This window comes from Aquamicrobium sp. NLF2-7 (genome assembly GCF_022359935.1).
Classification (GTDB): domain Bacteria; phylum Pseudomonadota; class Alphaproteobacteria; order Rhizobiales; family Rhizobiaceae; genus Mesorhizobium; species Mesorhizobium lusatiense.
The window spans coordinates 1-113655 of record NZ_JAKSED010000006.1 but is presented as its reverse complement, the minus strand read 5'-3'; the positions used below and the strand labels follow the sequence as shown (position 1 = coordinate 113655).

General features: G+C 61.8%; 115 protein-coding genes and 2 pseudogenes (1 of these 117 only partly in view). 63 read left to right on the top strand and 54 right to left on the bottom strand.

The features are described 5' to 3' along the window. Window positions 1–274 carry the beginning of a ChrR family anti-sigma-E factor gene (locus MIC97_RS22615; protein WP_239802155.1) on the bottom strand. Its footprint begins 359 nt before the window's first position, so only the first 274 of its 633 coding nucleotides appear in the window; the start codon lies at window positions 272–274; its stop codon lies beyond the left edge, outside the window. Further along, on the bottom strand, window positions 271–819 hold the full coding sequence (locus tag MIC97_RS22610; RefSeq protein WP_239802154.1) for a sigma-70 family RNA polymerase sigma factor: 549 nt from the start codon (window positions 817–819) through the stop codon (window positions 271–273). The genes MIC97_RS22615 and MIC97_RS22610 overlap by 4 nt, the downstream gene beginning before the upstream one ends. A gap of 206 nt (window positions 820–1025) precedes the next feature. On the opposite strand from MIC97_RS22610, the gene MIC97_RS22605 reads away from it, so the two are divergent. The 5 genes from MIC97_RS22605 to MIC97_RS22585 are packed head-to-tail and all read left to right on the top strand — an operon-like array spanning window position 1026 to window position 6392. Continuing rightward, entirely contained in the window at window positions 1026–2309 is a 1284-nt protein-coding gene (locus MIC97_RS22605) for an FAD-dependent oxidoreductase (RefSeq protein WP_239802153.1), read from the top strand. Window positions 2310–2347: 38 nt separating this feature from the next. Next, entirely contained in the window at window positions 2348–3082 is a 735-nt protein-coding gene (locus MIC97_RS22600) for a DUF1365 domain-containing protein (protein ID WP_239802152.1), read from the top strand. Continuing rightward, window positions 3082–4248 (top strand): cyclopropane-fatty-acyl-phospholipid synthase family protein, encoded by a 1167-nt coding sequence (locus tag MIC97_RS22595; RefSeq protein ID WP_239802151.1) that lies wholly within the window; start codon window positions 3082–3084, stop codon window positions 4246–4248. The genes MIC97_RS22600 and MIC97_RS22595 overlap by 1 nt, the downstream gene beginning before the upstream one ends. Next, entirely contained in the window at window positions 4249–5682 is a 1434-nt protein-coding gene (locus MIC97_RS22590; protein WP_239802150.1) for a deoxyribodipyrimidine photo-lyase, read from the top strand. A gap of 2 nt (window positions 5683–5684) precedes the next feature. Then, window positions 5685–6392, top strand: coding sequence for a tryptophan-rich sensory protein (locus MIC97_RS22585; RefSeq protein WP_239802149.1), 708 nt, complete (start codon window positions 5685–5687; stop codon window positions 6390–6392). 75 nt (window positions 6393–6467) lie between these two features. Here the strand turns inward: MIC97_RS22585 and MIC97_RS22580 are convergent, their stop codons facing one another. After that, complete coding sequence (locus MIC97_RS22580; protein WP_239802181.1) at window positions 6468–6896, bottom strand: fasciclin domain-containing protein; 429 nt, start codon at window positions 6894–6896, stop codon at window positions 6468–6470. Window positions 6897–7409: 513 nt separating this feature from the next. Further along, window positions 7410–7811: a hypothetical protein gene (locus MIC97_RS22575; protein ID WP_239802148.1), complete on the bottom strand. Its 402-nt coding sequence runs from the start codon at window positions 7809–7811 to the stop codon at window positions 7410–7412. Window positions 7812–8200: 389 nt separating this feature from the next. On the opposite strand from MIC97_RS22575, the gene MIC97_RS22570 reads away from it, so the two are divergent. Genes MIC97_RS22570 through MIC97_RS22560 form a run of 3 tightly spaced genes read left to right on the top strand, consistent with a single transcriptional unit; the run spans window position 8201 to window position 13657 of the window. Then, window positions 8201–8962, top strand: coding sequence for a damage-inducible protein (locus MIC97_RS22570; protein WP_239802147.1), 762 nt, complete (start codon window positions 8201–8203; stop codon window positions 8960–8962). Continuing rightward, window positions 8877–10400 carry a DNA polymerase Y family protein gene (locus MIC97_RS22565; protein ID WP_239802146.1) on the top strand — a complete coding sequence of 508 codons (1524 nt, stop codon included), beginning with the start codon at window positions 8877–8879 and terminating at the stop codon, window positions 10398–10400. Before MIC97_RS22570 ends, MIC97_RS22565 begins: the two co-directional genes overlap by 86 nt. After that, window positions 10397–13657: an error-prone DNA polymerase gene (locus tag MIC97_RS22560; protein WP_239802145.1), complete on the top strand. Its 3261-nt coding sequence runs from the start codon at window positions 10397–10399 to the stop codon at window positions 13655–13657. Before MIC97_RS22565 ends, MIC97_RS22560 begins: the two co-directional genes overlap by 4 nt. A 371-nt stretch (window positions 13658–14028) precedes the next feature. Here MIC97_RS22560 and MIC97_RS22555 read toward each other — a convergent pair whose 3' ends face one another. The 5 genes from MIC97_RS22555 to MIC97_RS22535 are packed head-to-tail and all read right to left on the bottom strand — an operon-like array spanning window position 14029 to window position 17991. Then, window positions 14029–14403 carry a hypothetical protein gene (locus MIC97_RS22555; protein ID WP_239802144.1) on the bottom strand — a complete coding sequence of 125 codons (375 nt, stop codon included), beginning with the start codon at window positions 14401–14403 and terminating at the stop codon, window positions 14029–14031. 15 nt (window positions 14404–14418) lie between these two features. Beyond that, window positions 14419–15111 (bottom strand): ABC transporter ATP-binding protein, encoded by a 693-nt coding sequence (locus tag MIC97_RS22550; RefSeq protein ID WP_239802143.1) that lies wholly within the window; start codon window positions 15109–15111, stop codon window positions 14419–14421. A gap of 1 nt (window position 15112) precedes the next feature. Beyond that, a complete protein-coding gene (locus tag MIC97_RS22545) occupies window positions 15113–16246 on the bottom strand; it encodes an ABC transporter permease (RefSeq protein ID WP_239802142.1) in 1134 nt (377 codons plus the stop codon). Beyond that, window positions 16243–17391: an efflux RND transporter periplasmic adaptor subunit gene (locus MIC97_RS22540; RefSeq protein ID WP_239802141.1), complete on the bottom strand. Its 1149-nt coding sequence runs from the start codon at window positions 17389–17391 to the stop codon at window positions 16243–16245. Before MIC97_RS22540 ends, MIC97_RS22545 begins: the two co-directional genes overlap by 4 nt. Before the next feature lie 3 nt (window positions 17392–17394). Continuing rightward, entirely contained in the window at window positions 17395–17991 is a 597-nt protein-coding gene (locus tag MIC97_RS22535; RefSeq protein ID WP_239802140.1) for a TetR/AcrR family transcriptional regulator, read from the bottom strand. Between the two features lie 149 nt (window positions 17992–18140). Here MIC97_RS22535 and MIC97_RS22530 point away from each other — a divergent pair, with 149 nt between their 5' ends. The 3 genes from MIC97_RS22530 (at window position 18141) to MIC97_RS22520 (ending at window position 22536) form a co-directional block, all read left to right on the top strand. Next, window positions 18141–19064, top strand: coding sequence for a LysR family transcriptional regulator (locus MIC97_RS22530; protein WP_239802139.1), 924 nt, complete (start codon window positions 18141–18143; stop codon window positions 19062–19064). Window positions 19065–19197: 133 nt separating this feature from the next. Then, on the top strand, window positions 19198–20433 hold the full coding sequence (chrA, locus tag MIC97_RS22525; protein WP_239802138.1) for a chromate efflux transporter: 1236 nt from the start codon (window positions 19198–19200) through the stop codon (window positions 20431–20433). Window positions 20434–20547: 114 nt separating this feature from the next. Further along, on the top strand, window positions 20548–22536 hold the full coding sequence (locus tag MIC97_RS22520) for a cation-translocating P-type ATPase (protein WP_239802137.1): 1989 nt from the start codon (window positions 20548–20550) through the stop codon (window positions 22534–22536). 219 nt (window positions 22537–22755) lie between these two features. Here MIC97_RS22520 and MIC97_RS22515 read toward each other — a convergent pair whose 3' ends face one another. Continuing rightward, window positions 22756–23535: an acetoin reductase gene (locus MIC97_RS22515; RefSeq protein WP_239802136.1), complete on the bottom strand. Its 780-nt coding sequence runs from the start codon at window positions 23533–23535 to the stop codon at window positions 22756–22758. Window positions 23536–23927: 392 nt separating this feature from the next. Between MIC97_RS22515 and MIC97_RS22510 the strand changes: the two genes are divergently transcribed. Together MIC97_RS22510 and MIC97_RS22505 are read left to right on the top strand one after the other, a co-directional pair. Then, window positions 23928–24275 carry a hypothetical protein gene (locus MIC97_RS22510; RefSeq protein WP_345773575.1) on the top strand — a complete coding sequence of 116 codons (348 nt, stop codon included), beginning with the start codon at window positions 23928–23930 and terminating at the stop codon, window positions 24273–24275. A 35-nt stretch (window positions 24276–24310) separates the two neighbouring features. After that, complete coding sequence (locus MIC97_RS22505) at window positions 24311–26659, top strand: heavy metal translocating P-type ATPase (RefSeq protein ID WP_239802135.1); 2349 nt, start codon at window positions 24311–24313, stop codon at window positions 26657–26659. Between the two features lie 22 nt (window positions 26660–26681). Here the strand turns inward: MIC97_RS22505 and MIC97_RS22500 are convergent, their stop codons facing one another. The 4 genes from MIC97_RS22500 to MIC97_RS22485 all read right to left on the bottom strand — a co-directional run bounded on the left by MIC97_RS22500 (window position 26682) and on the right by MIC97_RS22485 (window position 29987). Beyond that, a complete protein-coding gene (locus MIC97_RS22500) occupies window positions 26682–26912 on the bottom strand; it encodes a hexameric tyrosine-coordinated heme protein (RefSeq protein ID WP_239802134.1) in 231 nt (76 codons plus the stop codon). Between the two features lie 92 nt (window positions 26913–27004). Continuing rightward, a complete protein-coding gene (locus MIC97_RS22495) occupies window positions 27005–27649 on the bottom strand; it encodes a DUF924 family protein (protein ID WP_239802133.1) in 645 nt (214 codons plus the stop codon). A 92-nt stretch (window positions 27650–27741) separates the two neighbouring features. Continuing rightward, window positions 27742–29688, bottom strand: a complete 1947-nt coding sequence (locus MIC97_RS22490) for a cation-translocating P-type ATPase (RefSeq protein ID WP_239802132.1) — start codon at window positions 29686–29688, stop codon at window positions 27742–27744. Between the two features lie 77 nt (window positions 29689–29765). Then, a complete protein-coding gene (locus tag MIC97_RS22485) occupies window positions 29766–29987 on the bottom strand; it encodes a heavy-metal-associated domain-containing protein (protein ID WP_239802131.1) in 222 nt (73 codons plus the stop codon). A gap of 394 nt (window positions 29988–30381) precedes the next feature. Here MIC97_RS22485 and MIC97_RS22480 point away from each other — a divergent pair, with 394 nt between their 5' ends. Continuing rightward, the gene (locus MIC97_RS22480; protein WP_239802130.1) at window positions 30382–30777 is read left to right on the top strand and encodes a cupin domain-containing protein; all 396 of its coding nucleotides are present in this window, start codon (window positions 30382–30384) and stop codon (window positions 30775–30777) included. Window positions 30778–31135: 358 nt separating this feature from the next. Here the strand turns inward: MIC97_RS22480 and MIC97_RS22475 are convergent, their stop codons facing one another. After that, window positions 31136–31609, bottom strand: a complete 474-nt coding sequence (locus tag MIC97_RS22475; RefSeq protein WP_239802129.1) for a MucR family transcriptional regulator — start codon at window positions 31607–31609, stop codon at window positions 31136–31138. Window positions 31610–31786: 177 nt separating this feature from the next. On the opposite strand from MIC97_RS22475, the gene MIC97_RS22470 reads away from it, so the two are divergent. The 5 genes from MIC97_RS22470 to MIC97_RS22450 all read left to right on the top strand — a co-directional run bounded on the left by MIC97_RS22470 (window position 31787) and on the right by MIC97_RS22450 (window position 39566). After that, window positions 31787–32059, top strand: coding sequence for a hypothetical protein (locus tag MIC97_RS22470; RefSeq protein ID WP_239802128.1), 273 nt, complete (start codon window positions 31787–31789; stop codon window positions 32057–32059). Window positions 32060–32262: 203 nt separating this feature from the next. Next, entirely contained in the window at window positions 32263–33189 is a 927-nt protein-coding gene (locus tag MIC97_RS22465) for a DUF3991 and toprim domain-containing protein (protein ID WP_239802127.1), read from the top strand. Between the two features lie 176 nt (window positions 33190–33365). Next, entirely contained in the window at window positions 33366–33971 is a 606-nt protein-coding gene (locus tag MIC97_RS22460; RefSeq protein WP_239802126.1) for a DUF1419 domain-containing protein, read from the top strand. Between the two features lie 14 nt (window positions 33972–33985). Further along, window positions 33986–34384, top strand: coding sequence for a DUF3085 domain-containing protein (locus MIC97_RS22455; RefSeq protein ID WP_239802125.1), 399 nt, complete (start codon window positions 33986–33988; stop codon window positions 34382–34384). A gap of 85 nt (window positions 34385–34469) precedes the next feature. Further along, window positions 34470–39566 carry an N-6 DNA methylase gene (locus MIC97_RS22450; RefSeq protein WP_239802124.1) on the top strand — a complete coding sequence of 1699 codons (5097 nt, stop codon included), beginning with the start codon at window positions 34470–34472 and terminating at the stop codon, window positions 39564–39566. Window positions 39567–39636: 70 nt separating this feature from the next. On the opposite strand, the gene MIC97_RS22445 is transcribed toward MIC97_RS22450, so the two are convergent. Together MIC97_RS22445 and MIC97_RS22440 are read right to left on the bottom strand one after the other, a co-directional pair. After that, the gene (locus tag MIC97_RS22445) at window positions 39637–39984 is read right to left on the bottom strand and encodes an antibiotic biosynthesis monooxygenase (protein ID WP_239802123.1); all 348 of its coding nucleotides are present in this window, start codon (window positions 39982–39984) and stop codon (window positions 39637–39639) included. Next, the gene (locus MIC97_RS22440) at window positions 39981–40304 is read right to left on the bottom strand and encodes an NIPSNAP family protein (RefSeq protein ID WP_239802122.1); all 324 of its coding nucleotides are present in this window, start codon (window positions 40302–40304) and stop codon (window positions 39981–39983) included. Before MIC97_RS22440 ends, MIC97_RS22445 begins: the two co-directional genes overlap by 4 nt. A gap of 74 nt (window positions 40305–40378) precedes the next feature. On the opposite strand from MIC97_RS22440, the gene MIC97_RS22435 reads away from it, so the two are divergent. The 11 genes from MIC97_RS22435 to MIC97_RS22380 all read left to right on the top strand — a co-directional run bounded on the left by MIC97_RS22435 (window position 40379) and on the right by MIC97_RS22380 (window position 50537). After that, window positions 40379–41071 carry a helix-turn-helix domain-containing protein gene (locus MIC97_RS22435; RefSeq protein WP_239802121.1) on the top strand — a complete coding sequence of 231 codons (693 nt, stop codon included), beginning with the start codon at window positions 40379–40381 and terminating at the stop codon, window positions 41069–41071. A gap of 54 nt (window positions 41072–41125) precedes the next feature. Continuing rightward, a complete protein-coding gene (locus tag MIC97_RS22430; RefSeq protein ID WP_239802120.1) occupies window positions 41126–41761 on the top strand; it encodes a hypothetical protein in 636 nt (211 codons plus the stop codon). A gap of 341 nt (window positions 41762–42102) precedes the next feature. Continuing rightward, window positions 42103–42984 (top strand): phage exclusion protein Lit family protein, encoded by an 882-nt coding sequence (locus tag MIC97_RS22425; RefSeq protein WP_239802119.1) that lies wholly within the window; start codon window positions 42103–42105, stop codon window positions 42982–42984. A gap of 693 nt (window positions 42985–43677) precedes the next feature. Further along, entirely contained in the window at window positions 43678–45390 is a 1713-nt protein-coding gene (locus MIC97_RS22420) for a ParB N-terminal domain-containing protein (RefSeq protein ID WP_239802118.1), read from the top strand. Between the two features lie 86 nt (window positions 45391–45476). Continuing rightward, window positions 45477–45950: a hypothetical protein gene (locus MIC97_RS22415; RefSeq protein ID WP_239802117.1), complete on the top strand. Its 474-nt coding sequence runs from the start codon at window positions 45477–45479 to the stop codon at window positions 45948–45950. Then, entirely contained in the window at window positions 45947–46846 is a 900-nt protein-coding gene (locus MIC97_RS22410) for a hypothetical protein (RefSeq protein WP_239802116.1), read from the top strand. Before MIC97_RS22415 ends, MIC97_RS22410 begins: the two co-directional genes overlap by 4 nt. Continuing rightward, window positions 46830–47147 (top strand): hypothetical protein, encoded by a 318-nt coding sequence (locus tag MIC97_RS22405; protein WP_239802115.1) that lies wholly within the window; start codon window positions 46830–46832, stop codon window positions 47145–47147. The genes MIC97_RS22410 and MIC97_RS22405 overlap by 17 nt, the downstream gene beginning before the upstream one ends. A 1054-nt stretch (window positions 47148–48201) precedes the next feature. Then, window positions 48202–48789 carry a hypothetical protein gene (locus MIC97_RS22395; RefSeq protein WP_239802114.1) on the top strand — a complete coding sequence of 196 codons (588 nt, stop codon included), beginning with the start codon at window positions 48202–48204 and terminating at the stop codon, window positions 48787–48789. Between the two features lie 135 nt (window positions 48790–48924). Beyond that, window positions 48925–49413, top strand: a complete 489-nt coding sequence (locus MIC97_RS22390; RefSeq protein ID WP_239802113.1) for a TlpA disulfide reductase family protein — start codon at window positions 48925–48927, stop codon at window positions 49411–49413. Further along, complete coding sequence (locus tag MIC97_RS22385) at window positions 49410–50108, top strand: MOSC domain-containing protein (protein ID WP_239802112.1); 699 nt, start codon at window positions 49410–49412, stop codon at window positions 50106–50108. Before MIC97_RS22390 ends, MIC97_RS22385 begins: the two co-directional genes overlap by 4 nt. A gap of 288 nt (window positions 50109–50396) precedes the next feature. Next, entirely contained in the window at window positions 50397–50537 is a 141-nt protein-coding gene (locus MIC97_RS22380) for a hypothetical protein (protein ID WP_239802186.1), read from the top strand. Here the strand turns inward: MIC97_RS22380 and MIC97_RS22375 are convergent. Then, complete coding sequence (locus MIC97_RS22375; protein ID WP_012092599.1) at window positions 50520–50960, bottom strand: helix-turn-helix domain-containing protein; 441 nt, start codon at window positions 50958–50960, stop codon at window positions 50520–50522. The genes MIC97_RS22380 and MIC97_RS22375 overlap by 18 nt on opposite strands. 85 nt (window positions 50961–51045) lie before the next feature. Between MIC97_RS22375 and MIC97_RS22370 the strand changes: the two genes are divergently transcribed. From MIC97_RS22370 to merBA, 4 genes are read left to right on the top strand one after another with little or no spacing between them, the layout of a single operon-like run. Further along, a complete protein-coding gene (locus MIC97_RS22370) occupies window positions 51046–51471 on the top strand; it encodes a mercuric transporter MerT family protein (RefSeq protein WP_012092600.1) in 426 nt (141 codons plus the stop codon). A gap of 20 nt (window positions 51472–51491) precedes the next feature. Further along, window positions 51492–51785, top strand: a complete 294-nt coding sequence (locus MIC97_RS22365) for a cation transporter (protein WP_012092601.1) — start codon at window positions 51492–51494, stop codon at window positions 51783–51785. Continuing rightward, entirely contained in the window at window positions 51786–52034 is a 249-nt protein-coding gene (locus MIC97_RS22360) for a hypothetical protein (protein WP_012092602.1), read from the top strand. Continuing rightward, window positions 52031–54268, top strand: coding sequence for a bifunctional organomercurial lyase/mercury(II) reductase MerBA (gene merBA, locus MIC97_RS22355; protein ID WP_239801969.1), 2238 nt, complete (start codon window positions 52031–52033; stop codon window positions 54266–54268). The genes MIC97_RS22360 and merBA overlap by 4 nt, the downstream gene beginning before the upstream one ends. Window positions 54269–54280: 12 nt before the next feature. On the opposite strand, the gene MIC97_RS22350 is transcribed toward merBA, so the two are convergent. Genes MIC97_RS22350 through MIC97_RS22335 form a run of 4 tightly spaced genes read right to left on the bottom strand, consistent with a single transcriptional unit; the run spans window position 54281 to window position 60040 of the window. After that, window positions 54281–54655: a hypothetical protein gene (locus MIC97_RS22350; RefSeq protein ID WP_012092604.1), complete on the bottom strand. Its 375-nt coding sequence runs from the start codon at window positions 54653–54655 to the stop codon at window positions 54281–54283. After that, complete coding sequence (locus tag MIC97_RS22345; protein ID WP_015647726.1) at window positions 54652–56796, bottom strand: hypothetical protein; 2145 nt, start codon at window positions 56794–56796, stop codon at window positions 54652–54654. The genes MIC97_RS22350 and MIC97_RS22345 overlap by 4 nt, the downstream gene beginning before the upstream one ends. Beyond that, on the bottom strand, window positions 56793–58601 hold the full coding sequence (locus MIC97_RS22340; protein ID WP_012092606.1) for a hypothetical protein: 1809 nt from the start codon (window positions 58599–58601) through the stop codon (window positions 56793–56795). The genes MIC97_RS22345 and MIC97_RS22340 overlap by 4 nt, the downstream gene beginning before the upstream one ends. Beyond that, window positions 58601–60040 (bottom strand): tyrosine-type recombinase/integrase, encoded by a 1440-nt coding sequence (locus MIC97_RS22335; protein WP_012092607.1) that lies wholly within the window; start codon window positions 60038–60040, stop codon window positions 58601–58603. The genes MIC97_RS22340 and MIC97_RS22335 overlap by 1 nt, the downstream gene beginning before the upstream one ends. A 491-nt stretch (window positions 60041–60531) precedes the next feature. Here MIC97_RS22335 and MIC97_RS22330 point away from each other — a divergent pair, with 491 nt between their 5' ends. The 7 genes from MIC97_RS22330 (at window position 60532) to MIC97_RS22300 (ending at window position 65348) form a co-directional block, all read left to right on the top strand. Next, complete coding sequence (locus MIC97_RS22330; RefSeq protein WP_239802111.1) at window positions 60532–61461, top strand: zincin-like metallopeptidase domain-containing protein; 930 nt, start codon at window positions 60532–60534, stop codon at window positions 61459–61461. Between the two features lie 715 nt (window positions 61462–62176). Next, window positions 62177–62488 carry a DUF736 domain-containing protein gene (locus MIC97_RS22325; RefSeq protein ID WP_239802109.1) on the top strand — a complete coding sequence of 104 codons (312 nt, stop codon included), beginning with the start codon at window positions 62177–62179 and terminating at the stop codon, window positions 62486–62488. A gap of 117 nt (window positions 62489–62605) precedes the next feature. After that, entirely contained in the window at window positions 62606–62875 is a 270-nt protein-coding gene (locus tag MIC97_RS22320; protein ID WP_133676051.1) for a type II toxin-antitoxin system prevent-host-death family antitoxin, read from the top strand. Then, on the top strand, window positions 62872–63285 hold the full coding sequence (locus MIC97_RS22315; protein WP_239802110.1) for a hypothetical protein: 414 nt from the start codon (window positions 62872–62874) through the stop codon (window positions 63283–63285). Before MIC97_RS22320 ends, MIC97_RS22315 begins: the two co-directional genes overlap by 4 nt. A gap of 690 nt (window positions 63286–63975) precedes the next feature. Then, window positions 63976–64287 (top strand): DUF736 domain-containing protein, encoded by a 312-nt coding sequence (locus MIC97_RS22310; protein ID WP_239802109.1) that lies wholly within the window; start codon window positions 63976–63978, stop codon window positions 64285–64287. A 364-nt stretch (window positions 64288–64651) separates the two neighbouring features. Next, window positions 64652–64816, top strand: coding sequence for a hypothetical protein (locus MIC97_RS22305; protein ID WP_239802108.1), 165 nt, complete (start codon window positions 64652–64654; stop codon window positions 64814–64816). A 346-nt stretch (window positions 64817–65162) separates the two neighbouring features. After that, on the top strand, window positions 65163–65348 hold the full coding sequence (locus MIC97_RS22300; protein WP_239802107.1) for a hypothetical protein: 186 nt from the start codon (window positions 65163–65165) through the stop codon (window positions 65346–65348). 185 nt (window positions 65349–65533) lie between these two features. Here MIC97_RS22300 and MIC97_RS22295 read toward each other — a convergent pair whose 3' ends face one another. Beyond that, window positions 65534–65797, bottom strand: coding sequence for a WGR domain-containing protein (locus MIC97_RS22295; RefSeq protein ID WP_239802106.1), 264 nt, complete (start codon window positions 65795–65797; stop codon window positions 65534–65536). An 84-nt stretch (window positions 65798–65881) separates the two neighbouring features. Next, a complete protein-coding gene (locus tag MIC97_RS22290) occupies window positions 65882–66304 on the bottom strand; it encodes a thermonuclease family protein (RefSeq protein WP_239802180.1) in 423 nt (140 codons plus the stop codon). A gap of 666 nt (window positions 66305–66970) precedes the next feature. Here MIC97_RS22290 and MIC97_RS22285 point away from each other — a divergent pair. Further along, complete coding sequence (locus tag MIC97_RS22285; protein ID WP_239802105.1) at window positions 66971–67420, top strand: DUF3846 domain-containing protein; 450 nt, start codon at window positions 66971–66973, stop codon at window positions 67418–67420. Window positions 67421–67546: 126 nt separating this feature from the next. Here the strand turns inward: MIC97_RS22285 and traG are convergent, their stop codons facing one another. Genes traG through MIC97_RS22270 form a run of 3 tightly spaced genes read right to left on the bottom strand, consistent with a single transcriptional unit; the run spans window position 67547 to window position 69969 of the window. Beyond that, entirely contained in the window at window positions 67547–69499 is a 1953-nt protein-coding gene (traG, locus tag MIC97_RS22280) for a Ti-type conjugative transfer system protein TraG (protein WP_239802104.1), read from the bottom strand. Further along, entirely contained in the window at window positions 69486–69701 is a 216-nt protein-coding gene (gene traD / locus MIC97_RS22275) for a conjugal transfer protein TraD (RefSeq protein WP_239802103.1), read from the bottom strand. Before traD ends, traG begins: the two co-directional genes overlap by 14 nt. 4 nt (window positions 69702–69705) lie before the next feature. Further along, window positions 69706–69969: a TraC family protein gene (locus MIC97_RS22270; protein WP_239802102.1), complete on the bottom strand. Its 264-nt coding sequence runs from the start codon at window positions 69967–69969 to the stop codon at window positions 69706–69708. Window positions 69970–70226: 257 nt separating this feature from the next. On the opposite strand from MIC97_RS22270, the gene traA reads away from it, so the two are divergent. The 5 genes from traA (at window position 70227) to MIC97_RS22245 (ending at window position 77084) form a co-directional block, all read left to right on the top strand. Continuing rightward, complete coding sequence (gene traA / locus MIC97_RS22265) at window positions 70227–73805, top strand: Ti-type conjugative transfer relaxase TraA (RefSeq protein ID WP_239802101.1); 3579 nt, start codon at window positions 70227–70229, stop codon at window positions 73803–73805. 8 nt (window positions 73806–73813) lie between these two features. Continuing rightward, complete coding sequence (gene traF, locus MIC97_RS22260; protein WP_345773574.1) at window positions 73814–74335, top strand: conjugative transfer signal peptidase TraF; 522 nt, start codon at window positions 73814–73816, stop codon at window positions 74333–74335. Further along, window positions 74256–75491: a conjugal transfer protein TraB gene (locus tag MIC97_RS22255; protein ID WP_275592566.1), complete on the top strand. Its 1236-nt coding sequence runs from the start codon at window positions 74256–74258 to the stop codon at window positions 75489–75491. Before traF ends, MIC97_RS22255 begins: the two co-directional genes overlap by 80 nt. Window positions 75492–75505: 14 nt before the next feature. Beyond that, the gene (locus tag MIC97_RS22250) at window positions 75506–76114 is read left to right on the top strand and encodes a conjugal transfer protein TraH (RefSeq protein WP_239802099.1); all 609 of its coding nucleotides are present in this window, start codon (window positions 75506–75508) and stop codon (window positions 76112–76114) included. 232 nt (window positions 76115–76346) lie between these two features. After that, complete coding sequence (locus tag MIC97_RS22245) at window positions 76347–77084, top strand: autoinducer binding domain-containing protein (RefSeq protein WP_239802098.1); 738 nt, start codon at window positions 76347–76349, stop codon at window positions 77082–77084. Here the strand turns inward: MIC97_RS22245 and MIC97_RS22240 are convergent. Both MIC97_RS22240 and MIC97_RS22235 read right to left on the bottom strand, forming a co-directional pair. Then, window positions 77068–77409 (bottom strand): transcriptional repressor TraM, encoded by a 342-nt coding sequence (locus MIC97_RS22240; RefSeq protein ID WP_239802097.1) that lies wholly within the window; start codon window positions 77407–77409, stop codon window positions 77068–77070. The genes MIC97_RS22245 and MIC97_RS22240 overlap by 17 nt on opposite strands. Before the next feature lie 498 nt (window positions 77410–77907). After that, on the bottom strand, window positions 77908–78369 hold the full coding sequence (locus MIC97_RS22235; RefSeq protein ID WP_239802096.1) for an SgcJ/EcaC family oxidoreductase: 462 nt from the start codon (window positions 78367–78369) through the stop codon (window positions 77908–77910). Window positions 78370–78520: 151 nt separating this feature from the next. Here MIC97_RS22235 and MIC97_RS22230 point away from each other — a divergent pair, with 151 nt between their 5' ends. The 4 genes from MIC97_RS22230 (at window position 78521) to MIC97_RS22215 (ending at window position 80934) form a co-directional block, all read left to right on the top strand. Beyond that, the gene (locus MIC97_RS22230) at window positions 78521–79510 is read left to right on the top strand and encodes a 3'-5' exonuclease (protein WP_239802095.1); all 990 of its coding nucleotides are present in this window, start codon (window positions 78521–78523) and stop codon (window positions 79508–79510) included. Window positions 79511–79826: 316 nt separating this feature from the next. Next, entirely contained in the window at window positions 79827–80096 is a 270-nt protein-coding gene (locus MIC97_RS22225) for an antitoxin of toxin-antitoxin stability system (RefSeq protein WP_239802094.1), read from the top strand. Further along, window positions 80093–80383 (top strand): type II toxin-antitoxin system RelE/ParE family toxin, encoded by a 291-nt coding sequence (locus MIC97_RS22220; protein WP_239802093.1) that lies wholly within the window; start codon window positions 80093–80095, stop codon window positions 80381–80383. Before MIC97_RS22225 ends, MIC97_RS22220 begins: the two co-directional genes overlap by 4 nt. Window positions 80384–80487: 104 nt before the next feature. Continuing rightward, window positions 80488–80934, top strand: coding sequence for a hypothetical protein (locus MIC97_RS22215; RefSeq protein ID WP_239802185.1), 447 nt, complete (start codon window positions 80488–80490; stop codon window positions 80932–80934). Here the strand turns inward: MIC97_RS22215 and MIC97_RS22210 are convergent. The 23 genes and pseudogenes from MIC97_RS22210 to trbB all read right to left on the bottom strand — a co-directional run bounded on the left by MIC97_RS22210 (window position 80839) and on the right by trbB (window position 100773). Further along, window positions 80839–81159 carry a JAB domain-containing protein gene (locus MIC97_RS22210; RefSeq protein ID WP_239802092.1) on the bottom strand — a complete coding sequence of 107 codons (321 nt, stop codon included), beginning with the start codon at window positions 81157–81159 and terminating at the stop codon, window positions 80839–80841. The two genes, MIC97_RS22215 and MIC97_RS22210, sit on opposite strands and share 96 nt — an antisense overlap. 151 nt (window positions 81160–81310) lie before the next feature. Further along, the gene (locus tag MIC97_RS22205; protein WP_239802091.1) at window positions 81311–82615 is read right to left on the bottom strand and encodes a sigma-54 dependent transcriptional regulator; all 1305 of its coding nucleotides are present in this window, start codon (window positions 82613–82615) and stop codon (window positions 81311–81313) included. Further along, a complete protein-coding gene (locus tag MIC97_RS22200; RefSeq protein ID WP_239802090.1) occupies window positions 82612–84033 on the bottom strand; it encodes a HAMP domain-containing sensor histidine kinase in 1422 nt (473 codons plus the stop codon). The genes MIC97_RS22205 and MIC97_RS22200 overlap by 4 nt, the downstream gene beginning before the upstream one ends. Window positions 84034–84090: 57 nt before the next feature. Next, complete coding sequence (mnhG, locus tag MIC97_RS22195; protein ID WP_239802089.1) at window positions 84091–84951, bottom strand: monovalent cation/H(+) antiporter subunit G; 861 nt, start codon at window positions 84949–84951, stop codon at window positions 84091–84093. Beyond that, entirely contained in the window at window positions 84948–85244 is a 297-nt protein-coding gene (locus MIC97_RS22190; RefSeq protein ID WP_239802088.1) for a monovalent cation/H+ antiporter complex subunit F, read from the bottom strand. Before MIC97_RS22190 ends, mnhG begins: the two co-directional genes overlap by 4 nt. Continuing rightward, complete coding sequence (locus tag MIC97_RS22185; RefSeq protein ID WP_239802087.1) at window positions 85241–85561, bottom strand: Na+/H+ antiporter subunit E; 321 nt, start codon at window positions 85559–85561, stop codon at window positions 85241–85243. Before MIC97_RS22185 ends, MIC97_RS22190 begins: the two co-directional genes overlap by 4 nt. Continuing rightward, the gene (locus tag MIC97_RS22180; protein ID WP_239802086.1) at window positions 85558–87096 is read right to left on the bottom strand and encodes a proton-conducting transporter membrane subunit; all 1539 of its coding nucleotides are present in this window, start codon (window positions 87094–87096) and stop codon (window positions 85558–85560) included. The genes MIC97_RS22185 and MIC97_RS22180 overlap by 4 nt, the downstream gene beginning before the upstream one ends. Continuing rightward, window positions 87093–87491, bottom strand: coding sequence for an NADH-quinone oxidoreductase subunit K (locus MIC97_RS22175; RefSeq protein ID WP_239802085.1), 399 nt, complete (start codon window positions 87489–87491; stop codon window positions 87093–87095). The genes MIC97_RS22180 and MIC97_RS22175 overlap by 4 nt, the downstream gene beginning before the upstream one ends. Window position 87492: 1 nt before the next feature. Then, window positions 87493–87891: an MnhB domain-containing protein gene (locus tag MIC97_RS22170; RefSeq protein ID WP_239802084.1), complete on the bottom strand. Its 399-nt coding sequence runs from the start codon at window positions 87889–87891 to the stop codon at window positions 87493–87495. Then, a complete protein-coding gene (gene mbhE / locus MIC97_RS22165; protein ID WP_239802083.1) occupies window positions 87888–90191 on the bottom strand; it encodes a hydrogen gas-evolving membrane-bound hydrogenase subunit E in 2304 nt (767 codons plus the stop codon). The genes MIC97_RS22170 and mbhE overlap by 4 nt, the downstream gene beginning before the upstream one ends. A 205-nt stretch (window positions 90192–90396) precedes the next feature. After that, window positions 90397–90546 (bottom strand): annotated as a pseudogene (locus tag MIC97_RS22160) (LysE family translocator); the annotation flags it as partial. Between the two features lie 88 nt (window positions 90547–90634). Next, complete coding sequence (locus MIC97_RS22155; RefSeq protein WP_239802082.1) at window positions 90635–90829, bottom strand: hypothetical protein; 195 nt, start codon at window positions 90827–90829, stop codon at window positions 90635–90637. A gap of 428 nt (window positions 90830–91257) precedes the next feature. Then, complete coding sequence (trbI, locus tag MIC97_RS22150) at window positions 91258–92571, bottom strand: IncP-type conjugal transfer protein TrbI (protein ID WP_239802081.1); 1314 nt, start codon at window positions 92569–92571, stop codon at window positions 91258–91260. Next, window positions 92568–93035, bottom strand: a complete 468-nt coding sequence (gene trbH, locus MIC97_RS22145) for a conjugal transfer protein TrbH (protein ID WP_239802080.1) — start codon at window positions 93033–93035, stop codon at window positions 92568–92570. Before trbH ends, trbI begins: the two co-directional genes overlap by 4 nt. Before the next feature lie 3 nt (window positions 93036–93038). Further along, window positions 93039–93863 carry a P-type conjugative transfer protein TrbG gene (gene trbG / locus MIC97_RS22140; protein ID WP_275592563.1) on the bottom strand — a complete coding sequence of 275 codons (825 nt, stop codon included), beginning with the start codon at window positions 93861–93863 and terminating at the stop codon, window positions 93039–93041. A gap of 20 nt (window positions 93864–93883) precedes the next feature. Next, window positions 93884–94546 carry a conjugal transfer protein TrbF gene (locus MIC97_RS22135; protein WP_239802079.1) on the bottom strand — a complete coding sequence of 221 codons (663 nt, stop codon included), beginning with the start codon at window positions 94544–94546 and terminating at the stop codon, window positions 93884–93886. 10 nt (window positions 94547–94556) lie between these two features. Continuing rightward, the gene (gene trbL / locus MIC97_RS22130; RefSeq protein WP_239802078.1) at window positions 94557–95723 is read right to left on the bottom strand and encodes a P-type conjugative transfer protein TrbL; all 1167 of its coding nucleotides are present in this window, start codon (window positions 95721–95723) and stop codon (window positions 94557–94559) included. Beyond that, entirely contained in the window at window positions 95704–95913 is a 210-nt protein-coding gene (locus tag MIC97_RS22125) for a hypothetical protein (protein ID WP_239802077.1), read from the bottom strand. The genes trbL and MIC97_RS22125 overlap by 20 nt, the downstream gene beginning before the upstream one ends. Next, on the bottom strand, window positions 95910–96710 hold the full coding sequence (gene trbJ / locus MIC97_RS22120; RefSeq protein WP_239802177.1) for a P-type conjugative transfer protein TrbJ: 801 nt from the start codon (window positions 96708–96710) through the stop codon (window positions 95910–95912). The genes MIC97_RS22125 and trbJ overlap by 4 nt, the downstream gene beginning before the upstream one ends. Then, on the bottom strand, window positions 96682–99132 hold the full coding sequence (locus MIC97_RS22115; RefSeq protein WP_239802076.1) for a conjugal transfer protein TrbE: 2451 nt from the start codon (window positions 99130–99132) through the stop codon (window positions 96682–96684). The genes trbJ and MIC97_RS22115 overlap by 29 nt, the downstream gene beginning before the upstream one ends. Window positions 99133–99139: 7 nt before the next feature. Then, the gene (locus MIC97_RS22110; RefSeq protein ID WP_239802075.1) at window positions 99140–99439 is read right to left on the bottom strand and encodes a conjugal transfer protein TrbD; all 300 of its coding nucleotides are present in this window, start codon (window positions 99437–99439) and stop codon (window positions 99140–99142) included. Then, on the bottom strand, window positions 99432–99755 hold the full coding sequence (locus MIC97_RS22105) for a TrbC/VirB2 family protein (RefSeq protein WP_239802176.1): 324 nt from the start codon (window positions 99753–99755) through the stop codon (window positions 99432–99434). Before MIC97_RS22105 ends, MIC97_RS22110 begins: the two co-directional genes overlap by 8 nt. A 49-nt stretch (window positions 99756–99804) precedes the next feature. Next, a complete protein-coding gene (gene trbB, locus MIC97_RS22100; protein ID WP_239802074.1) occupies window positions 99805–100773 on the bottom strand; it encodes a P-type conjugative transfer ATPase TrbB in 969 nt (322 codons plus the stop codon). 464 nt (window positions 100774–101237) lie between these two features. On the opposite strand from trbB, the gene repA reads away from it, so the two are divergent. The 5 genes from repA to MIC97_RS22075 all read left to right on the top strand — a co-directional run bounded on the left by repA (window position 101238) and on the right by MIC97_RS22075 (window position 106027). Next, a complete protein-coding gene (gene repA / locus MIC97_RS22095; protein WP_035031759.1) occupies window positions 101238–102458 on the top strand; it encodes a plasmid partitioning protein RepA in 1221 nt (406 codons plus the stop codon). A gap of 163 nt (window positions 102459–102621) precedes the next feature. Beyond that, window positions 102622–103638 carry a plasmid partitioning protein RepB gene (repB, locus tag MIC97_RS22090; RefSeq protein WP_239802073.1) on the top strand — a complete coding sequence of 339 codons (1017 nt, stop codon included), beginning with the start codon at window positions 102622–102624 and terminating at the stop codon, window positions 103636–103638. Between the two features lie 194 nt (window positions 103639–103832). Beyond that, window positions 103833–105137 carry a plasmid replication protein RepC gene (gene repC / locus MIC97_RS22085; RefSeq protein ID WP_239802072.1) on the top strand — a complete coding sequence of 435 codons (1305 nt, stop codon included), beginning with the start codon at window positions 103833–103835 and terminating at the stop codon, window positions 105135–105137. Window positions 105138–105347: 210 nt separating this feature from the next. After that, a complete protein-coding gene (locus MIC97_RS22080) occupies window positions 105348–105590 on the top strand; it encodes a type II toxin-antitoxin system Phd/YefM family antitoxin (protein ID WP_035031610.1) in 243 nt (80 codons plus the stop codon). After that, the gene (locus MIC97_RS22075; protein ID WP_239802071.1) at window positions 105590–106027 is read left to right on the top strand and encodes a type II toxin-antitoxin system VapC family toxin; all 438 of its coding nucleotides are present in this window, start codon (window positions 105590–105592) and stop codon (window positions 106025–106027) included. The genes MIC97_RS22080 and MIC97_RS22075 overlap by 1 nt, the downstream gene beginning before the upstream one ends. Before the next feature lie 27 nt (window positions 106028–106054). Here the strand turns inward: MIC97_RS22075 and MIC97_RS22070 are convergent, their stop codons facing one another. After that, the gene (locus MIC97_RS22070) at window positions 106055–106981 is read right to left on the bottom strand and encodes a recombinase family protein (protein ID WP_239802070.1); all 927 of its coding nucleotides are present in this window, start codon (window positions 106979–106981) and stop codon (window positions 106055–106057) included. Between the two features lie 281 nt (window positions 106982–107262). Here MIC97_RS22070 and MIC97_RS22065 point away from each other — a divergent pair, with 281 nt between their 5' ends. Then, on the top strand, window positions 107263–108378 hold the full coding sequence (locus tag MIC97_RS22065; RefSeq protein ID WP_239802069.1) for an RHE_PE00001 family protein: 1116 nt from the start codon (window positions 107263–107265) through the stop codon (window positions 108376–108378). Between the two features lie 379 nt (window positions 108379–108757). Then, complete coding sequence (locus MIC97_RS22060) at window positions 108758–109474, top strand: hypothetical protein (protein ID WP_239802068.1); 717 nt, start codon at window positions 108758–108760, stop codon at window positions 109472–109474. Window positions 109475–109481: 7 nt separating this feature from the next. On the opposite strand, the gene MIC97_RS22055 is transcribed toward MIC97_RS22060, so the two are convergent. After that, on the bottom strand, window positions 109482–110771 hold the full coding sequence (locus MIC97_RS22055; protein ID WP_239802067.1) for a hypothetical protein: 1290 nt from the start codon (window positions 110769–110771) through the stop codon (window positions 109482–109484). Between the two features lie 127 nt (window positions 110772–110898). On the opposite strand from MIC97_RS22055, the gene MIC97_RS22050 reads away from it, so the two are divergent. The 5 genes and pseudogenes from MIC97_RS22050 to MIC97_RS22030 form a co-directional block, all read left to right on the top strand. After that, complete coding sequence (locus MIC97_RS22050; protein WP_239802066.1) at window positions 110899–111195, top strand: hypothetical protein; 297 nt, start codon at window positions 110899–110901, stop codon at window positions 111193–111195. Then, window positions 111185–111775, top strand: coding sequence for a hypothetical protein (locus MIC97_RS22045; RefSeq protein ID WP_239802065.1), 591 nt, complete (start codon window positions 111185–111187; stop codon window positions 111773–111775). The genes MIC97_RS22050 and MIC97_RS22045 overlap by 11 nt, the downstream gene beginning before the upstream one ends. Then, window positions 111772–113055, top strand: coding sequence for a hypothetical protein (locus tag MIC97_RS22040; protein WP_239802064.1), 1284 nt, complete (start codon window positions 111772–111774; stop codon window positions 113053–113055). The genes MIC97_RS22045 and MIC97_RS22040 overlap by 4 nt, the downstream gene beginning before the upstream one ends. A gap of 84 nt (window positions 113056–113139) precedes the next feature. Then, entirely contained in the window at window positions 113140–113286 is a 147-nt protein-coding gene (locus MIC97_RS22035; RefSeq protein ID WP_239802063.1) for a hypothetical protein, read from the top strand. Beyond that, window positions 113283–113655 (top strand): annotated as a pseudogene (locus MIC97_RS22030) (hypothetical protein); the annotation flags it as partial. The gene MIC97_RS22035 and the pseudogene MIC97_RS22030, both read left to right, overlap by 4 nt.

Genomic DNA, 113655 nt, shown 5'->3' with positions numbered 1-113655 from the left:
GAGCCGGGAATACTCCCGACGCGCGCCGGAGGGGCGGGGGAGGGGGACTGTCCAGCGCAACCATCATCCGGTCGCGCGCGCCGGGGCGCAGGGCAGCGCCTTCTTCCTGATGCAAGAGCGCACCGCCGACCATATCGCCTGCTTCATGGCTGGCCCGGCATTGGTCGCAAAGCGACAGGTGCGTGGCGACCACAACGGCAAAGACGTGCGGCAAAGAGCCGGCGCGATATGCGTCAAGAATATGGTTGGGGATATGATGTCTGATGTCGGTCATGGTGCGATATTCCTCAGTTCATGTCTGAGGCGTTCAAGGCCAAGGCGGATCCGGGATTTAATCGTGCCAAGAGGCAAGCCCGTCATCTCACTGATGCGGCTGTGGGGAATGTCGTCGAAATAGGCCGCGCGCAACGCCTCGGCCTGTTCGGGAGCGAGACGAGAAAGCGCTTCGGTCAGGTGACGCGCTTCCTGTTGCAATGCGAGGATATGGGTGGCGTCAGGTTCAAGACTCTCGATCTCAGGCATCTCGTCAGGTTGAGCCAGAGGGCGACGGCGGGCCATGTCAATGCGCCGATTCCTGGCGATGGCATATATCCATCCGGCCGCGTCTGCCCGGTGCGGATCGAATTGGCTGGCCTTGTGCCAGACAGCCAACATGACGTCCTGGACGACATCGTCTGCCGTTCCGTCGCGCAACCCGCCGCGCAGCATCATTGACTTAAGACGCGGGGCGAAGTGGTCAAAAAGCCGCCCAAAAGCCTCGCGGTCGCGTTGGTCGCGGACGGCAATCAGGTCTCGACTCAGTTCGGAAAGATCCTCCATTGGTTGTTGATCCACCCTTGTGAAGCGCAAAGCCTCTCCATCGACTAATGGTTCGGCCATTGGTCGAAAAATTTCGCGGACCTGTGGTTTGGCAGACGCAAATGCAACGTTCATGTTGTGCATTACGGACGACGAAGTGATTCAGATCATTTTGATCCGAAGGCAGGTTCCGAGCGTAGCTTATCAGATCAAAAACCGAGGACCAAATGCCTTTTGACCTTGCCAAAGGCTGCCCGCAGCGCATTGCCATCGTAGGTGGAGGAATTTCGGGCCTCGCCTGCGCATGGCTGTTGTCGCTTCATCATCAGGTGACGCTATTTGAGGGCGAGCCCCGATTGGGCGGCCATGCCCGCACTGTTCTTGCAGGCAAGCGGGGGGACCGGCCGGTCGATACGGGATTTATCGTCTTCAATCACGTCAATTATCCTCATCTTACGGCGATGTTTCGCGATCTCGATGTGCCGCTGGCCAGAAGCGACATGAGTTTCGGCGTATCGCTGGATGGGGGGCGGGTGGAATATGCGTTGCGGTCCGGCAATGCGCTTTACGGGCAGCGACGCAATATGCTCGATCCGCGCTTTCATCTGATGATCCGGGACATTCTGCGTTTCAACGCCGGCGCCGAAGCCGAGGTCGCCAGAACGCCCGACATGACCCTTGCTATGCTGATCGAGAATATGGGGTTGGGCGCGCGGTTCCGCGACCATTACCTTTATCCGTTTTGCGGGGCGATCTGGTCCACGCCCGATCACGATATCGGGGCATTCCCAGCCAGCGCGCTCGTGCGGTTCATGCGCAACCACGGTCTTTTATCGCGTGGCGAGCATCATCAGTGGTGGACAGTGGACGGCGGCTCGGTCCGCTATGTCGACAGATTAGCCGGGGTGCTCGACCGGGCCGGCGTCGTTCTGCGCCCGGGAACGCCGGTGCGATCGGTGGCGCGATCAGACCGTTCCGTGACCGTGCGCGGAAAGGGGATGGAAGTGGAGGAATTTGATCACGTCATTCTGGCCACCCACCCCGATCAGGCATTGGCAATGTTGACCGACGCCGACGCATCGGAACGGTCGGCCCTTTCGGCGATCCGCTTCCAGCCCAACCATGCCATACTGCATGCCGACCAGTCGGTGATGCCGCGGCGCCGCCGCTGCTGGAGCTCGTGGATCAGTCGCAGCGGTCCGGGATCTGCTGGTGTCGGGGTCAGCTACTGGATGAACCGGCTGCAGAACATTCCCGAAGATGATCTGCTGTTTGTCACGCTCAACCAGCAGGACGGCATCGATCCGCGGCTGATCTACGATCAGGTGACGTTCCGCCATCCGGTTTTCGATCTGTCGGCGGTCGAGGCGCAGGCGCGGATTGCCGCGATGCAGGGCAGGCGCAACACATGGTTTGCCGGAGCTTGGCTGCGCAACGGTTTCCACGAAGACGGTTTCGCCAGCGCCATGCGCATCGCGCGCCTTCTGCTGCCCACGACAGTGCTGCAATGACACTCGCCGCGCGCCTTGAGGCAGGCGAAGTGCTGGCTATGGCTGCACTGGTCACCCATGCCCGACGCGGTGAATTGCGTCACACATTCCGCACCCATGCAGATCATGTGCTGCTGGCGCCCGAACATTTTCGTCCTCCAAGGCTTATGGGACACAACGAGTTCAACATGATTGCCTTTCATGATGCCGACCATGGCGGACCGCGCGGCGCGGGCGCCGGGGCGGTGTGGGCGTGGCGACGCTTTGTCGAGGCGGGAATTATGCGCCGTTCGGGGCTGGTGCTGGCGCTGCTGACGCAGCCGCGCTTTCTGGGCTACTGGTTCAACCCGGTCAGTTTCTGGATGCTGATCGAGGGTGATGCGCTGATCGCGGTGATCGCCGAGGTCAATAACACCTTTGGTCAACGTCACAGCTACCTGCTGGCCCGGCCCGACCTTACCCCGATCACGGCCCAAACGGCGCTGACCGCACGCAAGGTCTTTCACGTCTCCCCGTTCCAGGAGGTTGCGGGCCAGTATCATTTCAGGTTCGCGCTCCACTCCGATCGTATCGCCATCCGCATCGCCCAAGAGGAGGACAGTGCCGGCATCGACACCTCAATGTCGGGCCGGCTGTCCCCGCTTACCCCGGCCAGGATTCTTGCAACCACCTTTCGCCGGCCCGGCGGCGCGCTGCGCGTGATCGCACAAATCTATTGGCACGCGCTGCGGCTGAAGCTGAAAGGCGCAGCCTATCGCCGCCTCCCCAGTCCCCCCGATCAGGAAATCAGTTGATGAGCCTTGCAACCCACTCCCTCAGATCCCGCTTCTTGTCAGCCCTCGAAGGGATCGACGACGGCATACTGATCCTGACGACGCCCGAAGGCACGCGCCATCGCTTTGGCACCACCGGTCCCGAGGTTGATTTCCAGATACGCGACTGGCGGCTGCTGCCACGCTTGGCGCTTCGTGGCGATGTGGGATTGGGTGAAGGCTGGATCGCCGGCGACTGGCACAGCGAAACGCTGGAGGATACGCTGGCGCTCGCGCTGCGCAACCTGAGCCTTCGCGCCGGGTGGGGCGAGCCGCGGCGGTTTCATGCGATGCGGATGCGGCTGGTTGACCGGTTAGTGCGGCTGAATAGCTTGCGCGGATCGCAGCGCAACATTCGAGCACATTACGATGTCGGTAATGAGTTCTACCAGCTTTGGCTCGACCCCGGCATGACCTATTCCTCGGCGCTGTTTGCGGAGGGCGATGACCTGCCCCGTGCCCAGGCCCGAAAGAACGGGCGCATCCTGTCCCGCCTCGCATCCGGCCAAAGCCTGTTGGAAATTGGCTGCGGCTGGGGTGGGTTTGCCGAAGCCGCCGCCGAGCGGGGCCACGACGTAACCGCAATCACGATTTCACCGTCGCAAAAAGGCTATGCTGACGCTCGGCTTGATGGACGCGCCGAGGTTCGGCTTCAGGATTACCGGCAGGTGAGGGGCCGGTTTGACAACATCGTGTCGATCGAGATGATTGAAGCGGTAGGCGAACGCTATTGGCCAACCTATTTTGCCACCCTCAAGGCGTGCCTGGCGCCGGGTGGGCGCGCCGTCTTGCAGGCGATCACCGTGCCGGACGCCGAGTTTTCGGTCTATCGAGGCCGGTCAGATTTCATCCGCCAGTATGTCTTTCCGGGCGGTATGCTTCCCTGTTCCGCCATTATCGCCCATGAGGCGGCAAAGGCCGGGTTGCGTGTGCGGGACAGTCACTCCTTTGGGCACGATTATGCCCGCACCTGCCGGATCTGGTGCGAGACGATGATGCAACGAAGCGCGCGCATCCAGCAACTGGGCTATGACAAGACTTTCCTGCGCGGCTGGCAGTTCTATCTGGAAGGCTGCGCGGCCGCGTTCGCTACATCGCGCTGCGACGTGGTCCAGGTAACGCTCGGCCACGCGGACGAGACTGTTTGAATGACTGTGCCCGGCATCATTTGGCTGACACGCGACTTCCGCCTGCACGACAACCCTGCGCTTCTCGCGGCGATTGCCGATGGACCGCTGGTGCCAGTTTTTTTCATTGATCAGCTGACCATGGCCCAAGGTGCGGCCAGCCGCTGGCGGCTGGTGCGGGCGCTGAAAGCTTTTGACAGGTCGCTGCGCGCTCGCACCGGCGGCAAGGGCATCACCGTTCTGCGCGGCGAGGCGGATGAAATCCTGCCGGGGCTGATGGAATTGCTCGGGGCACGCAGGCTGCACCAGACGGACTGGCCCACACCGGAAATGCGAACGCTGCAGGATCGGGTTCGCGAGCGCTTGCGTCCTTTGGACGCTAGGCTGATCCAGCATCGAGGCCATCTTCTGGTCGACCCCGGTAAAATCCGCACCGGCAATGGCGACCCTTACCGGGTCTATTCACCCTTCGCACGCGCTGTGCGGCGGCTTGGGCCCGATCGGCCTGCACCTGATGCTCCCGCGCGCATCTCAGCGTTCCCCCAGCCGCCAGAAGGGCTTGACCTGAACACGCTGAATCTGGCCCCAGATCTCCATCGCGGTCGTGCCGCACTGGAGAAATTCGCTACGCCCGCGGGCGAGGACGCCGCACTTGCCCGGCTCGACGAGTTCCTCGATCGTGCTCGTGATTATCCGGGTGGGCGTGACCGTCCAGATCTCGAAGCTACCTCGGGCCTCTCCGAACATCTGGCGCTGGGCGAAATTAGCCCTCGCACGCTGTGGGCGCGGGCCATGTTACGGGCTGAAATGTCACCCGAACAGGACGCCGGTATCTGCAAGTTCCTGTCGGAAGTGATCTGGCGCGAATTTTCTTGGTATCTGCTGGTCGAATTTCCAAACTTGCCTTCCGCATGCTGGCGGCGCGAATGGGAAGAGTTTCCATGGCGCAAGGATGGCGCTGATCTCATCCGCTGGCAGCGAGCGCAAACCGGGGTCGCTCTTGTCGATGCCGGACTGCGACAGATGTGGTTGACAGGACGGATGCACAATCGCGTTCGCATGGTGGTGGCAAGCTGGCTGACCAAGCACCTTCTGATCGACTGGCGCGCAGGGCTCGCCCATTTTGCCGATTGCCTGACCGACTGGGATCCGGCCGCCAATGCGATGAACTGGCAATGGGTGGCGGGATGCGGCCCCGACGCTGCGCCTTATTTCCGCATCTTCAACCCCGACAAGCAGGCTGAGCAATACGATCCGCAAGGCGAGTATCGTCGACGCTGGCTGGCCGGGTTCGATGTTTCCGCCAACCCAGATGCGGCCGCATGGATGGAAAGTACCCCCCGTGCATGGCACGCAGGACGATGGCGCGCTGGGCCACCCTCCATGCTGACAGAGGGGCGTGAGGCTGCGTTAGCTGCACTGGCACATTTCCGCGCCGCAACATCGGAGAACTGAAAATGAGTGACCGAATGGCCAGACTTATCGTTCTGCTCCTCGCTGTGGCGTTTGCGGTATCGCCTTTCCTTTCGAGCGGATTTGGCGGTTTTTACCCTGAGAGCTTCCCTGTACAAGTGGATCGCTGGCCTGCACAGCCGGTCGGATGGGCATTTTCCATCTGGGGCGTGATCTATCTGGGGCTGATCATCGCCGCGGCATGGGCCCTGTGGCGTCCGGCAACCATGCCCCAATGGGGTCGCGTGGGCTGGCCGCTCGGCGTCAGCCTGTCCATCGGTGTCTTGTGGATCGAGATGGCCATGCGCTCCCCGCCAATAGCCACAGCGATGATTCTGGCGATGTTGGCGGCCGCGACCATGGCCATGTTGCGGGCGGGTCGCGGCTGGCGCGAATGGGCGTCAATCGGTCTTTATGCTGGCTGGCTGACCGCTGCATCAGGGGTGGCGGTGTCCGTCATGGCAACAGGTTATGGGACTCTGTCGCCGCGAACAGCCGCCATCGCGCTGATTGTTTGTGTTCTAATCGCGGCGATTGCGGTAGCTGCGGCGCGGCCGCGAATTTGGACCTATCGCGCCGGTGTGATCTGGGCCCTGATCGGCGTCATCGTGGCGAACGCCGCCGCCGGCGACTGGCTGATTGTCACCATCTGCGGCGTGGGTATTTTGGTGCTCGCGCTGTTCGACAGCGTGGTCATATTGCGTCATCGTTGATCTTCAAAAAATAACGACCCTGGGCATTCGGCCAGGGTCGTTCATTATTGGCACCTGTCGAAGCGGTACTTCGTATCAATTGGCAGGCGGCATAATCACCGTGTCGATGACATGGATCACGCCGTTGGATGTCGCGATATCAGCCGTGGTGATGTTGGCGCCATTGACCTTGGCGCCGCCATCGAGCGTGAAAGTCACGTTGGCGCCCTGAACGGTGGCTGCCGTCATGCCTTTGGTCAGGTCCGAGGACATGACCGCGCCGGGAACCACATGGTAGGTCAGGATCGACACCAGCTGATCCTTATTCTCGGGCTTCAAAAGAGTATCCACTGTCCCTTCGGGCAGGGCAGCAAATGCCGCATCGGTGGGAGCGAAAACCGTGAACGGACCCTCACCCTTGAGCGTATCTACCAACCCCGCAGCTTGAACCGCCGCGACCAGCGTCGTGAAATCGCCCGCAGCAACGGCAGTATCGACAATATCCGAGGTCGCGTCTTGCGCCATTGCAGCGCCTGCCAGCACAGCCGTAGCGGCCGTCGTGATTAGAAACTTGCGCAGCATTCGAGTTCTCCCGTGTTTGATCAATCTGTTTGGCGAAGAGGCGTTTTTTCGTCTCTCCAACAGGGTTACGAAAGCTGCAAACCTCCGGATCAAATTTGCTTTCAGCGGAATTTTTGACCACGAATTGGGTCCGTTGGCTGGTGTTATCACCGTTTGGCCATGCGGTTTGTTGAGGTCTCACGCCATCGCGGATCAGGAGGTGATGTGCAAGGCCAGAGCGTGGCGGCCTGAATGCTAAGGTTTCCATTATCGGCGTGTGTCACGCATGGCCGTGGTCCGCGCACGGATCATCCAGAGGACGTGGCTTGCCGCCAACAGCGCCAAGGCGACTACCGGAATCAGCGGATGCGGCCCAATGGACAGCCCGCCGATCGCAGCTGAAGCCAAGGTATGTACGAGCAGCAGGCTATTGGCCGCGACGAACAGCCAGGTGATGCTCCTCTCCGGCGCCTGCCGTTAGGTAAGCGCCATAGCGGCGACGAAGGCGCCGCCCACCAGCATGCCGGCAGCAATGACGTCGAGGACGAGGCTCGCCGTAAGGGGCGCCCCGGCGTTGAACGCGGACAGCCGCTCGTGGAAACCGGTCAGGGAGTTTGCCCAGAGGAGCACGATCGCGGCCAGCGCGATGGAGACGATGAGATAGGGCCCATGCGTCAGCCGGCGCACCACGTCGCGAAACCAGGGCGTGCGCGAAAGAACGAACAGCACGGCATAGGCCGCAATGAGCGGTGGCACGAGAAAGAGCATGCCGGGAAGACCGGCAATGAAGCTCGGCACGAGCACCGCGACGAAGGTGATGCCGGCCAGGGCATAGGCCGCGACAAATCGACGTGTGGTGGTCTGTCCGGTGGCGCGCACCCTTCGCTCTCCACTATCCGTTTACGCTCAATTGCCCTCCGGTCTTGGAAGAGGGCAATCAATCGCATTCGAACAGCAGCGTAGCCTATTTCAAAGCTGTCGGTCGGATCAACACCGGCGTTCATTCGCGCGACGTGCTATGACGCCTCGCGGCACGTTGCCCCTCGTTCAATTTTTCCAGATACGCCGCACTCAGCTTCGTTCGCCTCGTATCCATATGCGAATCAATGACAATCGTCAGTTGCTGCGTCGTTGATTGCCGCCAAGTCCCCATCCGCACCAGAAGGACTCCCATGGAAGCTCGATTGACTCATTCTTGGAAACGGAACAAATAATGAACATAACGGCGCCCCGGCGCATTGAAAAGCCATTTGGAGACCCTTTTCGCCATGCAAAGCCGCGTGGACAGGCCTGCTATTGCCGAACTTCGGGAGCGCATCGCGCATCTCGAGCGCGGTTCCGGCCGTGTACGCGAAATTCTGCCTTTCGGCGTCCCCGAGATCGACCGAAGACTGCCGGGAGGAGGGTTGGGGCTAGGGGCGCTGCATGAGGTGGCCGGCGGCGGCAATGGCGCCATTGATGGTGCGGCGGCGGCGCTCTTTGCTGCCGGGATCGCCGCCCGGACAAAAGGGAAAGTGCTCTGGATCGTGACGCGGGCGGACCTTTTTGCGCCGGCGCTCGCGCAGGCGGGTCTTGCGCCTGATCGCGTCCTACATGCCGAAGTCAGCGACGAGAAATCGGTATTGGCCTGTTTCGAGGAAGGCCTGCGTTATCGCGGTCTCGGCGCCGTAGTCGCCGAAACGGCGCATCTGTCGATGACGGCCTCGCGGCGCTTGCAGCTCGCCGCCGAAGGCGCCGGAACCATCGGTCTCGCCATACGCCGCTGGCGGCGGCAGAGCGAAGCGGGCGATTTCGGGCAGCCGACGGCAAGTTCCACGCGCTGGCGCGTATCGGTATTGCCCTCCGATCCCCTGCCGGTTCCCGGTCTTGGCCGCGCACGCTGGCTGCTTGAGCTGATCCGGGCCAGGGCTGGAGAAAGTGCGGATTTTGAAGTGGAGGCTTGCGATGCCAAGGGTCATATCGCTCTTCCTTCCGAGGTGGCCTACCGACCGCCTCAGAAGGAAGTCGGGCGACGCATCGCCTCCGCCTGAGGCGCCGCTCGTCCTTGCCGGCCGGCTGGGCCGGCGTAGATCGGTCACTGCGCTCGACGCTAATGCTCAGACGCTTGGTGTCAGCATCGGCATGGCCGTCGCCAAGGCCCAGGCGCTCGTGCCGGGGCTCGTGGTGCTCGACGCCGATCCCGCAGCCGACAGGGAAGGGCTCGACAGGCTGGCGCTCTGGGCGCTGCAGCGGATCTCGCCGGTTGTCGCCGCTGATCCGCCGGACGGGCTCGTAATCGACACCACCGGCGCCGATCATCTTCATGGCGGTGAAGCGGCGATGCTCGAAACGATGGTGAAAAAATTTGCGCAGTCGGGTGTCGAGGCCCGCGCCGCCATGGCCGATACATGGGGCGCGGCGCATGCCGTGGCGCGCTTCCTGCGTCGGGGCACGGCGATTGTTCCCGCCGGCGGAAGCGAAGTTGCCCTGCGCCCCCTTCCGCTCGCCGCCTTGCAGCTTGAAACAGAAACCGTCGGCGGCCTGCACACGCTTGGTTTCGAGACTGTCGGCGACCTGATCGACCAGCCGCGGGCGCCGCTTGCCCTGCGCTTTGGCCCAGAGATCGGGCGACGCCTCGACCAGGCGCTCGGTGTCGTCGCCGAACCCGTCGACCCGATCCGCTCACCGGAACTGGTCGAGGTGCGCCGTGTCTTCGGCGAGCCGATCGGGGCGGCCGAAACCATCGCCCGCTATACGGGCAAGCTGGCCGATGCCTTGTGCCGCGAGCTCGAGCAGCGCGGGCTCGGCGCGCGCCGGCTCGATCTTCTGTTTCATCGCGTCGACAACACCATGCAGTTCATCCGGGTCGGGATGGGCCAGCCGGTGCGCGACCCCAAACGGCTGACACGCCTGCTCTGCGACAAGATCGAAACCGTCGATCCGGGCTACGGCATCGAGATCATGGTGCTGGTCGCGATCGAAGCCGAGCCGTTGCGCGAGAAACAGGCCATCTCTTCGCTGGTCGAGGCTCCCGAGGCGGATGTCTCGGACCTGATCGACGTGCTCGCCAACCGGATCGGCGAGAACCGGATCTGTCGCTTCGTTCCCGTTCAGAGCGACGTGCCCGAGCGCTCTGTTGCGCGCGTGCCGGCGCTCGCGCCCGAGACCGGCGCTACATGGGAGGGCGACTGGCCGCGCCCGCCGCGGTTGCTGCCCCGGCCCGAACCGATCGAGACCATGGCGCTGTTACCCGACCATCCCCCGGCCTGGTTCACCTGGCGCGGCGTGCGCCGGCGCGTGCGTCGCGCCGACGGTCCCGAACGTATTCGGGGAGAATGGTGGAAGCGCGATGCCGAACTGAAGACGGTGAGGGATTATTTCCGGGTTGAGGATGAGGCCGGCGAGCGCTATTGGCTGTTCCGGTCCGGCGACGGTGAACATGCGGAATCCGGCAGCCAGCGCTGGTTCCTGCACGGGATCTTCGGATGAGCGGGGCCCGCTACGCCGAACTGCAGGTGACCTCGCACTTTTCGTTCCTGCGCGGGGCGAGCTGCTGTGAGGAACTGTTCGCGCAAGCCACCACGATGGGCATCGAGGCGCTCGGCATCGTCGATCGCAATTCTCTGGCCGGTATCGTCCGGGCCCATGAAGCGGCCAGGACCGCCGGTATCCGCCTTGTGGTGGGTTGCCGGCTCGACCTGGCCGACGGCATGTCGATCCTCGTCTATCCGACCGATCGTCCCGCCTATGCCAGGCTTTGCCGTCTGCTCTCGCTCGGCAAGAAGCGGGCGGGCAAGGGTAAATGCCAACTCGAATGGCCCGATATCGTCGCCTATGGCGAAGGACTTCTCGCTATTCTCATCCCCGATCGGGCCGACGAGACCTGCGCCTTGCAGTTGCGCCGCCTGCGGGAGACGTTCGGCGACCGCGCCTATATGGCGCTCACCTTGCGCCGGCGGCCCAATGACCAGCTTCGGCTTTGGGAGCTCTCGACAATGGCGGCAGCGGCCCGCGTGCTGACCGTGGTCACCAATGACGTGCTTTTCCACGAACCGGACCGCCAGCTGATGCAGGATGTGGTGACCGCCATCAGACACAACGTCACGATCGACGAGCTCGGGCACCGCCGTGAGCGGTTCGCCGACCGCTATCTCAAAGCTCCTGAAGAAATGCACCGGCTGTTTGGCCGCTATCCCGAAGCACTGGCTCGCTCGGTCGAGATCATGGAGCGCTGCAGGTTTTCGCTCGATGAGCTCGCCTATCAATATCCGGAAGAAAAGCTCTTCCCTGAACTGACGCCGCAACAGGCGCTTGAAAAATTCACCTGGGAAGGAGCTGATGAACGGTATCCCGAAGGCCTGCCGGACAAGGTCCGGGGCAATCTCGAGCACGAGCTTGCGCTGATCGGGAAGCTCGACTACGCCCCCTATTTCCTGACCGTCAACGCCATTGTCCGCTTTGCGCGCTCCAGGGACATCTTGTGCCAGGGTAGGGGCTCGGCGGCCAACTCGGCCGTGTGCTTCGTGCTCGGGATCACCTCGGTCGATCCGGATCGCAACGATCTTCTGTTTGAGCGCTTCGTCTCCGAAGAACGCCGCGAGCCCCCCGATATCGACGTCGATTTCGAACACGAGCGGCGCGAAGAGGTGATCCAGTGGGTGTACGAGACCTATGGCCGTGAGCGAGCGGCGTTATGCGCGACCATCATCCGCTATCGCGCCAAGGGTGCGCTACGTGATGTTGGCAAGGCGCTCGGCCTGCCTGAGGACCTGACGAAAACCCTGTCGTCACAGGTATGGGGCTGGTCGGAGGGCGTTGAGCAAAAACACGCCGAAGACCTCAACTTCAATATGGGTGACCGACGCCTGCGGCTGGCGCTTGAGATCGCACATCAACTCGTCGGCACCCCTCGCCATATTTCTCAGCACCCCGGCGGCTTCGTCCTGACCCGTGACCGGCTCGATGAGCTCGTGCCGATCGAACCTGCCGCCATGGAAGACCGCCAGGTGATCGAATGGGACAAGGACGACATCGACGCCCTCAAATTCATGAAGGTCGACGTCCTGGCGCTCGGCATGCTGTCTTGCATGCGGCGCGCTTTCGATCTTCTCGCCGAGCACAAGGATACCAGACTCGATCTGGCCTCCATCCCGGCCGAGGATCCGCGCACCTATGCCATGATCCGCAAGGCCGATACGCTCGGCACGTTCCAGATCGAATCTCGCGCCCAGATGGCGATGCTGCCGCGCCTGAAGCCGCGAACCTTCTACGATCTCGTCATTCAGGTCGCGATCGTTCGTCCCGGTCCGATCCAGGGCGACATGGTCCATCCCTATCTGCGCCGGCGCGAGGGCAAGGAAGATGTCAGCTACCCATCGCTCGAGCTTGAAGCGGTGCTCGGCAAGACCCTTGGCGTACCGTTGTTTCAGGAGCAGGCGATGCGGGTTGCGATTACCTGCGCCGGCTTTTCAGCCGGTGAGGCGGATCAGCTGCGTCGCGCCATGGCCACCTTTAAGCATACGGGCACGATCTCGAGTTTCGGGCAGAAACTAATCTCCGGCATGGTCACCAATGGCTACACGGCCGAATTCGCCGAACAGATCTTTCGTCAGCTCGAAGGTTTCGGCTCCTATGGCTTTCCCGAAAGTCATGCCGCGAGCTTCGCACTGATTGCTTACGCATCCGCCTGGATGAAATGTTGGCATCCTGATGCCTTCTGCTGTGCATTGCTCAACGCCCAGCCGATGGGCTTTTATGCTCCGGCGCAGATCGTGCGCGACGCGCGTGAGCATGGAGTCGAGGTCCGGCCGGTCTGCGTCAACGCCTCACGATGGGATTGCACACTCGAGCCGATCGAGCACGATGACGGCCGCTTTGCCGTGCGGCTCGGCCTGCGAATGATCAAGGGGATTGGGAACGCTGAGGCGGCGTGGCTTGTGTCGTGCCGCGGAGACCGTTCCTTTGCCTCGCTCGACGACCTCTGGCGCCGTGCTGGCATCCCCGCCGCCGCATCGGTGGCACTCGCCGAGGCCGATGCCTTCCGGCCTGCGCTTGGTCTCGCGCGGCGTGAGGCGCTCTGGGCAATCAAGGCACTCAGGGATGAGCCCTTGCCTCTTTTTGCGGCTGCGGCGCAGCGGGAGACCGAGGTCCTGCCCGAGCAGAATGAACCAGTAATATCGCTCCGGCCGATGACCGCAGGCAGCGAGGTGGTTGAAGACTATGGCCATGTCGGCCTGACTCTGCGCCAGCATCCTGTTTCCTTCCTCCGGGCGAACCTTTCACGCACGCGTATCCTGACCTGTGCGGAAGCCGTCAGGTCACGAGATCGGCACTGGGTCGAAGTCGCGGGCCTCGTTCTTGTCCGTCAGAGACCCGGCTCGGCAAAAGGCGTCATGTTTATGACGATCGAGGACGAGACCTCTGTCGCCAATATCATCATCTGGGAGAAGGTGTTCGAGAAATTCCGTCGAACCGTCCTTGGCTCCGGTATGATCGGCATCAAGGGTAGGGTTCAGCGCGAGGGCGAGGTGATCCACATCGTGGCCCATCATCTCACAGATCTGTCGGCCGAACTCGCCAGCATTGGCGCGCGTGAATTGCTATTTCCGCTGTCGCAGGATCTCGGCGACGGCCTTCAGCACGGTTCCTCAGAATCTGATCCGCATGACCTGCCAATGCCAGCGAACCTGGGCGATGATCACGGCCGCCCAGACGAAATCAAAGTGAAGACGCGAGATTTTCGATAACGACATTGAGCAGCATCCGAAATAGGCTTGCCCACTTACAGGTTTGGTAGTGTGTCGTGACCAACACGCAAAGGTACCATGCCGAGCGCACGCAGGTCGAACAAGCTAGCTGTTTGATCCCGGCTTCTTTGGGTAGAGAGGGAGAGGCCGGGACCAGGCTCGCGAAGCCGCGAGTGCAGACAGATTGCGTTTGCCGGCCGAGAAAAACAAGGGGCGTGCTTCTGTAAAAAATCTCTGCCTGAATTCCCGGAGAACCGGCGCCAAATGGTCGGCAGCAAGTTTAGATCGTTCCGGCCTGACAATTCATCATATTGCGACACTGGTCGTAGCGAATACCGGCCGGCATGCAGCGCAGTCGCGGGGAGATACAATTATGGCCGGCGAGCCTTTATCGAAACTGTCGCGATAGCAATCCAGACGCCGAGCCGCAGGGTCATGGCGGCCATCGTGCGGTTTTCGTAGGCCCCGCCGCGCCATACATGCCAGAGGAAGAAAGCAAAGACCACGGCCGTGGTCGCTGCTATAATGATGGACAGGGCAGGCGCCCAGGCGGTACCGCGCCAAAGGCCGGTCCCTGCCAGCAGATAGGCGAAGCCGGCCACGAAGTTGAACCACAGCACGAAGGGAACCGTCGCGCCCATATCGACCCCGCCGAAAAGCGCGCGGCCGCCCGAAATGACGGTGGCCAGGCCAAACACCACTGCCACGCCGGAAGCGATGGAATGAGAGAGGGGTCTTGCGGTCATAACAATCCTCCGGTGTCACGCGCTGACCAGGCTGCCGTCACGCAGGTGGATCAGGCGGTCGAAACGGTCAAAAATCTTCTCGTCATGAGTGACGGTGACGATGCAGGCTTCCTGCTCGGCGGCAAGCTTGCGCAACAGGTCCATCACCAGTCCGGCCCGCTTGCTGTCGAGCGCGGCGGTCGGTTCGTCGGCGAGGATGATGCGGGGGCGGTTGGCCAGCGCCCGTGCGATGGCCACACGCTGCGCCTCGCCGCCTGACAGGAGAGCCGGCTTGGCCGCGGCGCGGCGGCCGACCTCAAGATAATCGAGCAGTTCGCGTGCCCGCGCCCGGCCGGTCTCCGCCGACCAGCCGGCAAGGTCGAGGACCACCGCCACATTCTCTTCCGCCGTCAGGAAGGGCAGAAGATTATGCGTCTGGAAGATGAAGCCGATCTTGTCGAGCCTGAGGCGCCGCAGGTCGCGCCGCAGCCATCGCCCGTCGAACACCGTCTCGCCGTCCAGCGTCACCTTTCCCGACGATGGCGCAAGGATGCAGCCGATGACGTTGAGCAATGTCGTCTTGCCCGAGCCGGAGGGGCCGAGCAGCGCGATCACCTCGCCGGCGCGGACCTGAAGGTCGACGTCGCGCAGCGCATCGACGCGGGTTTCGCCCTCGCCGAAATGCTTGGCCACGCCCTTTACATCGATCAGGATTTCGCCAAGCGCCATATCAGCTTCCCAGAGCCGTCGCCGGATCGACCTTCATTGCCGCCCGCACGCCAAGGCCCGAGGCGGCGATGCAGACGGCGAAGATGATCCCGGCCAGCACCATGGCGTTGAACGGTTCCAGCACCACCCGGCGCGGGAAATAGTCCTTCACCGTCAGGATCAGCGCGAGTCCGATCCCCCAACCCGACGCGCCGAGGATCAGCGCCTGCTGGACGATCAGCCCGACGATGGTGCGATCGGGCGCGCCGATCAGCTTCAGCGTCGCGATCTGCTTCAGCTTCTCCATCGTCATCGTGTAGATGATCAGCGCGATCACCACCGCCGAGACGCTGAGCAGGATGCCGAGAAACAGGCCGATCTGCCGCCGCGCCAGATCGACCACCGAGGAAACCAGAATGTCCTCCTGCTCGGCTTGCGTCAGCGCCGCCAGATGCTTCCACTGCCGCACGGTCGCGGTCAGAAGCTCGACATCCGCGCCGGGGGCCACCCGCGCGATCACAGCCGCGACCGAGGCGGACTTGACCGAAACGGCCCCCCGCGCCGCCTGAACGCGCTGGGCTGCGGGGTCAAGCTCGGTCTGCAGCGCCATCGCGTCGGCCAGCGTGATATAGACCGCCGGATCGCCGCCCGCGTTCATTGCCCCTTCGACCAGCCCGACCACGGTGAACCGGTTGCGCCCGAGACGGATCGTCTCGCCGGGCAGAAGACCGGTCTTGCGGTCGGCCACCAGTTCGAAATGGCTTGTGCCGATGCCGCGCCCCTCGGCGATGCGTGACGGGCCGCCTGGATGTCCCGGCTCGTAGCCGATGACGTAGAGCCGCAGCGAAGCGCCGGCATGGGCGGATTCGATATTCTGGAAATTGATCGCGCCAGCCTCGGCCACGCCTTGCATCCGCGCCACGGCATCGCGCGTGGTCAGCGGGATGTTCGAGGCTTCGGCGAACGGCCCCTTGGTGCCGCTCTCGACCACCCAGACATCCGCCGCCGGAGCTTTCACGACCGCCAGGGCATCGGCGACAAGGCCGTTATAGATGCCGATCATCGACAGCACGACCGTCATCAACAGCCCCAGCCCGAAACAGGTGAGGACGAAGCGGAACAGTCCGTGGCGTATATCCTTGAGGGCAAGGTTCATGGCGTGGTCCCGATCCGGGCCCGCCGCCCCTCGGTCGCGCCTTTCGGTATCCGGGCGACGATTGAGGCGCCTTCCGACAGGCCGCCGGTGACCTCGACCCGGCCACGATCGTCGCGCGCGCCAAAAGTCAGTTCGGCCTGCTCCAGCCGTCCGTCCCGCACCAGCCAGACAAGGCCGCGATGCCCGTCGAAACCGGCGATCGCCACCTCCGGCACCATCAGCGCACTGTCACGGTTGCCGGTGGTGACGCGCACCTCAGCCTGTTCGCCGAGATACATCGGCTCGGGACAGTCCGTGCAGGTCAGCCAGATCCGGCGCTCCTCGTTCACCCGGTCGCTTTCAAGCCCGATGCGGGCGATGGTGCCCTGGAATTCTGCCTGCGGCTGCGAGCGCAGCCGGATCGTGCCGGGTTGGCCAAGCGCAAGCTGGCCGGCGCGCTCCTCATCGACATAGGCCTGTATCCAGACCGTTTCGGGAGCGATCAGCGTGAAGATCGGATCGCCGGCCCGCACCACCGTTCCCGCTTCGGCGTGGCGCGTGACGATCACCGCGTCATAAGGCGCTGTCAGCCGATGGCGGGCAAGAAGGACCTTTTCCTGTTCCAGTGCGGCGGCCGTGTCGGCGCCCTGAGCACGGATCACCGCAACATCCGCTTCGGCAACCGCAAGATCGGCACGGGCGACGTCCTCGTCGCGCTGCGCTTCCTCGGCGCGCTGGATCGAGGTCACATCGCGCTGTGCCAGACCTTGCAACCGTCGATTCGCTGCCTCGCGCTGTACCAGTACGCTGCGGGCGCGGACCACCGTTGCCTCGGCGCGGGCGAGGGCGGCGACGTTGGCCTCGACCGCAGCACGGGCGCGGGCGGTGCGTGCTTCCTGTTCGGCCGGATCGAGGGTCGCCAGTTCCTGCCCCTTGGCCACCCGGTCACCGGCGTCGGCAGCCAGCGCGGTGAGGGCAGCGCCAGCCTCGAACCCCACCCGGCTGAGGATCCGCGCCTCGACCGAGCCGAGGCCGTAGATGCGCAGGGACACATCCTGTTCGGGCTGCACCACGCTGACGGTGAGTGGCCGTTCGGTGAGGAACAGCACACCCGCGCCCAGCACCACAACTGCCGCCACCGCACCGTAGATCCATCGAAGCCGCATGGTCTAATCCTCCTTCGCGGCCAGAAGCCGCAGCTGCACGTCGAGGAGCCGCTTTCCTTCCCCGATCAGCGAGAAGTTGCGCGCCCCGAGCGACCAGCGGATCGCCATGCCCTGCACCAGCGAGGTCAGCAGCACGGCAGCATCCGCCGGGGCGACTTCGCGGCGCACGGAGCCGGCGTCCTGACCGCGCGCCAGTTCGGTGACGATCAGCGCCTGAAACTTCATCAGCAGATTCCGAAAGGCGGCGCGCAGATCCTCGTTGCCAACATTCAGCTCCCGCGAGAACAGCAGCATCGGCAGAGCCGGTGTGGCCACGATCTGCCCCAGTTGCGCGCCCATCAACGCCTTGACGCGATCGATAGGCTCGTCGGTCTCATTGAGAGCCTGCTCCCATTTCATAGCCAGTTCCCCGGCCACGTGGTCCGCCACGGCAAGCCACAGCATGTCCTTGGTCGAGAAATGCCGGAACAGGGCGGCCTGGCTCACGCCAACGGCGGCTGCCGCAGCGCCTGTCGTCACCCGGTCCGGGCCGATCCGATCGGCCAGGTCGAGGACTGCCGCGACGATTTCGGCCTTGCGCAATTCCGCGGGTTTTCGCATAAAGTACCTAGTAAGTGAGCAGTCACATACTTACGTGAGGCAATGATCGTGGTCAAGCTTTTGACGGGGCAAAGCGAACGTGCGGTATTGCCGGCAGGATGGCGGTGTGCTGCCGGCAATGGGAGCAGGCTTGCAAGGGGTGATCCTTCATGGATGCACAGAACCAGAACTGGGACGATCTGCGCTTCTTCCTCGCTGTGGCCCGGGCGGGCACGCTGTCAGGCGCGGCACGCAGCCTTGGCGTGACACACTCGACGGTATTTCGCCGTCTCGGCGCCTTCGAGGAACGTCTGGGTGTGCGGCTCTTCGAGCGGTTGCCGGACGGCTATGCGCTGACCGGCGCCGGCGAGGCCATGCAGGAGACCGCCATACGGATCGACGAGGAAATTATCGCCCTGTCGCGTCAGGTGACCGGACAGGACCAGCGCCTGAGCGGGCTTATCCGCATCACCGCCATCGACATGCTGGCGACCGGGTTGTTGCCGCCACATCTGGCGGCATTCCATGCAGCGCAACCGGGGATCGAATTGGAGGTGATCGTTTCGGACACTCCGCTGGACCTGACCCGACGCGAGGCCGATGTCGCTCTGCGCATCGGCAACACGCCGCAGGAAACGCTCGTCGGCCGGCGTGTCGGCCGGCTCGCATTCGGAGCCTATGCCTCTACACAACGCGCAGCTCAGGGGCTCGACGACGATCTTGCCAACAACGACTGGATCGGCTTCGGCCGGTCGCATGGAGCGATCAGCCATCGGCTGGCGGGTTGGCTGCCGACGGTGCGGCCGATCTACCGCACCAATTCGATCTCCGCCGCGATTGCCGCGGCAAGGGCCGGAATCGGCCTTGCGCCGCTGCCCTGCGCCGTGGCCGACCGCGCGCCCGACCTCGTCCGCATCGCCATGTTCCCGGAAGATTTCCGGCTGGACCTGTGGCTGCTGACCCATGAGGATCTGCGCAGCACCGCCCGCATCCGCGCCTTCATGGATTTCATGGCCGACGCGCTCGCTGCCGACGCCGATCTTCTGGAGGGCCGCCGAGCGCAGGCGGGCCGTCTCGGGACAGGCATGTCATGATGCTGATGGAGCGACAAGGGGTGGGCTTCGGCAGTCACCAGCCTGTTCCATTGCTCCAATACAGGGGCAATGCCGAATGCGTCGTCTCGTGGCGCCCGGCTGGCCCCGAAATCGCGAGCATCACGGAGAGATCATGCCCGCCAACGACACGCCGAATGTTGTGACCCAGCGCCGACGACAGGGAACGCCCGGCGAGGTTCTGGCCGCCTTCCTGAAACTGGGCCTCACCTCCTTCGGCGGACCGATCGCGCATCTGGGCTATTTCCGCGAGGAATTCGTCGCCCGGCGCGGCTGGATCGATGATCGTGGCTATGCCGATCTGGTCGCGCTGTGCCAATTCCTTCCGGGACCGGCTTCCAGCCAGGTCGGCTTCGCATTGGGCTTGCAGCGTGCCGGGCCGATGGGCGCGCTCGCTGCCTGGGCGGCCTTTACCTTGCCTTCCGCCCTGCTGCTGATGCTGTTCGCGCTCGGTGCGGCCGCGTTTTCAGGCCCGCTTGGCAGCGGGGTATTGCACGGGCTGAAACTCGTCGCGGTGGCCATCGTGGCGCAGGCGGTCTGGGGCATGGCGCGCACGCTCTGTCCCGACCGTTCACGCCAGACGATCGCGCTCGCCGCCGTCCTGATGGTGGTGCTGATCGGAGGCGCGACGGGCCAGTTGGGTGCGATCCTGCTCGGTGGGCTCGCCGGGCTCTGGCTTTGCCGGGACACAGCCGGAACACCGGGTGAAGCGCTGCATTTCCCGGTTTCGCGGCAGGCGGGAACAATTGCACTGGCCCTGTTCTTCATCCTGATCTTCGGCCTGCCGCTGGCGGTGGCGCTGTTTCCCGCGCAGGGTCTGGCGGTGATCGACGCCTTCTATCGCGCCGGTGCGCTGGTGTTCGGCGGCGGCCATGTGGTCTTGCCTTTGCTGGAAGCCGAAGTGGTTCGCACGGGCTGGGTCACGTCTGACACGTTCCTGGCCGGCTATGGCGCGGCCCAGGCGGTGCCGGGGCCGCTGTTCACCTTCGCCGCCTATCTCGGCATGCTGCTCGAACCCGGTCCGAACGGGATCGCCGGCGCGACGCTTGCCCTTTTTGCGATCTTCCTGCCGGGCTTCCTGCTGCTTGTCGGCGCGCTGCCGTTCTGGAACACGCTGCGCGCACGCTCCGGCGTGCGGGCGCCGATGGCAGGCGCGAACGCCGCGGTGGTCGGCATTCTGGGCGCTGCGCTCTACGATCCGCTCTGGGCCAGCGCAGTCGGCTCACCCTTCGACTTTGCGCTGGCGCTGACCTGCTTTGTGGCCCTGATGAGCTGGAAATTCCCGCCCTGGCTCGTGGTGTTGATCGCGGCTGCCGGCGGCGCGATCCTGGGGGTAAGCTCGATGTCGTGATGGAAAAGGAATAACGGAACCTGATCGACCGGGCGTGTCACGCCAGCCCATCCGGCGCGTCATCGCCGGTCTCCCCAGCCACTGCCGCCGTCGCGGCACAGCCAGGAACATGATTTGCAAATCGACCTCTCTTCCGACCGCTTCATGACAGCATTGACCGGCATCACGCTTGCCGGGATGGCGCTTGCGACTGTCGATGCCTTTTTGAGCCCCGGTCTATGGGGACCTGTCGGCCTGGTACTGGTCTATCTGGCCGGTGGTGTGCCGACCGGGGTCCGGGCCCTGACGTCGCTCTGGCGCGAGCGGGTGCTCGACATCGACCTTCTGATGATCGTGGCCGCCCTTGCCGCCGCGGCCGTGGGCGCGGCGCTCGAAGGGGCGGTGCTGCTGACTCTGTTCAGCCTCTCGACCACGTTGGAGCAACGGGCAATGGGCCGGGCGCGCCATGCGGTCGAGGCGCTGATGGCGTTGCGCCCCGACACTGCGCTCAGGCGCACTCCTGACGGCGCCGTCACGGAAGTTCCGGTCGGCGATCTCGTGGCTGGCGACCTGGTGGTGCTGCGCCCCGGTGCGCGCGTGCCGGCCGATGGCGAAGTGGTGGAAGGGGAAGGGTCGCTCGATGAGGCGACGATCACCGGCGAATCGATGCCGGTCGGCAAAAGCCGCGGTGCAAAGGTGTTCGAGGCCACGGTGAACCTTAATGCCGTGCTGGTGGTCCGCGTCACCCGCCCGGTCGCGGAAAGCACCGTGGCACGGATGATCGAGCTGGTGACCGAGGCACAGGCCGCGCGCGCTCCGTCCGAACGGTTCAGCGCCTGGTTCGGCCAGCGCTATACCATCGCGGTGCTGGTGGGCGCGGTGCTGGCTTTGGCGATATTCCTCGCACTCGGCTGGACAATGCAGGATGCGCTTTATCGCGCCGCGACGCTGCTGGTCGCGGCCAGCCCCTGCGCGGTGGTGATCTCGGTCCCGGCCGCAATCCTCTCGGCGCTGGCGGCGGCCGCGCGCGGCGGCGTGCTGTTCAAGGGCGGCGCGGCGCTGGAGACGCTGGCCGATGTCGATATCTTCGCCTTCGACAAGACCGGTACGCTGACCACTGGCAAGGCCGAGGTGACGCAGGTTGTGACGCGGGAACCCGAAGAGCGGTTCCTGTCATTGATCGCCGGTCTTGAGGTGCATTCCGAGCACCCGATTGCCGATGCGATCCGCCGCCACATCGACGAAAAAGGCATAACCGCCGCCGAGGTGCGCGATGTGGAAACCGTGCCCAGTGAGGGGATCACCGGGGAGGATGCCGTGGGCCCGCTTTGGGCCGGCAATCCGCGCATGGCCGCGCGCATGGGTGCATCGCTCGACGCGCCCGAATATGCGCAGCTGACGGACGGGAGCCAGACCGTGGTGTGGCTGGGGCGGGGAGATCGGGTCTATGGTGCGCTCACAGTCGCCGACCGCCCGCGCGAGACCTCGGCCACCGGACTGGCCGCGCTCAGGGCGGCTGGGGTGGACACTATCGCCATGATGACCGGCGACCGACGCCCTGTCGGCTTGCGGATCGCCGCGGAACTCGGACTGGAGGCAAAGGATGTCCATGCGGATCTGTTGCCCGAGGACAAGGTCCGGCTGGTGGGTGAGCTTGCAACAAGTGGAAAGGTGGCGTTTGTCGGCGACGGGGTGAACGACGCCGCCGCACTGGCGCGGGCCGATATTGGCATCGCCATGGGCGCGGCGGGCAGCGACGTCGCCTTGCAGGCGGCCGATGTCGCGCTGTTGTCGGAGGACATGGCCCGCCTTGCCGCCGCGCATCTTCTGGCGCGGCGCACGCGCCGGATCATCCGCCAGAACCTCGCCTTCGCCATCGGCATGATGCTGCTTCTGGTCGCATCGAGCCTGTTCTTCGCCCTGCCGCTGCCGCTCGCGGTCGTCGGACACGAAGGCGGCACGGTACTGGTGGTGATGAACGGTCTCAGGCTGCTCGCCGACCCGATCCGGGCGCGCAGTGCGACCTCACTGCGACGCCAACCCGCCGCCGGTCCTGTAGAGCCTTCATACCAGTCAGGGGTTTGGCCGGATGACGGCAATCCCGCTCGAAACGCGCGTAGATGAGGAAACCGATCGAGCTTCAGCAGGCGTCGAATGCCGGTCAAGAACCTGTGGTGCGAATGGCGGCCGAAGGCGGCGATGATCATGCCAAGCAACAAGAGGACAATTCTCACGACAAAAAGCGGCTCTTCCAGACGGAACCATTCCGCTGGAGGGAGAAATTCTCACAAGGCCGTTTCCCGGTGCGGGCGCTTCTGAACGTTCGCGATTTGGCAGGCGGGCTTATCGATAGACGATACCGCCATCGGTCAGGATCGACTGTCCCGTGATGTAGTCGGAATCGGCGCCCGCAAGGAAGGCGACCAATGCTGCGACGTCCTCCGGTGTCTGCGCGCGGCCCAAAGCGATCCCTTCGACATATTTCTTGTAGGTTTCGCCCTTCGGCGTTCCGGTGATCTCGGAAAAGCGCTCGTCGATCTCCACCCACATGTCGGTGCCGACGATGCCGGGGCAGTAGGCGTTCACCGTGATGCCCGCGCTGGCATATTCCTTGGCGGCGGCTTGCGTCAGCGCCCGCACGGCGAACTTGGTTGCCGAATAGACGCCAAGCATGGCGAAGCCATCATGTCCGGCAATCGAGCAGGCATTGATGATCTTGCCCTTCTGACCTCGATCCTTGAATTTCTTCGCAGCCGCCTGGATACCCCAGAGCACGCCGTCGACATTGATGCGGAAAATCAGGTCCATGTCCTCGGGCGTGACGTCGGCGATCGGCTTGACCTGCGCGATGCCGGCATTGTTGACGATGACGTCGAACCCGCCGAGTTCCTTTTCCGCATGGTCGATGGCGGCGTAGACTTCGCCGCGCTTGCTGACATCGGCGACGACGATGGTGGCCTTGCGTCCGAGTGCTTCGACTTCCTTGCGAACGGAGTCGAGCTTGTCAGCCTTGACATCGGCCAGCGCGAGGTCGGCGCCTTCCTTTGCAAGCCGCAGCGCAATGCCTCGTCCGATCCCCTGGCCAGCGCCGGTTACCAAAATGACTTTGCCATTCAACGACATGATTCTCTCCTACAGAAAGTTGGTCAATCCCGTGCAGCCGGCATGTTCCCTTTCGGGCAATACAGCCGGAGCAGAACCGACTACACTCGATGATCCCGGTCCATTTCAAGGCCGTGGCCCGGAAATGATGCGACGGCGCCGAAACCGGCAGTAAGGCCACCTCAAGGGGCCGCCCGCAACAGCAACAGTAATTGTTCGACCCCGCAAGAGTATGACATGATCCCGCATATATGGCCGAGCGCCATATTTTCATCGCGCGGATAGGGTCGCTGTTGCAGAAGGATGATAGTTGATGACGGAAGCGGAACGCTACGACGCTGTCGTGATCGGCAGTGGCGAGGGCAGGAGATACCTCGCCTGGCACCTGGCGCAAGCCGGCCAGAAGGTAGCCGTTGCCCTATTGCATATTCATCGACCCGCCGCTTGCCCGCATCGGCATGAGCGAAGCGGAAGCGCGGGCCAATGGAATGGATATGCGCGTTGCGAAACTGCCGATGAAGGCGGTGCTGCGGACGCGGACGACCTCGCAAACCGCAGGCTTCATGAAGGCGCTGGTCGATCCGCAGGATCGGATCGCAGGCTTTACCATGATCGGTTCGGAGGCCGGGGAAGTGATGGCTGTGGTACAGGCGGCCATGCTCGGCGGCTTGCCCTACAGCGTCCTGCGCGACGCCGTTCTTGCGCACCCGACGATGGCCGAGGGCCTGAACGCGCTGTTTGGTAATGTCGCGAAAAGATAAGGTTTTCAGATTCAGGTGAGGCGGCGGGTTAGAGAATGAACGGACACGAGCATCAGCATCATTCCCATAGCCACGCCCATTCGGGTCATGCGCATCTTGTGAAAGACCCCGTCTGCGGCATGGAGGTCGACCCGCAAACGGCGGAACATCATCTGACCCATGAGGGGCATACCCATTATTTCTGCTCGGCTTCCTGCAAGGCGAAGTTCGAGGCGGACACGGCCCGGTATCTGGCAGGGGACGCGGTACCCGCTCCGGACACGCCCGAGGGCGCGATCTGGACCTGTCCGATGCATCCCGAGATCCGGCAGGAGGGGCCGGGAAGCTGCCCGATCTGCGGCATGGCGCTGGAGCCGCTTGTGGTGACGGCCGACAGCGGACCCAGCCCCGAACTCGCCGACATGACGCGGCGCTTCTGGATCGGGCTGGTCCTCGCCGCCCCGGTGTTCGTGCTCGAAATGGGCGGTCATCTTTTCCCGGCCCTGCACCATCTGGTGCCGATGCGGATATCGATCTGGATTCAGCTCGTTCTGGCGACGCCGGTGGTTTTGTGGTGCGGATGGCCGTTCTTCGAGCGCGCCTTGGCATCGCTGGTCAATCGCAGCCTCAACATGTTCACCCTGATCGCCATGGGCACCGGCGTCGCCTGGGCCTACAGCATCGTCGCCGCCCTTGCGCCCGGCATTTTCCCCGCCGCCTTTCGCACGGAAGATGGCACGGTCGCGGTCTATTTCGAGGCGGCGGCCGTCATCACCGTTCTGGTGCTGCTTGGCCAGGTGTTGGAGCTGCGCGCCCGCGAGCAGACATCGGGCGCGATCAGGGCGCTGCTCGATCTGGCGCCGAAAACGGCGCGGCGCATCGGCGATGATGGCGTGGAAGAAGACGTACCAGTGGAGCATGTCGTCCTCGGCGACAGGCTGCGCGTGCGGCCCGGCGAGACCGTGCCGGTCGACGGCGTGGTGGAGGACGGACGCTCCTCGCTCGACGAGGCGATGGTCACCGGCGAATCCATGCCTGTCACCCGCACTGTGGGAGACCAGGTCATCGGCGGTACGCTGAACCAGACCGGAGCGCTGGTGATCCGCGCCGAAAAGGTCGGCCGCGATACCATGCTATCGCGCATCGTCCAGATGGTCGCCGATGCGCAGCGTTCGCGCGCACCGATCCAGCGCATGGCCGATCAGGTTTCGGGCTGGTTCGTGCCGCTGGTCATCGTCATCGCGATTCTGGCTTTTATCGTCTGGGGTATCTGGGGGCCGGAGCCACGCTTTGCCTATGGGCTGGTCGTGGCCGTTTCGGTGCTGATCATCGCCTGTCCCTGCGCGCTCGGGCTGGCGACGCCGATGTCGATCATGGTCGGCGTCGGCAAGGGCGCCAGCGCCGGCGTCCTGATCAAGAACGCCGAGGCGCTCGAACATATGGAGAAGATCGACACGCTGGTGGTCGACAAGACCGGCACGCTCACCGAAGGCAGGCCGTCGGTGACGGCAATCGTCGCGGCAGGCGGCTTCGACGAAACGGAAATCCTGCGGCTGGCCGCTGGCGTCGAGAAAGCGTCGGAACATCCGCTGGCATTGGCGATCGTGGAGGCGGCGGAGAAGAAGGGCATCGCCATCCCGCCCGTAGTGGATTTCGATTCTCCGCTTGGTAAGGGTGCGCTCGGTGCCGTTGAGGGCAAGGTGATCGTGCTCGGCAATGCGGCGTTCCTCAAGGAGCACGGCGTCGACGCTTCGTCCCTTGCCGAACAGGCGGACGCCTTGCGCCATGACGGCGCCACCGCGATCTATATCAGCGTCGATGGCAAGGCGGGCGGCATCTTCGCTATCGCCGATCCGGTCAAGGAGACGACGCAGGAGGCGCTGAACGCGCTGCATGGCGAGGGCATCCGCATTGTCATGCTGACCGGCGACAACAAAACGACGGCCGAAGCCGTCGCCCGCCAGTTGGGCATAGACGAGGTCGAGGCCGACGTGCTGCCGGACGCAAAGAGCGCCGTTGTGAGCCGTCTCAAGGCGGAAGGCCGGGTGGTGGCGATGGCGGGCGACGGCGTCAACGACGCGCCGGCGCTGGCGGCTGCCGATGTCGGCATCGCCATGGGATCGGGCACCGATGTTGCGATTGAAAGCGCCGGCGTCACCCTGCTCAAGGGAGACCTTATGGGGATCGTCAAGGCGCGGCGGCTATCCGAGGCGACGATGGCGAATATCCGCCAGAACCTGTTCTTCGCCTTCATCTACAATGCCGCCGGCATCCCGGTTGCCGCAGGCGTGCTTTACCCTTCTTTCGGTCTTCTCCTGTCGCCGATCATCGCGGCGGCCGCCATGTCGCTGTCGTCGGTCAGCGTCATCGCCAACGCGCTGCGGTTGCGGGGGCTGAAACTTTGACTGGAACGCCGGCGCGGCTGCTCTAGTCGCGCCAGTAATCGTTGGCCGCCGCGACCGTCTGGAAATGGATGGCTATCACCTGCGAGGAAGCGATCAGTTGGGTCGTGTCCTGATCGTAGGCCGCGCGCAGCTTGTCGCGGATCTCGGCGGAAGGCTGGGTGATCTTGACGCCGACCCGGGCCATTTTGGTGGCAAGATCGAACCCCTCCTGCGGGGTCGCTGTCTTGAGCGAGGGAAGCCAGGTGTCAGCCATGATGTTTCCTTCCAGAGAACATGAACACGTAACAAACGTAGTTTACGTGAACCGCCGGCGAAAGCATCCCCTGTGACCAGGCCCGTCGGACGTCATGCTTGAAACGCTTTCTCGTGCGGGAAATCCCCTTCAACGATGTAAGCTTCTTCCGCCTGCGTCGATGCTCGGCCGAGGACCCGGTTGCGGTGCGGGTGACGGCCGAAAGCGGCGATGACCTTGCGCACGTCACCGGCCTGTTTCACCAGTGACTGGTAGATCGGCTGAAGGGAAGCAGGCGCTTCCGCGGCGATCTCTTCGCGAAGCCTGATGAGCAGGTCGATGCGCGCGAGGTGATCCGGGCCTTCGCAATGGCCAAGCGGCTGGCTGTAGACGATTTTGGACCATGGCACGTGCAGCGATGAGTAATGGCCGTTCGAGAACCCCTCCTTCGCCAGCGACAGCGCGGCTGGGTCCTGCGCGAAAGCGCGCGGCGTTCCGCGCCACAGCGAGCGCGAGAACTGGTCAAGCATGATGATGAGCGCCAGCCTGCCTTCGGGATCGCTGGCCCAGCCGTCGAGATCGCCTGAGGCTGCGCGGCTTGTGAGGTCGGCGAAGCGCGCGACGATCGCGTCATCTGCTCCGCCGTGCAGCCGCCACGACCAGTGATCCCGATGCGTTTCAGCCTCTATCTGTGAGGAGCGACCTTCGGGAAACCAGAAGTCGAGAACGTCGTTCCACGGGGCGGTGCTGGTATCCATGTCGATCCTTTCCGGCAGTTGCCAGCGATGAGACGGGGCTGGCGCGGCAAGAACAACAGACCCCGCATCGGAGCGGGGTCTGCGATGAGGCTTCAGCCGCGCGCGGCCTCGGTCGCGGGAAGGGCGGCGGCTTTTGCGGTCCTCCCGCCGGGCGCGGTGGCCTTCGGTACGCGCAGCAGGCGCATGCCGTTGGCGATGACGATCAGCACCGAAAGCTGGTGGACCAGCATGCCGCCGGCCATGTGGACGTTGCCTGAGAACACGCCCGCCAGCAATCCCGCCACCGTCACCAGCGCGATGACGAGGTTCTGGCGCATATTGCCCAGCGTGGCGCGCGAGATCGCCATCGCTTCAGGGATCTTGCCGAGATCGTCCTTCAGCAGCGCGATGTCGGCGGTCTCGATGGCGACGTCGCTGCCGGCTGCGCCCATGGCGATCGAGGTGTCGGCGGCGGCAAGGGCAGGGGCATCGTTGATGCCGTCGCCGACCATGGCGACATGCGCGCCGTCCGCCTTCATCTTGCGGATCAGTTCCAGCTTGTCCTCGGGCATCAGCCCGGCATGGACCTCGTCAATGCCGACCTCGCGGGCGATGGCCTCGGCCGCGCCATGCTGGTCGCCGGTCAGCATGACCACGCGGCCTATGCCGATCTCGCGCAGCCGGGCGATGGCTTGCGCCGCGCCTTCGCGGGCCATGTCGGACATGCCCAAGAGCCCGATCAGCTGCCCGTCGCGCGCCACGAGGATCGGCGTCTGGCCGTTGGAGAGCAGACGCTCCAGTGCGGCTTCGCCCTCCTGGCCCAGCGGGATGCCGAGCGTATCCATCAAGCGGCGGTTGCCAGCGGCAACGGTCCGGCCGTCGATGCGGGCGGTGAGGCCCATGCCGGCATGTTCCTCCAGCGCCTCGGGCGTGGAAAGCGGGCCCTGCCTGCGGCCAGCCTCGACGATGGGACGGCCAAGCGGATGGGTCGATCCGGTCTCAGCGGTCGCTGCCAGATGCAGCAACTCGGCCTCAGCAATGCCGCCCAGCGCAACGATAGAGGCAAGCTGCGGTTTACCTTCCGTCAGCGTGCCGGTCTTGTCGAGCGCCAGCGTATCGATCCGGCTGGCGCTTTCCAGATGCTGGCCACCCTTGATCAGGATGCCGCTGCGTGCTGCCCGGCCGATGCCGGCAACGATCGAGACCGGCGTCGAGATCACCAAAGCGCCGGGGCAGCCGACGACCAACAACGTCAGTGCCAGGCGGATATCCTGCGTCACCGCAAAGGCGACGATCGCCAGGCCGATGATCGATGGTGTATACCATTGCGCGAAGTGCTCGATCATGCGCTGGCTCGGGGCTTTTTCCTCCTGCGCTTCCTCGACGCGCTGAATGATGCGGGCAAGGGTTGTGTCGGCGCCAACGCCGGTGGCGCGGATGCGCAGCAACCCGTTTTCGGCGATCGTTCCTGCATGGACATGGCTGCCTTGCGCCTTTTCGGCCGGCATCGGTTCGCCGGTGATGGCTGCTTCGCTGACCGCGGCGGTGCCTTCGGTCACCTCGCCATCCACGGGAATGCGCTGGCCGGCCCTGACCAGCACGATCTCGCCGATCTGGACCATATGCGCTGCCACTTCGACGGGATTGTCGTCGCGCAGCACGGTTGCCGTGGCAGGTGCGGCGTCAAGCAACGCCTTCAGCGCGCCACGGGTCTGGCCCATGGTGCGCGCCTCAAGCCAGCCGCCAAACATGAACAGGAAGGTGACGGCCGCCGATTCCCAGACCTCGCCAATAAAGAGAGCGCCGACCGCTGCGACGGTGACAAGCAGCTCGATGCTGAAATGCCTGACCAGCAGCGAGCGCCAGGCGCGGATGGCAATGTCGGTGCCGGCAAGGAAAGCCGCCGCGACCATCAGCACCGTCCATGCCTCGACCATGCCAAAGCCGTAACGCGCTAAAAAGCCGGCGGCGATCAACGTGCCGCTGCCGAGCGTCAGCCAGAAGCGCCGCCGGGCCGGGTGTACGATGGCGCTTCTGATACTGGTGACGAGACTGGTCATCTCATTCTCCTTCATCTTGATGTCTGCGAACGGCTGCCGCGCCGACTCGCGGCGCGGCGAAACAAGCGGAGTCCCGATCAGAAGGCGGCAGGTTGCGCCTCGTAGCCGGTTCCGCGCACCGCCTCGACCAGCGCCTCGATACTCGATTGCGCGGGGTCGTGCTCGACCTCGATCTTGCCGGTGTTGAAGCGCACCTCGGCCTTTGCGACGCCCGGAAGGGCGTTGAGCGCCTTTTCGATCTTCGGCACGCAGGAGGGGCAGGAAAGCTCATCGCTGCGCAGGATGGTTTTCTGGGTCATGATCGGGCTCCTTTCGATAATGGGGGAGAGTGTCCCCTGCCTCATTGATCTAAGGGTTTGATCCCGCATTGCGATTGGCGAACCCGGCAAGCCAGGCTTGCATGAATGCACAGGCCGCTGCCTTGGGTCTGGTCCAGCGGGAGACCACATTGGGAGTGGAATCGTCGCCTAAAATAGAGGAATTCTCGTGCGTGGATGCACAGGTCAACAATTCTCGACTTCCTGGCGCATGCTTTGATGTGGACGTGCCGCTGCCGGGGAGACAGATTGAAGATACCGATTCCGAAGTCGTATCGGCGACATGACCATATGCGAAGATCTCATGGGCGGAGTTGAGTGAGATCAACGAAACGGGTCAGCATTTGTGCAAAGAACTACAGAGATGGAGCATATCATGCGTGGATTTGTTGATGACATCGAGGAACTGACCGAAGGAAACACGGATTTTCGCCGTGTTGTTTATACGGCAAAGAATATGCAGCTCGTCCTGATGGCGCTTCAGCCCGGCGAGGAGATCGGCGAAGAGGTTCACGACGACGGCGACCAGTTCTTCCGCGTCGAGGATGGCGAAGGAGAAATCCTGATCGACGGCAACGTGAGCAGGATCGGGGCCGATATGGCCATGATCGTACCCGCTGGGGCGCGGCATAATGTCAAGAATACCGGCAATGAGCCGCTGAAGCTTTATACGATCTACAGCCCGCCCGAGCATGTCGACGGTGTCGTTCAACCAACCAAGGCTGAAGCCGACGCCGCTCATGAACATTTCGACGGCAAGACCAGCGAATAACGCCGTTGCGCAAGCAGTGGCTTGCGGAGACAAGCCATGAATGGTGTTGCTGCTTGCCCTCCCGCACCGAACCGCGAGAGGGCAAGATGACAATTCTTTGCCCGGAGATGAGGTGAAGACTCCGATGCGCTCGACTTTCCCGCCGCACGGCAGCGATCATCCGCAAAATCTGACATTCGCCATCGGCGTCATGGTAGTGCTATCGGCGATCTGTTCTTCGAACTGCGGTTGCAGCTGATCGCCGTTCACAACGGAGAGCGCCGGTGCATGCCGGACGGCATCTGACGGCATCTATTGAATCGCGCAAATGGGGCGGCGCGGTGTTCCGATGCAACCTGGTGAACGGTCGAAGGAGGCCCTATGAGAATTTGAGGCCGAGTCTCTTGCGCCTGGCAGGAGCCGCTGGCGGTTCTTCGACGGGCCTTGGCTTGCGTCCTAATCCCATCGATTTTGCCAGTGCGGAACGCGCTGCGGCGTAATCTGGCGCGACCAGCGGATAGTCTGCTGGCAGACTCCATTTCGCACGATAGTCGTCCGGTGTGAGGCCATGATGGGTCGACAAGTGGCGCGTCAGGGATTTGAACTGTTTTCCGTCTTCGAGACAGACAATGTAGTCCGGTGTCACCGACTTTTTGATTGCGACTGCGGGCTTTTGGGATTCTGATACGACTTCCGCAGGCGCATTAGCCTGCTGCAGCAGGCTCGAATACACCCTGGAGATCAAGCCGGGCAGTTCTGCGACGGGTACAGGGTTGTTCGACACATAGGCCGAAACGACATCTGCGGTCAGTTCGATGAGCCTGTCAGATCTATCGATCAGGGTTTCGTTCACGCTTAATACCTCTTTTCGTCGATACTATTCTTGCGTAGCCACTTAATGGATTGCAGCGTCGTATTACAATGGGGGAATATGCGTTGCCTTGCGGACCCGGCTGTTGGCTGAGTCGACGCCTTGGCGATCTTCGCCATGCCGGCTTCCATCCGTGACGCCAGAAAGGATAGACGACCCATGCTCGCGGTAATCACAAGCTGGATCGATCGTCGTCGCGCACTTCGGCACCGCTGGAAGGAGGATGCGCTTCGGCTTCTGACGACGGAGGAAACCAACGCCTATTATGAGGCGCAACGCCGGGCGACGCGTTATCGTGTGCGCGGTGACAGAGCGGAGTTCTACCACTGGGCCAAGGTCGCGGCCGAGATCGCCCGCCTTTCGCCTCGCGTGGAAATGGATTTGGGCATGCTGCGCAGGATCGTTGCGGAGGAAGAACGGCGAAGATCCTGACGCCGATGCACCGTGCCGCTTGCGCGCCGCGGCCGGCAAGGGAAGCTTCGCCGCAGCGGTCACGTCGATGCCGACCCGGCAAATCTGCCGGGTTGCCCGCCGCGCCCTTGCCCGCCTTGCTCTTCGCGGCCTCCGGTATCTGCCCCGAAAGGATCGGGAGCGGGAATCGGGTAAGAGGAGCATGGGACGTGCAGGCGCGAAGAATGGAAAAAGCAGATCTGGAAGAGTTGAGAGGGAAGGTGCTCTGCAGCGCGGTGCTGGAAGAGGCAGGGTTTGCACTCGACCTCAAGGAAAGTACACGAAAGGCGATGAAATATCGCCGGGATTCCGAGATCATCATCGTCATCCATGACGGCAAGGGCTGGTTCGACCCCCTCGGCGAAGGCAAAGGCGACGTCTTTAACCTCGTCGAACATTTGCAAGGCGTACGCTTCGTTGAGGCCATGTACGAAGTTGCAGGCCTCGTTGGGTTCGTTCCGACCTCACCCGTCTGGGTGCGGGAGTCGCGCGATCGAAAGCCGGATCTCTCCGTTTCCGAGCGATGGCGCACACGGCGCAAGCCCTGGAAGGGATCGGCAACCTGGCGCTATCTGACAGACGAGCGCGGCCTTAGCGAACGGATCGTGCGCATTGCGATTTCCACCAATCTGCTGCGCGAGGGTCCCCATGCGACCATGTGGGCCGCCCATACCGATAAAGACGGCGCCATAACGGGATGGGAAGAGCGCGGTCCGGACTGGCGAGGCTTCGCATCCGGGGGCGCCAAGGTGCTGTTTCGCCTTGGGCGGCCGGACGCTCTGCGCCTGTGTGTGACGGAGGCCGCGATCGACGCCATGAGCCTGGCGGCGATCGAGGAGATGGGCGCCGGAACGCTCTATCTCAGCGCCGGGGGCGGCTGGTCTCCCGCGACGTCCGAAGCTCTGAGCCTGCTGGCCGAGCGTCCCGGCGCCGAACTTGTCGCGGCCACCGACGCCAATGCGCAGGGCGAGGTTTTTGCCGAACGGCTCCGCGAGATCGCTGAACAGACAGGCTCTGCCTGGTCGCGTCTCCTGCCTCCGCATGACGACTGGAACGATGCTCTCCGTGTCCGCAACAAGGAGCGAGAAACAAAGGAGAGGGAAGAAGGATAAGGCCTGCCGCATGCCCGCCGGCCGCATCAAGGGTGAAGCTTCGCCCGGCCAAAGCCGGCCCTTGACCCGGCCGGACGGAGAGGCGGCCGCGGGGGAAGGGTCCGGAAGGGCTGATGATGATGGTGATCCACGAGGGATCAGCGCACTTCGGCCCGAAAAAGGCCAGGAGCCTCCCCATGACCCATCAAACCTCCCCCAGAAAGATCTATTTCGGCGTCGCAGACCGTCGGCAGATGTTTCGTCTGTTCGACCGTCATGCCCAGCGGCCGAACCGCGTTGAGGGTGACAGCGATCACCTTTACGCCGGCGAATATTTCGAGATCGCGCGGGCAGAGCATGATTACATGCTGAACATCCTGCCGCCGCTCTGGATGCGCGGGGAGATGTTCGCCATGCGCGAATTCCTCACCGACCGCGTCACTAGCATTTTCTACCACCTCAGGATCGATGGAAAGGTCCGCTATTTCCATGGCTATTGCGACCTGACGCGAGCCCGCTCCCCGGTCGAGATGCGCGACGCCATCGTCGAGCGCGAGTCCTGGCCGGTCAGGGCGATGACGCATGAGGAGCGGCTCGAGCATATCTGGAGCGCCACCTACGACGAATATCGCGGCTATGCCGGTGAACGCTGGCTGCCGGAGTTTCGCGGACAGCGCACCGTGCTGGTCTATGGTCGGCGCGGCGGCACGACGCTGAAGCTGTTGAGCGAACTCACCGAGGAGGAGATCCAGGCCAAGCTTCCCGTGCATCTGCGTCATCTGCCCGAGCGGCAGGCGGCATGAAGGGGAACGCGGCCATGTTCACCTTTCCGATTCTCGCGGTCCGCAAGGTCATCGCTCGGGGTATCGAAGACGCCGCCGCCAATGGCGGTTTTCGCAATCCCTATTACGGCACGCGTCCGGGCGAGGGTGAACTGCCCGGCCTGTGGCTGGTCGGAGACGAAGGCGTCTACATCATGTCCAATGGCAGACTCGTCGACGGACAGAAGCCGCTCGTCGTTTTCGCCGAGCAGTGCCACCCCAAGGGCGACATCGACTGGTGGGATTACAAGCGCCGCCATTTCGGCGCCGATGACGGCATCGAGTTCATCGACGCCAAGCGGCTGACCCCGCTTTTTGACCGCAATGTGGGCGCCACGCACCTCAATGTGCAGCTCACCGAGGCCGAAATCGCGCTCTCGCTGATTTCTCGCTGACGTTTTCAACAATCGCAACGCCGATCGCCTGGCCGTCATCAGCGGCCGGGGGATCGCGCATGCCATCATCGCAGGAGAAATACCAATGTCGCATGACGACCTGTTCACGATCTCGTCTTCAGCCATCACGTCCCAATCGTCCGGGCTCGGCCTTGGCATTGCAGGGTTTGGCGCAGATCTCGCCGCCAACGATTTCGATGACGATCCGCCACTGAGCGAGCCTGCTCCGGCGATGCCTGCACCGTCTGGTGTCTCGGCGCGCACGTCGTCATCGGCGGAACGCGCCAACTTCTATCTTTCCGGAAGCCGCAATCTCGCGCGCGGCTGGAAGCAGCGAGCGCTCGACAACCTCGCCGCCATCCGTCTCGCTTCCGAAATCGAGGTGGCCGATCGCGCCGCGACGGCGGACGAACAGGCGCAGCTGATCCGCTTTACCGGGTTCGGTGCATCCGAGCTCGCCAATGCCGTGTTTCGCCGTCCCGGCGATGACAGTTTTCGGCCGGGTTGGGATGAAATCGGCAGCGACCTTGAGGGCACAGTTTCATCGGGCGAGTATGCGTCGCTGGCGCGTTGTACCCAATATGCGCATTTCACACCGGAGTTTATCGTTCGTGCGATCTGGTCCGGACTGCAACGGCTCGGCTGGAGTGGGGGCAGGGTGCTCGAGCCCGGCATCGGAACGGGCCTGTTCCCGGCCACGATGCCTGAAGCGCTGCGAGACGTTACCCACGTCACGGGCATCGAGATCGATCCCGTCACCGCTCGCATTGCCCGGCTGCTGCAACCAGGTGCGCATATCGTCACCGCCGACTTTGCCCGCGCCGACCTTCCTGCCAGTTTCGATTTGGCTATCGGGAACCCGCCATTTTCCGATCGCACTGTCCGGTCGGATCGCGCCTATCGCGCGATGGGACTGCGTCTCCACGACTACTTTATCGCCCGCTCCATCGATCTGCTGAAGCCCGGCGGGCTTGCGGCCTTCGTCACCAGCTCGGGAACGATGGACAAGGCGGATTGCTCGGCGCGGGAGTACATCGCGAAATCGGCCGACCTCCTCGCCGCCATCCGGTTGCCCGAAGGCAGCTTTCGCGCCGATGCCGGCACGGACGTCGTGGTCGATGTGCTGTTTTTCCGCAAGCGCAAGATCGGTGAGCCCGAGGGCGACCAATATTGGCTCGACACCGAGGAGATCAGGCCGGCGACGGTCGATGAGGCGACGATCCGCGTCAATCGCTGGTTCGCCCGCCACCCCGATTTTGTCCTTGGCGATCACGCCATGGCGTCCGGGCCATTTGGCGAAACCTATACCTGCAAGCCGCATCCTGGCATCGATCTCGAACAGGCGCTCGCAGATGCAATCTCCTTTCTTCCGGAAGCGATCTATGACGGCGATCCCGAGCTGGTCGATCTCGAATCTGACGACAGCGCAGTTTCGCTGGTCGCCCGGTCGGGAAGCGACGGCGTGCGCGAGGGCAGCTTTTTCGTCAGCGACAATGCCAAGCTCAAACAGATGATCGATGGCATTCCTGTCGCGATCACCATTCGCAAAGGCAGGTCGACCGAGGGCGTGCCGGAAAAGCATTCACGCATCATCAGCAAGCTGATCCCGATCCGTGATGCCGTGCGGGAGGTTTTGAAGGCCCAGGAGTTCGACAAGCCCTGGAAGCCAGCGCAGGTGAAGCTGCGCATCGCCTGGTCGAATTTTGTCCGAGAGTTCGGCCCGATCAATTTCACCACGGTCTCGGTTTCCGAGGACGCAGAGACCGGCGAGGTCCGTGAGACGCATCGGCGGCCGAACCTGCAACCCTTCCTCGACGATCCCGATTGCTGGTTAGTGGCTTCGATCGAGGACTATGATCTTGAGACCAATACCGCGCGTCCCGGCCCGATCTTTTCCGAACGGGTCATTGCGCCGCCTTCCGTACCCGTCATCGCCTCGCCAGCCGATGCCCTTGCCGTGGTGCTGAACGAGCGGGGCTATGTGGACATCGATCACATCGCCGAGCTGCTGCACAGTGACCCCGAGGTCGTGATTGCCGCGTTGGGCGACGCCGTCTTTCGCGATCCGGAGTCCGGCGCCTGGCAGACCGACGACGCCTATCTCTCAGGTCAGGTCCGCGACAAGCTCAAGGCGGCAGAGGCCGCCGCCGCGCTCGATCCGGCGTTCGAGCGCAATGTTCGCGCCCTGGTCGAAGTGCAACCTGCCGATCTTGGACCGTCGGATATCACCGCCCGTCTGGGCGCACCGTGGATTCCGGCCGCCGATGTCGTCCTCTTCGTCAAGGAAACGATGAACGCCGACATCAAGATCCACCACATGCCCGAACTGGCATCGTGGACGGTGCAGGCGCGCCAGCTCGGGTGGTTGGCCGCCGGCACATCCGAATGGGGCACCGATCGCCGCCACGCTGGCGAGCTGATCGCCGACGCTCTCAACAGCCGCGTGCCGCAGATCTTCGACATTGCGAAGGAGGGCGATAGCGAAAAGCGGGTGCTCAATGTCGTCGACACCGAGGCGGCCAAGGAGAAGCTCACAAAGATCAAGACAGCATTCCAGTCCTGGATCTGGTCCGATCCTGACCGCACCGACCGGCTGGCGCGGGTCTATAATGACCGTTTCAACAACATCGCCCCGCGAAAATTCAACGGGGATCATCTCCAGCTTCCAGGCGCCTCGGGCGCCTTTTCTCTTTATGGACACCAGAAACGCGGCATCTGGCGCATCATCTCGGCCGGCTCGACCTATCTTGCCCATGCCGTCGGCGCGGGCAAGACGATGACCATGGCGGCTGCGGTCATGGAGCAAAAGCGCCTTGGCCTGATCGCCAAGGCGATGCTGGTCGTCCCCGGACATTGTCTGGCGCAGGCCGCACGCGAGTTTCTGGCGCTCTATCCGACCGCCCGCATCCTCGTCGCTGACGAGACCAATTTTTCGAAGGAAAAGCGGCATCGGTTCCTGTCGCGGGCCGCGACCGCGGCCTGGGACGCCATCATCATCACGCACTCGGCATTCCGCTTCATCGGCATCCCGTCCGCGTTCGAACAACAGATGATCCAGGATGAGCTGGAGCTCTACGAGGTCCTGCTCACCAAGGTCGAAAGCGATGATCGGGTCTCGCGCAAGCGGCTCGAGCGGCTGAAGGAAGGCCTCAAGGAGCGCCTGGAAAACCTCGCCACCAGAAAGGACGATCTTCTCAGCATATCCGAGATCGGCATCGACCAGATCATCGTCGACGAGGCGCAGGAGTTCCGGAAACTCTCCTTCGCCACCAACATGTCGACCCTGAAAGGGATCGATCCAAACGGTTCGCAGCGCGCCTGGGATCTTTATGTGAAGTCGCGTTTCGTTGAGGCGAAGAACCCCGGCCGGGCGCTGATACTGGCCTCCGGCACGCCGATCACCAACACGCTGGGCGAGATGTTCTCGGTGCAGCGTTATCTCGGCCTCGCTGCGCTGCATCAGCGCGGGCTGCACGAGTTCGATGCCTGGGCGTCGACCTTCGGCGACGTCACCACCGAGCTCGAATTGCAGCCGAACGGCAAATACAAGCCGGTGACCCGGTTCGCGACCTTCGTCAATGTTCCCGAGCTTATCGCCATGTTCCGCACCTTCGCGGACGTGGTGATGCCCGAGGATTTGCGGGCCTACGTCAAGATTCCAGCGCTTTCGACGGGCGCGCGCCAAATCAGGACCTCAAAGCCCTCGGCGGCGTTCAAACGCTATCAGATGGTGCTCGATGCCCGGATCAAGGCGATTGAGGCGCGCGAGGGTCCTCCGCAGCCAGGCGACGACATCCTGCTCTCCGTCATCACAGATGGCCGCCACGCCGCGATCGACCTACGCCTGGTCGACGCCGACAACGACAATGAGCCGGACAACAAACTCAACGACCTTGTCGGCAACGCCTTCCGCATCTGGCGGGAAACGGCAGACCACGACTACGTCCGGCCCGACGGCAAGCCCTTCGAGCTGACCGGCGCGGCCCAGATGATCTTTTCCGATCTCGGAACGATCTCGGTGGAAAAGACGCGCGGTTTCTCAGCCTATCGCTGGATCCGTGACGAGCTCATTCGCCTTGGCGTGCCGCCGTCGGAAATCGCCTTCATGCAGGACTACAAGAAATCCGAGGCCAAGCAGCGGCTGTTCGGCGACGTGCGCGCCGGCAAGGTCCGCTTCCTGATCGGGTCGTCGGAAACAATGGGCACGGGCGTCAACGCCCAGCTCCGCCTGAAAGCCCTGCATCACCTCGACGTTCCCTGGCTGCCGTCGCAGATCGAGCAGCGCGAGGGCCGCATTCAGCGGCAGGGCAATCAACACGATGTCGTCGACATCTTCGCCTACGCCACGGAAGGCTCGATGGACGCGCAGATGTGGCAGAACAATGAGCGCAAGGCCCGGTTCATCGCGGCCGCCCTTTCAGGCGACACCTCGATCCGTCGGCTGGAGGATATGGGCGAGGGGCAGGCGAACCAGTTCGCCATGGCCAAGGCGATTGCCTCAGGCGATCCGCGGCTGATGCAGAAGGCTGGGCTCGAAGCCGATATCGCCCGGCTTGAACGACTCCGCGCGGCACATCAGGACGATCAATTCGCCATTCGCCGGCAGATCCGCGATGCAGAGCGGGATATCGAATACGCCACGCGTCGCATCAGCGAGATCGGGCAGGACATCGACAGGCTGGTGCCGACCGCCGGCCCGGCCTTCCGCATGGACGTAGGTGATGAAGTCTTCGTCGATCGCAAGCTCGCTGGTCGCGCGCTGATGAAGGAAATCCTCACCCTCGTCCAACTTCAGCAGGATGGTGATGTCGTAGTTGCGTCGCTCGGCGGCTTCGATCTCGAATATTGTGGGGAGCGGTTCGGCAAAGACGGATACCGCTATACCACCATGCTGATGCGCACCGGCGCTGACTATGAGATCGAAATGCCCGTAACCACCACGCCGCTCGGTGCGGCCTCTCGTCTCGAGCATGCAGTGTCTGGCTTTGACGACGAGCAGGAGCGCTATCGCCGACGTCTCGCCGATGCCCGGAATCGCCTCTCTTCCTATCGCTCGCGGCAGGGCGGGGAATTCTCCTTCTCGGACGAATTGTCCGAAAAGAGAAGGCAATTGGCCGATGTGGAAACGGCGCTGGCGGAGGATGTTGAGCACATTGGTGAAGTTGCATCAGTTGCCGCCTGACAAACGTGTCGCGGGCTTCGGGATGTTAGCGGCAAGATCGCTGGCGCTCCGAGCGGGTCCCCCGATATCTTCATGGTTCTTGTGCGGCACGGCTGTCCGAGGGAGCTTGATTGCGATCGGACAAGCCATAATCGCGCATGACGTGCGCGATGCGTAGGCGGTATCCGGCGAAAACGCCGCCGCGCCCCATCGCCTGCGCGCGCCTATGTTCGGCCGTGTTGCGCCAGCGGGCCACGGCGTCCTCGCTCTCGAAGAAGGACAGCGAGAGAACCTTGCTCGGATTGGTGAGGCTTTTGAACCGCTCGACCGAGATGAACCCTTCGATCCCATCCAGTAGCGGCCGCAACTCGGCGGCGGTATCGAGATAGAGGGTTTCCTGTCCTTCGGCCGGTTCGACCTCGAAAATGACCGCAATCATGGCTTGCTCCCGTGAGGTGCGGAGGCCAGCTTGAGGAAGGTTCGATCCTCGCGCAGCAGGAAACCCTCACGCATCGCGAACTCGTAGTTCTCGCGGCCGAGTGGATCGGCGGCCAGCCGTGCGCGATAGGCTTCGTAGTCGGAAAGGCTGGCGATGTTATAGATGCCGTAGGCCAGCGTGGTCGACCCTTCATGCGGCGCAAAATAGCCGATCAGGTCCGCCCCACAACGCGGGATCGCTTGCCCCCAGTTGCGGGCATATTGGGCGAACTGTTCCTTCTTGGTCGGGTCGATGTGATAGCGAATGATGCAAGTCAGCATGGTAGCTTTCTCCGATTGCTTTGGACCAGCCATAGAGGGTGGCGCGCCGCACATGCTTCGGTTATGATCGAACTATGAAGGAAGGCCCTGACATCGCCCGCATTGCCGCCCTGATCGGTGATCCTGGTCGCGCGAACATGCTGGTCGCGTTGATGAGCGGCAAGGCGCTCACCGCGACGGAACTGGCCGCCGAAGCCGGGATCACGGCGCAGACGGCGAGTTCGCATCTTGCCCGGCTGCACGAGGGCGGTCTCTTGCGGGCGCGCAAGCAAGGGCGGCACAAATATTTCGCGCTCGCCTCGACCGATGTGGCTGGTGTGCTGGAGGCGCTGATGGGCCTCGCCGCCGATGCCGGGCAACTCCGCAGCCGCACAGGCCCGAAAGACAAGGCGCTGCGACAAGCCCGCATCTGCTACAACCATCTGGCCGGCAACATGGGTGTCCAGATGTTCGACAGCCTGTTGGCGCGAAACTATCTTGAGCTGGGCGATGGCCATTTGCGGCTGACCGAGCCGGGCCGGGACTTTGCCGCCGGATTGGGCATCGACGTGGATAAGCTCGCCGCCGGCCGCGCCGAGCTATGCCGGGAATGTCTCGACTGGAGCGAACGCCGCTCGCATCTGGCGGGCAGTCTCGGACGGGCGATGCTCGCACGATTTGTCGAGCTTGGTTGGGCGCGCCTGGATGAACCGACGCGCATCGTCACATTCACACCGCCCGGCTTGCGCCAATTCCGCTCGATGTTCGACAAGCAGGTCGCTGCATAGCGTCGCGAAATTCCTGAACTACGCAAAGGACGCCGCATGGGATATGCTCACGAGATGGCGGACCGGCTGCCGGCGACTATGCCGTTGCCCCAAGAGTTCCGCGACCTGTTCGACTGGATGGAGGCCAACGGTTATTTTATGGCGAGCGGAGCCTATCCGGGCGATAGGCTCGGTTTGCTTGGCACGGAAGACGAGCTGCAATCGGGCCTGGTGACAGCGATCCTTTTCCGTGTCGCAACGCCCGAACAGGCACGCGAGCATGGACAGGCTTGGTTTGGCGAAACTGTTCCGAACATAGAAGATCGGTTGGTTCTCTTCGCGCGGACGGGTGGCGACGGCTCCCATGTCGGTTTCTGGCTGGATGATGAAGGGCGCACGCAGATCGCGCATCTTGGTTCCGAAGGGCTGGCCTGCCTGCTCGGTCAGACGCCGCTCGACTTCCTGCGGCTTCTGGCCATTGGCTACAAGGAGATCAGCGGGGATTGCCTATACGCACCGGACCAGCCACCGGGCGAGGGCGGCCTTAACGCAATCTATCGGGCTTGGCTGGTCGAGCGCTACGGCATCACGATTCCTGAAACGGCCTTGGACCTGCTGGGCGAGATACCTGACGCTTTTGCCGAAGCGTCCGATGATCCATTCTGGCGCTGGGTGCGCAAGGCCCAGGACGAGCGTGATCGCGGAGCCTGATCCTTGTCGCATAAATCCTGAAACCTGCTCGACGCGTCGACAAAGTCAGTCGCGCAAGTCGGACTTGCGCACACGATTTTCGCGACAGAAACTCCCCTGCAAAATCAGTGCCGGCGTTTTTGCCGCGAAACTTAGGAGTTCCGCCACAGCTTCGGCCACTAATGGCGGGCAGGCGCTAGAAGCAGTCGCCGTACATCAGGACTGACGATCGCAACGCTTCGGGCGTTGAGCAAAGGCCACCGTTAAAGGGTAGTCGACCTCGGAAGTGCGCTGGACTTGCGTGTATAATCACTTCGGATTCTGCCATAAGTATCGTTACCAGCTACGGGACGTCTAGCTCTATGACCACGACGAAAGAGATCGCACAGCCGTTTTTTGATTTGGTCGCGGCCGCTCCCTTCAGGATTGCCCCGGAACGTGCGGACGAACTAACTCGGGAGATATTTAGGGGCGACGAGTGGACACTTCGACCGAGCGAAACTGAGGCCAATTTCTACGCCATCCCTGAGGACAAAACGATCTTTGCCTCCTACGCTGGGCTAGCCAGCCTTTGGTGTCTAGCGCACGCGGCCTTTCACACGATCGATATCACCTCGCATCGTCAGCGCTCGTCAGGGGCTGGTGAGGAACAAATCGATATTGGGGATTATTGGAAGGCGCTTCGGCTAGGCGAGTACGTTGCATACGCGCGGTCCTTGTTCCGCGCTGATACCGATTGGCCCGATACGCTACCGCAGCCCAGCTTGGACGTCGGGTTTGATACTCCAGAAGGTCGCGTCAATAACATTTTCTTCGGAGCGCTATCGTGGATAATCCTTCACGAGATCGCCCACATCCACAATGCCGACGAGGTCCATGTTCCACACAATCAGCGGGTTCAACAGGAATATTTGGCAGATGACTTCGCCACGAGGTGGGTATTGAAAGATGCTGTAAGTGAGATGCGCGAGTTCCGCGTCCTCATGATCTGTTTAGCGCTTACGTGGTTGTTCTTGCACGAAGACACCGTCCGAACCGGATCCACGCATCCGCAAGCCTTTTTACGCTTCCGTGAGGCTGCGGCGATTTTCGAGATGGACGACGAGCTGAGCCCGGGATTGGAGAACGCGGCATACCTCTTCAAGGCCGTCCTGGATCCGTCGACGGAAGGCCCTACATTCGAGACACCCCAGGAGTATTTTGATTGGATTTCTGAGCGCTTAGAGGCTCTCTTTCGGGAGTAGAGGGGGCCACCTGGAGCACGGACAACAACAGCCTATCGACCAACCATCGGTGAGGATCGTCAAAGTGCTTAGCCTTGCCGAACTGACTGGCGGTAGGACCTGCGTCCGCTTTGAGCCAGAAGCGGCCATTGTCATAGCGATGTGCTAATGGGGGAAATGGGGTCGCGAGCCGGCATTCCCGCGATGCCCTTTCAAGATCCGCCGAACTCGGCTCGCTCGACCTTAATGACCACCTCGGTCATTTTTGCAGCCGCGTCTCCCGGTGCCCGGGTGCGTTCCTCCCTGTTGGACAGCATTATTTCTACGCGCCCCGCAGCATGAGCGGCCTCCTTGTGGGTCGCACGCAGCCCATCGGCGATCCTCCACGCTGCGGAAGCCACTCGTCGGCAAGTCAGGCTTTCAGTGATCGCTCCGCCGCCGGAGCGCGGACGTTTGATGAAGTTTGGAGAAGAAAAAAATGAGGAGGGAAATTCCGCTCGCAGACCTGGCGGGCCGCTGACGCTGATGCTCAATCGCCGCCTGCGCGATCCCGGCCCGTCGTCCCGCGCAGGGCTGTAAGCCCTGCTTGGCCAGCCGGACAGGGATGCTCGCCCGCAATTGCTCCGGCCCGCCCGCTCCGCGGGTCGGGGGGTGTCTTCGGAAAGAAGACGGGAAAAGGCCGGCGCGGTGCCGGCACCAAAAAGGAGCATCCTCATGGAAATCAAGCTGATCGATCCACGCTCGCTCGTGGAAAACCCCGACAGGGCCCGGCGGAGCAAATCCAGCCCGCAATCCGACGCGCTGCTCTTGGCCACCATTAAGGCCGTCGGCATCGTGCAGCCGCCGGTTGTCGCGCCGCAGGCTGATGGCGGCAACGGTTTTGTCATCCATTCCGGGCATCGCCGCGTCAAGCAGGCCATAGCGGCGGGTCTGGAGGAAATTGCCGTTCTTGTCGGTGAGCCCACTGATGACGGTGGCGCCATGCGGTCGATGGTCGAGAACATCGCCCGCGAAAATCTTAATCCCGTCGATCAGTGGCGGGCCATCGAGCGGCTTGTAGCGCTCGGCTGGACCGAGGAGGCGATCGCCGTCGCCCTCGCGCTGCCGATCCGGCAGATCAAGAAACTTCGCCTTCTCGCCAATGTCCTGCCGGTGATGCTCGATCATATGGCGAAGGGCGACATGCCCGACGAGCGCCAGCTGCGCACCATCGCGGCCGCTTCGCTCGATGAGCAAAAGGAAGTCTGGAAGGCGCACAAGCCCTCCAAGGGCGATCCGCAGGTGTCATGGTGGAGCGTCGCCAATGGTTTGGCAAAAACCCGCATGTATGCGCGCGATGCCAGCTTCGGCGATGAACTGGCGCAAGCCTACGGCATTGCCTGGATGGAGGATCTGTTCGCCCCGGCCGACCAGGACAGCCGCTACACGGTCGATGTCGAGGCGTTTCTCGGTGCGCAGCAGGAGTGGATGAGCCAGAATCTCCCAAAAAAGGGCGTCATCACGGAGGCGAACAGCTATGGCGAGGTCAAGCTGCCGCCCAAGGCAAGCCGGGTCTACGGCACGCCCAAGAAATCGGACCACACCGCCATGTACCTCGATCGCGAAGGCAAGGTGAAAACGGTCCACTTCCGCATGCCGGAGGCGAAAAAGACCAAAGGCAATGGCGCAGGCGCGGACGCCGCCGATGAGCCGATCGTTGTCTCCAGGCCCCGACCGGACGTGACGCGCAAGGGGGTCGAGATGATTGGCGACCTGCGCACCGATGCTCTGCACGAGGCGTTGTCACGTGCGCCCATCGAGGACGATACGCTGATGGCGCTGATGGTTCTGGCTTTCGCCGGACAGAACGTCCGGGTGGATTCCGGCGCCGGTGGCGACTATCGGTTCGGCAATCGTTTCGGTCGGCACGCCGCGATCCTGTTCGACGCCGACGGCAAGCTTGCCTTCGATATGGATACGCTGCGGGTCGCCATGCGCAGCGTGCTGATCGACGTGCTGTCGTGCCGGGAGAACATGACCAAATCCGGCATTCTGGCGCTTGTCGCTGGGCAGATTGTCGGTGCGGACGGCTTTCTGGCCACTATGGGAACGGAGGATTTCCTGTCCTGCCTGTCCCGTCCGGCACTCGAGGCTTCGTGCAAGGATACGCCGGTGCTCCCGCGCCAGCGGGTCAAGGATACCCGTGCCGCGCTTGTCGAGCATTTCTCGGATGGCCATTTCGTCCACCCTTCCGCGCTGTTCGCACCCGATGCGCTCGCGCTTGGGGAATGGCTGACGAGCAACGCTCTCGTCGACGACGAGGACGATCCCGTCTCCGCCGTCGATCCGGCCGGGCACGATGGCGACGCTCCGGTCGAACCGACCGACGACGCCACCGGCTTGGTCGACGACGATTATGCCCAGGGCTTCCGCGAGGCTGCCGAGTAGCCCTCTTTCCTCTTTCGAATGCACCTTCCCGCCGCCGGTCACCCCGGCGGCGGTTTCGTTTCCACAGTCATAATCTGGAGGACACCATGTCCGCACTTTCCATTTTCGAAGATGCTCCAATTGGCTCGATGGTGGCCTGGTCTGACAATACGCCGCGCCCGCCGGAGCGACACCGAAAGAAGCTTTCGGCCTGGCAGAACAACAACAGCAAGGGTCGCCTGATCGCCCGGCAGGGCGAGCGGAACAGCGGCAATGTGGCCCTGGCCGCGTACTTTACCCTGCACGAGGCCGATTTCGGCGCTGGTGGCGTCATTACCATTCGCGTGCATCGCACCTTCTCGGTCGACTCGGCCCTGCGGTTCACGATCGAGGAACGGCCGACACCGGGCTCGGTGCGCGTCTTCGACCGTCCGGGCGAAAATGCTGAGCTGGTTCATCTCGCCTCGCATCGGGCTGCGGCCGAGGAATGGCTGTCGAGGCATGGCTATCCCAATGCAGTGCTTGAGGAGGTCAGCGCTGACGAGGTCGCCGCCGATATTGTCGAAGGGAGGGCTGCATGAACACGACCGCCTCCCAGTTGGACAGCGACATCACCCCCGGATTTCCGGGGGTTTCTTTTGGCCACAGCGCCGACGGCCTGCCGGTCGCGCTCGTCGGTGATACGGCATTCGCCATGGTGCCGGGCCGTGATGGCAAGCACTTCCTCGCCAGTGGCTGGCGTATCACCCGGCCGATCGAGAAGTGGCGTCGCGACGATTTCTTCGGACATTCCGGAGGTCTCGCCGATGAAGCCGAGTTCCGGGCGAGGGTCGTGGAGAACGCCGAGCATCAGCGGGAGAAGCGCGCGCTTGGTCGCCGTGACGTTCATTCGTCGGCCTATACGCCCTGGGGGCCATCGCAGGGCGCAACGATCTATGCCGAAGGCGTCACCGCACATTCGACGGCGGGCCATGGTGGCTTCCATCTCGCGGCTGAACGCAATCGTAAGGTCCATCGCATGCTTCGCGCTCCGGGCGGATGGTATGAAGAGGATGAATGCTGGGCGATCGTCGCGCTCACCTATCCCCATCTCTTTACCACCTTCGAGCGGGGCTGCGCGGACCGCACGATCAAGGATTCCTTCCCCGACGCCTTTGAGGCGATATCTGGCACGATCCTGCTGCCAGGCGAATCCCGCGCCAAGGACCAGCGTGCGTTCGAGCTGGACCATGCCGAGGACTGGATCGTGATCTCGGCGATCACCTCAGAACAGGAGGAGGGCTTTGTCGAGTGTGTCGCTACACGAGGTGGGCGGCGCGGCACCGATGCAGAAGAACAGCGTTTCCTAGTCCCCGCCGATGAGTACGAGGTCGGCCGCTTCGGCTTCGTCATCGATCCGAAACGCCATGCCGTCTATGACGGCCCCTCCAGTTTCGTCGGCTGGCGGGGGAGGGGGCGCCATGGCCCTCGCTCATGAGCATCGTCGCCAACTCTCCCGCATGGAAGAAGAGCGGCGCCAGACCCAGCGGCAACTGGATCGGATCGAGCGGCAGATCATGCGGCGCATGACGGCGTTGATCCCGACGCTCTTGCCGAAAAAGACCCACTATCGCCGCGGCCAGGCGCCCGACCCGGGCGCGTTCTTCGAGCGCTATCGTTCTCAGCTTGCGGCTCTGACGGCAGAACACCAGGCCGAAATCGACGCCTTGGCGGGAAAGCTGGCGCGTCAGGATCAGGCGATTGGGGCGCTGCATGGGAGGGAAGGCCAGTGGCGATAGTGCACGGTCTTTTTTGCGCAGGTTCCCGACGACGCGCCAATCTGCCATAGTGGCGATAGCAGAGGATACGGAAATGGATGATTGGACGCGCGCTGCATTCGAGAGACTGCTGAACCTGGCGCAGAGCGATACAGGACAATCTCGGCGCGCGGCCAACTTCCTGTTAGCGTAGTGGAATGCCGATAGCCTGGGCGGCTTTGACATAGCCGATATCTTCGGCGTCGACACCGGCATTGCCGCCGATATGGCCACAGTGTTCACCTGGCTCGCCGGACGGAACAACGCGACCTATCCCACCGAGTACCGTGCTTCGATCGAAATGCTGATCGAGGAATGGCGCCCCGACGTCTGGGCGAAATCCAGGGCGTCGAGCTAAAGCCCGCGCTGTCGCTCCGTCGGTCCTGGACTTCGCCGTGCAACATCGCGCCTAACCGAAGCCCGCTTCTCAAACGGATTCGGTCCCGGTTCGTAGAACCGCCTCCGGAGCACAGCCGAAACCCGTCCCCTGCCTCACAAGCAAGCAGGCGGGACCTGGGCAAACGTTCTGTTGTTCGATCGGCATCGCGCATCAGCAGCGAGCGGGTCCGGCGAGGATGCTGTTTGTCCGGGGGGCGGTGCCGGATGGACCTACGCGGACGGCCGCATTCAAGGGTGGCGGCGATGATCCTGTTGGTGATCATGGCGACGGCCAACGAGAGATGGGTATGATACCGGCAGCATTGGTGGTCGCCATCTGCCTTAGGCGTTCCCGTGTCGATATCGAGGCCCGCGCCGGTCCCCCCTCGGTCTGGCTGCGGTTCTGAATCGGCGGCCGTTCACTTCAAGGTCGCGTTCCGCGCCGCGGGGCGGCCGGATCAGCCTGGTCTCGCCATGGCAGGTCCGCGACCTGCGCGAGGGCTCACAAGCCCTGCTTGTCCGCAAACCTGCCACGCTCGCCTTCGGTCCGCCCGGACCCTGAAGCGCCCGTCATTCCGCCGGTTCCTTTGACCCGCGCCCGAGGGAGGGCCGGCACGGCGCCGGTTCGAGCCACGGGAAACCGAAGAAAGGACATTCCATGGCCAACCCATCTGCCAATTCTCGCGCATCCGCCCGTGTCGTTCCGCTGCGCAAGGGCACCACACTGGAAATGATCAGGCTCGCCTGCCCAGATGCCTCCCAAAGCGCCCTCATTTCCGAAAGCTTCGGCCTACCCGTCCTTGACAGCGACGGTATCCGCGAGCTGCACGAAAAGCTCATCGTAGAGACGGCATCCGCCCTCGATGAAGGACTTGGCGAGCGCGCCATGCAAATCCACTTGCAACGGATTGTCGGGGCATTCGTCGGCTCGGCCTATGGCGCTGGCCAGTTCTACAGCCGGGCGGTGACCGAAGCGCGCGACGCGACGGCCAAGGCCGCCTGCGAGGAGCGCGATGAAGACGTCGGTGGACCCGTTGGGTTCGACGGCGCCGCCCAGCGCAAGCGCGAGTTCGCGGCCGACATGGCGCTCCAAGCCCACGCGCTGCGCATGGCCGCCGAGGGCACAGTCGCGGCCTACGAGCACGTCATCGGCGAGAAGTGGAAGCCCTTCGAGCGGGCCGTCGAGAACCCTGGCCGCACCGTCGACCGCAAGGCGGCCGAACTCCAAATGTCGGCCCTTGGATAATCCACCTCGGGCGGGGCCTCGGCTCCGCCCATTACCGCCGCCAAAATTATCCTGACGACACGTGAAAGCCCGATGTACCATCGATAGAAAGTAGAAGCGTCGTTCAGGCTGGAGATGGAAAATGGAAATGCCGTGATGTCGAAGCCCGACCCGTCACTTGCTCCGGAACTCGCCGTCAGCACCTGGCTGAACACGCCAGAACCGCTGATGCTTGAGGCGCTTCGCGATCGCGTGGTGTTGCTGCATGCCTTCCAGCTTCTGTGTCCGGGATGCGTTGCGCAATCCATCCCACAGATGCAACGTATCGAACGCGTCTTTGCCAGCACTGACCTGCAAATCATGGGCCTTCACACCGTCTTCGAGCATCACGACGCCATGTCACCGGTGACACTGCGCGCATTCTTGCATGAATATCGCATCGTTTCCCCGGTCGGCGTCGACATGGCCGATGAACAATCTCCTATCCCCGTCACCATGCGGCGCTATGGGTTTCGCGGCACCCCATCCTCGGTGCTGATCGGGCGCGATGGAACGATCCTGCATGAGACATTCGGCGTCGAGGAGGATCTCGTCATGGGTGCGCGGATTGCCATGGCGCTGGCGAGCGCAAGAACTTCACAATGACCATCATTCCATTACAGGCCTTGCTCGTCGGCGATGTCCGTCCTCTCGGACCGCGGGGCATTCCGAGCGGGATCGCCAAGTTGCCTGTCGATCGACCACTGATGCTCGGCGCGCTGGGCCTTGCCGGTGATTCGCAGGGCGACACCCGGCACCACGGCGGCGCTGAGAAAGCCCTCCACCACTACGCGCTCGATCATTATCCCGCATGGGTTGCGGAAATCGGTCAGCGCGATGTGCTCGCCACCGCCGGTGCCTTTGGCGAAAACCTCGCCACTTCGGGACTGGTGGAGAGCGACGTGGCCGTCGGCGACGTCTTCGCCATCGGCAGCGCCGTCATCGAGGTGAGCCAGGGCCGCCAGCCCTGCTGGAAACTCAATGAGCGCTTCGCTCAACCGGATATGGCGCGGCGCGTACAGGCCAGTGGTCGCACCGGCTGGTATTATCGGGTGCTGGAGCCGGGTGAAATCGCGCCAGACAGTCGGCTCGAACGCATTCACCGTTCCGCCCCGACCTGGACCATCAGCCGCATATGGCGGGTATTTTATGTCGACACGCTCAATCGCGCTGAACTCGAGGCGCTTGCCGAGCTGCCACAGCTGGCCGAAAGCTGGAGGCGCTATGCGCGGCGGCGACTGGAAACCGGACGGGTTGAAGACTGGACATCGAGGCTGGCCGGCGACGCACGCGCCGACTGACCTCTGACCGCGCCCCTACGTCGTGCTCTTTGATCCCGGCATCGTCATTCTCCGACCTTTGGGCTGGGCGGTCGACACATAGGTGGCCACCGGAAGCCGGCAAATCCCGCTCTCTCGTGATGGCGTCCTGACCCGGCCCCGGATCTTCTGCGATCAACCCGCAAGGGGTCCGCTACGCAAAGCGTGCGGCCGCTCTGGCTTCGCCTGACGCGGTGATCGCGCCCGGGGCCGGGCCTTTCGAGGAGCCATCGAGCGGGAATTGGCCCGCTCCCAAGATGGAGCCCTCAAATGTCGCACAACCTCGAACTCGCCCAAAAGCACGCCTGGAACCTCGCCCACACCCTCATGACCACCGTGATCCTCTTCCGGTCCGACAACGAGTACGGCGTTTATCTGAACAGTCAAGCTGTCTCACTGGCATTTCGCTGAGCTCGCCGGCTCCCGGAACAGCGTCTCGATCAGCGGACATTCCCGCCGATTGCCTTCTGTGCATTGGGCCACCACGTCCTTCAGCACTCGCTCCATGCGTTTCAGGTCGGCGATCTTTTCACGCACGTCGTCGAGATGCGCGGCGGCAACGGCGCTTGCCTCGGCGCAGGGCTGGTCGCGCTCGTCGACGAGGCGCAGCAGTTCACGGACTTCATCGAGGGAGAAGCCGAGCTCGCGCGCCCGCAAGACGAAGCGAAGCCGTCGCTCGTGGGTGCTGTCGTAGCTGCGATAGCCGCTCGCCGTGCGCGGCGGCTCCGGCAGGAGGCCGACCTTCTCGTAATAGCGGACCGTCTCCAGATTGCACCCTGTGCGCTGTGCGAGTTCGGCGCGCTTGAGGCCTTTCACGCCAGCGTGATCGCGCATCCAAAAATACCCCTTGACCCTGTAGTTGCTACAGACCGCACATTAGCGCCTGGATAGGTTTTCGACAAGAAGAGCGAGGTCGAACATGAATGCATCCCGACACGGACCAGCAGACGTTGCACCGACTGCGGCAAACCTGACGACGCCAGAGCGAAGCGAGGCCGGGCGACAGCGCCTGGTCGCCGTCGGCGGCATACTCGGCGCCATCGCCGCCTCGTCCTGTTGCATCATTCCGCTCGTCCTGTTCAGCCTCGGCATCGGCGGCGCCTGGATCGGCAATCTGACGGCGCTTGCGCCCTACAAGCCACTGTTTGTCGCCGCAACGGCGGGCATGCTCGGCTACGGCTTCTACCTTGTCTACTGGAAGCCGCGACAGGCCTGTGCCGATGGGGCTGCCTGCACGCGCGCCGTCCCCAGCCGCCTCGTTCAGATCGCGCTCTGGTTCGCGACCGTACTCGTCGCCGCTGCTTTCGCCTTCGACTACGTCGCGCCGCTGCTGCTTTCCGCCTGACACCAAGAGGAGACTACCCCATGAGGAAGAGTTTGAGCGCTTTCACTTTGATCGCGTCGGTGATGACTGCGCCTGCCGCCTTCGCCGCCGAACGCACTGTGACGTTTGCCGTCGACAACATGACCTGCGCCTCGTGCCCCTACATCGTGAAGACCACGATGGCGGCAATCCCCGGTGTCGCGAAGGTGACCGTCTCCTTCGAGGCGAAGTCCGCGACCGTGACCTTCGACGACGCTAAGACGAGCACCGATGCCATCGCAGCCGCCAGCATGAATGCTGGTTATCCGGCCCACCCGACGCAGCAAGGCAGCTAGATGACTGATCGCGCCGTAATCCGCGCAGGTGCCGTTGGCGCCGTCCTCGCCGCGATCTGCTGCGCGGCGCCGCTCCTCGCCGTCGGCCTGTCTCTGGCGGGTCTTGGCACGTGGCTGACAGGTGTGGGTGCAGTGGTGCTTCCCCTGATCGTCGCGGGCTTCGGCTTCGGCGCGTGGGGGCCCCATCATCGCCGGGCAAGAGCCACGGCCTATGAGACGAAGATTCGCAAGGAAGGCGTGAAGCCATGAACGATTGCTGTGCAACCTCCTCCCGGGACAACCCGGCCGTTTCTCAGCCCGCGACACTGGCGAGCTTTGCCGTTCGACCGGGCGTAACGTTTCCGGATTGGTCGGCGGTCACGTCACCTGTGGTCAAGAACGCTCTGCAGGCGATGGTCGGGTCCGACCACGTGCTCAATCGCTGGAGCGGTTACGATCCCGCCACCGACAGGGTGCGTGTTGCGTTGCTCCGACTCTACGCCGACCACGGGGGTGCCCCGACCATAAGCGCGCTTGCGGAGCGTACAAAACTCAGTGAGATGGTCATCCGGCCACTGCTCGACGAGCTCCGCCGGCGCGACCTCGTCGTTCTCGATGGCGAGCTGATCGTCGGCGCCTATCCGTTCAGCGATCATAACACCGGCCATCGGGTCACTCTGGACGGACGCACGCTGAATGCAATGTGCGCGGTCGACGCGCTGGGCATCGGTGCCATGACCGATCGCGACACCGCGATCGCCTCGCCCTGCGGCCATTGCGGCGCACTGATCCGGATCACCACGCAGGACCGAGGGCGGGCACTCGCCGACGTCGAGCCACAGTCGGCCGTCATGTGGCAGAGCGTCCGTTATGAAGGCGGCTGCGCCGCGAGCTCGCTCTGCGCGACGACCGCTTTTTTCTGCTCGGACGAGCATCTTTCCGCCTGGCGCGACGAACGTTCCACCGACGAGCCAGGTTCCCGGCTGTCGATCGAGGAAGGACTGGAAGCCGGCCGTGCTCTGTTCGGGCCGAGCCTCGCTGGTCTCGATGTGGCGTCGAAGAGCCTGGTGGTCGCCAACCGACCCTTGCGCACAAACGGTCGCAATGGAGGCGCTTACGATCTCGTCGTCATCGGCGCCGGCTCGGCCGGCTTCTCGGCCTCGATCACGGCCGCCGATCAGGGCGCACAGGTGGCGCTCATCGGCAGTGGCACCATCGGCGGCACCTGCGTCAATGTCGGCTGCGTGCCGTCGAAGACCCTGATCCGCGCGGCCGAGACGCTTCATAACGCTCGCGTGGCGGCACGTTTTGCCGGCATTACTGCTGAAGCCGAACTGACAGACTGGCGCGGAACCGTTCGTCAGAAGGACACGCTCGTGTCTGGGCTGCGCCAGGCCAAATACGCGGACCTGCTCCCCGCGTACAATGGTATCGCCTATCGCGACGGGCCGGCTCGCCTCCTCGACGGCGGTGTCGAAGTTGACGGCGCGCGTATTGCCGCTGGCAAGATCATTATCGCAACCGGCGCGCGGCCGGCAGTTCCTGCTATTCCTGGCCTCGAGACCGTACCGTATCTCACCAGTACGACGGCGCTCGACCTCGAGGAACTGCCGCGATCGCTGCTGGTGATCGGCGGCGGTTATATCGGCGCGGAGCTCGCCCAGATGTTCGCCCGTGCCGGCGTCAAGGTGACCCTCGTCTGCCGGTCCCGACTGCTCCCCGAGGCCGAGCCCGAGATCGGCGCGGCGCTCACGGGGTATTTCGAGGATGAAGGCATCACCGTTATCTCCGGCATCGCTTACCGCGCGATCCGCAAAACCGAGGGCCGAGCGTCACTGACCGTCACGCGTGACGGTCACGATGTCCAGATCGACGCCGATCAGGTGCTGATCACCACGGGCCGCACGCCCAACATCGAAGGCCTTGGGCTGGCCGAGCACGGGATCACCGTCTCGGCGAAGGGCGGCATCGTGGTCGACGACCGCATGCGCACGACCAAGGCTGGCGTCTATGCCGCCGGCGACGTCACCGGCCGCGACCAGTTCGTCTACATGGCCGCCTATGGCGCCAAGCTCGCCGCCAAGAACGCCCTCAATGGCGACAGCCTGCGCTACGATAACAGCGCCATGCCCGCTATCGTCTTCACCGATCCGCAGGTCGCAAGCGTAGGTCTCACCGAGGCGGCGGCGCGTGCGGCCGGGCATGAGATCCGCGTTTCGACGATCGGTCTCGATCAGGTGCCGCGCGCACTCGCCGCCCGCGACACTCGTGGGCTTATCAAGCTCGTGGCCGATGCTGCTGGCGGTCGTTTGCTCGGCGCCCACATCCTCGCGCCGGAAGGTGCCGACAGCATTCAGACCGCGGCTCTCGCGATCCGCCAGGGTCTCACCGTCGATGACCTCGCGGACACGATCTTTCCTTACCTCACCACGGTCGAGGGGCTGAAGCTCGCAGCACTTTCGTTCGGCAAGGACATCGCCAAACTCTCCTGCTGCGCCGGGTGAGCACAATCGGCGTCAAGGGCGTTTCCTGCCGATGATCGGTATGACGTCGGCGGTGCGGTTATCGCGCCGCCGTTCCATAAGCTGGCACAGCGCGCGGACTTGACGATGCTGGGCGAGCACGGTTTCGACGGCGCGCCGCTCCTGTTCGGCCCGGGCCGTCCCCGCCGGCCGATCCGTCGCGTTGCGCCGGGCTCTCGACTCGGCAACTGCATGGCGGAAGGCTTCCAGCACCTCGGAAGCGCGGTTCGCGGTCGCGCGACTGACACCTGCCTCGATGGCCAGATTCACAACCGTCAGCCTGCCATCAGCCACGCGGGGGCACCCATAAAGGAGGCGCGCCATCGCCTCACGAAGCGCCTGTTCCGTGGCTGCACTGACCGGCTTCATGATGTGCGTTCCTTCAACGGCGCGATGAGCCTGCGTTTTCTGTCGTTGTCCAGGCGCAGCGCTTCGCGTTGCAGCGGGGAGAGACGCTTGTCGGCGAGAAGATCCTCCGCCTGTGCAATGGAGGCTTCCCATGGCGGGAGATGTCGCTCGACGAGGCAGGCGTTGGGACATCGGTCGGGCGCGCATCGCGACAGGACCGGCACCGAGGCTGAAGGTTTCTCAGACTCCCGCAGGCAGAGCGCCGTCAATGGGTCGAAGAAGCAGTCGTTCAGATATCCGACATGCAGCGTGCGCGCCAGATGCGCCAGCATCGCCTTCAGGCGCTTGCGATCGGCCAGTTGCCCCGGAAGCGGGCCGAGTTCGCGGCCGACCCGCTCCAGTTCCACGCCGACGCGCTTACCGGCGGGTCCGCCTGGACCGTGACCGCGTCGATGGTTTTCGAAGTAGTCGATGATGTCGTCGAGTTGTCCGAGCGCCAGTTCCTGTTCGACCTCCTGCCTGAAGCCGGATGCGGACGAGCCGGCATAGCCGTTGAACATGGCCACGGAGGCGTGCTTGTACTGGATTTTGCCGGCGACAACCCCGAAGGGCCGGTTCGCGATGTACCAGGCCAGCGTTCGCCTGAACTGACGGGTGTTGAAGCGCCAGACGTCTTCTCCCACTCGGGGGATCACAGGACTATCGTCCGCGCCATATCGCTCATCGAGATGTTCTCGGAATTGGTTGATCTTCTTGGCGATGAGTATCGGCGTCTCGGCATTGTTCGTCTCGCGGTCGTCAAGGGCAAGCCATAGCCGCTCTGTCCCCGCATTCCGGCGGAATCGTTCCGAAAGACGCTCGGCAACCCGGATCGCCTGGACGGCGGCCTCGATGGTGATCCATTCGACCTGTTCGCCGCGAGCGCCGCGATCCTTCCAGGTCACGCCCTCGATCGCCAGCCTTTCTGTTCGCCCGTCCCGGTCGAGATTCCGTTTCAGGCAGCCGGATCGCAGCGACTGCACCTCACCGTCGCGCATGCCCGTCAGATAGCAACACACGATATAGGCGGCCGTCTGCAGGTGCCGTTCTTCCCGCGCCAGGCTGATGGCATCGAAGCGCTCCCGCCACGGTCGCCCCGTGTCGGGATCCGGGGAGATCGGCGTGTCCATCCCGCCCACCTCGAACCCAAGCTCGTCGACAGCATCATGAACCATCGACAACAGGGCCGGATCTTTGTGGACGGTGGTGAGATGCAGCCCGCATTGCATCGTCAGGAGCTTCAGATTGATGACCTCGCCATCAAACCTGCCGCCCCGCGACAATCTGCCGGTCAGCCCCCCGATCGAAAGAGGTCTTTCCCAGACAGGAATGCCTCTTCCTTCCTCGCGACGCTTGTCGATCCAGGAGGCCAGCATTACCGCGGGCCGCGTGTGGCGGGCGCGCGAGCGTGCTGCGAACCGGCTGTTCAGTGCATCGGCTTCAGCCCGGGCAGTGAAGATGTCGTCGCAGAGGTGCTCGACATATTTCAAGGCCCATCGCAGCATTGCGCCGATGACCGGCTCCGGGATGCGCGCGGTCCGGTTTTCCGAACAGCGCGTTCCCTGGCCGGTTGCCCGATAGACCGGTCGGCCGCGCCACGGGGTGAAGGTGATGCCACCGCACGTCAGATAGGGCGCCAGGCGATGAAGCTGGACGATGGGCCTGAGGCACACACCCACGCGCCCCGGCGTGATCGGCCGCGCCCGGTGATGGGTCGCGTATGCATCGATCAAATCCTGATCGACGTTTGCCAGATCGAGCTTGCCGATCCGCGAGCGCACGAAGTCCAGGAACCGGCGCAGCGTCGCAAGCGCAGTATGGCCGGAGACTGGCCGCAACCGCGGCTCACCGTCGGCGCGCCGTTCATTCATCCAGGCATAGATGTATTCCTTCGCAAGCAACCGCTCTGCCGCGCAGGGGATCACGCCGAAGTCGACCGTTCGAAAGGCCTTTCTGGCCATGTTGAACATCGCCGGCGCCATATCCCAGACATCATCGCCGAACCGCGAGAGCGCCGCTCGGTCGGTACCATCCCTGAGAGGCATCGAAGCCAAAACGATGTCGTCATCGACCCTGAGGCGTGAGACGGCACGCTCATCGTTCAAAGGAGAGGTAGTGGTCATGAGCCGTAAGCCTCCGGCGGAAGATAGAGCAACCGCGCCGAGGATTCTGCCGCCTCAACCCGTGCGCCTCCGACGACGGAGGACGGGAACATCGGCAGAATTTGCTCCGTGATCCTGCGGTATGGCCGATCGAATTTCTCGTTCCAGTCGCCAGAAGGCAACGCCTCCCGCAGCTCGTCCATGAACGCCTGGAACGCGATCAGCGCCGGTAGTTTCCGTGCGGTAATGACCGCGTTGGAGCATTCCAGGCACCCCCAGAACGGCGTCGGACAGGCTTCGCCTTCCCGACCGAAAGGGCTGACGCGGAAGTTGCTGCACGCCGCCAGCCAAAGATCCTGCTCTCCGTCCAGGAGCGGGCCGATCTTTTCCGACGGCACCGGCAGCCCGGTCGCGTCGGCTGAGGTTCGCAGCCGGGCTTCATCCGCGGGCACAACGATCCAAGGTCGCAGAGCCGGCGCCATCGCGTCGGTCAGTGCCTCGACTATCGTCTGCTCATGCAGATGCCGAAGGGCGGGGATGTCGGCATAATGGTTGGCCGCCACCGCTACCGTGTGGCCGACGGCAAAGTTCTCCAACTGCCCTCCGGTCCGCTTATACCAGTCAGCCTTCTGGGTCTTGCGCAGCCTGGAGAGATTGAGCGCCAGCGATTTTCCGGCGTCATCGACGATTCCGTACTTCTCGACAAACGCGGCCACGCAGGTCCCCAGCTTTTTCGGCGACGACAGGCGCCCCGGCTTCCAGGTGATCCAGAGCTTGCTCGATCCAGTGTGCTGCCGAGCCTTTTCCGTCAGCTTGATCGCCAGCCGCAGGACGGCTCCGGGCGTCTCCCGTCCGCCATCGCGGACACGCAAGCGCTTCCACTGGGCATGATGCGCGCGCCGCTTTCGATACTCGATCTCGACATAACCCCGGTTGGGATTGCGCAAGCAGTCAGCCTCAAGCCCACGCAGCGCTTCGATCTCCATGCCGGTCGTCAAGGACAGCCAGACGAGGAAGCCGACGACATCGTACCGGGTCAGATGGAAGCCGGCATGCAGTTCCTCGACCGGAGGCGGCTCGAGCCCGCATCTATGAGCGTGGTAGCGCAGATTGTCGAACAGCGCGCCTTCCCCGGCGACTACTCCCGCCGTCACAATCTGTTCGACCACTAGGTCATAGCGACGGCGCAATTCTGGATCACGGCCTACATCCAGAAGTGGGGGAGGCAGAGCCTCGCCCGTCGCTATCCGGTCGCGAGCCTCGATGATCTGGCGCATCGCTGCCTGCAGCAACGTCGAGGCAATCCTCCCACTGTAGGCATCGCGCGGCTTTGAGACGCCGTGCTCGCCGTGACCGATGTATTTCAGGCGCAACAGTGTTTCGGGCGGAAGCCTTTCAGGATTGAGCTCGGCGGCGACGCGCAGCACCCCGATCAGAGCACCGAGCACATTGCGCTGATTGGGTCGCTCGCCGCCGTTCTGCTCCAGCCAGTCCTCATAGGCATTGATTACCGCCGGAGTTAAGTCGTCGAGACGACGAGGTTTTACCGACGCCCCTTCCAGGAACAGCCAGAACCGCCGCAGACGGCGGATAAAGGTGCCTGCGGTTTTCCAGAGTGGTGCCGGCCCCATCCGGTGGAGATACTCCTGCAGGAATGGCGCAACCTCATGGGTCAGCGCCGTCAGCGGCCAGGAAGACAGATTGACGTCGATCCTCCCGGCATCTTCCGTCCGAAGGACGAAGACGAGCGGATTTTGCGGATTTTCCTCTTGAGTGTCGAACAATTCGATTCCAACTGGGAAGGTGGCACGACGACCGCGTTTCATCACAGGGGTCCACCAGCATTAACGCGCAGTTCCCAGGCCTCGACCGCAGCGTCGATCATTTCCTGGCTTTCTTCCATGCAATCCAGGTAGATGTGAGTGCTTTCGATGCGGCTATGGCCCAGCAAACGCTGCAACTTCAGAAGAGGATCGCCAATCAAGCGGCGGTACGCCGCGCCGATATGGGATCGGCGTTCGTCGAGTACCCATCCGATCTGTTCACGCACGAGCAGCGACAGCATATGAACCGCAAAGGTGTGGCGCATCATGTGCGGAGTGACGTCGAGGTCGATCCCGAACCGCCTGCACCGTACGCTTGCCCTCCGGAAGACCACCTCCCAAGCGGCCGGGGGCATGGGCCGCGCCCCTTCCGCCAGCCAAAGACACAATGGTTCGGATGTTTCCGCCCATACCAAGCGGCTGCGTTCGCGCGGCGCCAGCACGTCGACACTGGCTCGAACTGTGTCCTTTTCCAGAAGGAGCCTTCCCCGATCGTGGCTGACGACACGGATCGGATGTTCGATTGACCTATTGCGCGGTTGCGAAAGGCGCATGAGGACATTGGTCCGTTCCAACGCCGCGTATTCATGCAGACGCTTCAGCACGCGCTCGGGCAAGCGGATCTCGCGCCCCTTGCTACCCTTGGCAATGGCCGGCGCCAGTCGGAAAGATCGGCTCCTCAATGCACCGACCGGCTCCGTCCTCGGGAACTCGATCCAGAGCAGACTTGCCGCTTCCTGGAGCCGCAGGCCCGTCGTGACGAGCAATTCGGCGAACAACGCATTGCGCTCGCTGTTGCGGCCCTGCCAGGTGGGATCCTCGCTCCCGTCTGGAAGACGACCACGCAAGCCGATCTCGCGAAACAGGAGATACCGATCCAGGGAAAGGAACCGGATATCGCGTGTCCGTGCGCCGCGCTCGGTGGCAACATTGGCAGCGACCGCTATGGCCCCGCCGCCGTTCGTCCGTCGCCATGATTGCCGATAGGTGAAAGGCGATTTGGCGATCATTCCCTCTTCAAGAGCCCATCGGTAAAGCTTGTCGAGCGCTGCTACCGACCGGTTCCAGCTCGCGGCCGAGATGCGCGCCGGAGGAAGCGCCAGACGTCGCGCCGCATGGAAGGCTGCGACATCGTGCCGATCAGCCGCCCAGAGGGCTCTGTTGTCTCGGCGCTCGGCAAGAAAGCGCATCCAGATCAGGATATCCCAACCATAGGCGCGCAAGCTGTTGGGCGAACGAACCCCCAACGTGGGGCAAGCTCGAAAGAACCGGTTCAGGTCGTGATCGTAGCTGTCGTCATCGCCAAGAATGAACGGCATGCCGTCCACGAGGTTCAGCTTCTCGGCGGCTGCGACTTCATCCACCGACAGCCTGTGGACGACGCCATCAACCGTAACAGACTGCCGCAGCGTCGAAAGATCCGTGAAGAAGAGCTGGGGCATCCTGTTCTCCTCGGCCGCGATTTTCCCGCCGGGACGGGCTCGAGCCCGTCCCGGCGGGAAAATCGCATCGCCTCACCTCAAGCGAAGGGGAATGTCGTCAACGTTGATCGTGTGCTGCGAACGTCACAGCGGTAAGACAGAACACAGAGTCAGGATAACGGCGTCCTGCCCGCCGATGAGCTCGAGGACGCCGAAGTCGAGGCTCTTTACGAGTACGATCCTCACACGGGTAGCCGCTCGGTTCATTGAACCGAGCCGTCCCCGGCATCCCAACAGGGCGGCGCAATGCGCCGCCCATCTTCTTCCTGTCGCCCGAATGCAGCCCCGTCCGGTCGCGGTCCTGGCGGAGCCGGACAGGCTGCGCAACAGCTGCGCCGTCCGCCGCTTCGCTCCGGCCCTGCGGGTGCGCCGCCTGCCGTGGTGCCCCGCCCTTTTCGGACCTCGTGACGGGGCCGCGATCGGCGCGGCCTCCAAAATGGAGGTTCATGAAAATGAGCAGGAAAGAAAAGAGCGCAGCCCGGGTCGATATCTATGCGCGGATCACGGAGCGGATCGTCGCGCAGCTGGAAGAAGGTGTTCGCCCATGGGTGCAGCCCTGGCGCGCCGGCAATGCAGCAGGGCGCATCACGCGGCCGCTGCGCCACAATGGCGAGCCTTATTCCGGCATGAACGTGCTGCTGCTGTGGTCCGAAGCCATGGCGCGCGGCTACGCCGCGCCGATCTGGATGACGTTCAAGCAGGCAAGCGAGCTGGGCGCGCATGTCCGCAAGGGCGAAACGAGCAGCACCGTCATCTATGCCAGCCGGTTCACCAAGACCGAAACCGACGCGGAGGGTGGCGAGACCGACAGGGATATCCCGTTCCTCAAAGCCTATGGCGTGTTCAACGTGGAGCAGATCGACGGCCTGCCGGACCATTATTACCATGTGCCGAAGCCGATCGAAGATCCGATCAAGCGTATTGAACATGCCGACCGTTTCTTCGCCAATACCGGGTCCGAAATACGACATGGCGGTTCGCAGGCGTTCTTCTCGCCTTCCTCCGGCCATATCCAGATGCCGCCGTTCGAGACGTTCAGGGATGCTGAATCCTACGTCGCTGTCCTCGCTCATGAGCATATCCACTGGACGGCGGCGGCGCATCGCGTGAACCGCGATCTATCTCGCTATGGGAAGGATCGGAGCGAACGCGCGCGCGAAGAACTAATAGCGGAAATTGGGTCATCGCTGATCTGCGCCGATCTCGGCATCGTGCCGGAGCTCGAGCCTCGCCCCGATCACGCCAGCTACGTTCAGTCGTGGTTGCGTGTCCTTCAAGGTGACAAACGGGCGGTGTTTCAGGCTGCTGCCCATGCCCAGCGGGCCGTCAATTTCCTGCATGCGTTGCAGCCGACCGCGGTCGAAGAGCGTGAGGCGGCCTGATGTTCAACGCACCAAATGTCGCGGGGGAGGGCATCGGCCCTTCCCCTATCCGGTTGCGTGCGCTTTCGCTCGGCGCCGGCGTGCAATCCACCACCATGGCATTGATGGCCGCACATGAGCCTGAACGCCCTTGCCTTACTGCCGGCGTTGGAGAGCCAGCTCGCTTTTCCTTATCTATCGGAGAGCGTTGAACAGTTGCGCAGGCTGCTCCGGTCGATGCAGCACCGATCAGGCAGAAGCAGTCTCCAACTGGTGCGGTTCCGCCAATGACCGGACAGCGCACAGCCGCCGACCCAGGTTGCTGTCGAGCGAACGGGCAAGGATGTCGTTGGTCGCCAATACCGAAGGTGCTGGCTGCGATGAGACGGTCGAGCTGCTGGTTTCGAGGTGGATTTCATCGGCGTGCCCCAAGGCAGGTGTGCGGATACCATGACTGTGCGTCCTTTCCTCGAACGCGTGGCCGGCCCTTTTTGCGGCTCGATTTGGCATGTCTGACCTGAAACCGGCTTCGCCTCGATCGTTCTCCCGCAACGGCCGTCCGCGACTTTCTTCCCCTGGCGCTGCGCGCCATTCCTCGCGGTCCAAGAAAGCCGCCTCCGGCCGCCCTCCATTGCATTGCGGCCTCTTCGAGGTGCGGTCCGATCGTCTCCGGTCTTTCGACGGCCATCGAGGCCGCGAAGGGCGCGGCCCGAACAAAGCGAAAAGGAACACCACCATGGCTACCATCGGCACCTTCACCAGCACCGCCAACGGCTTCACCGGCACGATCAAGACCCTCAACCTCAACGTCAAGGCGCGCATCGAGCGGGTCGAGAACCCCTCCGACAAGGGCCCGCACTTCCGCCTCTACTCCGGCGCAGTGGAACTGGGCGCCGCCTGGCAGAAGACCGCCCGGGAGAGCGAGCGCGACTATCTCTCGGTCAAGCTGGACGATCCGAGCTTCCCGGCTCCCATCTACGCCACCCTGATCGAGGTGGACGGACAGGATGGTCTCCAGCTGATCTGGTCCCGGCCGAACCGGGACTGAGTTCCCGGCCCAATCGGCCCCGCCACCAGGCGGGGCCTTCCTCGCAGGAGGCACAACCGTTGCAGCAAAGACAGCAATGATGTATATAACGACTATAACAGCAAGCTGGAGTTGCCGATGTCCGGATCAAACAGCACATTCACGACCAGCGACTTTTCCCGAAAGTCGGGCGACATCATCGCCGAGGCGCTGCGCCGCCCGGTGACGATCACCCAGCGCAACAAGCCGCGCCTGGTGATCCTCAATATCGAAGATTACGAACGCATGCGCCGCCAGGCCGACACCAGAATGGTGGGCACGCTCGAAACCATGCCCGACGCGCTTCTTGATGAAATGTCAGAAGCGATCGAAGCCTATGCCGACGACAATGAAGGCGGCCGGTCTTGAGCTTCGAGGAAATCCAGACCGCCAGCGTTGTCCGTTACCCCTATCTGTGGGTTCGTGAAGCCGGCCACGGTGAAACCGAAGGCCGCAAGAACAGGCCCGTTGCAGTCGGAATCAGGCTTAAGCGGCCAGATGGTGACCTCCTCCTCCTGTTCCCGATCACCACGAAACAGCCGGAACCGGCCCGCTTTGCGGCAGAGATCCCGGCAACCGAAAAGCGACGGGCCGGCCTCGATGCGGATCTTCGTCTCTGGTTGATCCTCGACGAGTACAATACCGACATCATCGGGCAGTCATATTACCTGGAGCCGGAACCGCCGATGGGGCGCTTCAGCAAGGCGTTTTTCCTGCCGCTCGTGCGCGAGTTCATCGCACGACGCCAATCGCTGCGCGGTATCAGCCGCAACCGATGAGATGGATTTCGGTCTTGCTTCTGGCGGTCCCAGGTGCACGATGCGTCTGGCGGCTCGCTCTTGCCTCGGCAGCACGAAGAAGCTGCCTGCAAACTCGTTCGTGTAATCCGTTTTTCCGGGCGGCACACTCCGAGGCGTCAGGCGGTTGAGGCTCTTCCATCGAGAGTTATCTGGTTGCGAGCTCGCCATGCACAGCAGTTCGTATGTGCCTGCCTCGCGGGTCGGACAGCTTCCTGGCTCCACCACAGCTGATCGTCCTAACCACCAGCAACCAGCAGATGGCGTATCCGGGCGCGAGCCTATTGTAGGATGTTCGGCGAGCCAAGCAGTCGGGCCGACACAGGTCAGGCTCCTTGCAGGCGAGGATCGCGACGTTTCCAGTGCCGAGTCCCGACGGATGGATCGTTTCCATCCCTTTCGCCCCTGAGCCTTGGCGGCTCTTTCTGCGGCTCGATTTGGCATGTCTGACCTGAAACCGGCTTCGCCTCGATCGTTCTCCCGCAACGGCCTACTGCGACTTTCTTCCCCTGGCGCTGCACGCCATTCCTCGCGGTCCAAGAAAGCCGCCTCCGGCCGCGCCCTCCATTGCATTGCGGCCTCTTCGAGGTGCGGTCCGATCGTCTCCGGTCTTTCGACGGCCATCGAGGCCGCGAAGGGCGCGGCCCGAACAAAGCGAAAAGGAACACCACCATGGCTACCATCGGCACCTTCACCAGCACCGCCAACGGCTTCACCGGCACGATCAAGACCCTCAACCTCAACGTCAAGGCGCGCATCGAGCGGGTCGAGAACCCCTCCGACAAGGGCCCGCACTTCCGCCTCTACTCCGGCGCAGTGGAACTGGGCGCCGCCTGGCAGAAGACCGCCCGGGAGAGCGAGCGCGACTATCTCTCGGTCAAGCTGGACGATCCGAGCTTCCCGGCTCCCATCTACGCCACCCTGATCGAGGTGGACGGACAGGATGGTCTCCAGCTGATCTGGTCCCGGCCGAACCGGGACTGAGTTCCCGGCCCAATCGGCCCCGCCACCAGGCGGGGCCATTTCCGCGTCAAGGTGGAGATCTCGCGCAGGTGCCACAGGTCAAATTCCAGCCTCGCCACGGGCATCGAGCCCGTGGCGGGGTGGTTTCTGGCGTCAGGCCGAACCGTGGTGGAACAGTCTGCTCAGTACGTCCGAGGATGCCATGACGGCTCGAAGGCCTCAAGGACGAGCGGTTCCCCCAAATTTCAGCCCCGGCCTCCGGGCCGGGTCAGAAATCCGGCTCCCCCACTCGCCGGCTCCGCCGGTCGCGTGCCGCGATCCCTGACCCCTCCGCTCCGTCATGACCGTGATCGCCGTCTTTCACAAACAATGGCGGAGATGAACAATGTCGATCGATCAGCACATCGAGGAATTGCGCGCCGAGCTCAGGAACGCCGTCTATCGGGACGAGCGTCGCTGGATCAAGGAGGAGCTGGTGATGGCGCTGGCCGAGCGCGAGGCGATCTGGGCCGAGCAGGACGGGCTCATCAGCAGCGAGCCTCCCCACTAGGGAGGCTTTGCCCTTCGGCCGTGCTTGACGGTGCCGGCCGTCGAGCGCGTTCATTGCCCGAGTCTCGCCTCGTTGGGAAGCGGCGTTCAGGGGGCCGGCTGGCCGCCGGACATGGACACGCACGCGGGCCGCGCGCGTGATACTCTCTCTCAATGACGTCCCAGCCTATCGTCTCTCCTTCCGCGTCAAGGATGAGCGGTTCCCCCGATTTTCCGCCGATGCCGATAGAGGCATCGCCAGAAAATCGGCACCCCCACTCCCCGCCTCTGGCGGCCGCTTCGCGGTCCCTGACCCGCTCGTCGGGAATCGATAAGCCGCCTTCGTCATTGAATCGAAGGAGCAGATCATGCGTACCAAAAACCATTTGGACATCGATGAAGCCATCGAACGCCGCCGCAAGGCGCTTGAACGCGCAGGCAACGACCTTGACCGCCACCTGTTCAAAGGGCTGCTTGCCGAAGCAATTGTCGAGCGCGAAGCCGCAATGGCCGAAATGCGCACAAGCCCGGATTGGGACCGGGTGCCGTTCTAGCAACGGTGCCATCCCCGGCGTGCGGGAACGGATCGGTGGTCCCGCACGCCATTGGGGAACATTGCCATGGTTCGGCGCGCTCGATCATGCGAAAGTGGCCCCTTGCGGGATCGGCCGCGCCAGCAAACTCTTGTTTCTGGCGCTGCTGGGCGGAATCGACGCTCCGCACATAGCTATGATCGAAGTCAGCTGTTCCGGGCCGTTCCAGATGCGGTGTAGCCCCGCCGCCGCTTAGCGCGTTCGAGACGCAGTGAGACGGCTGTGGCCTCATCCTCGCTGTCGAAGGTCTCCATCATCGACTGGCCATTGGTTCCGATGCGGCCCCAGTTGCGGATGACCGACGCGCCGCCGAACAGGGTCGGCTGGATCGCGAGCGTATAAAACCGACGCATGTTCTGCGTCGGGTCGATGCGTTGGAGATGAACCGGGCCCGCGTCCTCTTTTTCCATAGAAGGAGTCTCGCCTCCGGCGGAATCGGCGTCAAACAACTTTCCTGAATCGAACCGGATCGACCGATTCATTGCCGTGATGGGTCAACCGCACCAGCTCCGCCGCGCGCCATCCCACCGACGCGCCAAACCCTCGCCCACCAAAATCTCACCAATCGAGCGCCCGTCGCGCACCACGGTGCGCAACTTGCGACCATACTGATCTTCGTCGCGCGTCCCCACGATAAGCGAGAACGGCCCGGCGTTCAGAAGTTCGTACAGCCGGCGTTTGGCGGCTTCGCCTTTGACGCGTTCTTCCTCGCAGCGCGGCGGGTTGATCTCCGGTGTGTCGATATCGGCGATCCGGATCCTTTCTCCCGAGAGCCAGAATGTGTCGCCATCGACAATGCATGTCACACGGCGGCCCTCGCCACAGAACGAGAACGTCGCGCGTAGCAAGTCGGCTTGGGAGATGGCGGCGGCAGGCGCGGGTTGACCACCTTCCTGATAAAGATGTGCGCCATATATCCCCGCGGCAATGAGGACGACAATCGCCCAGGCCCATTTCAGATTGAAACCGCGCCCGCTCGAGCGACTGCCCCGATAATGCCTGGTGGGGCCGGTTGATCTTTTCCTGCCGTAGTGCTGGTTTCGCTTCTTCCCACCGCCTTCGATACGGATGTTTCTGTTCAAACGGTTCGATGCCTCGTCCTGCCTGCTGCGCAATGATAGCGGTGATGCGTTACGATCAGCTTCCGGGCCTCGTGACACTTACTGCTTCCGGAAGAAATGGGCTGGGCGAGACCCCCTCGGGGCACGGCTCTATTCGCTGCGCTCACCGAACCCGCTGGCGCGGTTTCAGCCCATGCGGGTGACGATCCTCTCGCAGTGCGGTGCTGGTGACACGTCGCGGCGCAGGTCGAGGATCCACGAAGGGGTTGAGCCGGCTGGTCGCCGGAAACGGACACGGCCCCTGGCGGGGCCGTGATTGCACTCACTCTGCCGGCCAATGATACGGGCCGCGCCCATCGCCCCAAGGACGAGCGGTCCCCCCGATTTTGTTGTCGGCCGCTGAAGCGCCCGACAACAAAACCGGCTCCCCCACTCGCCGCTTCGCGGCCGCAGGAGCAGTCCTTGACCCGATGCCCGACTTGCCCGGGTCGGTCTCCGTCATCGCAATGAAAGGAGACCAGCATGACAAATTTCCTCACTGCCTATCTCGTGGAAGTCGAGCGTCGGACAATCCGGATCGTCACGATCGATCCTGGCAACATCCTTGCCGAAATCCGTCGCCATGTCGGATGTGATCTGATCGACATGGTTCGCATCGACCGGAACCATTGCATCGTCGTTGATGACAATGGCCTCACCGACGAGCTGCCCTGCTTCACCGAGTTGAAGGGCTACGGTAGCCCCCTCGCAGGAAACCTGCTGATCATCGGCACCGATGCAGCTGGCGAGACGGTATCGCCAAGCCATGCGATCGAAGATGTCGCGGCGATGTTGATGATCCGGTATCCGGTTCTGTCGCCGGAATTCGAGATGCTCACCGGTTCGACCGTCTTTGGAAGCCGCGTAAGCGGGCTTTCCGTCAAGCTGATCGGGGTGGTCCCAACCGTCCTCACTGAGGAGCGTGCATACTGATGCACGAAAGCGGCAGGCGGCTTCGGCCGTCTGTCGCATTTCTTTCTTTCGGATGCGAAACTGAGGTTTCGGGCATCCGCACTTTTCGCTGGCCAGCATATTGCGCAACCCTGAACTGCCAGGACGTCAAGGGGCAGTGCCAGCGCGCATAGCCTCATGCCTCTCCCCCTTCCGATGGAATCTGTTCTCGCCGACGACCGACTTCATGTCGTTTCGCCGGAACCAGATCGCGCGGCCGCATCGCAGCGGCGCATTCCCGGCGGTGAAGATGATCTGTTCGTCACTACGCATGCGCAGGACCTCCTCGGGAAGGACCAGCGGGCGCGATGCCAGTTGCTTTGATCGCGTGCGCGATGATCCCGACATCTGCGATGATCGGCTGAGCTGGTCGACCTCGACGGTCGTGTTGCCACAGCGGCGCGAGATATAGTCGGCGGTTTCCGGATCGTTGATCGCCGCGAACGATACCCATGATGCGCTTTCGAACCATTTGCTTGTCGCGTCGCGCCCGCCATAGGCTTCGCGCATCTGGCCGATCGACTGGAACAGCAGCACCAGGCTGATGCCGTATTTGCGTCCAGCGTCACGAGCGGTTTCGAGAATCCGCAGATAGCCGAGCCGCGCCACCTCATCGAGAAGGAACAGCGCGCGTCCGTTCATTTCTCCATTCCGGTTGTAAATCGCATTGAGCAGCGCGCCGATGATCGTGCGCGCCAGACCCGGATGCGTCTCCAGCGTCTTGAGATCGAGATTGACGAAAATGTCGGTCTTGCCCTCGGCGATGGCGTCGGTCGAGAAACTCGATCCGGAGACGAGCGCGGCATAGTTCGGATAGGAAAGCCAATGGGTTTCCTTGACCGCATTGGCATAGACGCCGGAGAAGGTTTCGGGCGTCATGGCGATGAAGGGGGCGACGTTCTCCTTGACGAACTCGGATTCGGAGTTGTCGTAGATCCTCTGAAGCCGCTCGCGAAGCTTGGGCTCCGGCTCGGAAAGGTTCGCCCGCATCTGCCGCAGATGCTGGCTTTCTTTTTTCGTATGCCCCGAGAGGCAGACATCGGCGATCAGCGCGGTGATGAGCTGCAGCGCCGAAGCGCGGAAGAAGTCGTCGCGGATCGACGTCGACCGCCCGGTGTCGGTCACCACCCAACTGGCGACCGCGACCACATCCTCTTCTCTTGTAGCGCCGAACCGCCCGATCCAGTCCAGCACATTGAATCCGGTAGCCGGATCCGTGGGATCGAGGATGAAGACGTCCCGGCCGGCCTTGCGCCGATGCGCAATCACCATCGGGGCGACTTCGTTTGACGGGTCGAGGGCAACAAGGCCGCCACCCCATTTCAGCGCAGTCGGCACGGTCACCGATGTCGTCTTGAACCCGCCCGATCCGGCAAAGACCAGCCCGTGTGTCGAGCCGAAGGACGCATCAAAGCACAGGAGCGGCGATCGACCGCCCGCGCCCCATGTCTCAGCGTCGTCGGAGCGGAATCCGCGATCGGCGACGACGTCCTTGTCAACGCGGTAGGCCTCCCCGACGACAACACCCCCGGCATGGGGAAAGAGACGCTTCGCATCGTTGACGCCCATCCATGCGGCTTCGCCATGGATCGCACGTTTCCCGCGGATGCGGCGCGGCGCGGCGGCGGCGAAGGCCGCATTTCCACGAAGGGCGACCCGCAGCGCGAACACGCCGGCGACCATGGCCAGCATCCCGCCGATGGCAGTTGCCGGGTCGACATAGTTGGCGATCGTGCTTCCCGCCGGCACATCGCCCGCGAAGGTCGCCAGCCTGACACCTTCCCGGATCGCCGCGAGGGAAACGACGATGACCGTCGCGAGCAGCACGCCTGCTCCTGCGAAGCGGATGGCGGCCGCACCCTTCGCGGCGAACAGGAATATGATGCCGCTCCCTGCCGCTGCGACGTAGGGCAGGGCAATGCCCACCCGGCCCAAGGCGAGCCGGGCGTCCGCCGTCGTGCCGAAGCTCGCGGTCCACTGCTCGATGCCGGTGAGCAGGATGACCGCCATCACCATGATCACGCCCGGCGCGACCAGCAGCGCGATCCTAGTCGGGGTCATGGGTAAACGCCCTTTCCCCGATGGCGAGCAGCCGGGCGCGCTCATTTCCATCGGCCTTGATCCGGCTCGCGCCGTCAATCAACAGGCCCAGTAGCAGAGCGCGCTTCTCGTATCGCAACCCGGCCTTGGCGATGAGGCCGCCAAGCTGAATCTTCTCCCGCGTGTCCTTCTTCCGATCCTCGGACTGGTTGGCTTGTCGCATGCGCTCAAGCCTCCCCACCCGACCCCGCAGTCGCGCCAGATGCGACCGGCGCAACGGCAGGCTTGCCTGCGCGAGGCCCTCCTTTGCGAAACCTGGCGGCGACCTCCTCGAGCGCGGTGATGAGATCGTTATCCTCGATCTCGATGTCACCCAGCCCAGCTCTCAGCGCCAGCTGGCCGATGCGCTCGGCCTCGCGTGTCTCGGCGGCTTTGAGCTGGTCCTGCAGACGTGCGATTTCTTCCCTGATCTTCGATGACGGTTTTCTCATTCCGGTGGCTCCATTCTTGCTCGACTGCCGTTTGGCAGGGACAAGAATCGGCCGGGATCGCGCTTTGCGCGACCCGGCATAAATGCCGGGTCGGCGGAGCCGACACTTCTTGAGATGATCCCGGCGATCCGAAGGATTGCCTCCAAGGGCGCAATTATACGTCGCTGGCGCGACGCGTCGCTTGCCTGGCCCGGATGCCGGGCGCTGGCGATCCTTCTGGACAGGTCGTGTCAACGGCAAGAAGGAGCCTGCCGCCGGTGGCTATCGCGCATTTTTCAGCCAGCATCATCAGCCGGGGTGACGGCCGCAGCGCAGTGCTGTCGGCGGCCTACCGGCATTGCGCGAAAATGGAGTTCGAACGCGAGGCGAGGACGGTCGACTACACACGCAAGATCGGCCTGCTGCACGAGGAGTTCATGGCTCCCGAAGACGCGCCGGACTGGCTGTGCACCATGATCGCCGATCGCTCTGTTGCGGGGGCTGCCGAAGCGTTCTGGAACAGGGTTGAGGCGTTCGAGAAACGCGCCGATGCCCAGCTTGCCAAGGACTTGACCATTGCCCTGCCACTCGAACTGACGCCCGAGCAGAATATCTCGCTCGTTCGTGACTTCGTTGAAAGAGAGATCCTGTCGCGCGGCATGGTGGCTGACTGGGTCTTTCACGATAATCCCGGCAATCCGCATGTGCATCTGATGATGACGCTGCGGCCACTGACCGATGACGGTTTCGGCGCAAAGAAGATCGCGGTGCCTGGTGAGGATGGCCAGCCTATCAGAACAAAGGCCGGAAAGATCGTGTATGAGCTTTGGGCCGGCGGCCTGGATGAGTTCAATGCTTTTCGCGATGCATGGTTCGAGCGGCTCAATCACCATCTGGCGCTCAACGGCATTGATTTGCGCGTCGATGGCCGCTCCTACGAAAAGCAGGGCATCGATCTGGTGCCGACCATTCATCTCGGTGTCGGCGCAGCAGCTATGGATCGCAAGGCGCAAGCGGCAGGCGCGGCGATAGAGCTGGAGCGGATCGAACTCTTCGAAGCGCGACGCGCCGAGAATGCCCGGCGTATCCAGCTCAATCCGGAACTGGTGCTTGATCTTATCAGCCGCGAGAAAAGCGTCTTCAATGAACGCGATATCGCGAAAGTGCTGCATCGCTATGTCGATGATGCGGGGCTCTTCCAGAACCTGCTGTCGCGGATCTTGCAGAGCGCGGACATCCTGCGGCTGGAGCGCGAACAGGTCTCGCTGGCGACCGGCAGACGCGAGCCTGCAAAGCTGACAACGCGGGAACTGATCCGGATCGAGGCTGGCATGGCGTCGCGGGCGATCTGGCTTTCCCGCCGCTCCTCGCATGGCGTGCATAATGCTGTTCTGGAAAACACCTTCGCGCGCCATGAGCACCTGTCGGCCGAGCAGCGTGCGGCGATCGAGCATGTTGCCGGGGCCAGCAGGATTGCGGCCATCGTCGGGCGTGCCGGTGCCGGCAAGACCACCATGATGAAAGCTGCGCGCGAGGCATCGGAATCTGCCGGCTATCGTGTGGTCGGAGGCGCGTTGGCGGGCAAGGCCGCTGAAGGACTGGAAAAGGAAGCGGGCATTGCGTCCCGGACGCTGTCGTCATGGGAGTTGCGCTGGCGACAAGACCGGGACCAGCTTGATGAGAAAACCATCTTCGTTCTCGACGAAGCCGGCATGGTGTCATCACGGCAGATGGCGCTCTTCGTCGAAGCCGTCACAAAGGCCGGCGCCAAGCTTGTCCTCGTCGGCGATCCCGATCAGCTCCAGCCGATCGAAGCGGGTGCGGCATTCCGGGCGATTACTGAGCGTATCGGCTATGCCGAGCTCGGGCTCATCTACCGCCAGCGCGAGGCATGGATGCGGCAGGCATCGACTGATCTTGCCGGTGGCCGGATCGGTGCGGCACTTGCTGCCTATGATGATGCCGGCATGGTCAGGACGCAATGGAGCCGCGATGAGGCCATCGCCTCGCTGATCAGCGACTGGAACCACGATTACGATCCAACGAGGACTGCGCTCATTCTTGCACATCGCCGTGCCGATGTGCGCATGCTCAACGAACGCGCGCGAGAAAAACTCGTCGAACGCGGGATCGTCGAAGAAGGTTTTGCTTTTCGCACCGAGGATGGAAGTCGCAACTTTGCCGCCGGCGACCAGATCGTGTTCCTCAAGAACGAAGGGTCGCTCGGCGTCAAGAACGGCATGTTGGCCAAAGTCATTGACGCCTCGGCCGGCCGCATCGTGGCTGCGATCGGTGAGGGTGACAATCGCCATGAAGTCGTGGTCGAACAGCGTTTCTATGCCAATGTCGATCACGGCTATGCGACGACGGTGCACAAAAGCCAGGGCGCCACCGTCGATAGCGTGAAAGTGCTGGCGTCACGCACGCTTGATCGCCACCTGACCTATGTCGCGCTTACCCGCCATCGCGATGATGCAAAACTCTATGTCAGCTTGAGCGAATACACGCAGCGCGGCGGTATTCTCGTCGATCATGGTGTCGCGCCCTATGAGAACAAGCCGGACAACCGCGATAGCTACTTCGTGACGCTGGAAACCGGCGAGGGCAAACAATCAACGATCTGGGGCGTCGATCTCGAACGTGCCATGAAAAAGGCTGCGCCAGAAATCGGTGATCGCATCGGCGTCGAACATAAAGGATCAGAGCCGATTGTGCTGCCAGATGGAAAGACTGTCCAGCGCCACGTCTGGGACGTTGTCGATGTGCGAGAGCTTGCCATGTCGCGGCTCGTCGAGCGCTTGTCGCGTGACGGTTCCAAGGAAACCACGCTCGACTATGAAGGCGCGTCCGCCTATCGCGCTGCGCTGCGTTTTGCCGAAAACCGCGGGCTCAATCTCATCAATGTGGCCCGCACCATCATCCGCGACCGGCTCGACTGGACCGTGCGGCAAAAGCAGCGTCTTGGCCGTATCGGTTCCCGTCTGATCGCTCTGGCGGGCCGGCTGGGGCTTGTTGCCGGCGCAAAGCAACATATCCCTTCCAGCCAGATCAGGGAGTTCGAACCCATGGTTGCCGGCATCACCATCTTCCCGAAATCAGTCGAACAGGCCGCCGAGGACAAGCTTGCGGCTGACCATGCGCTGAAAGCGCAGTGGGAGGAAGTCTCGACGCGCTTTCGCCTGGTCTATGCACAGCCGGAAGCAGCGTTCAGCGCTATCAATGTCAATGCCATGCTCAAGGATCCGGCGCTGGCCAAAGCCACGGTCGAGAAAATTGTCACTGACCCGGAAGGTTTCGGGGCCCTCAAGGGGAAGACCGGGCTGCTCGCCAGCCGGACCGACAAGCAGGATCGTGAGACTGCCCGGATCAATGTCCCGGCACTCGCCCGCAACCTCGAGAATTACCTGCGCCAGCGTGCCGAAGCCGAACGCAAGCACGAGGCCGAAGAGCGCGCCCGTCGTCTGAAGGTCTCGGTCGACATTCCTGCGCTTTCCGACAATGCACGAAACGTGCTCGAGCGCGTCCGCGACGCCATCGATCGCAACGATCTGCCGGCGGCTTTGGGCTTTGCGCTGGCTGACAGGATGGCCAGGGCGGAGATTGACGCGTTCAACAAAGCGGTGTCCGAGCGCTTCGGCGAGCGCAGCCTTCTCTCCAACGCTGCGAAAGATGCGACTGGTTCTGCATTCGAAAAGCAGGCCTTCGGCATGTCGCCGGGTGAGCGCCAGAAACTGGCAACGGCATGGCCGATGATGCGGGCCGGTCAGCAAATTGCCGCCCATGAACGAACGACCCAGGCTCTCAAGGAGGCTGAAGCACTCCGTCAAACACAGCGCCAGTCGCAGGTGCTGAAATGACAATTCAGGTGCGGCGTGCCGTCATCGTGTTGTCGGCGGTCGTCGCGCCAATCCTGATGTTCGCCGCATTTTGCGGTTTCGGGTTTCGTCTGAATCTGACACCGAGCTATCCGCTCGGGCTTTGGCAGATTGTCCCTTTGAACCGCCCGGTAGCCACCGGGGATCTCGTCTTCATCTGCCCGCCGGAAAACGCTGCCTTCTCGCAAGCTCTCGAGCGCGGTTACGTCCGGCGGGGCCTTTGCTCGGGCTGGTTGAGCCCACTCATCAAAACGGTGGTTGCACTGCCCGGCCAGCATGTCGTCGTCGACGATAGTGTCACAATCGACGGCAGCATTTTGGCGCGCTCCGGGATTCACAGCACCGATGCCGAGGGTAGGGCGCTTTCTTCCTGGTCCGGCGGCATCGTGCCCACCGGTCACCTCTTCCTTCATTCCATTTTCGCAGGTTCCTATGACTCGAGATATTTCGGGCCGATTTCGGCTGCCGGCGTTCTTGGTCTCGCCCGGCCGATCCTTACGGTCTCGCCCTGAGATCATAAAATCGGCATTGCTCATCATGGCGGCCATTGTCATCGGCACGATTGGCTGGAGCGGTAATCCCTTCCTTCTTGCCGTGGCCATGCTGTTCCCGGCTCTCTGGGCAATGGCGTCGACGCGGGTAGGTGCGGCGCTGGTTGCGGCCGGGTATTTTCTCGCCGCGTCACACGGTCTGCCGCAGGGGGTCATCAATTTTTACGGCGGCGGCATCGGAGCGGGACTTGCGCTCTGGGTGGTAGCGTCGGCCGGCTTTGTGCTCGTTCATGCCGTGCTCTGGACCGGGCGGCCGGGATGGGGCCGGGCGGCTCGCTATGGCATCGCAATGGTGCTGATGAGCCTACCGCCTTTCGGTATCGTCGGGTGGGCGCATCCCATCACTGGCGCCGGCATGGTGTTTTCCGGATGGGGATGGCCAGGTCTGGTGGCTGCGGCGATCGGCCTTCTGGCGATGACCACGAGATTCTGGTCGCTCACAACGCTCGCCATCGCGGTCTTATACTTATGGTCCGCGGCGGCCTGGATGCCTCCCGATGTTCCTGATGGCTGGGTCGGTGTCGATACCCGGTTTCGCGGCGAGAGCGGACAATATGCCGATTATGCGCAGCAGGTCGAAACCATCAACCTTGTCATGGATGCAGCCGAAGATGGTGCGCGGGTTGTCGTATTACCGGAAAGTTCGGCAGGCATCTGGACGCCGACGACAGCTCGCCTCTGGGGCAGGGCCTTCAATGATCATGGCCTGACCGTCATCGCCGGCGCAATCATCGTTGATGCCGCAGGCTACGACAATGTCATGGTGGAAATTTCCGGCAAGGGATCTCGGGTTCTCTACCGTGAGCGGATGCCGGTGCCGGTGTCGATGTGGCAGCCCTGGCGGAGACTTGTTGGTGAGCGGGCAGGGGCACGAGCGCATTTCTTCGACAATCCAGTTGTCGAAATCGATGGCCACAGGGTCGCGCCGCTGATCTGTTACGAGCAACTCATCATCTGGCCGATCCTGCAATCTGCCTTGCACAGCCCGGACGTCATTGTCGCGACGGGCAATGGCTGGTGGACCGAAAACACCAATATCGTTGCTATCCAGCGAGCAAGTGCGACCGCTTGGGCGCGATTGTTTTCGCTTCCGCTCATCATTTCATTCAATAGCTGAGAGAAAGGCTCGCCATGATCGAGGCCGCACTGATCCATCAATGTGCTGACCCGCAAATCGAAATCGCAACAGTCGAGCGCTTCATTGGCGAGGCGGGATCGGACAATCCCCTTTCCGTAACCATCACTTCTGGCGACAGGATTATTCTGCCACAGGTGCCGCAAAACGCGGATGATGCGGTAAGACTGATCCAGCGTTTCGTCGGCCAGGCGACGGTACGTGTCGGGGTCACCCAATATCCGGCAGGCTACGGCGTTACGGATGCAAAGGAAATCTCCACGAATCTCGTCGATGCCTGCCAGAACATCCGCATGGGTTCGAAGCTGTTCGGCAAGGTCTATCGGATTGTTGCCCACGCACGTGGAGAGGCAGGTCCCGGCACATTTCGGGAGGCCCTTGCAGCCTGGCGCACAGGGATATTCCAGGACGCTTATGTCTTTGGCGAAGCTGATCCCGGCCCGCATTCTGACGAGGAGGATGTTTCGCCTGAAGATCCACCAGAAACAATTGCAGGTTCAGAGCCGGATGGGGTGACATCTTTGTCCGAGCAGAATTTCGATCCATATGCGGCTGGGATACGCGTCGATCTTTCCACGCTCAAAGGGCAGAAAAACTATGAATAACACGATGTTGTGCTGCAATTTCCAGTCTTTAGCTACTGCGGGCGAGCAGCCCGGTAACGCCGATGTGACCTGGAACAGTCGATTTGTCGCGGATGCAGATTGAGTTCCTGAGGTTTCAAAACCAAAATGGCTAAAGAATTTCACCGCTTAGAGGCGCCGCGAAGTCTGGATAAGGAGGTAAACCCATAGGAGTTCGATAATCGCGGCAACGTGACGTCGTGAGGAGGACGAAATGCAACCTGCAAGGCAAACAAACCCGTTGTCGGACCAGATCTCCGGCTTGCTCGAAGCGCTGGAACTCAACCGCGACGAACGTGCCATACGTGCCGCGTTGCATAAATTCACGGTCGCTGCGGGACTGCAACGTTTTGCCTATGTCGGGGTGAGCAGCGATGGGGCTCGTACTCTCACCGATCTGCCGCAGGTGTGGGAGGATTATTATCTCGACGCGCAACTATCGATTGTCGATCCGGTGGTGAGGCATGCCCGCAAGACGGCCGCACCGTTCTGGTGGTCATTGGCACGAATGGATTTGACTGAGCCTGTTGCACGAAAATATCGCGACGAGATCGGTGATTTCGGCGTCGTGTCCGGTATGACGATCCCCATGCGCGCCGGGTTCGGGAGAACGGCGATGCTGACGTTCATGTCCGAATGCGACATGGACGCGCCCTATAATATCACCGCGCTTAAATCTGCTGTGGCGGCTGTAGCCTACACTCATATGCACGTATCCAGTGCGGATTTCGCCGCACGCCGGATGCTTTCCAACCCGCTGACCCCGAGAGAACTCGACTGTGTCATGTGGACTTCGCTGGGCAAGACAAAAGCGGAAATTGCCCAGATGAACGGGATTACCGAAAGGACGGTCCGTTTTCATATAGAAAATGCTCAAGCCAAGCTGAACGCCACCAATGGGCCTCATATGGTGCGAATTGCTCTCGAGCGCGGGCTCATTCCTCTTCGCTAGGGCCTTCCTGATCGATGGTCGGGATGTAGCCGAGCCGGTCTGTCAGCGCTACGACAAGGTTCATCTGGGCCTGATGGCTTTTCAGGGCGTTGAGGTAGGTGCGCTCAAGCTCTTTCAGTCGGCAGTGTTCGCTGGCGAGCGCAGATTTTGCCTGTTCCCATTGCTGATGGGCATCTTCTGCGCATTGTAGCAGGCGGCGATATTCTCTGATCGCCTCGATCACAAGGGTCAAAAGCTGATCGTTATCGAGTGGAGCGATCAATGGGTCGAGTTTTTCGGACAGATCGGTAATCTGAACCTTTAGCGAAGGGTCTCGCATTGTCATTCGACCTTCAGGGTGGGTGATTTGCGGTACGCCCCCGCAATCGATAATCCTGTGAACCCAAGCCGGGGTTTCGAAACTGCGTCCACCGCAGCCCTGTGACCTTTAGTACCGAGGCACCTGGACATACGTCGCAGGACCCCGGCCAATGGCCATAGGATCGCGGCGCCGTAACGGCCGGCACCAACCGGTGGACAGGGGTTTCGAAGCCCCAAAGCGGCGCGTACCGCCTCAAGGAAACAATATGAAACAAAACGTTAAAGTTCCAGCGTGAATGAGCATCGAACGAAAAATTCGTTCGAGCGTACATTAAAATGATGACGAGAGCGGGAATCTCTACCCATGACCCTGATCGTTCGATAGCTGCTAGCGTAGACTGACGTGTGTGCGCCGAACTGGAACTGAGGACTGATCAGATAGACCATCGCAAACAGGTAGGTTGACGAAGCGAGGTAATTCGGATCCGACGCGAACCCTGGTCGAATATCTTGCTGTCAGTCGTCAGCGATAGCTCACCGGTCGAAGCGTCCCGTCAGGCCCCACCAGGTTCGTTTCCATATGAGGCACAATGTCGGTGTTGTGCGCCGAGGCGCAACTCCAGCTCCCATTGCGGCGGTGCACGACAAAAGAAAAGATGGTGTTGCGCGCACCTGGACTATCGATCGGCCCGGTACTGTTTTGCCCCTCGATGCGTATCCGGGCGTGGACAATGGCAATATTTTCGGCCAGCATCTTTACCTTAACCTTCATCAGGCGCAGCGTCGATGCACCGAAAATGTGTTCAAAGCCATAAGCGTGCGCCTTGCGGATCGCAGCGCGATCATGCCACCAAAGCCCTGTCACATTGACGAATTCGGCGTCTTCATCGAACAGAGACGCAAGTTTGTCCGCGTCCCGATGGGCCCATGCTTGTGCAAAGACGTGGGCGATGCTTTCCGGTTGATCGAGCGGGCTGTAATTCAACTTCTTGCCTCCTTGGAGGGCAGTCTGGATTTCGTGCAATGATAAGCGGGACTGCGGTCGTCAATACCCAGTTAACATGCGCTCATGACATTCGGTTCATCATCACCAGGCCTTATATGAAGAAGACCGCAACAATACAGGAAAGGGCAGCATGAAGAATTCATCCGCCCAGTTCGATCTCTTTGACGAAGCACCGGGCTATCGTGAGGTACCGCGGCCTGCCCCGAGACCGGTGAGGAAGCAGGCTATGCCCCCGCTTGATGCCTGGGACGAAGAAGAAGTAGCCCAACGGCTTGAAGCGACTGGTCGGTTCCAGGTCCTGCGTAAACTGGTTCCACGCCCGGTCATACCGCGTTCCGAAAGTGCCCATCCCCGACTTGCAGTTCTGGTCGATACGGAGACTACCGGCCTCCAGCATGCAAAGGACGAGGTGATTGAGATCGGCGCAGTTGCTTTCACCTATGACGACAATGGCACGGTGGGCGATGTCGTCGGGGTCTATAGCGGGCTGCGCCAGCCTTCCTTACCGATCCCGCCCGAAATCACCCGTCTGACCGGTATTACCGATGAAATGGTCGCCGGTCAGGAAATTGATATTGATGCCCTTGATGCGTTGATCGAACCAGCTGACCTGATTATTGCGCACAATGCCGGCTTCGACCGGCCATTCTGCGAGAAGCTGTCGCCATCCTTTATCCCCAAGGCATGGGCGTGTTCTGTTTCCGAAATCAGATGGGCCGATCTTGGCTTTGAGGGCAACAAGCTTGGCTATCTGGTCGGCCAGTCCGGCCTCTTCCACGAAGGTCACCGCGCGACTGACGATTGTCATGCGTTACTCGAAGTTCTCGCGCGGCCAGTGGGCGACGAGATGATTGTGCCCTTTGTCGAACTTCTCCGGTCGAGCATTCGCAGCAGGGTACGAATTTTCGCAGAAAACTCACCCTTCGACATGAAGGATCATCTTAAAGCCCGCGGCTACAGATGGTCGGACGGCAGCGACGGACGGCCCAAGGCTTGGTGGACCGAAATCGACGAAGAGCGTTACGACGATGAACTCCGCTATCTTCGCACGGATATCTACCGTTGTGAGGATGCCGAACCGCTGACATTGCGTATCACTGCAGAGGACCGGTTTCGATAAATCAGGCGTCGGCAGAGCGGACGGCGGAGTGGAGTGCACCCTGTTTGAGCGGACAGCCGCATTCCTTGTGCTCATGCCAGGTATGGCCCTGACGGCAAGTGCCAGGCCGGGGATCAGTTGATTCAGGGATTGAGAATGTGGACGCCTGTGCCTTCAAAGTCCTCGGTGTTCCGGGTCATGAGGGTCATGCCCAATACAAGGGCCGTGGTGGCAATCAGCCGATTTCATTCTTGTCTCGCCATACTGACAACGTATATACTCCATTAGTATATTTCCACCGAAAGGACGTAGCATGTCGAAGGAAGCTGTTTTCACGATGAAGCTGGAACCGGAGCTGCGCACCGAATTCATGGCCGCAGCCGACGCTGCGCACCGGCCGGCATCCCAGGTGGTGCGGGAGCTGATGCGCGATTTCATCGAGCAACAGCGCCAGGCGCGCGAATACGATGAATTTCTCCGGGAGAAGGTCGAACGCGCCCGCGTCTCAATGCGGGCAGGTGCCGGGATTTCTCATGCGGAAGTAGAAGCCGATTCATCCGCACGGCGTGCGGAGCTGCTGCGCCGGGCTGATGAGGGTGGCTTGTGAAGGTAGTATGGACACCGGAAGCCAATCAGGATCGCCTGGAGATTCTGGAATACATCGCCACTGACAATCCCCGTGCCGCAGCGAGGATGGACCAGTTGTTCATTGATGCTGCTGGCCAGCTTGGCGAGTTCCCGAAGCTCGGCCGCAGCGGGAAGATTCCCAACACCCGCGAGCTGATACCGCACGAAAGCTACAGGCTGATCTATGAGGTGGATGAGGCAGCGAAAACCGTCTGGGTGCTGGTCTTGATTCATACAGCCCGTCAATGGCCACCAGTTCAGAAGTAGAAGAAGGGGGCAGGACATACCGAAGACACTTTTAGAAGTGTTGAGCGAGCCTGCCGGCGTCGGGGATATCGACGTAGAATTTCCGCCTGTGCCTGGAAGGATGAATGATGCTCCAGAAGCTGACAACGATCGCGGCTCTTGCTGCATTGACCGTCTGCACTGGCACGGCTGAAACCGATGCCGGCGAGGGCTTGCCGGTGCTGGTGACCGCCAAGGAACCTCAAGAGGCATTTCTGGGGAATCTGGGCCGTGGGCAGTTGATGGTGGATGCGCCTGGTTGTCTGCACCATGGCGATGCCTTCGTGGTCTGGCCCCACGGTAGTGAGATTTCATGGACTGATAATGGACAACTGCAGGTCACCGAGGGCGCGACTGGAAAGAGCGTTCTGGTGGGCGACGAAATCGGGATGAGCGGAGTTGCCAACGACGCGTTGCCAGATCCGGAACGCCTTGCCTTAGCAATTCCGGCAGGGTGTAACGGGCCTTACAAGTGGGGTGGATCGGTAATGAGTGCTGCAGAGCTGCAGGCTATGGACGAACGTCGCCGGTAGTAATTTCCGCAGGCGGGGCCATGAAAAGCGGCTGGGTTGAACCCAACCGCGCATGGCCATCGACGTGACCCCTTCGGGGCTGACCACAAAATGGTCCAGGAGTTGAACATCGATCAGAGGGAGCGCCTGCTTGAGCTGGACGGTGACGGCGCAATCAGCGGTGGAAGGTTCCGGGCTCCCGGATGGATGATTATGAGTAGCGACGGCGGCGGCCGCGCTGTGCATGTGCGGCCATTCCGCCTCGGGATCGCCTGTAGTCGCACGCGCCGATAATTACATCAGCCTTCAAGTTCCATAAGAAAGCTTATGCGCCACACGTGTGTGTAGCAGGGTGGCCACCTGCGGGTTTTCCTGCTTGCCGGTCTGGAGCGCGCCGCTATGATCTGCTTCTCCCCCGCCGTTTCCACAGGGTAGTGCGCGATATGCCCAATTGCTTCGCTGCCTCACCAACACGGCCCTTTGAAGCAATCAGGGCACGCTCAATCCGATCAGCTTCCGCGCGATCCCTCGCATCGCCAAGCGTCCCGTCTTCAAGCGTCTCCAGCCGCATCTCGGGGAAAATATCGTCAGTCTCAAGGATATCGCTTTTCGCAAACACGCTCGCTCTCTGCAGCCGGTTGCGTAGCTCCCGGATATTGCCAGGCAAGTCGTGATGCAACAACGCCTGCAAGGAATTGCCCGACAGTTTCAGCGCGGGTCGGTTTCCGGTGGAACTCTCCTGCAGAAATCGCCGGGATAGAGGTTCGATTTCCTCCCTGCGCTGGCGAAGCGGAGGCAACACTATCTCGATCACGGAGAGCCGAAAATAGAGATCGTCGCGGAACCTTTTTTCCGCGCGCAGCTGCCCAAGATCGGCATTGGTAGCGGCGACGATCCGTCCGCCGAACGTCCTGTCGTTGCGCGATCCGACCGGCCGATAGCTTCCGTTCTCAAGCACGCGGAGGAACGTCGTCTGGAGGCGGGTGTCGAGTTCGCCGATCTCATCGAGAAAAAGCGTCCCGTCCGCCGCTTCTTCGAAAAAGCCGACATGCGCATGGGCTGCGCCGGTAAACGCGCCCCGCTCATGGCCGAAGAACTGGCTTTCCAGAAGCTCGTGCGGGATTGCGCCGCAATTGACCGCGACGAAGGGTGAACTGGCGCGTGGCGAGCTTGCGTGCAGATAACGCGCCGCGACCTCCTTGCCGACGCCCGTCTCGCCTGTCAGCAGAACCGGGAGTTCGGTGGCTGCTGCGCGGCGCAACTGTTCGGCGATCGCCTTCATCGCCGGTGAAAGCGCGAATTCCGGCATCGCCGCGCTGGCGGAAGGAGCGCTGCGGCGCGCGAGGCTCTGCCGAATGCGTCCGACAAGCTCGTCGACATCGTAGGGCTTGGTCAGATAATCCTCGGCGCCGGCCTTCACCAGCCGCACCGCCTGATCAATTTCGCCAAAAGCGGTGGCGAACAGGATCGGCGTGTCTCCGAGCCAGGGTTGTGCTTTCCGGAACACGTCCTCGCCGGAACCGTCCGGCAGCACGATGTCGGACAGCATATAGTCCGGCCGACTGCGCTTCAGCGCTGCGATTGCTTCTGCGCAGGTTTGGGCCCAGACCGGAGCAAGGCCTTCCAGTTCCAGCCGCTGTACGATCGCGCCGCCAAGGATCGTATCGTCCTCGACGACGAGGATTTGAGGTCTGGACGTCATGTCGTCGCGTTCCTGTTTTGCAGGGGAATATGGAGCGTAATGCTCGTGCCGCTACCGGGAGCAGATTCAATCGCGACGCGTCCCTGAAGTCGCTCCACGAGGCGAATGACGACCGCGACGCCGAGCCCAGGCCCCTCGGTGGCGAGGTTCCCGCGCTCAATCGCATGCGCAAGCCGACGGTCCAGCCCGCTACCTTCATCCTCGACCGTTACGATAAGTTCGCGGCTCTGTACGCTGGCAGTCAGCTTCACATTGCCACCCTTCGATGAGGCACGCACAGCGTTTAGCAGCAGGTTGAGAAGAATCTGCCGCACGTCGAGCGCAGCGACGGCGATGGTTTCCGGCACGTCGACATTCAGCGCGACACTCACGCCGCGGGAGCGTCCGTCCGCGTCTACCAGCAGGCGCAAATCCTCAAAATCCTGCCGGGAGAGCGGCCGCCATTCGGGGCGCGCGCGATAATTCTCCAGCGTCGCATCAACGACATGCTCCAGTGCGGCGACGCCGCGTTCCAGGAATTCGACGGCCTCGTCGCGGGGCTTTTCGCGGTCACCGAAGCGCCTCAGTGTGCTGATGGCCGTGCGCATGCCACCAAGCGGGTTTCTGATTTCATGCGCGATCGTTGCGGTCAGCCGACCGAGATCGGCCTCGCGTTGCTGCCCGGCAAGATGCGTTATCAGACCCTCGCGCTCGTTCGCGGCGTTGGCCATGGTGTTGAAGGCGAGTATCATACGCTCGGCCTGAACGTCGTCGGCAGGCATCTCGTGCGGTTCGATCGGCTTGAACATGCCGAGCGCTGCGTCGTAAAGGTGATGCGCTACGACCGCCATCGGCCGCTGCATGCGGCGAACCATGAAAAAGCCGATGACCGCGCATGCGCCACTGAAGAGCAGATCAGACAGAAGCAGAAACCACCGGATCGCCCATCGTTCCGCGTCGAGGGTAGCGATGTCGATATTGGCTGCGACCGTGCCAAGCTGGTTGCCATTGTCTGCTACAAGTGGTCGCCATATCCAGATTGCTCCATTGTCCGACTTCATGAAGCCGGATGGGTCTGCGATCACCTTTGCAGGCAAGGGCTGGCCGGGCTCGACTTCTGAACGCAGGACCTCGATGACAGACCCGTTGCGTGCGTCTATGAATGTCAGCCTCTGGTCCACCACCCCTTCATGGAATTCGAGAGCCTGCCGGAGTGTCGTGCGGATCCTGTCGCCATCATTGTCGATGACGTGAGGCAGGAGGGCTGCCGAAAGACCGTCAAGATAGACGTGCCCCATCGTCTCCAGTTGCCGGTCTGCCTGCCGGCTCATGAAGAAGATGGCCGTCTGCGTCGATGCGACGGCGGCTACAAAGATCATGATGGCTGCGATAAGCGGTAACCGGACAGTGACCGGCACGGTAAATGCTCTGGCGCGCAAGCTGTTTTTCTCCCGGCGATTGCTTTCGTCCGAGAGTCGCAGCCTCGTCATCCCGACTCAACCGAAAACAACGATCGGCGCATCGTCATCGCCGCCTGCCTGCACCTGTGCAATGCGGTGACGCGAGAGACGGGATGCCGGATCGATCTTTCTGTCGGCAAGACCATGGTCGAACCAGGCGCCGCGGGGCAGCACGAGAACGGAGCCCTTATCGAGGCGCTGGCGCAGGAAGGGCGCCGGCTCCGCCTCTTCCACAATCACGCTGAATGGTATGCCGGCCTCCCTGGCAGCGTCCTCGAAGAGCTGAACGGTTCCGGCCATCCTGCGCCGCGCCTTCGCAATCAGCGTATCGCGCAATTGCGCTGCGTAGTAGTTGCCGCCTATAGGCACCGGTCCAACATTCCGCAGTGTCTTCGCATCGATGATGGCAAGCCCGATCAGCTCCGCCCCATGTTTTTTGGCAAGCGCAACGGCGTAACTGACCGCTGCTTCGATCCCCGGACCGCTCGCAAGCCCCAGCACCACGCGCTCTATCGTTGGGTTCATGGTTTTCCTCCCCGGAAAATCGGTCTGTGGGCTGTCGAAGTCGCCACGGCGCAGCTCTCCCGCCAGTTGGTCTTCGCGCGTGCCTCCCCACAAAGACACACCCGCCACATAGCCGGCGCGGGCAAGCAGATGCCCGGCGATCGGCGTGGTCAGGAGCAGGAAGGCGATGGCGATGGCGACCTTGATCCACATGCCAGGCGACGGATAGGCGAAGGCGACGCCGATCAGCAGCAGCCCGCAGCCGGCGACGCCCGCATTTGTCGCCGCATGCATGCGCATGAAAAAGTCGGGCAAGCGAAGCACGCCGACTGCTGCAAAGAGGCACAGCGCCGCGCCGGCTATGAGAAAAAAGGCGGAAAGGAAGGCCGTCATTGCTCCTCCTCCTCGTTAATCGAGCCGCGTTCGATAAAGGCAGCAAAAGCCGTAGCCGTGAGGAAGCCGACCAACGCAACGCCGAGCGCGATATCGATGAAAGCAGTAGCCCCGGAAGCGATCACCGCCATGCCGGCTCCAGCCACGCCCAGGGTTCCCAGCATGTCGAGCGCGACAACGCGGTCGGGCGCCGTCGGGCCGCGCACGATGCGGATGCCGGCGCAGATCATCGCGGCGAGAAGCAACACCGCCGCGATGGCTGCCCCGGCCGTCTGGACGATCCCGGCCGTCATGGAAGCACCTCCTTCACGCAGCGCTCGAAGCCGTCCTTGATCCCGGCGACGCTCTCGTCGGAGACGTTCATCACATGACAGTAGAGCGTCTTGCGGTCTTCGCTGACATGCAGGCTGGTGGTGCCCGGCGTCAGCGTGATCATGTTGGCGAGCAGCGTTATCCCGGCGTCACTTTTTACATCGAGCGGAACGGCGACGATGGCCGAGCGGATCGGTCGGCGCGGGTTGAGAACGGTGATGACTACGTCTTTCACCGAAAGCGCGAGTTCTTTGAAGAACAGGCTGGTCAGGTGCAGCCAGGCAAGCAGCGTGTTCATGGATTTGCCTCCGCAGCGAGATGAGATGGGCCAATAACGGCATCGATGTAGGCGGATGTGTCGAGGAGTTGAGCGCCGGCACGCATCGAGAAGTCGACGAACGGCTCCGCAAAGAGCCCGATGGCGAGCGTGATGGCGGCGAGCGACACAATCGGCGTCAGCATGATAAGCTTCGTCTTGCTATCCGCCTGCCAATCGCGAACACACTCTGTTCCGCCGGCCGGGGCGGCCTTCCAGAACGCCTCGTTCCAGATCTTCAGCATCGAATAGAGCGTCAAGAGTCCGACCAGCAGGCCCGAGGCGGCAAGGACGATGTGGCCCGCGTCGAGGCTCGCCTTGATGACGGTGAACTTCGACCAGAAGCCGGAAAGCGGCGGCAGACCGGCGAGCGACAGTGCCGGGATCAGGAACAGCACGCCCAGCATCGGCAGGCTGGCATACAAACCGCCGAGCTTCTTGAGATCGAACGACCCTCCGGTGCGGTCGATCACACCTGCGATCAGGAAGAGGTTCGCCTTTACGATGATGTGGTGGATCACGTAGAGGATCGAGCCGCCGACGGCGAGTGGGGTGGCGATCGCGATGCCGAACAGCATGTAGCCGATCTGGCTGATGATGTGGAACGACAGGATGCGGCGGATATCGAAATGGGCGGCCGCCCCCAGCACGCCCGTGACCATCGTGAAGATAGCGATCGCCGCCACGATCGGCCCGGTATAGCCTGCATCGCCGTCGAACAGCAGCGTGAAGGTGCGGATGATGGCATAGACACCGACCTTGGTCAGCAGCGCCGCGAAGATGGCGACAATGGGGGCGGATGCCGTGTGATAGGCGGCAGGCAGCCAGTAGAACAGCGGGAATACCGCCGCCTTTGAGCCAAAAGCCATCAAGAACATGACCGCAAGCGTCGTTACCAGCCCCTGGTTCTCCAGCGTCGGCAGAATACGGGCGAGATCGGCCATGTTCAGTGTACCGGTGATGCCATAAAGAAAGCCGACGGTGATCAAAAAGAACGTCGTCGCGATCAGGTTCAGCGTGACGTATTTGACGCCGGCATCGAGTTGGGCGCGTGTGCCGCCGAGCGCCAGAAGGCCGAAAGACGAGATCAGCATGATCTCGAACCAGACATAGAGATTGAAGATATCACCGGTCAGGAACGCGCCAGTGACACCGAGCAGAAGCCCCTGATAGAGCAGGTGATAGAAGGCGTTTTCCTTCGGCTCGATATTGCCGTTGAGACCGTAGATGCCTACGGCGACAGCCATGATGCCGGTGATGAGCACCATCGCGGCCGCGAACATGTCGGCGACAAAAACGATGCCGAACGGGGCGTCCCAGTCGCCGAAATTGGTCGCAAGCACCGTGCCGTCATAAACCGCGGCGGTAAGCGCCAGTGCAGAGCCAAGAAGCCCGAAACTCGCAATCAGACTGATGAAGCGCTGCACCGCCTTTTTGGACCAGAACAGCGCGCAAAATGCGACGCCAAGAATTGGAAAGAGTATCGGGAGGGTCAGCAAAATGTGCGGACTCATCATGCAGGTTCCTCCGCCCTGGGGCTTTTCATTGGCCCGGCCGTGGTCTGAAGCTCAGGCTCCGCTTCCCGCATGGCGTCTGCATCAAGCGTAGCCAGCCGGCGATGCGCGCTCTGGAACAGGACGACGGTGAAGGCGACCAGCGCGAACGAGATCACGATGGCCGTCAGGATCAGCGCCTGCGGCAGCGGATTGGCCCCGCCCATCAACACTGTCTCACCCTCGGGCACCAGCGGTGGAACCCGGCTGTCCAGCCGACCTGCAATGAAAATCGACAGGTTCGCGGCGTTGCCCAGCACAAGAAGGCCAAGGACGATACGCAGCACATTGCGCGACATCAGCAGATAGGCTGCAACGGCGACCATCACGCCGAAAACTATGGCGAAAACCGGCTCCATCTCAGTGTTCCTCCAGATAGTAGGACAGGAAGGTCAGCACGGAGCCGATCACGACCAGATAGACGCCGAGGTCGAACACGAGGGTCGTGCCGACCGGCAATGAGGGAAATGGCCATTGATGGGTCAGGAACGGCTCAGCAAGCAGCAGCGACGGCAGACCGGAGAGAACCGCCAGCAAAATACCCGCGCCGATCAGTGTCTTCGGCCAGACCCGCAGCATGGAAACCAGCGACGTGCGTCCGCGGGGAATGGCGTGAACGGCGATGCCGGCGGCGGCGATCAGGCCGCCGATGAACCCGCCACCCGGTTCGTTATGACCACGCAGGAGCACGTAGATCGAGAAGATCACCGCGGCGGGCAGGATTAGCCTGCTAGTTGTCTGAAGGATGATGGAGTTCATTTGCGTTTCTCCCCAGTGGCGCGGCGCAGTCCGGCCAGAACGGCGGCGGCCGCCACGGCTGCAAGGCCGAGCACGGTGATTTCACCCATGGTGTCGAGCGCCCTGAAGTCGACCAGAATGACATTGACGAGGTTGCGGCCATGCGCTTCCGGGACGCTGGCTACGCGGAACCAGTCCGACAAACGTGCATCGAAAGGCTGGGCCAGAACCGCCAGCAGGACCAGGGATGCGGTCCCTCCGACGAATGCGGAGATCAGGGCGTCACGGCGGCGCTCCACCGCAGCGCGGCTGTCACGCTCGCGAAACGGCATGTAACCGACGATTGCCAGCATGATGACGATCGCCAGCGCTTCGACCGAGAACTGGGTGAAGGCAAGGTCGGGCGCGCCCTGGAACAGGAAGAGCAGCGCCACCAGGAAGCCGACCACGCCAGCTGCAACGATGCCGGTGACAAAATTGCGCGAGCGGGCAACCGCAACGCTGGCGGCGACCAGCAATGCCGCGATGGCAAGATCCGGCATCAGGCTGCCTGCAAAGGATGGCAGCTCCAGACCGCGGCGCAGGAGCAACGTGACCAGCGCGGCTAGCGACATGATCACCAATGTCCGGGCGACATAGGCCCGCAAACTGCCGGGCTGGATCAGCCCCGTCTGCCACAGTGCCAGCCGTTGCAAACCGTCCATGACGCGGTCGTAGAAGCGATCAGGGCCCCAAAGGTCGATCTGCCGGATGTTCGCCAGAGAGGAGCGCAAGCCATCCCAGCGCAGATAAGCGAAGACGCCGAGCGCCAGCGTCAGCATGCTCAGGCCGAGCATCGGCGTGAAGCCGTGCCAGAGCGACAGCGAATAGTCGAGCGGTTGCCCCGCGATGGCGCTTGCCGCCGGTACGATCAGACCGTCGCCGATCAGCCACGGCGTCAGGCCGAACAGAAGACCGAGCGCCGCAAGCGCGAGCGGCCCGGCCAGCATGGCGAAGCCGGGATCGTGCGGCGTTGTGGCCGTTGCGGACAGATCGCCGGCAAAGCAGCGTATTGCGACGACGCCCGCCACCACGACCATCGCCGCATTGGCGACAAGCGCGGCCGCCACCAGAAACCACCCGGCCGAAGCCGCCAGCCCGGTCTCATAGACCAGTTCCTTGGCCGCGAAGCCGATGAAGGGCGGCAAGCCCGCCATCGACAGCCCGCCCAGAAGCGCGGCGATGGCCGTGAGCGGCATGAAGTGGCGCAGGCCGCCGAGCGCGGAAGAATCCCGCGTGCCGGTCTCATGATCGATGATGCCGGCAACGAGAAACAGGCACGCCTTGTAAAGCGCATGCACGATCAGGAAGGCGACGACGGCGACGGCCGCCAGCGCTCCCGGAATCCCGATCAGCATGGTCAGCGTGCCGAGCGAGACGATGGTGGAATAGGCGAGCACGCGCTTCAAATCTGTCTCGCGCATGGCGAGAACCGAGCCTGCCAGCATGGTCACGGCTCCGAACCCGGTCAGCAATGCGATCCACAGGGCATGATCCGAGAAAACCGGATCGAAGCGGGAGAGCAAATAAATCCCAAGCTTTACCATCGTTGCCGAATGCAGATAGGCGGAGACCGGTGTCGGCGCGACCATCGCATTTGCGAGCCACGAATGAAGCGGGGCCTGCGCGGACTTCGCGAACGCACCGGTCGCGAGCAGCACAATGATCGTCGGCGCCAGCGGATCCGCCGCAATCAACTCGCCCCGGTCGAGAATTTCCGTGATGGAAAAAGTCCCCGCCACCGAACCGAGCAGGATTATACCGGCGAGCATCGCAAGCCCGCCCCCTACCGTGACGAGAAAGCCCTGCTGGGCCGAGCGTCGCGACGCTGCCTCTTCCGGCGAATAACCGATCAACAGGAATGAGGTGAAACTCGTCAGTTCCCAGAACACGGCCAGAAGCATGAGGTCGTCGGCCAGCACCGCGCCGAGCATCGAAGCCATGAACAGCGTCAGCGCCACATAGAATCGCGGCAGGCGATTTTCCCCACGCAGATAGGCGGAAGCATAGAGGAAGACGGCGCTGCCGATACCGCTGATCAACAGTGCGAAGGTAAGCGACAGGCCGTCCAGCCGGAACGCGGCTTCGATGCCGAGGCTCGGTATCCAGCGATGCGCCTCCAGAACGATCTCACCCGCCGCGATCTGCGGCAGGAGCGCACAAAAAACGGCGAAAAGCAGAAACGGGAGCGCCGCCACGAGGGGCGAAGAACGCCCACCCATAAGACCGACAAGAGGGGCGGCGACGAAGGCGAAAACTATAATTGCGAAAATTAGCATCATGGAGGCATCCGTTGTCGGAAGCCTCATAGAAAGTTTCGTGCCAGTTTCGCGATGGCTTGATGAAATTCGTTAAGATGCGGTTTTTATATCATTATTTTCACAAGCACGTCGCGCCTGGCTAAGCATCATGTTCAGGAAAGTGAACATCGCTAACAAGAAATGTTGCCTGAAGTTAACATCCTGTCACGAAGGCACCGCCTGCACTCAGGGCAGCCGGACTGGCATAAACGGCATCAGTCATCGCCGCTCCCAGCCCTCCAGCCAGACCCGTCTGAAAACCTTGCTCGAAAGTACGATTGATACCCAGGGCACAGATCGGGCCGAGCGGTGCAGCTATGGCGCGGATTCTGTCCAAACCTCAAACCGCGAGCCAGGACACTCCGGAAACGAAAACGATCAGGAACACGATCAATGCCCAGGCTGGCATTGGATATTCTCTCCAGTTACGACTGCCGCTCATCTGACACCTTCTTATCCTTGTTCCCGACTTGGGTGTCCTGGTCCATAGTCAACGGATTGCTCTTGATTAACCAGACGGTTGCAACGAGCATGACCATCAGCAGGATGACACGGATGGCGATCCCCCATGGCGAGGGTTGCCCTCGTTTGAAAAGCTCCGGAACATTCTGGCGAAGCATCGAAGTCTCCCTGACGGCACACAACCTTCAGCCCCGATTCCTAGGAGGGGGTAGTCAGGGAGCATATTGGCTCGAACGCCACGCGCAAGAAAGAATGTCATCGCCCGCTGTTTGCCATCTATGCCTTTCATTCGACCGCCTCAGATGCGCCGACGATTAGCTTCGCGTCGCCGCTCTTGCTCCGACCTCACAAGCCGAGGCAGGCGCAACGTGGATATCTCCAGACAGCTTCCCTTGTCAGGTAACACAGCTAGGAACCAGCGCACGCAAAGCAGGATCAAGGACTGGTCGAACTGGCGGCCCTTGAACATTCAATCCTCCAAAACGTCAGAGGCTATCCTTGCCACAGTGCCGGTATTCAAAACGTTGCAACAGAACCGGTTGCTCCAATAGCGTAACCAATGTCCGAAATGGTGAAGGGTGAGCTGTCATTGATTTTGGCGAACCGTACCCGGAAACACGATGTCCTGATCGACCAGCACATTGAATCTGTATCCCGGCCGGATTTTCAAAGTGGGCTGAACATTGAGGTTCCGTGACAGGGTCTGCTGCGACATCTGGCTGAAGCTTTCGGCAAATGAGCGCCTGGCGGCATCCTCGGCGCTGTTGGCGGTGCCGAACGCATTGCGATCCTGCGGGATCATCATGTCGGTGCCGGCGCCGATCAGGGCAATGAGGACTGCCGAGCCGAAGGTGCGTAGATAGTGATTGTCGACCTTATCCCTGAACCCGCCAAAGCCAGCGGCATCGGTTCCAGCCATACCGCCAAGCTGCAGCGTTGATCCGTTCGGGAAGATAATATCAGTCCAGATGACCAGCACGCGGTACTGCCCGAACGATACGTTGGAGTCATAGCGGCCGAACAGCTTTGCGCCCTGGGGGATAAGGAGATGCCGACCGGTGGCGCTGTCATAGACGTTCTGGCTGACCTGAGCACTGATGCGACCGGGAAGATCGGAATTGATGCCGGTTATGAGCGTTGCGGGAATGACCGAGCCACGCTTGAGCTCATAGGGCGACATTTGTGGCACGACCGGGTTCGACAGATAGCCAAGCTCCGCGATGTCCTGATTGAAGAAGCGTTCTTTTCCTGCCTGCCCGTTCGGGTCACCGTTGGGGCCGGTGAGTCCACCTTGCATGGCGGCGGCGTAGAGATCGAGTGCGTTTGGGGGCCGTCCAGACGGGCCAACCGGGGTGGTTCCAACCGATGCCTCGGCGGAAGGTTCCCGGTTGAGGTCATTGATGCTAACCGCAATCGGTGAATCGTAGGCGGCATCGTTGGCCTGTAGCCGCGCCATGCGTTGCCGATGCTGCTCACGCAAATATTGCTCGCGCTGTTCGCGCTCAAGCCGCGCGCGCCAAACCTCTTCGGGCTCGAGCTGTGACGTGGCAGGCTGCGGGGTGGCTTGAGGTGCGGCCTCTGCTGCCGGGAAAGGATTGGTAGCAGTCTCTGCCGCCGTGGGTGGTCGTGGCTGGAATTGCGGTTGCGCCGGCTCACCGATGATGCCGTCGGGAACGCCGCGGGTGAGCTGGTCGGCATAGGTTGAAGCCGATTGCGATCCGGCCGCACCAGCACCGCCATCGTCGCGAAACCGCAACCCGCGCGATGTCAGCCCATAGAAGATAACGGCAAGGAAAATTACCACCAGAACAATGGCGCCGATAATCGGCAATCGGTTGAGGCGGCGGATTTTCGGGGTGGATGCGGCGTCGGTGCTGCCAAGCTTTAGCGACTGCGTCATGCCGTGCCTGCCGAGCCATGTTGCAGGATCGAGAGCGGACTGACCGGGGTGGCGCCATCAGTGCCAGGCTTGTACATTCGGGTCAGATCGAAGCGCGTGGTCGACAGCCTGACCAGAACTGCTCCTTCGAACTCGTCGACGGTATAGGCAAGGGCAAGGATATTGGCTTCGTCGGTCTTCTGGTCAGTGACGATGGCATAGCCCCAACTTTTCAGGGATGCCTCAAGAGCTTGACCGAATACGGAACCATCAGGGGTGAACCGGATCGTCGTGCTGCCGGGGCCGGCCTGTTCGGCAAGCCTGCCGACCATGTCGCTGGCAATGCTGTCGGCAGCTTCCGGCGACAATTCTGCCGTTACTGTGCTTTGGATCAGCCCGGCTTGCCCCAGCGTCTGACAGGCTGATAGAAGACCGGTTAAGACGATCGCAGCGATGAGGCGACCGAACAGGGAGAATGTACGCACCCCCTACCCTCCCCGCCGGATGGTGATTTTTTGCTGCTGGCGACCGACACCGGAAACGAGGATGGCGTGATCGATATGATAATCGACCACCATCATCGAGCCTTTCATCCGGTAATTGACGATGCGGTTTTCCCCGCCGGAAACGACGAACAGCACCGGAGCGTCCTGGCCGGAAAGCGAGGATGGAAACTGGATATAGGTCTTGCTCCCGTCGCTATAGATCCGTGTCGGCCGCCAGCGCGCCGAGCCAGTTGTGCGAAAGCTGAAGTTCAACTGATCGGCAGGCACACCGGCGCCCGGAACGATGCTGGCTTCCATGCGCGCACTGATTTCGGCAAAGCGGGCATTGACGTCTTCCGGATAGTCAAAACCGACCCGGGCCATATACTGGCTTTGATGCGATTTGAGCTGGATGTGATAAGTGCGCCGCGAGGTGGTCACCACCATCGAGGTGACCAGTCCGGCCTCCGAGGGCTTGACGATCAGATGCACAGCCTGACCGCCGGGCGCGCCGGAGGTTGCCGGCTCGACCTTCCAGCGCACCGTGTCGCCAAGCAGCACGTCGCGGACGATTTCGCCGGCTTGCAATTCGATATCGCAGACCTGCAGCGGCGAGCAGACGACCGAAGGCTGGACTTCGCCATAAAGGAAGATGACCTTGCCGTCATTGCCACGGGTTACAACCCCCTGCCCCGATTGCCACTGTCCGGAAAGACCCGTTGCGCGCGCCTCGTTGGCGTTCAAGGCTTGTGCCTGGGCAGATGCCGGCATTGCCGACAGGAGAAGGGCCGCGCACAGGACGATACCCCTTATCCTCGATAGGTTCATGATACTCTCCTGCGGTGCGCTCACAGTTGCGCCGTCCACTCGAAATCTCTCAAATAAAGCCCGATCGGGTTGAAACGGATGACTGCCTCATCCTGCGGTGGGGTCAGTGTCACGGTGGCGATCCCACGGTAACGACGCGTGCCAAGTTCCTTGCCCTGCCGGTCGCGCTGGAATTCCGTCCAGTCGACCTGATAGCTCTGGTTTGAGAGGGGCACGATGTTGGTCACCTCGATGGCGACGGTCATGGTCAGCGCACGATCAAATGGCGAATTGCCCCTGAACCAGGCATTGATCTTCTCAGTGGCGGGATCCGATGTGCGCAGCAGCGCATAGGTGCGATCGATATATTGCTTCTGGACCACGGCATCTGGCGTGACCGAGCGGAAGTTGCTCACGAAACTGCCGAGCGTGGCGCGCACGACCCTTGCATCGGCATATTCGATCTGCTGCGGGAACCCGGCGCTGACGGCTGTTCCGAGGCGATCGACCTCGACGATATAGGGAACGAGCTTGACCTGAGTGCTTTGATAAAGCGCGTAGGAAAAACCGATCACCGCCATCAGCATGCCGGTGATGCCGACGATGCGCCAGGCGCGTGCCGCCATGACATAGGAGCCATAGCGCTCGTTCCACTCCTGACGCGCGGCAAGATAGGGGTTCTCGGGTGGATTGCGTCCGGCCATGTCTTGTCACTCACGCTCTGTCGTCGCTGGAGGGTTTGCGCGTCGATCGGCCCTGGGCCTGGTCGAGTTTGGAATTGGCAAGACCGAGCGTAGAAGCGCCCCATGTTCCCGGAACGCCGATTGCCTTGTCACGGGCAGCACCCACCAGTGCGCCACTGGCAGCACCGGCTCCCGATGCCATGCCCTTGAGCGCTGCCGCGCCAAATGAGGAACCCGCGGCGCGCGCATCTGAATAAGCTGCCGCCCCTGCCCTTGCGCCTCCCGCGGCAAGGGCTGTACCACCGACCGCAGAGCTTGCGGCATGCCCGCCATGGCGGATGGTTTCCATACCGCCGGTCACGGATACGCCCTGCACGACGCCCTGAATGATGTTGGGCACATAGATCGAGATGATGAAGACGACGACGGAAATTCCGGCAATGGCGAGCGTTGACAGATATTCTTCAGAACCTGCCGGGCCACTCGCCAGATTGACCAGCACCTGCGATCCAATGCGGGCAATCATCACCAGCGCCATTAGCTTCATCCCGACACTGAAGGCATAGACGAGATAGCGGACGGCAAAATCCTTTGTGAAGCTCGAGCCTCCAAGACCCAGCATGATCATGCCGGCGAGAAGCCCGACATACATTTCTACCATCACCGAGATGAAGATTGCGGCGACGAGGCTGAAACAGATGACGACGACGATCATGGCAAAGACCGCAGCAATGGCGAGCGCATTGTCCTCGAAGAGGCCGAACTGGGCCTTGCTCGACATGGCGCTTGCGACCTGAAGGCCGGCATTGAAGACATTGGCCGGCGAGGCCGAGCCACCGCCGGCGCCGATCTGGAACAGGCTATCGACCATGGCTTTTGCAAAGGCAGGCCCCTGTTCAAGAATGAAGACGAAGAGGCCGATGAACATGATGCGGCGCACGAGTTCGGCAAACCATGTATCGAGCGATGCCGCCGCCAGCGCCAGCCAGACCGCGGCTATACCGATCTCGATGCCGGCAAGGATCCAGAACAGCGAGCGGGCCGCCTGCAGGACGGTTGTCTCCCAGCCCTGGGCAGCACTTGCCACCTCGTTTTCCAGATTGGTCAGGAGCGAACCATCCTGCGCGAAGGCCGGTTCAATCAGGATCGACAGGCCAAGCAGGGTGACGAGAACCGCCCTAATTCTCGGCGGCGTCATTGCCCTGCTCCTCCCCGTTACCCCAGCGCGGCCGCATTTCCTGGCCGCCGGTCGTGTCGAATTGCAGGGGAGCCACAGTGGCAGGAGCTGCTGAGGCCGGCGCGTCGGCGGGGTTCTGAGCAATCCAGACCGTGACGCCGATGCCGATCACGACGATGGCGGCTACAACAATGAAGAAAATCCTGTTCACCAGCGGGGCTCCATCATTTGGCCGCCGGAACTTGACGGTGCGGTTGATCTGAAAAATTCCTCACGCCGTGTCTGGGCGAGATCCTTTGCCGCCTGTTCGGATTGATACCAGGTGGCCATCATCGTCATTTGCTGGGAAACGAGCCCGCGCAGCTTCTGGGACTGGGCTACCTGCTGGGCGGCAATCTGATGTCCGACCTGAAGAGCCTGCATCTGGCCGACCGCGCTTTGCGACATCGAGCGTAACTGCGACATGGTCGCTTCCTCGCTGCCAAATTGTTCTGCGGTGAAGCCGGCTGCACGCAATGTCGATGCGATGGTGTCGCGATTGGTATCGGACCAGTCCTGATAGCTTGAGGAAAAGCTCTCGCCATTGGCAAGGCCGGTTTTGAACTCGACAAAGCTCTGGAATCGCTGCTTCAGCACATCGTCGATATTGCCCATTGAGAATGCGATCCCCTGCCCCTGATTGACGAGACTCTGGAGCTGGGTGAGATCACTTTCCACCTGTCCCCAGATATGGCTGGGAAGCTGCAGGGTGTTTTGCAGCATGTTCTCGTAGATCCGGATCTGGTTCTGGATCTGCTCGGCCAGTTGCGTGATCTGCTGCACCTGGTTCTGGATTTGCTCGGCAGACTGGCCGACCAGCCCCACCAGCTCGGAATTGTTGAGGAGCTGCGTCCATTCGGTCGCTTGCCCGGTGACAGCCCCAGCATATGCGGGGTTGGACTGGACAACGCAGACGACGCCAAGCGCTGCAACGGCGACCCTAACGATTTGCGAGAATGGTTTCAGCATTGCCGATCCCCCTTTCCGTAAGCCAGACTTTTGGCCAGTTCGCGCCATGGTCATGGCCAAGCTGCTCGATGCGTTTGAGATCGTCCTTGCCCGCGGCACCAACGAAGGAAAGCGCGACCGGGCCGAGCGCCATGTCGAACAGGCGTCTTCCTTCAGGCGAGGCGACGTAATATTCCCGTTTGGGCGTAGCCATTGCCACGATCTCGATCTGGCGTTCGTTGAAGCCGATGCGCTCGTAGAATTCGCGGGTGCCGGGTTCACGTGCCGCGCCATTCGGCAGGCAGATCTTGGTCGGACAGCTTTCCTTCAGCACATCGATGATGCCGGAGCGCTCAGCGTCCGATATCGACTGTGTGGCGAGCAGCACCGCGCAATTGGCCTTGCGCAGAACCTTGAGCCATTCGCGGATCTTGTCCCTGAATGTCGGATGGCCGAGCATCAACCAGGCTTCATCGAGTACAATCAGGCTTGGCGCACCGGTGAGGCGCTTTTCGATGCGATGAAAGAGATAAAGCAGCACGGGCACGAGATTGCGCTCGCCCATATTCATCAGTTCCTCGACCTCGAAGCACTGGAAGGTGCCAAGCGTCAGACCGTCCTGTTCGGCATCAAGTAACTGGCCCATGGGTCCGTCGACGGTGTAATGGTGCAGCGCATCCTTGATCTCGCGCAGCTGCACGCCGCTGACAAAATCCGACAGCGAGCGGCCGGGCGCAGAGACCATGAGCCTGATCTGGCGCGAAATTGCATTGCGATGATCGGGCGTGATCGTCACCCCTTGCATGGCGACCAGCGTTTCGATCCATTCGGCTGCCCAGGCGCGGTCACCATCATTGTCGAGTTCGGCCAGCGGGCAGAAGGCGAGCATGGCATCGCCCTCCCCTGCCCCGATTTCGTAATGATCGCCGCCGGCCGCCAGTGTCAGCGGCAGAAGTGACCTGCCCTTATCAAAAGCGAAGATCTGCGCATCCCGGTAGCGGCGGAATTGTGCGGCGATCAGGGCCAGCAGGGTTGACTTGCCGGAGCCGGTCGGGCCGAACACCAGCGTGTGGCCGACATCGTCAACATGAAGATTCAGCCGGAACGGGGTCGAGCCGCTCGCAACCTGCATCAGCGGTGGTGAGTTGGGTGGATAGAATGGACAAGGTGCGGTTGCGCTGCCTGACCATACCGAATTGACCGGGATAAGGTCGGCGAGGTTGCGCGTGTTAATCAGAGGTTCGCGAATGTTGGCGTACCAGTTGCCCGGCAATGATCCCAGATAGGCTTCGGTGGCATTCAACGTTTCAATGCGCGCGCCAAAGCCTTCCGCCTGGATCAGCCGACGGACCGCCTCGGCCTGTTCGCGCAGGCGGTTATCATCATGATCGAACATGACGATGACGGGCGTATAGTAGCCATAGGCAACCAGTTGCGATGCGGCTTCTGCGATTGCGTCCTCAGCTTCGGCCACCATCAGCATGGCGTCCTGGTCTACCGACCGGCTTTGGGTCTGGAACAGCTGGTCGAAGAAGGGGCGCACCTTCTGCTGCCACTTCTTGCGGGTGCGCTCAAGCTTTTGCCGTGCGTCCTGTTCATCGAGGAAGACAAAGCGGCTCGACCAGCGATAGGTCAGGGGCATCAGGTCAAGGTGGTTCAGGATGCCCGGCCAGCTTTCTGCTGGAAAGCCATCGATGGCGACGACAGCCAGATAATGACTGTCGACCATCGGCGACAGCCCATGATGGAACTCAGCGGTCGCCAGCCAGTCGAGATACATCGGGATTTCCGGCAGGCGGACCGGATGGTTCTCGCCGACGATGCAAAAGCGAATGAACTGGAAGAGTTCGTCGTAGCGGGCTTCACGTCCGGTTCCGGGATCAATAACGGTCCGCGTGACCATGCGGCGGATCGAAAGAACGTTCGCAAGATATTGCTCGACCTCACGTATCGATGTCCGAAAACTATCTAGAACAGTGTCTGCATAGGTCTCGGAGCGGCTTTCGACATCGGAATAGACATAGCGTGTCATGGCTGACCTGCGCCGCTCGGGCGGGCGATAAGTGAGGAACAGCGCATGCTGGCTTTCATAATGGCCGCGTTCCGCCTCAAAATGAGCACGCCGCTCATTATCGATAGCTGCGGTCACTGCGTCGGGGAAATAACTTTCTTCGCGTGACGGGTAGGAAACAGCCGGCACGCGAACGGCCTCGACCTGGATCATCCAGCCGGATCCAAGCCGCGACAGGACCGCATTGATCTGGCGCGAGAGCTCGTTGCGTTCGAAATTGGTCGAACTTTCCGAATCCGGACCGGCGAAATACCAGCCGGCCATGAGGCTCCCGTCCTTGAGCAGGATCACGCCATTGTCGACCAGGCCGGCATAAGGGACGAGATCGGAAAACGACGGCTGTGTGTTGCGGAACTGACGAAGTGCGACCATGGGCGGATCAGTACCTGCGCCATGGCGAGGATGTCGGGCGGTAGGTTTGCCGATAGCGAACGTGGCGCAGATAGACCTGTCGCATCTTCGGATCGGTCTTGGCCATCATCCGCAATGCGCCAACGACACCAATCCAGATTGCGATGCCGAGCAGCGCAGAGAACCAGGTCAAGACCACAAAGATCAAAATGACTGTCGCAAGTCCGGTCAGAAGAACGAGTTCGCGGTCAGCACCCATCAAATGGTTCGGGCGCGACAGCGCCCGATGAATGCGGGATCGTGCGAGCGGAGTGACTGGCTCAGCCATCACCGCCCTCCCCTGCCCCGCCCTTTCTTGCAAGGGTCGACTGGACAGTTTCGACTGTGCCGATCGATGCGCCGGAGGCACCGAAGAGGCCAACGATCTGTGTTGCCCCCAGCAGAATGCCGGCGACCAGCACGACATACATCAGCCGTCTGGCAAAATCGTTCAGCTCGCCGCCGAAGATCAGCATCCCGCCGGCGACGGCAACTGCCGCGAGTGCGATGAAGCCGGCCACCGGCCCGGTGATCGATTGCTGGATCTGTTGCAGTGGCCCCTCCCAGGGGAGTCCGCCGCCGCCAGCAGCAAGAGAGGGGCCCATGGAGAGGATGAGAACGGTGAAGCTTACCGTCAGAAAGGTGACGGTCCGGTTATGCTGCATCGAGGTGTCCCTCTTCCGGATAGGTTTCGATCTGGTAGTTGCCGTCGCGCCAGGCCTCGACATGGATGACTTCGCGCACACGCCGACCGGTCGGTGTGCGCTCAATCGAAACAACGAGATCCACGGCCTCGCCGATCACGTCGTGCATCGGCTGTTGGCTGGATTCGGCGGTCAGTTGTTCCAGCCGTCGCAGGGCCGATAGCGCATTGTTGGCGTGGATGGTGGTGATGCCGCCCGGATGACCGGTGTTCCATGCCTTGAGCATGGTGAGCGCTGCACCATCGCGGACCTCGCCGACGATGATACGATCAGGTCGTAACCGCATGGTGCTCTTCAGCAGCCGGGCCATATCGACCGTATCGGTGGTATGAAGCTGAACCGCATTCTCTGCTGCGCATTGGATTTCAGCCGTATCTTCCAGGATCACCAGCCGGTGTTCCGGCGCTGTCCGTACCATCTCGGCGATGACGGCATTGGCGAGCGTCGTCTTGCCCGAGCCTGTGCCGCCGGAAATGACAATGTTGAGGCGCGCCTTGATAGCTTTTTGGATCAAAACTGCCTGTGCCGTCGTCATGATGGCGCTGCGAACGTAATCCTCCAGCGGGATCAGGCGTGACGCACGTTTGCGGATGGTGAAGCTTGGACCTGCCACCACCGGCGGCAGCAGCCCTTCAAAACGGTGGCCACCGATCGGCAGTTCACCTGAGATAATCGGCTGGTCTTCATCTGCTTCCGTTTGCAGTGCATGCGCGACGCTGCCGATGATGATTTCGGCGGCCCCTGGCTGCAGGGTACCCATGCTGTCGATCCCCTGCCCCAGCCGCTCGACGAACAGCCTTCCATCCGGGTTCAGCATGATCTCGACCACGGATGTGTCCTCGAGTGCTGAACAAATGGTCTCGCCAAGCGCATCCTGCAGCTTGCGCACCAGACGGAGGTGGGAGCGCGAGGCGGTCATGCAAAACGCCTGCCTGCGCACAGCAAAAACTGCCGCATACGCCCGAACGTGGAATGAGTAAGTTGATGCTGCCGCATGTGAAATCGCTGCCCCCTTGTGATGGGGCTACATCAACATCAGATCGGCAGATGCGTCAGCCCGGCATAAATGCCGGGTCCGTGCCACAGTGAGTCGCGATGATTCTTTGCCGAACGATTGGCCGGGACAAGAAATCAGCTTGGAGTGAACGCTGTTGCCCCTGGCATTTATGCCGGGTCCCAAAACGATGGGGGTTTCAAGGAGAGAGGGTAGGAAGTAGTTGAAAATACGTCATAATGTGAACTTGAGCGCCGCCTACTAACGCTTCACTCGTAGCGGGCGTTAACTCCTCATTAACCATTAAACTCTTGCGCCATAATGGTTCAGTGGTATCGTCACGGAAAAGGAGCGGTTTCGCTCGAAATTCCGTGATGAGAGATATTAATGTGAGCGTAGCGGTTCAGCCTACCCGAGAACTTCTGCCCAATGTCGACGAGACGATCGGCAATCAAGCTGAGCTGCTAAGTACGCATCTCCAGTCGATGAGTGAAGCACTCTTCGCACCTGATACGCTGAAGGTGCTTCGGCGCTTCACGTCCGGGGAAGCCGCCCGGTTAATTGGCGTCTCGGACTCTACGCTCAGGAAAATGACCTTGGCAGGTGAAGGACCGCAGCCAGAAACGACGAGCAATGGGCGCCGTTTATACACTTTGGCGGATATAAACGAGATCAGGAAGTTACTCTCTCACTCGCCGCGTGGTCGTGAAGCTATCGATTTTGTTCCCCACCGGCGTCCCGACGAGCATCTTCAGGTACTTGCCGTCACTAATTTTAAGGGAGGGAGTGGTAAAACAACTACCTCTGCTCACCTTGCGCAGCACCTCGCATTGCAGGGTTATCGCGTTCTTGCCATCGATCTTGATCCGCAGGCAAGCTTGTCGGCGTTGCTCGGTGTTCTGCCGGAAGTTGACGTCGTCTCCAACCAGACTCTCTATGCCGCCATACGCTACGATGACAACAAACGCCCACTCTCAGATGTAATCCGCCGAACCTACTTCGACGGACTCGATTTGGTGCCCGGCAATCTGGAACTTATGGAGTTTGAGCATACGACGCCAAAGGCTCTGACTACGGTAGGTCGTACTGGTGAAATGCTGTTCTTCGCCAGGGTAGCCGCGGCCCTCGACGATGTTGCGGATAAGTACGACGTGGTAGTGATCGACTGCCCTCCCCAACTAGGCTTTCTGACGCTGAGTGGGCTCTGCGCAGCGACTGCCATGATTGTGACAGTTCATCCGCAGATGCTTGATGTCTCTTCCATGAGCCAGTTCCTTCTTATGACTCGCGACCTGCTTGGTGTCGTTCGCGATGCCGGAGGCGAACTCAAGTATGATTTTGTCCGTTACCTCCTGACTCGTTTCGAGCCGCAGGATGCGCCGCAAACAAAAGTAGCGGCGCTGTTGCGCAACCTCTTCGATGATTTTGTTTTGACTAATCCAATGGTGAAATCAGCGGCCATTTCGGATGCGGGCCTCACGAAGCAGACGCTTTACGAGATCGGACGCGAGAACCTTACGCGTGCCACCTATGACCGAGCCATGGAATCCCTCAACGCCGTCAATACGGAAATCGAAGGGCTAATTAAGAAGGCGTGGGGTCGGCAATGACGAAGATGGGCGAAATGGACAGGCTGCCGACGTTGAAGTTGGACGTGTTGGGAGCTCCCAACATGCCGGCCGTGGACCTTATGCCGCTTAACAGATGGCATCTGTTGGGAGCTCCCAACAAATACAAAACTCTCCAAACCGATCTGATGCGGGAGGGGCTGAAGTGAGCAGAAAAGACGCCATCAACAATCTGTTCCTCAAACGCCCGGACACCGTTCCCACGGCGTCTAGACCCCCTGCCCTAAAGGATGGCGAACGCGTGCGGACGGGGGCGATTTCTGCGATGGGCGCTTCGCTGCAGGAGCTGGCCGATAGCGCCAAGCAAGCGTCGCTTCTTAGACAACAGATCGCCGACGGTGAAATTTGGCTTGAGACTAGCAAGATCGTTGGCTCGCGTATCACCGATCGGATTTCGATCGACGTCGATCCCAAATTCGATGAGCTCGTAGAAAGCGTCAGAGAAAACGGCCAACAGATTCCGATCCTCGTCCGCCCTCACCCGGATACTCCCGGTATGTTTGAGATCGCTTACGGGCGGCGGCGAATGCGGGCGGCAGATATACTAGGGCGGCCGGTCCTAGCAATTATCCGCGACCTAGCTGATCGAGAACTAATAATCGCGCAAGGGCGGGAAAACTCCGAACGTACGGACCTGTCATTTATCGAGAAGGCATTTTTTGCGAAAAACTTGGAAGAGGATGGCTGTGACCGTACGACGATCGTCGCGGCGTTAGCGACCGACAAGGCTGATATCAGCCGATACATTACAGTAGCACGCCGTGTCCCAGAAGAGCTCGTCAGACGCATTGGACCAGCGCCGAAGATGGGGCGAGCTCGATGGCTCGCGCTCGCTGACCTGCTAGAAGCGCGATCTGCCTTGGTAGTCGCCGAGCAGGCGCTAGAAGCTCCTTCAGTTCAGAAAGCCGATAGCGATACGCGGTTCCAGGCAGTGCTACGCGCCCTTCAGGCTAAGCCCAAGCGGCGTAGTACCGACCATGCACAGATATGGAAGACTCCGCAGGGGAAGGGTGCTGCGCGCATCGAGACTCGCGGTAGCAAGACCGCGCTTGTATTCGAAGAGAAGATAGTACCGGCATTCGCTACATTCGTATCCGCGCGGCTGGATAATCTCTACCGTGAGTTTCAGCAAGAAACGGAGAATGGAGGAGGAGAGAGATGATGTGAGTGCCGCCGTATGGCGGCATTGAACGTGGAAATCGGCAAAGAAAAAGGCCCCCGAAATTAGTTCCGGAAGCCCTTCTCATAGGTTAGCAGCTAGAGAATCGCATTTCCGAGAATCGCAGTCAAGAGCCCATGAGGCTCAACGTCGTTTTGGCGGGTTGATTTCTTTTGCCTAGCGATAGGTGAAGGACAATGCAGACGCATATCTCAACGACGCCCTTTGGGCGGCGAACGATGACGCTTGGCCAGATTGCAAATCAGGCGAGAGCAAAGGCGATGCCGAAAGAGGCGGTCGCCAATAAATGGCGGGTGTTCCAGGACATCCGTGAAGCCCGCGAACTGCTTGGCGCAACGGATCGCTCACTGGCGATCCTCAATGCCTTGCTGTCTTTCCATAGAGAAACCGAACTCTCGGCCGAGGGGGAGCTTATCGTCTGGCCATCGAATGAGCATCTGATCGCCCGCGCTAACGGCATCTCGCCGGCAACGCTGCGACGGCATCTTGCCGTTCTGGTCGAATGTGGCTTGATCATCCGCAGAGATAGCCCGAATGGCAAGCGCTTTGCACGCAGGAGCAGGGCAGGGGAGATTGAGCAGGCCTATGGCTTTGATCTGTCGCCGATCGTCGCCCGTGCCGAAGAGTTCAGGGATCTCGCAGAGGCTGTCCACGCCGAGAAGAAGGCATTTCGGGTAGCCCGGGAGCGCCTGACGCTGCTACGGCGCGATATCGTCAAGATGATCGATGCAGGGATCGAGGAGGGAGTGCCAGGGAACTGGGGCAGGGTGCTTCAGAGCTACCAGGCCGTCATCGCCAGACTTCCCCGCACGGCATCAAGGCAACTCATTGAAGACATTTGCGCCGAGCTTCACGATCTGCACGCTGAAATCCGGGATGTATTGGAATCCTTTACAAAAACACAGAATCTGAACGCCAATGAGTCTCAATCTGAACGCCACATACAGAATTCAAACCCAGACTCCATTTCTGAATATGAAAGCGGCTATAGAAAAAAGAAAGAAGCAGGCGGCAGCGTTGCGGAAACCGACAATGTACGGAGTTTGCCGAAACGGGATCTCCCCTTGAGCATCGTGCTGGATGCCTGCCCGAACATGCGGGAAGCTGGTCAAGCGGGCGAAATCCGACACTGGCGCGACTTTCTGGCGGCAGCGGAGTTGGTGCGAACGATGCTGGGGGTCAGTCCGAGTGCCTGGGCAGAGGCTCGCGAGGCCATGGGCGAGGTTCAGGCAGCAATTGCGCTTGCAGCGATCTATCAACGGGCGGACCAGATCAACAGTGCCGGTGGCTATCTGCGCAGCCTGACAGACAAGGCGCGAGACGGGAAATTCTCAACCTGGCCGATGGTGATGGCCCTGCTGCGTGCCAAACTGGACGAGGGAAAGCACCGACAAACCCTGGAAAACGTGACATCGGAACCCGGGCCACGGCTCGAAGTGTCGGCGTCGCTTCTCAACAGCCTGCGAAAGCGGAACCGGTGAGCCCGTTGCGTTCGTCACCTGACAGAAGGCGCCGGATCAATTGGGTGGAATTGGATGGAAGAATAGAACGCCGTTGAATGCCTCGACGCTTCATATCACCCCTGAGGTTCGGCACCTGTGAAGTGATTTCCCTCACGGAGCTTTATGACACAGCTTGAAGAACGGTCTGGATGCAGCTATATGACTACTGTGGTTATAAAGGAGAGTGCGATGCGCGAGATCCAGCTCAAGGATGCCAAGGCAACCTTATCTGCAGTCGTTGATGCTGCTGTTCGTGGCACACCTGCCGTCATCACACGTCATGGGCGAAAGGAAGCCGTGGTGCTTTCCTTCGAAGACTATGAGCGTCTGTCTCATGTTCCCACATTTGGACAGTTCCTGACGTCGTTTCCGGGTGACGAGGGGGATATTCCGGAGCGCAATCGCTCGCCAGCCCGAGACGTGGATCTCTGATGTATCTGGTAGACACGAACGTCATTTCTGCACTCGCGCCCTCGAAGGTCGAGCGGAATGACGAACTGGTTGCATGGTTCAATCGGGCGAGCTCTGTCCTCTATCTGTCAGTGATTACGGGTGCTGAGGTCATGTCGGGGATTTCCAAGGCTGATCGGGAGGGCACGACTACAAAGGCGCAACGACTTCGAGACTGGTGGGGAGCCATAGAGCATCTCTATTCTGACCGGATTTTGCCGTTCGACCTGGCTTGCGCGCACCGGGCCGGCAGGATTCTCGATGAATCGAGGGCACACAGACCGGGCTTTGAAGATATTGCTATTGCAGCAACCGCACAGGTTCATGGACTCACGGTGTTGAGCCGCAATTTGCGACATTTCCTGCCACTGGGCGTGGCTGTCCAAAACCCGTTTGAGGCAATTCCCACTCTGCCATGAGGATGAGCGCACTCCTGCTGTATCCGTTCAAGAGCTGGTTTCAAGAAGCCCGGAGCGCCGAGCGCGATCGAGCAGGTTTTTGACCGAGGAAGGCGACCATTTTGTCCCGCCGCGCGGTGTGCGCTCATGCAATCGCTCAAGCTGGCTGGCGATTTCGCGCAATGTCAGGCCGGGATTGGATGAATGAATGCCGGCAACCAGCGTCATCAGGCGATCTTCCGGCAGGCGAGGTGGCGACTTGCGGAGCAGGGCTTCATCCGCCATGCCCTCGGCAACCATCCATTTGACCGCGCGACGAAGGCGCTCCGGTGTCCAGTTAAGGCCGCGTTGCTTCAGGACATGGGCAATATCATCCCATGTGTGATCTGGCCGCAGACGCCTCACGGTCGGAAGCCACTGGTTTGCTGTCGCCTGGATGCGTGCACCGTAGGCCGCTTTCTGCGCAGCCGTCATTTTTGCCAGCGCTTCCGGCCGGCGTTCGCGTATTCCCGGATTGCCTGGCAACCGCCCTTTGGCCTTGGCTGCCTTTATCCCGGCCTTGGTGCGTTCGGAGATCAATGAACGCTCCAGCTGCGCCACGGCGCCGAGCACCTGCAGCGAAAACATGCCCTGTGGTGTCGTGGTGTCGATTGGATCGCGCAGAGACCGGAAATGCACGCCTTTTTCTGTCAGACCCTCGATAACCTCAAGAAGATGGCTAACGGAGCGTGCCAGGCGGTCGATCCGGACGACGACGAGGGTATCGCCGCTGCTGATATCGCGAAGGAGCCTGGACAGGGCCGGGCGCGCGCGCGATGCGCCGGATCCATGTTCCTGAACGACAGTCTCGCAGCCGGCCGCACGCAGTTCCATTTCCTGCGCTTCGGTCGCCTGCTCGTCCGTGGACACTCGGGCATAGCCGATAAGCCGGCCCTGTGGTCGACGAGAAGCACGTTCTTGCATGTCAGCGGCCATTTGCAGCGCCTGAGAGAGTGGGGGAGGCGGATTTCCAAATACAGAAGATAACGATAAAGGATCGTTTGTAAACGTCTCTTGTGAAGGCTTTCCGATATCGGACGCCGGTGAAAGCCCGAGAAAACGGGCATTCTCGTCGTTCTCAGGCTCGATCGTTGCTCGCCTGTTCAATCCCGAAGGCCCGTCGCGTCTACATAGTACGCGCGCGGAAATGGCCGTCGCTATGACGGAAGCGAAAGACATGATAGCTTCTGTTACGCTGACAAGCCCACGCGAGAACAATGGTTTACACAATCGAGAACTTGCCTCTCCAGACCCTACTTCCGGTTATCGGGAGAGCTGAAGATCACCTTGCGCGGCTTGACGAGCAGGTCCGACGAAATCCGGTCGGCGAGGGCTTCATCGAGCGTAGCCATTTCTTCGACGCGGCGGCCAGCATGTGGGTGGGAGGTGAGCTTGTCCATATAGACGACCTGGTTCTCCACGATGAGAGGATGGACGTTAGGGCGCCGACGCACGAATTGACGATCGCTCACGGAATCCTGCGAGCCCGACGACGCATCGCCGGTGCAAAAGCGGATTGGGCGATGAGCGACGCGGGGATCGGTGCGCTGACCGGATATGGAGATCGTCACTATGAAGCTGGGGCAGGGGAGGGGACGCCCGCGAGCGAAGGGCCGGCGGACCTTGAGCCGATGGTTGTGGAAGACGATCCACTGGCTCGCGAGCTCGCAAATATCGACGCGGTCCTCGAACAGTCACAGCGTCTCCTCGACAGGGTATCTGACGCTAAGAGAGGCAGCCGCCAAGAACTCGTTGTCGGCGATCTTGTCGTTCGTGATCCCGACTGGGATGAAGAGGATCGGTTGGCGCAGTGGAAGCGTGTCCTGCGCGATACCGATGATCTGCCGCCGACGCTTGGCGCCGCACTCATCTGGGATGCGTGGGAGTCGCTCGAACCGATGCAACGCCAGCATTGGCTCGGCGCGCTGTTGGTCGCTGCATATCTCCGCGCCCGGGGAAAGGTGGCGTCACACCTGTTTGGCTTCAATGTCGGGCTGAAGGCGGTGCCGAGGGAGCGGCGCCGGTCCCACAACCGCGTGACCCGACTGCTCGCTTTCCTCGATGCAATGTCGGCCTCGGCCGAAGCCGGTACGAAGGATATTGCTCGGCTGGCGCAGGCGCGGGAACAGATGACGCGACGCCTGAACGGCCGCCGTTCGTCGAGCAGCCTGCCGACGACCATCGAGCTCGTCCTGTCTCGGCCGGTCGTGTCGGCGCCGATGATCGCCAAACGCGCCAAGGTGACGCAGCGCGCCGCCCTCAATCTCATCAGCGAGCTCGGCGTGCGCGAGGTTACTGGGAGAGGGCGGTATCGCGCCTGGGGAATTGTCTGAGCCTTTCGCGGCTCGTCGATAGACCGAACATTACTCGGCGCGCCAAGTTACGCATGTGGGGGATCGAAAATGCCGTCGTTAAAATCAAACCTCGTCAAAAGAATTGATCGGCTTCCTAAGCCCAGCAATGCTGCTGATGCCATGCGCCCTCTTTTTTTGAAGCGGTCAGGAATTCGATTCATAGCACTTAGGACCGGTACAAGGAAAACGTTGCAATCAAAGGGAAAATTATTGTCACCCTCACGATGGCGCGCCAGCAGGCACCCGCGGACATCGTGGTCGAAGACATCTATGTGACTTTGTCTCGCCACCATATGATGCTACCGGATAGTCCAGTATCGATGAACGCCGTCAGGCTTCGTGTTTCAGGGAAGGCCAGATGGGCTTGCTAAGTCTAAGTGATCGCGAGAAGCAGGCCATCAGATCAATCGACAGCGGCGTGCTGCGCGACCTGGTTGACCAAGCCATTACGTCAGAACATTTGGGAGGTCTCAGCAAACTGCCACTCGACGACTGCGGAGACTATGTGGCCAACAAGCTCCGTCACCTGGATAGTGCGCTTGCGGCATACAGGATCGCGAAGTCAGCGAAGAAGCGCGAAGAGACGCTATACTCTGCGCACAAGGCGGGTAGTGATCTGACTTTTGCATTTGGCCAGATGAAGCAGCGCTTGGAGGTCGAGGAACGCGAGAGCCAGTTGTTCGTCATTTACGAACCAACGATGGCTCCCTTGCGTGTCGCCCAAGTCATGCAAGTTCGGGTTAGCTACAGGTTTCGCCGAACGATCGAGGAAGAATGGACATCCGGCTCCATCGTCTTCAAACACACGTCGCGACCGCGTTTCGATTTTCATGCGCTCGCTCAGCCGAAGCCTGAGCGCAAGCCGAGCGCCAGGAAGCTTGCGGAGGAGCGTGAGAGTGAGTTGTTGCGCGAATGGGAGCACCTCGAGCGACTGGCCCACTGGTCGGTGCGCGACTATTTTCGGGCGGGTCATGACGGATCGGATATCCCCCATGAGTTTGAGGTCAGGCTCGGCGCAGGTGGCCATCTGAATAACTTCAGCGCGGATTTCTGGCGGTGCAACAGCAACGCATGAAGCCTGGTCAGCCCTCCATTGCCTTTTCCGCCGCAAATTTGCCCGCTCTCCATGTGCTGTGAACGAGCCAATCTTCGGCGAGAAAGAACTCCCCACCCAGCACCTTGGCTCCCTCGGTTACGAGGCGCCGCTTCATGGCATCCTCACCGACGATAGCCACTCTGGCGTTCGAATACGGTGCGGAATCTGGAATAGGATGCGGGTATTTTATCACCCATTTGTATTGACCGTCCGGGTAGGCGCTTTGGATCTGGTCGCGCCGGGCCGATGGGCTTCTGGAGAAGCCAACCTTAATGATGGTCCGGCCATCAACTTCGGCGGCTGAACGCCCGAGATAGGAAGGTGTATCGCCACTGAGTTCCAGAATGTAGAGGTGCTTGGGACCGTCGGTTTCGCCAACCCAATATGGTTCGGTCGCCGGCGGTATCGCGCGGCTTGGTGATAAGGCGGACTCAAGGGTCTGAATGGTGCCGATGACACCGTTCTGCTGGCCATAGACAGGCACTTCGTAAACATCGAGTTGCAGGAGGAGCTCTTCCTCGGATGTCCCGACCTGGACGCCACTGGATCCAATATATTCGGCGTGCGCGCTCCCATACGCGTCGGGAAACAACTGCTCGACAGGCTTCCAATCCTCCTCAACGACCCGCCACGCGCGCGTCGCCTGCACCGCATATAGCCACTTGCCTCTCGAGGCAGGGTCCAATTCTTTCTCGGCCCAGCGATCGCCAGCGATGAACTGACTGGCGTGGCCGGCGTTGTGCGACACCTCCAGAACACCGACGACCTTGCCCCGCATATGCTCGGGACCCTTGCCCTTGGTGACGTAGATCGCCACCAAGGCATTGGGGCTGGAGAGACGCAGATACCGGTTGCGCTTGGCCTCGTCGGCGAAACCGATGCAGCCCCAGCTTGCTGGGTCGAACCCCCAGAAAGAGGTCAGCCAAAGATCCCTGCCGGCTGGAAGTCTGTCTCCATCGGGGGCCAGGTCCGGGACCGCGCCCCAATCGAACGAGAACACTTCGCGCTGGGCGGCCTCGATGTCGATATCGCCCAGCGCTCCACGTATGTACGACATGGCATCAGGCGCCGGATGTCTCTCACCTCGCTTGACCAGAATTGTCGTGAGTGGAGGCAGTCCGCGATCATGCAGAGCGTGAAGGATGACTTCGAGGTTCTTGCCCAAGCCGCGACCTGTCGGGTGGTTCCAGCCAACAGCGTCCCCCACCTGTTGATATGTGGCACGCGTTTGCCGCATCGCTTTTTCCGCGAGGAAACGCGCGATCTCGGTTTGCATGGAATCCATCTATCTCCCCCATTCGATCACTTTGATAGGTTCGCGCGACTGCCCGGTGTCCCGCAGCTAATTGGCCTTGCCCATGCGTTCAACGCAATCTATATTCTGTTCAACACAGGAGATTCTGATGGCTGCGCAAACAAGGAATGCCGTGGAGAGCGAAGCAAAGGTCGCGTCGATGCGCAATAGGCTCGTGCTCGAGCAAGCGAAAGCTGCCGGTCTCCTCGGCGCCGCGAAGAATACCCGTCTTTCAGGGCGGGTGCCCTCTGAGCTGATCGAGGCGGCCAAGAAGCGCGCCCATGTCACCTCCGATACGGAGTTGTTGGAGTTGGCGCTGTCGCGCCTGGCCATCGAAGATGACTTCGGCGCCCGCCTGGTCGGCCGGAAGGGCAGCATCCCGGCGGACATAGATCTTGGGATTTGATCTTTCCGAGACCCTCCGATCTCTAAAGCCCCAAAAGCACACCGGAACACTCGAGCGCAGGGTAGATGAGGATCTCCCGTGGGTTGGTGACGAACCCGCGATCGGGGGGGCGCTGTTTCTGGATACCAGCGTCTATCTGGATGTCCTGCAAGGACGGTCGCCGGTGGAAGTCGACAGGCTGCTTACCTATCGGCTATGCCACCATTCCTCGGTCTGCTTGTCCGAGTTGACGCACGCCTTTGGTCGGCTGGACCCAAAGCATGGTTCGACGAAGGCGGTCCTCGAGACGGTCGGTGCGACGGTGGACGACATACCAGCGCACCGGCTCCATGCGCCTGACGTTGCGATCTGGGGGCAAGCCGGCGTGTTGGCTGGCCTGCTTTTCCGGTTGAGCAATCTACCCAAGGGGGAGGGACACGAGCGCCGGTTCGTCAATGACGCTCTCGTGTTTTTGCAGGCGCGCCAGCTGGGTGCGAGCGTGTTGACCGGCAACGTCCGTGATTTTGATTTCCTCACCCAGATCCTGCCAACTGGGCGGGTCATTTTCTATCGAACTCCAGCGCGGACGCGGTCATCGTGAGCGTCACGGTTGGCTTTACTGACGGCATCCTCCATGTTCTGGAGAAATTGGCCCGGGCGCCGGCGACTGACGTCAATCACCTGCAAAACCTGCCGGATTTTCAGCGTTTTGTGGAGCTTTGTCAGACACGATATCCCCACATCAGATCGGGCTCCATGTTGCGGTTTTCGTTGGCCTCGGCGCTCCGGCAGCTCGGCTTGGCCTGTCTCGTCGGTGGCCAGGATTCTGGCCTCGCAGCAAGTCCAGACGAGATTGCAGACAGGCTCGACAAGGCGATTAGCAGCACGACGTCGAGGCGGCTGCACCTGTGTCCGCTAGATCTGGCATCGGATCTTCCGGCGATTTCCTTCGGTCCGAACCAGGTGCGGCGCTTTTCTGCGGCCGAGCTTGAGGAGTTGTTTGACGTTCAAGGTCTCCACCGCGCCAACAAAGATTGGTCTTTGGATAGCGCACGGTTCTCGGAGTTTAACTGGCTCGTCGTCGAGGAGCAGGTGACGCACGACGACAACGGCCCTGAGGGGAGACGCCTGCCTGGCCTGTTCGTAAATCTTGGGCAGGATTTTGGGCGAATCGAACCGCACCAAACGGGCCTCCCTTCAGCCGTCGAGGCCGCGCTTTTCGGCCTTCTCACGATCCCGTGGGAGCGAATTGGCGGGTTGAGGGAAATGGAGTGGAGAGGTTTCGGAATCCCGTGGATTTACACCCTCGATTCCGACGTCTTTGCACGCCGGGTTCCGCCGCCGTCTCCGGACAGCCTAAGCTGGGAGCCAGCGTGGCACATCGATGTCTATGGCGATGAACATGAGTACGAAAGGCCAGTCACCTTTCCGCTCGATGATGGCAGCGACGACGAAATTACTTGGCTGAACCACAGTGCTTGGAGTGATATCTTATCAGCTCGCGAGACCACGTTGTTCGCTCGTCCAGTGGCGCACTTCTTTGTTCGTGGTTTTCGAACCGACGGCATTGATGAGTTTCTGGCCCATATTTCGACGATCGAGGCCGCGCTCGGCCTGCCGCTGGATCATGACCCACGTGCCCGCAGGACGATTGCAGGGAAGAACCCCGGTGCGACGTATCGGATCACGCTCCGAATTTCCGGACTGCTCAAGGATAGTTCGTTCGGTAACACCTATTCCAGGCTTTTCGGCTGCGGAGCGACTTTCTGCACGGCAAGACGATGGCGGACATTTCCGGGGACGATAGGCGGAGTGCCAGAGAGCTTGCCCGCGAGGTTGTATGCGCGCTCATCGGAATTGCATCAGCTAACCCTACGGTGAACCGTGAGCAGCTTCTGAACGGGCTACTGGACAGCGGGAGCCAATTGAACCAGCACGGTGAACGACGCGGAAGTGAGGTTGCGGATGGCCATTAGCGTGCTTCCACCGAGCCGTCAGGGCGTGCAGAGCTTTGCAACGAAATTCGCACTCCAGCAGGATCGATGGAACGATTTCTCCTTCATGACCCTGTATCACCTCTATTATCAGGGCGAGGAAGCTCCCCGACGTTGATTGGTCCGGTCAAGATCCTGCGGCGAGGCCAGACCACCCAAGATGGCATCCTGATCACGGAACCGTTCGACCGGCTTCCAGCAGACTTCGGCTCCGTCGGCAGCTCACTCGACTACTACCAGCGGCTCAATGAGATTGCTGGGGCGGATCGAGACGAAATCCTGGCTTCGTTGAACGACGTTGTCGCCAATTCCCAGCTGGAACCGATGTTCAATCAGGAGGAGGGCTGGCGAATATCCCTGTTCCGCCGCGACATCCGGAACCCGAGGTTCCTCGCTGATGCCAGACAGATTCACTCTCCCGCAACGCCAGCGAAGTTCCCGACCTCCATCTGCGTTCACGTTCCAGCCGGCCGGATGGACGGCTCCC

Coding starts and splice junctions, on each gene's coding strand:
- MIC97_RS22270 (WP_239802102.1), bottom strand. CDS start 69,969: ATGAGAAAACCGTCATCGAAGATCAGGGAAGAAATCGCACGTCTGCAG.
- MIC97_RS22190 (WP_239802088.1), bottom strand. CDS start 85,244: ATGACGGCCGGGATCGTCCAGACGGCCGGGGCAGCCATCGCGGCGGTG.
- MIC97_RS22065 (WP_239802069.1), top strand. CDS start 107,263: ATGGTTTACACAATCGAGAACTTGCCTCTCCAGACCCTACTTCCGGTT.
- MIC97_RS22155 (WP_239802082.1), bottom strand. CDS start 90,829: ATGCTTCGCCAGAATGTTCCGGAGCTTTTCAAACGAGGGCAACCCTCG.
- MIC97_RS22430 (WP_239802120.1), top strand. CDS start 41,126: ATGGCGGACCGGCTGCCGGCGACTATGCCGTTGCCCCAAGAGTTCCGC.
- MIC97_RS22605 (WP_239802153.1), top strand. CDS start 1,026: ATGCCTTTTGACCTTGCCAAAGGCTGCCCGCAGCGCATTGCCATCGTA.
- mbhE (WP_239802083.1), bottom strand. CDS start 90,191: ATGATGCTAATTTTCGCAATTATAGTTTTCGCCTTCGTCGCCGCCCCT.
- MIC97_RS22240 (WP_239802097.1), bottom strand. CDS start 77,409: ATGACAATGCGAGACCCTTCGCTAAAGGTTCAGATTACCGATCTGTCC.
- MIC97_RS22420 (WP_239802118.1), top strand. CDS start 43,678: ATGGAAATCAAGCTGATCGATCCACGCTCGCTCGTGGAAAACCCCGAC.
- MIC97_RS22330 (WP_239802111.1), top strand. CDS start 60,532: ATGAGCAGGAAAGAAAAGAGCGCAGCCCGGGTCGATATCTATGCGCGG.
- MIC97_RS22465 (WP_239802127.1), top strand. CDS start 32,263: ATGGAAAAAGCAGATCTGGAAGAGTTGAGAGGGAAGGTGCTCTGCAGC.
- MIC97_RS22435 (WP_239802121.1), top strand. CDS start 40,379: ATGAAGGAAGGCCCTGACATCGCCCGCATTGCCGCCCTGATCGGTGAT.
- MIC97_RS22450 (WP_239802124.1), top strand. CDS start 34,470: ATGTCGCATGACGACCTGTTCACGATCTCGTCTTCAGCCATCACGTCC.
- MIC97_RS22385 (WP_239802112.1), top strand. CDS start 49,410: ATGACCATCATTCCATTACAGGCCTTGCTCGTCGGCGATGTCCGTCCT.
- MIC97_RS22295 (WP_239802106.1), bottom strand. CDS start 65,797: ATGGAAAAAGAGGACGCGGGCCCGGTTCATCTCCAACGCATCGACCCG.
- MIC97_RS22495 (WP_239802133.1), bottom strand. CDS start 27,649: ATGGATACCAGCACCGCCCCGTGGAACGACGTTCTCGACTTCTGGTTT.
- MIC97_RS22080 (WP_035031610.1), top strand. CDS start 105,348: ATGCGCGAGATCCAGCTCAAGGATGCCAAGGCAACCTTATCTGCAGTC.
- MIC97_RS22360 (WP_012092602.1), top strand. CDS start 51,786: ATGACTGATCGCGCCGTAATCCGCGCAGGTGCCGTTGGCGCCGTCCTC.
- MIC97_RS22565 (WP_239802146.1), top strand. CDS start 8,877: ATGCCAAGGGTCATATCGCTCTTCCTTCCGAGGTGGCCTACCGACCGC.
- MIC97_RS22425 (WP_239802119.1), top strand. CDS start 42,103: ATGACCACGACGAAAGAGATCGCACAGCCGTTTTTTGATTTGGTCGCG.
- trbJ (WP_239802177.1), bottom strand. CDS start 96,710: ATGCTGAAACCATTCTCGCAAATCGTTAGGGTCGCCGTTGCAGCGCTT.
- merBA (WP_239801969.1), top strand. CDS start 52,031: ATGAACGATTGCTGTGCAACCTCCTCCCGGGACAACCCGGCCGTTTCT.
- MIC97_RS22060 (WP_239802068.1), top strand. CDS start 108,758: ATGGGCTTGCTAAGTCTAAGTGATCGCGAGAAGCAGGCCATCAGATCA.
- MIC97_RS22555 (WP_239802144.1), bottom strand. CDS start 14,403: ATGACCGCAAGACCCCTCTCTCATTCCATCGCTTCCGGCGTGGCAGTG.
- MIC97_RS22390 (WP_239802113.1), top strand. CDS start 48,925: ATGTCGAAGCCCGACCCGTCACTTGCTCCGGAACTCGCCGTCAGCACC.
- MIC97_RS22550 (WP_239802143.1), bottom strand. CDS start 15,111: ATGGCGCTTGGCGAAATCCTGATCGATGTAAAGGGCGTGGCCAAGCAT.
- MIC97_RS22320 (WP_133676051.1), top strand. CDS start 62,606: ATGTCCGGATCAAACAGCACATTCACGACCAGCGACTTTTCCCGAAAG.
- MIC97_RS22480 (WP_239802130.1), top strand. CDS start 30,382: ATGCGTGGATTTGTTGATGACATCGAGGAACTGACCGAAGGAAACACG.
- MIC97_RS22300 (WP_239802107.1), top strand. CDS start 65,163: ATGCGTACCAAAAACCATTTGGACATCGATGAAGCCATCGAACGCCGC.
- traG (WP_239802104.1), bottom strand. CDS start 69,499: ATGACCCCGACTAGGATCGCGCTGCTGGTCGCGCCGGGCGTGATCATG.
- MIC97_RS22380 (WP_239802186.1), top strand. CDS start 50,397: ATGTCGCACAACCTCGAACTCGCCCAAAAGCACGCCTGGAACCTCGCC.
- MIC97_RS22460 (WP_239802126.1), top strand. CDS start 33,366: ATGACCCATCAAACCTCCCCCAGAAAGATCTATTTCGGCGTCGCAGAC.
- MIC97_RS22540 (WP_239802141.1), bottom strand. CDS start 17,391: ATGCGGCTTCGATGGATCTACGGTGCGGTGGCGGCAGTTGTGGTGCTG.
- MIC97_RS22490 (WP_239802132.1), bottom strand. CDS start 29,688: ATGACCAGTCTCGTCACCAGTATCAGAAGCGCCATCGTACACCCGGCC.
- MIC97_RS22500 (WP_239802134.1), bottom strand. CDS start 26,912: ATGGCTGACACCTGGCTTCCCTCGCTCAAGACAGCGACCCCGCAGGAG.
- MIC97_RS22170 (WP_239802084.1), bottom strand. CDS start 87,891: ATGAACTCCATCATCCTTCAGACAACTAGCAGGCTAATCCTGCCCGCC.
- MIC97_RS22370 (WP_012092600.1), top strand. CDS start 51,046: ATGAATGCATCCCGACACGGACCAGCAGACGTTGCACCGACTGCGGCA.
- MIC97_RS22250 (WP_239802099.1), top strand. CDS start 75,506: ATGATCGAGGCCGCACTGATCCATCAATGTGCTGACCCGCAAATCGAA.
- MIC97_RS22410 (WP_239802116.1), top strand. CDS start 45,947: ATGAACACGACCGCCTCCCAGTTGGACAGCGACATCACCCCCGGATTT.
- MIC97_RS22115 (WP_239802076.1), bottom strand. CDS start 99,132: ATGGTCGCACTTCGTCAGTTCCGCAACACACAGCCGTCGTTTTCCGAT.
- MIC97_RS22530 (WP_239802139.1), top strand. CDS start 18,141: ATGGATGCACAGAACCAGAACTGGGACGATCTGCGCTTCTTCCTCGCT.
- MIC97_RS22075 (WP_239802071.1), top strand. CDS start 105,590: ATGTATCTGGTAGACACGAACGTCATTTCTGCACTCGCGCCCTCGAAG.
- MIC97_RS22470 (WP_239802128.1), top strand. CDS start 31,787: ATGCTCGCGGTAATCACAAGCTGGATCGATCGTCGTCGCGCACTTCGG.
- MIC97_RS22110 (WP_239802075.1), bottom strand. CDS start 99,439: ATGGCTGAGCCAGTCACTCCGCTCGCACGATCCCGCATTCATCGGGCG.
- trbB (WP_239802074.1), bottom strand. CDS start 100,773: ATGACCGCCTCGCGCTCCCACCTCCGTCTGGTGCGCAAGCTGCAGGAT.
- MIC97_RS22050 (WP_239802066.1), top strand. CDS start 110,899: ATGGCTGCGCAAACAAGGAATGCCGTGGAGAGCGAAGCAAAGGTCGCG.
- MIC97_RS22545 (WP_239802142.1), bottom strand. CDS start 16,246: ATGAACCTTGCCCTCAAGGATATACGCCACGGACTGTTCCGCTTCGTC.
- MIC97_RS22185 (WP_239802087.1), bottom strand. CDS start 85,561: ATGAACACGCTGCTTGCCTGGCTGCACCTGACCAGCCTGTTCTTCAAA.
- mnhG (WP_239802089.1), bottom strand. CDS start 84,951: ATGACGGCCTTCCTTTCCGCCTTTTTTCTCATAGCCGGCGCGGCGCTG.
- MIC97_RS22590 (WP_239802150.1), top strand. CDS start 4,249: ATGACTGTGCCCGGCATCATTTGGCTGACACGCGACTTCCGCCTGCAC.
- MIC97_RS22035 (WP_239802063.1), top strand. CDS start 113,140: ATGGCCATTAGCGTGCTTCCACCGAGCCGTCAGGGCGTGCAGAGCTTT.
- MIC97_RS22445 (WP_239802123.1), bottom strand. CDS start 39,984: ATGATTGCGGTCATTTTCGAGGTCGAACCGGCCGAAGGACAGGAAACC.
- repC (WP_239802072.1), top strand. CDS start 103,833: ATGCAGACGCATATCTCAACGACGCCCTTTGGGCGGCGAACGATGACG.
- MIC97_RS22345 (WP_015647726.1), bottom strand. CDS start 56,796: ATGACCACTACCTCTCCTTTGAACGATGAGCGTGCCGTCTCACGCCTC.
- trbG (WP_275592563.1), bottom strand. CDS start 93,863: ATGAACCTATCGAGGATAAGGGGTATCGTCCTGTGCGCGGCCCTTCTC.
- MIC97_RS22205 (WP_239802091.1), bottom strand. CDS start 82,615: ATGACGTCCAGACCTCAAATCCTCGTCGTCGAGGACGATACGATCCTT.
- MIC97_RS22505 (WP_239802135.1), top strand. CDS start 24,311: ATGAACGGACACGAGCATCAGCATCATTCCCATAGCCACGCCCATTCG.
- MIC97_RS22365 (WP_012092601.1), top strand. CDS start 51,492: ATGAGGAAGAGTTTGAGCGCTTTCACTTTGATCGCGTCGGTGATGACT.
- MIC97_RS22335 (WP_012092607.1), bottom strand. CDS start 60,040: ATGCCCCAGCTCTTCTTCACGGATCTTTCGACGCTGCGGCAGTCTGTT.
- MIC97_RS22440 (WP_239802122.1), bottom strand. CDS start 40,304: ATGCTGACTTGCATCATTCGCTATCACATCGACCCGACCAAGAAGGAA.
- MIC97_RS22105 (WP_239802176.1), bottom strand. CDS start 99,755: ATGGGCCCCTCTCTTGCTGCTGGCGGCGGCGGACTCCCCTGGGAGGGG.
- MIC97_RS22455 (WP_239802125.1), top strand. CDS start 33,986: ATGTTCACCTTTCCGATTCTCGCGGTCCGCAAGGTCATCGCTCGGGGT.
- MIC97_RS22595 (WP_239802151.1), top strand. CDS start 3,082: ATGAGCCTTGCAACCCACTCCCTCAGATCCCGCTTCTTGTCAGCCCTC.
- MIC97_RS22070 (WP_239802070.1), bottom strand. CDS start 106,981: ATGGCCGCTGACATGCAAGAACGTGCTTCTCGTCGACCACAGGGCCGG.
- MIC97_RS22610 (WP_239802154.1), bottom strand. CDS start 819: ATGGAGGATCTTTCCGAACTGAGTCGAGACCTGATTGCCGTCCGCGAC.
- MIC97_RS22255 (WP_275592566.1), top strand. CDS start 74,256: ATGACTCGAGATATTTCGGGCCGATTTCGGCTGCCGGCGTTCTTGGTC.
- MIC97_RS22600 (WP_239802152.1), top strand. CDS start 2,348: ATGGCTGCACTGGTCACCCATGCCCGACGCGGTGAATTGCGTCACACA.
- MIC97_RS22415 (WP_239802117.1), top strand. CDS start 45,477: ATGTCCGCACTTTCCATTTTCGAAGATGCTCCAATTGGCTCGATGGTG.
- MIC97_RS22340 (WP_012092606.1), bottom strand. CDS start 58,601: ATGAAACGCGGTCGTCGTGCCACCTTCCCAGTTGGAATCGAATTGTTC.
- chrA (WP_239802138.1), top strand. CDS start 19,198: ATGCCCGCCAACGACACGCCGAATGTTGTGACCCAGCGCCGACGACAG.
- MIC97_RS22310 (WP_239802109.1), top strand. CDS start 63,976: ATGGCTACCATCGGCACCTTCACCAGCACCGCCAACGGCTTCACCGGC.
- MIC97_RS22305 (WP_239802108.1), top strand. CDS start 64,652: ATGTCGATCGATCAGCACATCGAGGAATTGCGCGCCGAGCTCAGGAAC.
- MIC97_RS22535 (WP_239802140.1), bottom strand. CDS start 17,991: ATGCGAAAACCCGCGGAATTGCGCAAGGCCGAAATCGTCGCGGCAGTC.
- MIC97_RS22055 (WP_239802067.1), bottom strand. CDS start 110,771: ATGCAAACCGAGATCGCGCGTTTCCTCGCGGAAAAAGCGATGCGGCAA.
- trbL (WP_239802078.1), bottom strand. CDS start 95,723: ATGACGCCGCCGAGAATTAGGGCGGTTCTCGTCACCCTGCTTGGCCTG.
- MIC97_RS22375 (WP_012092599.1), bottom strand. CDS start 50,960: ATGCGCGATCACGCTGGCGTGAAAGGCCTCAAGCGCGCCGAACTCGCA.
- MIC97_RS22570 (WP_239802147.1), top strand. CDS start 8,201: ATGCAAAGCCGCGTGGACAGGCCTGCTATTGCCGAACTTCGGGAGCGC.
- MIC97_RS22580 (WP_239802181.1), bottom strand. CDS start 6,896: ATGGCGCAAGACGCGACCTCGGATATTGTCGATACTGCCGTTGCTGCG.
- MIC97_RS22585 (WP_239802149.1), top strand. CDS start 5,685: ATGAGTGACCGAATGGCCAGACTTATCGTTCTGCTCCTCGCTGTGGCG.
- MIC97_RS22210 (WP_239802092.1), bottom strand. CDS start 81,159: ATGCACAGCGCGGCCGCCGCCGTCGCTACTCATAATCATCCATCCGGG.
- MIC97_RS22405 (WP_239802115.1), top strand. CDS start 46,830: ATGGCCCTCGCTCATGAGCATCGTCGCCAACTCTCCCGCATGGAAGAA.
- trbI (WP_239802081.1), bottom strand. CDS start 92,571: ATGACGCAGTCGCTAAAGCTTGGCAGCACCGACGCCGCATCCACCCCG.
- traD (WP_239802103.1), bottom strand. CDS start 69,701: ATGCGACAAGCCAACCAGTCCGAGGATCGGAAGAAGGACACGCGGGAG.
- MIC97_RS22230 (WP_239802095.1), top strand. CDS start 78,521: ATGAAGAATTCATCCGCCCAGTTCGATCTCTTTGACGAAGCACCGGGC.
- MIC97_RS22180 (WP_239802086.1), bottom strand. CDS start 87,096: ATGATGAGTCCGCACATTTTGCTGACCCTCCCGATACTCTTTCCAATT.
- MIC97_RS22175 (WP_239802085.1), bottom strand. CDS start 87,491: ATGGAGCCGGTTTTCGCCATAGTTTTCGGCGTGATGGTCGCCGTTGCA.
- MIC97_RS22395 (WP_239802114.1), top strand. CDS start 48,202: ATGGCCAACCCATCTGCCAATTCTCGCGCATCCGCCCGTGTCGTTCCG.
- MIC97_RS22285 (WP_239802105.1), top strand. CDS start 66,971: ATGACAAATTTCCTCACTGCCTATCTCGTGGAAGTCGAGCGTCGGACA.
- MIC97_RS22215 (WP_239802185.1), top strand. CDS start 80,488: ATGATGCTCCAGAAGCTGACAACGATCGCGGCTCTTGCTGCATTGACC.
- MIC97_RS22245 (WP_239802098.1), top strand. CDS start 76,347: ATGCAACCTGCAAGGCAAACAAACCCGTTGTCGGACCAGATCTCCGGC.
- MIC97_RS22515 (WP_239802136.1), bottom strand. CDS start 23,535: ATGTCGTTGAATGGCAAAGTCATTTTGGTAACCGGCGCTGGCCAGGGG.
- MIC97_RS22350 (WP_012092604.1), bottom strand. CDS start 54,655: ATGAAGCCGGTCAGTGCAGCCACGGAACAGGCGCTTCGTGAGGCGATG.
- MIC97_RS22560 (WP_239802145.1), top strand. CDS start 10,397: ATGAGCGGGGCCCGCTACGCCGAACTGCAGGTGACCTCGCACTTTTCG.
- MIC97_RS22135 (WP_239802079.1), bottom strand. CDS start 94,546: ATGGCCGGACGCAATCCACCCGAGAACCCCTATCTTGCCGCGCGTCAG.
- MIC97_RS22485 (WP_239802131.1), bottom strand. CDS start 29,987: ATGACCCAGAAAACCATCCTGCGCAGCGATGAGCTTTCCTGCCCCTCC.
- MIC97_RS22225 (WP_239802094.1), top strand. CDS start 79,827: ATGAAGCTGGAACCGGAGCTGCGCACCGAATTCATGGCCGCAGCCGAC.
- MIC97_RS22325 (WP_239802109.1), top strand. CDS start 62,177: ATGGCTACCATCGGCACCTTCACCAGCACCGCCAACGGCTTCACCGGC.